Below are 109966 nucleotides of genomic sequence, written 5' to 3' on the forward strand. Positions count from 1 at the left end.
TGCCGAAACTGGCGCAATGCCCGGAAACTCCTGCATTTTTGGCAATTGATTGCGCCAATGCCGCCAGCCGCGCAAGCGCCGCGTCGAGACGAAAGCACAGGGCGGAATTTATCTCCGCACCAGGCGAGAAAATCCGATTTTCAGTTCCCCGGCGCGTGGCCGGAAACCTCGGCACCGGCGCCGGCCGGCAGCACCAGAAAACGCAACGCCGCCACCAGCCCGATGGCGCCGATCACGAAAAAGGCGATTCGAAAATCGACGAGGTCGAGCGCCGGCTGCGCCCTGACTATCTGCGACAGGTTGAGGATCGCCGCAGCCACGGCAACGCCGAACAGCATCGCCACCTGCTGCAGCATCGACGACAGCGTCGCCGCCGAACTGCGCTGCGCCGCATCGATATCGGCGAAGGCCAGCGTGTTGAGCGCCGTGAACTGCATCGAGCGCGACAGGCCGGCGATCAGCATCAGCGCCACCACCAGCGCCTGCGGCGTCTGCGGCGAGATTGCCCCGCAAGCCATGATCGAGGCCGAGGCGATGATGCCGTTGACGACCATCACCGAGCGGAAACCGAAACGCCGCAGCGTTGGCGTCGTCACCGTCTTCATGCCGAGATTGCCGAGGAAATAGGCCAGGATCATCAAGCCGGCATCGACGGGCGAGAGGCCGAAGCCAACCTGGAACAAAAGCGGCAGCAGGAACGGCGTGGCGTTGATCGCCACCCGGAAGATGGTGCCGGCGGCCAGCGTCGAGATGGCGAAGGTCAGCACCTTGAACGAGGCGAGGTCGAGCAGCGGATGCGGCGCGCGCCGGAGATGCCGCACCGCCAGCCAGCCGATGACGATGCCTGCCGCGATCAGCAGCACCGTCTGCAGCAAGCCATCCTCCGGGTGTGCGATGCGCTCGAGGCCGTAGAGCAGGCAAGCGAGCCCGAGTGAGGTCAGGAAAAATCCCGGCCAGTCCAACGGCTTGGGATCGGCCTCGCGGTCGCCGGGGATGAAGCGGGCGACCAGCGCCAGCCCGATCAGCCCAAGCGGGATGTTGATGAAGAAATTCCAGTGCCAGGACAGGTAGGTGGTGATGAAACCGCCGAGCACCGGCCCGACCACCGGCGCGAACAGCGCCGGCCAGGTGATCAGTGCGGTGGCGTTAAGCAGCTCGGATTTCGAGGCGTTGCGCAGGACGAGAATACGCCCGACCGGCGTCATCAGCGCGCTGCCCAGCCCCTGCACGGCGCGTGCGGCGACGAATTCAGTCAGGTTTTCAGAGAAACCGCAGGCGAGCGAGGCCAGCGTGAACAGCGCGATCGCCGCGAGAAAGATGTTGCGCGCGCCGAAGCGGTCGGCGAGCCAGCCCGACAGCGGCACGAACACCGCCATGGTCAGCATGTAGACGGTGATGCCGATGCTCATAGCCACCGCCGGCACGCCGAAGGACTGGCCCATCTGCGGCAGCGAGGTCGAGATGATCGTCGTATCCAGCAGCTGCATGAAGAAGGCGATGGCCACGATCAGCGCCACGCGCCGCGGATTGGTGGCCGTTTCGGGTAAGGCTTCGGTGTCGGGAATGGCAGTCATGTCGGTCCGGTTTGAACAGCATTTAGCCGGCAGCGTCCAGACACAGCGCAACAAACTTTCGTGTCGCGTCGTGGCCTGCTATGGGATGCACGGGGCGACCGAGGAAAGTACGCGCATAAAATGAAGCCCATTTATATCGACTATCTCAATGCCCTCGACATCGAAGCGCTAGATATGACCGATGGCGAAATCATCGCCGCCGTCGAGGCGGGCCTGGTCGCCCAGGGCAAGGGCCAGACGGTAATCGAGCCGCGCGTGCATCTCGAACCGGACCCATCCTTCCACGGCCATTTCAATGTTCTGCGCGGCTATGTGGCGCCGCTCGACACGGCGGGCGTGAAGATCGTCGGCGACTATGTCGACAATTATCTGCACGGCCTGCCCTCGGAATTCGGTATCCTCAATTTGTTCGATCCGCGCACCGGCACGCCGCGTGCCATCCTTGACGCCACCGTCATCACCGACATGCGCACCGGCGCCGTCACCGCCATAGGCGCCAAGCATCTGGCGCGCAAGAATTCGAAGGTGCTGGCCCATATCGGCGCGCGCGGCACTGCCTATTGGAACGTGCGGCTGCTCGACCATCTCTTCGATTTCGACGAGATCCGCGTCCATTCGCGCCGCCCGGAAAGCCGCGACGGCTTTGCCGCCAAACTCTCCACCGATCTTGGCAAGAAGGTTACGGCCGTGGTCGACTGGGAGAGCTGCGTCAAGGGCGCCGACATCGTCGTCGAGGCCTCGCGTCTGCCGGAGCCGCAGCCGCTGCTCAAGACCGAATGGGTCAAGCCCGGCGCGCTGGTCGTGCCCTATGGCACGATGAGCGCGGTGGAGTTGTCGCTGACCGACATCATGCAGAAGATGGTCGTTGACGACTGGGGCCAGTGCAAGGGCGGCAAGTTCGGCTCGCTGCGCGCCCATGTCGAGACCGGACGGCTGAGCGAGACGACGCTGCACGCCGAACTCGGCCAGATCGCCGCCGGCCTCAAATCCGGGCGTGAGAGCGACGACGAGACCATCCTGTTCTGGCATCGCGGCCTGTCGCTCTCCGATATTGCGCTGGGCAAGGCGATGCTGGCCAAGGCAGGGGAAAAAGGCATCGGCCAGAGGCTGCGTTTCGCATGAGCGCGCTCGTCCTCACCGGAGCCGGTGTCGGCACTGGCGATGTCGCCGCCGTCGCCCGCGAAACGCGCAGGGTGGAGATCGGACCCGAAATCATCGCCAGGCTGGAGAAGGCGCGAAAAGTGCTCGACCAAGCCGCTGCCTCCGGCCAGCAGATCTATGGCCTGAACACCGGGCTCGGCGCCAATCTTGGCACCTCCGTCGAAGGCGACGCCAGCGCCTTCCAGCGTCAGTTGCTGGAGGGCCGCAGCGGCGCGGTCGGCGAAACCCTGCCGGTCGAGACCGTGCGGGCCACCATGGTCGCCCGCGCCTCGATGCTGTCGGCCGGCGGCTCCGGCCTGTCGCCCGCCGTGTTCGTCGCGCTGGTCGATGCGCTCAATGCCGGCGTCCATCCGGTGATGCCGTCGCTCGGCTCGATTGGCGCCGGCGACCTCGTGCTGATGACCGCGCTTGCCCGGCTGCTGATTGGCGAAGGCGAAGCCGAGTACCAGGGCCGCCGCATGCCGGCGGCCAAGGCACTGATGATGGCCCGCCTCGCCCCGATCAGCCTGGCGCCGAAAGATGGACTGTCGCTGATCAACGCCTCGGCGGTCTCCGCCGGCAGCGGTGCCCTCGCGATAACGGATACGCTGTCGGCGCTGGCCCAGCAGCAGCAGGCCGGCGCGCTGACCATGGAAGGATTTGGCGCCAACCGCACCATCCTCGATCCGCGCCTGCAGATGGCGCGGCCGGCCGCCGGACAGCAGGAGGCGGCGAAAGCCCTACACGACCTTCTCGCCCGCGACGAGATGCCGGCGCCCACCACCTTGCAAGACCCGTTGTCGATCCGCTGCATGCCGTCGATCCATGGCGCGCTGATCGAGGCGATCGGCCAGGCAAAACGCGCCGTCGAGATCGAACTCAACGCCGCCGCCGACAACCCGCTGGTGCTGGGCGATGACGAACTGGTGATGTCGACCGGCAATTTCCATACGGCGTCGCTCTCGCTGGCTTTCGAAACACTCAGCCTGGCGATCGCGCAATGTGCCGCCGCGAGCGTCGCCCGCTTCATCCAGCTCACCGGTTCGGGCCGCAACGGCCTGACCAAATACCTGTCGCCCATCGGTGGCGCGTCGGCCGGTTTCGTGCCGCTGCAGAAGACGGCGACATCAATTCTGGCCGCCATCCGCCACAAGGCCAATCCGGTGATGCTCGACTTCCTGCCCGTTTCGGAAGGCGTCGAGGACCACGCGACCCAGTCGCTGCTCGCTGTTTCGAAATGCGCCGGGATGATCGCGCTGTGGCGACGGCTGATCGCCTTTGAATTGATGGCCGCCGCCCAGGCCGTCGACCTGCGTGAAGGGTTGACGCTCGCACCACGCACCGGCGCGATCTATGCGGCGGTGCGCGCGCATGTATCGATGCTGAAGGACGACCGGCCGCTGGGGGCCGACGCCGAGGTGCTCCACGCCATGCTTGCCAATGGAGCGTGGCGAGGCACTGCGACAGTCGGCAAAGAAGCCGAATAATCAGCTCTTTGCGTCTACCCTTTTCATGAACAGGCTGAGCTCGGCCGGATCCATGTGCACGATGTGCCTGTCCTCGGGATAGGCGCCGCTGTTGACGTCGGCGACATATTCCGAGAAGGCCGCCACCCGCTCCGCCTGCAGCCGGTCATACTCGGCGGCGAAATTGCGGTAGACCTTGAGTGGCGCGGCATGTGGCCCCGGTTCTGGCCAAGGATGTCGTCGGCGAACAGATATTGCGCGTCGCAGCCGGTGCCCGCCCCCATCGACAGCATGATCAGCGAGGTGCGTTCCGAGATCGCCTTGGCCACCTCGACCGGCACCACTTCGATCTCGGCGCCGATGGCGCCGGCGGCCTCCAGCTGCTTCACCGCCTCGAACACCTGGAGGGCTGTGTCGGCGGTCTTGCCGACCGCCTTGAAGCCGCCGGTCCAGGTGGCGCGGGACGGAATGAGGCCGACATGGCCGATGACGGGGATGGCGTCTTCGGCCATACGCTTGATCGTGGCATAGCCGGCGCTGCAATAGACCGCGTCGGCGCTCGCCTTGTAGAGCCGGAAGGCCCAGCGCACGAAATCATCCGCCGTGCCGATCTCGAAGAAGTTTTCGCCCGGCATTGTGAAAAGGCTGGGCGCCGCATCGCGGTACTGCGGGTTGAGCACAAGTTCGGGCGGCACTGAGACTATGTCGACCCCTGCCCGTTCGGCGGCCTCCGCCTCGTCCAGGTTGAGCACGCGCAGCATGGTCAGCTGGCGCTTGCCCTTCATCGCGCGCAGATCGGCGACGGTCGGTCTCTTTCGGCTCATCAAAACGTCCCCTCTGTGATGCTGGATCGAGTTCCACGCGTCAAATCTGGATCATCACCTTACCGGCCTCGATCTTCACCGGATAGGTCGCGAGATTGACGCAGACCGGCGCGCCCTTGGCTTGGCCAGTCTTGTAGTTGAAGCGGCCATTGTGTTTCGGACATTCGATGATGTCGTCCATCACCAGCCCGTCGGCCAGATGCGCCTTCTCGTGCGTGCAATAGCCGTCGGTGGCGAAGAACTCGTCATCCGGCGAGCGGTAGACCGCGAAGGTGCGGCCGCCATGATCGAAGCGGATGACGTCCTCTGCCTCGACGTCGTCCACCGTGCACGCTTCAACCCAATCGGCCATCCCGGTCTCCTCAGCTATTCAGCCGCCGCCGACATATCGACCTCGTGGAACTCGCCGCGATAGGGCCTGGCCGTCGGCGGCAGTTCGCGCTTGAGATAAAAATCCTCGTATTTCAGCTGCCGCAGCAGCACCGGCCAGACCTCGCGATAGGCATGCCACATTGACGGGTTCGGCTCGGGCAGATCGTGCTTGATCAGTTCATGCAGCCTGGGCAGTGCGTGATACGGCACCATCGGGAACATGTGATGCTCGACATGATAATTCATGTTCCAGTAGATGAACCGGCTGATCGGGTTCATGTAGACGGTGCGGGTGTTGAGCCGGTGGTCGACGACATTGTCGGCGAGCCCGATATGCTGCAGCAGGCCGGTCGTCACCATGTGCCAGGTGCCATAGAGGCGCGGCAGACCGATCAGCACCAGCGGCACCCATGATCGCAGCACGACCGCAAGCGCGATCGTGACGATATAGATGGCGACGTGCCAGCGGGCGGCGACCACCGCCTTGTGCTGTTCCATCTCGGGGATGTAGCTCTTCTCGTCGTCCGACAGCGTGCCAAAGGCCTGGCGCACCAGCGTCGGCAGCGAATAGCGGAAATCGAGAATGCCGGTGAAGGCCAGCGCCGCCTTCAACAGGTCGGGCGGACGCATGACGGCGATCTCGGCGTCGCGGCCGACGATGATGGTGTCGGTGTGGTGGCGGGCATGGCTCCAGCGCCATTGCACGGGATTGCGCATCAGCATGAAGGAGGCGATGTGGTAGACGACATCGTTCATCCAGCGCGTGCGGAACGCCGTGCCGTGGCCGCATTCATGCCAGCGCGAGTCACTCGACGAGCCGTAGAGCACGCCATAGACGAACAGAAACGGCACCATCCACCAAGAGCCCCAGAACCAGACGATGCCGGCGGCCGAACCCACGATGACAGCGAGCCAGATGATGGTGTCGCGGATCGCTGGACCGTCCGAGCGCTGCATAAGCTCCTTCATCGCCTTGCGCGGCACGTCGGTGTGATACCACTCGGCCGAGGCAAGTCCGGTCTCGATCGCGGCCCGCGTGCTTTCGCCGACCAGGCTGTAATCGCGCTTTTTTGCCATCGTCGTCACATCGACCTCCAATCGTCATGCACCGCTGGCAATCCGGTTCGCCGGCCGGAGGGCTTGCTTTGGATAAATGTGTCACTCATGCCCTGCCCGCCAGTCTTGGAAAGGTGCCGGAAGGCCTGGGATAGTCCTGCTCTGGCTGGCGGGCGATGGCCGCGATCCTGCCTTCGGCCGCGGCAATCTCACCAGCACCGTCGAGCACCCGGAACACCGCATCGTAGGCCCTGGCTTCGCCATGCTCCAGCCAGATCATCTCGCCGCGTTCGCGCGCGGCGAGATCGCCGAGCACATGATGCGTCGACGGCTCGATGCCCAGCGCATACTGGCCGGCCTGGAAATTCTGCCATTGATAGGCGCAAGGCAATTGATCCTTGCGCGTCACCACTTCGAAGCCAAGGCCGAGCCGGTCGTTGACCACCGCCACCGGCACTTGGCCCTTTGCGTCGGCGCCCATCTCATGCTGCCAGACCTGCTCGCTGAACCCCATTTGCGGTTCCGGCATGGTGCGGTAGCCGACCTTCTGCGCCTCGTAGCGCGCGCCGGCATGGCCGGCCCACACCACGTCGCGGATCGGCGCCAGATAGCGCGAGCCTTGGTCGAGCAAGGGATGGCTGACATTGACGTGATAGAAATACATATGCGGCGTGCGGTTGAAGCCGTGATTGACGACACGGTCGGACAGCCGGATCTCATTGCCGCCGACATCGGCCTCGATGCGGCGGATGAGATGCAGATCCTCTCCGAACACCGCCGACTGCTGGACGATGCCCTCGGCCCACAGCACGCAGCGGTCGCCATCCCAGCGCTCGCCATAGCCGGTCAGCCGCGCCGGGATCGTGCCGACGCGTCCGTGCAGCGCATGGGTGACGGTCTTCTTGCCTGGATAGTTGTAGTTTTCTGCCGGCACGTCTTCGCGGCCCAATATGTGATCCAGCCCACAGGTGACGAGAAGGCCGGAAAAGGAGCGTGCCCAGGCGAGACCGCTCTCCCCCTCATAATCGTGCAGGCCGGGATGGCGAAAGCCGCTCGGCGAATGCCAGCCGATCGCCTGGCCCTTGAAGTCACAGTCCGAGATATCGAGCGCCCGGTCGACCAGCGCTGTGAAGCGCAGGCCCGAGCCGGTGCGGAACTCCAGCATGCGGATGCCGCGCTCGATGCCGTCGCCAAGCGTCATCAGCCGCACGCCGGCGAATTGCGACAGCATGCCGGACCGCTCCGCCACTTGCCGTCGCGACAGCGTCTTGCCGTAAAGCTCTACCATGTCACGACTGCTTCATTCGCTGCACTGTCATCCTTCGACCGGCGGCGCGAACTGCCTTCACAGGCCGTTGGCACGGAACTTTCCGTCGAGGAATGTCTTGGCGCGCGGCACGTCGTCTTCGGACAGATGCTCGATGATGACCGGGATGTTCGGATGCTTCTCAGCCAGTCGCTTGAGATAGAGGTCGTAGTTCAGCGAGCCGAGGCCCGGCGCCGGCAGTTCGATCTCGCCGACACCGCGGAACGTGTGGCTTTCCATCGCATCGGCGTCGCCGATATCGGCGTGCTTCTCCGACTTGTCGTCGCCCGAACGCTTGACGTCCTTGGCGTGGGCGATCCTGATCTTGTCGGTCAGCGTGTCGAACACCTGGTTCAGGATCTGGTCCATCCTGTCGATGTTGTGCGTCTCGAAATAGTTGGTCGGGTCCATCAGCAGGCCAAGGCCGGGATGGTCGACCTGCGCGAACATCTTCACCGTCTCCTCGACCGAGCCGACGACGTTGTTGACGTAGGTTTCGAGCAGGAACACCGCGCCGTGGTCATAGGCTGTCTGGGCAAGGTCGGCGATCACCTTGCGGCATTCCTCGAAGCCCTCTTCGGTCTTGTTCTTGGGGTGATGCACCCAGTCGGATTCGGTGTTGTAGGTGCCGGTCTCCGAGATCACGTAAGGCGAGCCGAAATGGCGGGCGTTGCGGATGATCTCCTTGAGATAGCCGACGCGCTTGTCGCGCTCGGCCTTGTCGGGATGGATGATGTTGGTGTAGCCCGAGACGCAGCAGACCGGCAGATTGTGGTCGCGGAAGACGTCGCGCACCTTTTTTGCCTTGTCCTTGGTAATCTGCCCGGCCGACAGGTCGACATCCCTAAAATGCAGGTCGAGCTGCACCGTGTTGAAACCGAGCCCGCGGATCTTCTTCGCCGTCTCTTCGAGGCCGTACGGGAAATAGCCCGTGAAAATGCCTGCCTGCATCATGGTGTGAATTCCTCCCTGTAAGCGATTCAGTTGTCTGGTGTTTCGGTTGCGGTGATCAGATAGCGATTTCGGAAAGCTTGACCGTGCGGCCCGATGCCATCGAGCGATAGCCCGCCTCGACCAGCGCCATGGTCTTGACATTGTCGGCGACGGAGAGCGCCGGCGGCGTGCCGGTCTTCACCGCATGCTGCAGCTGCTCCATGACGCCGATGAAGGCATGCGGGAACCACATCGTCTCCCAGCTCGGGCTCACCCATTCGCCGCCGGTGGTCTCGGCCGAGGCATAGGTCAGCGTCGAGGCCGCACCCGTCGGCCAGCCGATCGTGCCCTTGGCGACGCCCTTGGTGCCGTCGACACGCCAGTTGATGTGCTGGTCGTCCTTGTATCCTTCCTGGCGCGGGCCGGACCAGACATCCTCCAGCGATACAGCAAGCATGCCGGACGGAAAGCGCAGGGTCGACACGGTGATGCCGTCCAGGTGGTCGAATTTGGTGCGCGGATCCTTGCGCGTCAGCGTCGTGATCTCGTCGGGGTCGCCGAACAGGAAGCGCAGCACATCGAGATGGTGCACGCTCATATTGGCGAGCGTCAGCCGGTCGTAATCCTCGAGGAACGTCTGCCAGTGCGGGATGGCATGCATGTCGATCTGCGCGAAGACAATGTCGCCCAGCGCGCCGCTGTCCATGATCTGCTTCAGCACACGCATCGACTGGTCGTAGCGCATGTTCTGGTTGACCGAGAGGATCTTGCCGGCCTTCGCCGCCTCGTCGCGCAGCTTGACGGCTTCCTCGACCGACAGCGCCAAAGGCTTCTGCGCCAGGATCGCCTTGATGTGCTTCTGCTTCAGCGCATGGCGGATCAGCGCTGGCTGCAGGTCGGGCGGAAAGGCCAGGTCGATGATCTCGACAGTCTCGTCCTCGATCAGCTGTTCCGGCGTATCGTGCACCGTCGGGATGCCCCAGCGCGTGGCGACCTTTTGCGCATTCGCCGGCGTGCGCGAGGCGATCGCCACGACGGGAAAGCCGGCCTCGTGATAGGCGGCGAGATGGCACTCGGCCATGATCATGCCGGCGCCGACGCAGCCGATCCTGTATTCTTTCGTGCGGACTTTAACGTCCGGCTCGAAGCCTTTGCCTGCCATGTCTTCCTCCCGAAATTCTGTCCTTGCGGCCGCGGTCATCGTGCCAGCGCTCCCCCACTCTGTCCGAAATAATGCACGCGGGCCGGCTCGCAGGATATCGCCACCATGGCGTCAGGCCTGATGTCAGGCTGGCCTCGCAACAGCGCCTTCAGCCGCGCCTGCCCGGCGGCGAGTGTCACCACGGTGTAGCCGCCGAGCGGCTCGACCTCGAACACCCGCGCCGGGCGGCCCTGGCCCCCATCCGCCCACGGCCTGACCTTGATATCCTCCGGCCTCAGCCCGATCTCGACGGCATCGGCGGGAGCCGCCTTGTCGGCAATGCGGATCGTGCCTTCGGCTGCCTCGACGCCGCCCTCGCCCCGGGCCGATTTCAGGATGTTCATGACAGGCGAGCCGAGCAGCCGCGCCACATAGGTGTTGGCCGGACGGTCATAGATCTCGGCCGGCGCGCCGATCTGCCTGATCCTGCCATTGTCCAGTATGGCAATGCGGTCGGCGATCGACATCGCCTCTTCCTGGTCGTGGGTGACGTAGATCAGCGTCTTGCCGAGCTCGCGCTGGATGCGCTTCAGCTCGACACGCGTCTCCTCGCGCAGCCGCGCATCGAGCGCCGAGATCGGATCATCCATCAGATAGGCGTTGGGGTCGCGCACCAGCGCACGCGCGATCGCCACGCGCTGCCGCTCACCGCCCGAAAGCTGTGCCGGCGGCTTGTGCAGGATGTGCCCGATATGCAGCTTGGCCGCGACATCGGCGACGCGCTTTTTGATCTGGAGCTCGGCAACGCCGCGTTCGACCAGCGGAAAGCGCACATTGTCGAGCGCACTCATATGCGGGAACAGCGCCAGGTTCTGGAACACCATCGCCACATTGCGCTCGGCCGGCGACACCGCGTTGACCGGTCTGCCGCCGATCAGGATCTCTCCGGCGTCCGGGCTCTCCAGCCCGAGCACCAGGCGCAGGATCGTCGACTTGCCCGACAGCGGCGGCCCGAAGAAGCAGAAGAACTCGTTGTCGTTGACCGTGAACGAGGCGTCGTCGACGGCGACTGTGTTGCCGTAGCGCTTGGTCACATTGCGAAAGACGATGTCAGCCATCTCAACCTGCCCTCATCGCAAGGCCACTGGCGGCGTCGAAAATGCGCACCGATGCAGCCGTGGGCACAACGGTCGCGGTTTGCCCGATCGACAACCCGACATCATTGTCGAAGACCGCTTTCACCGCGCCCTCGCCTTGGCCGAGATGGACGATGGTGCGCGCGCCGATGCGCTCGACGAAGGTGACAGGCATGGCAAGCCCGCGCCCATCCTGCGCCAGGGCCACCTGCTCCGGCCGAAAGCCGTAGAGCACATCGCCGCGTGCACCCCGCAAGGTCGCCGCCAGCTCATCCGGCAGCGGCGGCGTCGCACCCAGCGGGCCGAGATCGACGACCAGCCCACGATCGCTCTCCGCCGGCCTGCCCTTGAGCAGGTTCATGCCCGGCGCGCCGATGAAGCGGGCGACGAAGACATTGGTCGGATTGTTGTAGACTTCGAGCGGCGTGCCGACCTGCTGCAAAACGCCATGATCCATGACGGCGATGCGGTCGGCCATGGTCATGGCTTCGAGCTGGTCGTGGGTGACGTACACCATGGTCTGCTTGAACTGGCGCTGCAGTTGCTTGAGCTCGGTGCGCATCACCGCCCGGAAGGCCGCGTCGACATTGGAGAGCGGCTCGTCGAGCAGGAAGATCGCCGGCTCCATGATCGCCGAACGGCCGATCGCCACGCGCTGCAAGATGTTGACCGAAAGCCTATCCGCCTTGCGGTCGAGCAGCGGCGTCAGCTGCAGCAGCTCGGCGATGGCGCCGACGCGGCGGTCGATCTCGGCTTTGGCGGCGCCGCGCATCCTCGGGCCGTAGGCCAGATTCTGCCGGACCGTCATATGGGTGAAGATGGCGTAGTTCTGGAACACGAAGCCGACGCCGCGCCGGCCCATCGGCACGCCGGCCATGTCGCGCTCGCCAAACAGGATCCGGCCGCTGGTCGGCTCCTCCATGCCGGCGATCATGTTCATCGTCGTCGACTTGCCGCAGCCCGATGGCCCGAGCAGCGCCATGAACTCGCCATTCGCTATGTCGAGGTCCATGGTCTTCAGCGCGGTGAAGTCGCCGAACGTCTTGGTGAGGTTGCGCAGCTGGATCGTGCTCATGCCGCAACCTGCCTTGCCCGCGCCATGCGCTTCATGGCGAACACGGCGACGATGGAGAGCACGATCAGGATGGCGAGCGCGATCGCCGCCACATAGCCCCAGATCAGATCCTGCGTGGTGACCTTGTAGATATAGACGGAAATCGTTTCCGTGGCGACGCCGGGGCCGCCGCCGGTCATGATGTAGAGCGTGTCGAAGATCTTGAAGTTCTCGATCACCCGGATCGCCAGCGCGATGATGATGATGGTCTTCATCTTCGGCAGCACGATGGTGACGAAGCGCTGCCAGGGATTGGCGCCGAGCAAGGTCGCGGCCTTGATCTGGTCCTCCGGCACGCCCACCAGGCCGGCCAGCAGGATGAGGAACATCAGCGGCGTCCACTGCCAGATATCGGCGATCATCACCGCGATCAGCGCCAGCGTCGGATCCGACAGCCAGGCGATGGTGACTGGTGTGCCCGTGATGGCGGACAGAATGTCGTTCACCGGGCCGCCCGACTGGAACAGCATGAAGAACATGTAGCCGGCCACCGCCGGCACCACCATCATCGGCATCAGCAGGATTGAATAGAAGATGCGCTTGCCGGGAAAATCGTCGGCGAACAGCGTCGCCAGCGCCAAGCCGAGCAGGAACTCCGCCGGCACGCAGACGATCATGACGATCGCCGTGCGCTTCAGCGCGCTCCAGAAGCGGGCATCGGCGGCAAGATCGGTGTAGTTGGCGAAACTGTTCCACATCTCCCAGGCATTCCACCAGCCGAGGCCCGAGAGCGGCGACCAGTCGGTGACGCTGATGTAGAGCTGCATCAAGAGCGGAAAGACCGAGATGAACAGCACCAGGATCTGCGCCGGCAGCGTCAGCCGGAAGCCCAGCCGCGCGCCTTCGTCTCGCAGGGCCGGCTTCGCACGCGCAGCACCCATTTCGTCCTCCGAAACAGTCACCGCACTCATTGCTTGAGCGCCCCGAATGTCAGCCCGCGCACCAGATGGCGCTGGATGGCGATGCCCATGATGACGGGCGGCACGGCTGCAATGAGCCCAAGCGCCGCCTTGGCGCCATAGAGCTGGCCGGTCATCGAGGAGGACAGTGAGGCCATGTAGACCGGGATGGTCACCCATTCGCGCGTCGTTAGAAGCAGCGCGATCAGATAGTCCGACCAATTGAGGATGAAGACGAAGAGGGCCGCACTGGCGAGCGGCGCGCGCATCATCGGCAGCGTGATGCGGGTGAAGACGCGCAGCCGCGAACAGCCTTCGACCAAAGCGGCTTCCTCGATCTCGCGCGGCATGTCGTCGAAGAAGGTCTTCATCAGCCAGAAGGCGAAGGGCAGAGTGACGATGCCGTAGATCAGCGCCAATCCCCACCAGCTGTCAGTGAAGTTCAGGAAGGCCCACATGATCATCACCGGGATCATCACCGCCATCGGCGGAAACAACCTGAGCTGGATCAGCGCCAGCGGCAGGTTCTGTCCGGAGCCGAAGCGTGACAGCCCGTAGGCCGCCGCAGTGCCCGCCGACATGGCTATCGCGGTGCCGAACACCGCCGACAGCAGCGACGACAGTATCGGTTTCAGCGCGGTGCGGTCGAGCGCCACTATCAGGCTGTTGGTGGATTCGCCGAAAACGAAGCGGAAATTGCTGAGCGTCGGGTTCTTCGGCCACCATGTCAGGTCGGCGCCGGTCGCCGACCATTCGGCGATCGGCTTGAAGGCCATCGACACCATCCACAGGATCGGCACCAGCGTCACCGCCATCGCCGCGAGGATCGCGGCGTAGCGGAATATCTCGAAAGGAACGGAACGCTTCATCTGGCTGCTTTTGCTGGTGGCGTTGAGTGCGGAGGGGAAGAGCTTTCGCCCCTCCCCTCCGGCTCTGATCCAGGGAGACGGATCAGCTGATCGGATCGAGAACGGTCGGCCAGGCCTCCTTGTTGGTTCTGATGGCTTCGAGCAGTTTGTCCTCGCCAATGCGCCGGGCGATCTTCTTCCACTCGGTCTCGGTGTCGGCCATCGCCTGTTCAGCGGTCTTGGCCTTGGTCAGCGAGGCCATGAGGTTTTCGTCGAGCGCATTGTGGAAGGCGGTGGCGCCGGGATAGTTGATGGTCGGCACCGTGCGGGCGACCGTCTCGCGCACCACATCCATGTGATAGGCATGGTAGGTCTGGCGCACCAGCGGATCGGAGAAATCCGACAGCCGGAACGGATCGAGATAACCGCCGGGATTGGCGCTCATCCAGGCATAGATGCGGGCCGAGCCCAGCCATTGCAGCAGGAGATAGGCCACCTCCTGGTTTTTCGACTGCGACGAGACCATGCCGGTGAGCGAGAACCACAGCACCGAGCGGCTGATCAGCTTGCCGTCGATCTCGCGGCCGGGCGGCAGCATCGAGCCTATCTTGCCCGTGACGGCCGAATCCTTGTTGCCGGCATTGTCGAGGAATTTCGGCAGGTTGGAGAAGGCGCAGGTCATCGCCGCACCGCCCTTGGCGAAATTGCCGTACTGCTCCGGCCAGCCCCAGGAGATCGCATCCGGCGAATGGTGGACGAGCGAGCCGACATATTCATTGGTGGCGGCGATGCCGTGCTCGGAATTGATCAGCGGCTTGCCGTCGTCACCGAACAGAAACTGGTTGGGCGAGGCCATCGAGACATAGCGCTGGTACCAGTTGGTGTAGCCCCAGCCCTGGTTGCGCAAATCGGTCGAGCCGAACAGGCCCTTGTCCGGACGCTGGAAGAAGGCGGCGATGTCGCCATGCTGCTTCCAGGTCTTCGGCGGCGCCAGATCGTAGCCGTATTTGTCCTTGAAGGCTTTCTGCTCGGCGGCGTCGCCGAACAGGTCGGTGCGGTAGACCCAGGTCTGGAAGTCGCCGTCGAGCGACACGCCATAGTTCGAGCCACGATATTTGTTGAGCAGCGACACGCCCTTGGCGCCGTCGACATAGCCGGTCTTGGGATCGTCCCACTCCGGCTTGTACTGGGCGACGAAGTCGTCGAGCTTGGCAATGCCGCCGGTTTCGGCGAGATCGCCAAGGCGGTTCCACTCGGTCGAATAGATGTCATAGGCCCCACCCTTGGTGGAGATGTCCTGCATCGTCTTGGTGAATTCCTGGCCGTTCGGCAGGCCGACGATCTCGATCGGAATGCCGGTCTCTTTTTCCCACAGCTCCTTGATCGACGGCGCGCCGGCCGGGAAAGGCTGCGTCAGCTGGCCGATCGAGCCGTCCGACAGGCCGAGCACGATCTTGGCCGGCGCCTTGCCGGCGCCCTTCAGCGCCTTGGCCGCCTCGATGGCGCGGCCTTCCGGCGTATCCGCTCCATATTGATAACGCTCGGCGCCCTCGAAGCCGGTCGGGCCGCCGATCATGCCCGGCGCCAGCGCGTCGGCCGCAAAGGCGCGGCCGGGACGAATGAATTGCGGTGCGATACCCGTGGCGGCAATGAACACCGCCGCCTTTCCTCCGGACGCCAGCAACCGGCGTCGCGATATGCGGATCAGATCAGACATTGGAATTCCTCCCTCAGGGCTCAATGTTTCCTCCACGAGCCCATGAGGGATATTGACGGCAGTATCGGAAGGCTGTCAACATCATAAATAATCAAAATACCTCACAACATCGCAATGAGGCGAGGAAATGCGTCATACCGGGGTTCATATACCGCTCCAGATGCCTCGATTTGATGGGAAATGTGTCTTCCCGTCCCGGAATAGCCGTGCCGGGCAACCTGATTTAGCCCGACGGCTTGCACTTCGGCCAAGGCCGGATACATCATTTCCCATCAGAATCGCCGAGGACTGGCAGCCGTCGCCCTCAGGCCGGCAGCCGGCATTGCGTGATCCTGATGCGTTGAGGAGATGAAGACGGTGCGTTCCACCCTGACTGACATAGCCCGGGAAGCCGGCGTTTCCGCCGCCACCGTCGACCGCGTGCTCAACAACCGGCCCGGCGTGCGGGCGCGCACGCGCGAAATCGTGCTCGAAATGGCGCAGCGCCTCGGCTACATCGCCGAAGGCCCGAACGGCGCGCCGCCCAGGCCCTCGCCCGGCGAGGTCATCCGGCTCGACTTCGCGCTGCCGGCCGGTACCAATTCCTTCATCAAGATGCTGCACCGGCACATCGAGGCGCAGGCCCTGGCGCGCCCCGATCTCGACGTCCACATCGCCACCATAGAAGGCTTCAATCCCGACCGTCTCGCCCGCCTGCTGCAGGAATTGCGGGGACAGACGCAAGGCGTCGGCGTCATCGCGCTCGACCATCCGACGGTGCGCGAGGCGCTCCGCTCGCTGTCGGCCAACGACGTCAAGGTGGTGACCATAGCCTCCGACATTCTGCATGTGCCGAGGGTGGCCTATATCGGCATCGACAACCGTGCCGCCGGGCGGCTGGCCGGCTATCTGCTCAACCGCTTCATGGGGCCGGATCGCCCCGGCAAGGTGGCGCTGTTCGCCGGCTCGCTGTCCTATCGCGGCCATGAGGAACGCGAGATGGGATTCCGGCACATACTGACCGAGGAATCCCCCAATCTCGAGATCGTCGAGATGCGCGAAATGCTCGACGACCGCGAAAAAGCCTATTCGGAAGCATCAGCGCTTCTGGACCGGCACCCCGACCTTGCCGCGATCTACAATGTCGGCGCTGGCAATACCGGCATTGCGCGTGCGCTCAAGGAGCGCGGCCGGGCGCAATCCATGGTCTTCCTCGGCCATGAAGTGACGGACGGCACCAAGGATCTTCTGCTCGACGGTACGCTCGACGCGGTCATCGACCAGAACCCACGCGTCGAGGCGCGCGAGGCGCTCAACACGCTGACCCATGCGGTCCGGGGACTGCCCTATGAACTGCACCAGCCAAGGCTGCAGGTGATCTTCAAGGAAAACATCCCGGAGATCTGAGCGGCTAGCTTTCTGTTTTGGCCCTTATGATCGCCCGGCCATCCACGCCGGCGCGGATAGCTATCCTGTCGCCGGAAACAATCCCCGCAATCTCACACACTACCAGCGGCATGCTGATCCCATAGAGAAACTCGGCAACGATGGCGCCCACCGCCAGGATCGGATCCGGCCGCTCCAGAAGAATCCCGGCCGGCGCCGTGCCCCGGCGGATAGCCTCCGCCAGCACCGACGACGAGGACGACGACCCTCGCCCGCTCGGCATGGCGAGAATCTTCCCGGCGACATTCTGGCCCAATCCAGGATGCGAATGGTCCATGATGTCGCCAGTCTCGGCATCGATACCGCCCCAGAAGCTGAGCGGTCGTGAAAGAACCAGCGCCTGGCCCTCGGCCTCGCCGGCCAGCTGGAAAGTGCCGGATCGCTCTGCCGACTGGGTCACAATGCACCCCGCACAACATGCCCAACCGCGGCGGAGCGGATGCAATCCTTCATCTCGGCGAAGGCGACGGTCACGCCGATATTGCCCGGCGCATAATGCGCCCATTTGCCGGAGTTGGTCATGACAACCCCATCGAGCCGCTCGAGGATGGAAGTGACATAGGTGCAGGTGTCGGCAACCGGGATCAGGCCGAAAGCCTCCACGCCGGCAAGCGCGCCCTCCTCCTGCAGCCGCGTCAGCGTCGCGCGGCCGGTGTTGACGTAGATCGGGATGCCCTTGCCCGGTGCTGTCTCGCGCAGCATGGACAACAGGCGCGTCCACTCCTCATGCGAGAAATGCGGTGTGCCCAGCGACACGGCCGCCAGCGGCGTGCCGTCGGGCACCATCGACAGCCTGGCCAGCGCATGATCAATGTCAGCCCGCATGATGCGGATCGTCTCATCCGGCGCGTGGCCCTGGAACGCTTCGTCGAGCGTTCCGGCCTCCGGCGTGATGCCGACCGCATGGAACAGCGCCACGGCACCGGTTGTCGCAGCCGCCGCGCCCAGCGCCTTCAACTGGTCCTCGTCACGCGGCTGCGGCAGGCCTGCGATGACCGGAACGCGGTCGCCACTGGCTTGCCCGATGATCAGCCCGACGCCGACGAACAGGCTGTCGCTTGGTTCGGCCTCGGCGATGTCCAGTTCGAACAGGATGCGGCCACGCCGGTTCTCGCTGAGATGCAGACCCCAGGCCGGCGCGCGTCCGGTCATGGCGCAGCACAAATCGATGAAGTCGCCATAGCGGTTGGTGCGCGCGCCGATCACCGAATTGGCGAATACGATGGCATTGGATTCGCCCCAGGCGATCTGTTGCCCGAATTCAGGCCGAAACCGCGTCTGATACGGCGCGCAAGTGAAGGTCGCCTGGCAGCCAAGCTCCATATGCGCCTTCATCAGCCGCCGCGCCGGTACCTCTTCCGCCGCCGGCATCTTCACCATGCCGGGATGGATGAGGTCGAACGAGCCGACATTCAGCGTCGTCGGCACCTGCACGCGCCCGCCGCCCTCGACCAGCCGTTCGACGAAATCGAGCCCGGCCTTGCCGTGATAGAGGCAGCCATCGATATGAGCGCCCGTGATGTCGAGCAGGCCCTGTGCGGCGATCGCGTTGGAAAAGGCGACGAGGATTTTCATGGCGGCGGCGGCGGATGGGCCTTGCTCGCCGTCGAGCATGGATTGGTCCTGTGCGGTCAGCTCAAGCGTCATCGGTGTGTTCCAGGCCTTGCTCGACCTGATGGCGGGACAGCGCCCCAACTGTCAATGCCATCAATCAACCAGCCGCGATCAACACCGTACTTTCCGGCGACCAGCGCAGCACCACATCCTGCCCTTCGGCCAGCCTGTCGGCACCGGTGTTCTGCACGATGACCTTCAGCATCTGGCCGGCGCGCTCGACGAAATAGGTGCTGTTGTTGCCGGCGAAGATGCGTTTGGAAACCTGCCCCTTCAGCATGTTCGCATTGGTCGCGTCGGAGGCTCCGCCATCCGTGGCAATCCGAATGCGTTCCGGCCGCACGGCGCAACTGGCCTTGGCACCGGCGGCAAGCGTCGCGCCCGCGCCGGCAGCGATCGCGGTGCCATCGGGCAGCCTGATGCCATTACCCGTCGCGTCACCGCGAAAAATGTTGGCGTCGCCGAGGAAGGTGGCGGCGAATTCGCTTTTTGGCCGGTCGTAGATTTCCTCCGGCGGCCCTTCCTGCACCAGCCGTCCATCGCGCAGAATGCCGATGCGGTCGCTCATCGTCAGCGCTTCTTCCTGGTCGTGGGTGACGAAGATGGTGGTGATGCCGATCTCGCGCTGTATACGCTTGAGCTCGATCTGCATGTCGACTCGCAGCGCCTTGTCGAGCGCGCCGAGTGGTTCGTCGAGCAACAGCACGCGCGGCTTGGTGACGATGGCACGCGCCAGCGCTGACGCGCTGGCGCTGGCCGCCGGAGAGCTGATGCGGTCGGCGCCCGCCAAGCTTGCCCAATTGCACGAGGTCGAGCGCGCGCTGCACTTCAGTCGCGATCACCGCCTTGGCCTCGCCACGCACCGACAGACCGAAGGCGACGTTGTCGGCGACGCTCATATTGGGGAACAGTGCATAGTTCTGGAACACCATGCCGATGCGCCGCTTCTCGACCGGCACGCGTTCAACACTCTCGCCGCCGATGGAAATACGGCCGGAGTCGGGAAAATCGAAGCCGGCGATCTGGCGCAGCAGCGTGGTCTTGCCGCTGCCCGAAGGCCCGAGCAGTGCATAAAAGCCGCCATCGGCGAAATCGATGGAGACATCATCCAGCGCCTTGTGGGCGCCGAAGCTGCGGGAGACGTTCGATACCTGCACGCCGGCCATTATTTCTCTCCGCCGAATTTGAAGAAACGCGCCGTCAGCAGCATCAGCGCCATCGACACGACAATGATGATGGTCGAGACCGCATTGATCTCGGGCGTAAAACCCTTGCGGATCGCGGCGTAGATTTCGACCGGCAGCGTCGTCTGGCCGGGCGTCGACAGGAAGTAGGAGACGACGAACTGATCGAACGACACAGCGAAGGCAAACAGCCCGCCGGCAATCACGCCCGGCATGATCCAGGGCAGTGTGACGCGCATCGTGACCTGCCATTGGTTGGCACCGAGCGAGCGCGCCGCCTCTTCCAGCTCGGGCGCGAAGGTCTGCAGCCGGGCCGAGACGACGACGATGACATAGGGCAGCGCTAGCGCGACATGACCGAGCAGGATGGCAAACAGGCCACGGCCGATGCCGACGCCGAAGAAGAAGATCAGCATCGCCGTGCCGGTGATCAGCCACGGAATGGCGATCGGCGGGAAGAGCAACGCCTGCAGCACTTTCTTGCCTCGGAAGTCGTAGCGATAAAGCGCCAGCGATGCTGCCGAGCCGAGCACCACGCTGATGATGGTGGTGATGATTGCGATCTCGAGGCTGTTCCAGGTCGCTGATATCAACTGGTCGTTCTGCCACAGCGAGGCGTACCATTCCGTCGTCCACTCGAACGGCAGTTGGTAGAAGGGCGAGACGTTGAACGACATCAGCGCCATGATGATGATGGGCAGATAGAGGAAGGCGAGCAGCAAGCCGACGTAAAGCCGGCCGAGTCCTTCCAGGATGCGGGTCGTCATCATCACGCGGCCCTCCGCAACACCGGCGAGGCAATCGCCAGGATGACCAGCACCACGGCCAGCAGGATGAAGGAGAGTGCGGCGCCGAGCGGCCAGTTGAACACGGCGACAAACTGGTCCTCGATCACAGTGCCGTAGAAGGTGCCAGTACGCCCGCCCAGAATGCGTGGCTCCATGAAGGAGCCGACGACGGGTACGAAGATCAGCGCGGCGCCCGCCACGAGTCCCGGCATCGACAGCGGGATGATCACCCGCTTCAGCACCTGCAGCCGCGAGGCGCCGAGCGAGCGCCCGGCCTCGATCAGCGAGTCGTCGATCGCCTGCAAGGTCAGATAACAGGTCAGCACCATGTAGGGCACGTAGGAGTGCACCAGCCCGATGATGACGGCCGGGTAGGAATACATTAGATCGATGTTGATCTTGAATGGCAGCACCGCGTTGAGCGCCGTGTCGAGGATGCCGCCTTCGCGCAAAACCATCGCCCAAGAGAAGATGCGCACCAGCCCGTTCGACCAGAAGGGCAAGATGACGAGGAGAAAAATCGCCTCGCGGCTGCGCCCCTTCAGCACCTTGGCGAGCACATAGGCGGCAGGATAGCCGATGACGACGCACCACAGCGTCACTTCGAGGCCAAGCCGCAGCGAGGCCAGCAGCAGCGTCAGATAGAGGCTCTGCGAGAAGAAAGCGGCATAGTTGCCAAGCGTGAACGCCCACGGCTTTCCCGACAGCGGCAGGTCGGTCATGAAGGAGAAGAAGACCATGGCCGAGAGCGGCAGGAAGATCGCCACTGTCAGCCAGAGATAGGCCGGCGCCAGCAGCGGCAGCGCCGATCTCAACCCGCTGCGCGATGCGGTCGCGCCTTGTGCTGCCATGCCACCCTCCTCCCCAGGATTGAAGGACCAACCGGCGCGAACCGCCGGCTGGTCCGGAGACGCGAACTTATTTCACGTCGACCTTGAGCTGCTGCCACAGCGCCAGATAGGCTTCGCGCTGGGCATCGGTGATCGGCGCCTGGAACTGGATGCGCTTGGCAACCTCGGGATCGCCCATCACCTTGCGGTTGAAGGCATCCTCGGGCAACGCTTCCACCGCCTTGGTGTTGGCCGACACCGGCGCGCCGACCTTGGTGACCCATTCCACATAGAATTTCGGGTCGATCATCCAGTTGATGAAGGCCTGTGCGCCTTCGACATTCTTGGAGCCGACCGGAATGGAGAACGCGTCGAGCCAGGCGACGGCGCCTTCCCTTGGAATGACCAGCGAAACCGGCAGCTTGAAGTGCGTCTTGGCGCGGTCGGCCGAGCCGCTCCAATAGGTGCCGATGTCGATCTGGTTGGAGGCGACCATCTGGTTCCAGTCGTTCTCCGAGCTCCAGAAGGTCTTGATCTGCGGCATCAGCGAGGTGAGCTTCGTCTTGACCGCATCCATATCCTTGATGTCGTTGATGTTCTGGCCGGTGGCGATGGCGCCGAACTGCACCGCCTCGACGGCGTCGTCGCGGATGACGACACGGCCCTTATGCGCGGGATCCCACATTTCGGCGATCGACGTCGGCGGCTTGTCGAAGGATTTTTCGTTGATCGCCAGCGCCGTCAGCCCCCAAACCCACGGCACGCCGTAGACCTTGCCGTCATGGTCGAGCATTGGCGAGCCGGCCTTGTCCTTGCTGATGTCGGCATAGTTCGGCAGCTTGGAGACATCGATCGGCTGGATCAGTTTTTCTGCCATCGCCTGGTCGTTGAAGGCGGCGTTGATCATGACGACGTCGTAGAGGCCGGGATTGGTCCGGATCTTGGTCAGCATTTCCTGTTCGGAGTTGAAGAAGTCGTTGACGACCTTGTTGCCGGTCGCTTTCTCGAAGGCAGCGACCGCCCACGGTTCGTCGGCGCCGTAGCCTTTCCAGTTGAGCACATGCACTTCGGCGGCACTGGCGGCCAGCGTGAGTGCGGTGGTGAAGACGGCGGTCGCCGTCAAGAGAGCAGTCAGTCTTGGCATGCGCATGTTGGTTCCTCTCTTTGTTTGCCCGCTTCCCGGGCTTGTCAGGCTGTCTGATGGGCCTTCTTTGTCTGGCCGGGCGCGCCGGTCGCGGCGGCCTGGCTCAGGAATGTCTGGATTTCGGCACCGCTCGGCGCCGACGACCCGCCATGGCGGGTCACCGAAATGGCCGCCGCCGCATTGGCGTAGCGCGCCGCCTCGAAGGGAGGCACACCGCGCGCCAGCGCACTGACGAAAGCGCCGATATGGGTGTCGCCGGCGCCATTGGTATCGATGGCATCGACTTTGAACCCGGCGACGGTTTGCGCCGTACCGTCGGCCAGCCGGATATGGCAGCCCGTGGCGGCGGAGCGGATGACGACCCCGGCCGCTTGAGAACAATGGTCGACGAGCAGCCGCGCTGCGAGAGCCTCAACATCACCAGGGCCGGCAATCTCGGCGGCCTCCGTCGTGTTGCAGCTCAGCCATGTGGTGCGGGCAAGCACACGCGACAGGATGGCACGCGGAATGTCTGAGATGATCGGCGTCGGGTCGAAGACAAAGGGAATCTTTGCCGGCAGCGCCTCGATCCAGTCGGTCAGCGCATCGCGGCTGCCCGCATAGCTCAGCGTGTAGCCAGAGGTGAACACCCAGTCTCCCGACCCGACGGAGACGGGCGCCATCATGTCGAGGCTGAGCACGCTTTCAGCGCCCGGCCACGACACGAAAGTACGTTCGGCATCGCTCGAGATCATCGCGACGCAATTGCCGCTGTCCATATGAGGCGATGGTGGCGTCAGCGTTTCGATGCCCTCGGCGGCGAAAGCAGCGCGCAGGAAATCGCCATTCGGCCCGCTGCCGAGTTGGCCGCCGAACACCACTGTCATGCCGGTGCGGCTGGCCGCGACCATCATGTTGAAGCCGCCGCCGGCAAGCTGGGCAAAGCTCGACGCCGTCTTCTCGGTGCCCGGCGCCGGCAAGGCGTCAATGCGGTAGACATAGTCAACCACCGCGCTGCCGATATTGACGAGGCGCCCGCTCATGCCGCCGCGTCCTTGCCTGGGCCGGTGTCGTTCGAGCGGCCCTCGGACGTCCGCGCCGCCACTAGGTCGGTGGCCAGCGCGCGAACCTCCGTCATGTCTATACCTTTGAGACCAGCGACACGGTCCTGCGGTAACTGCGAAAAACCGGTACAGGCGCCGGCCATGCCGGCCGCGATGGCGCCGATCGTGTCGGTGTCGCCGCCGAGATTGGCGCTGATAACGGCCGCTTGCCAGAATCGCCGCTGGCGACTTCCAGCACCGCGAAGGCCGCCGGAACCGATTCCTGGCTGGCGACGCCGGTGCCGACCAGATCGGTGATCAGCCGGATTGCATCGCTCACTACCTTGCCGCGCACCAGATCCTGCGCCCAGACGATCCGCGCGGCGATGTCGCCGCCGGTCACCCAATGGCCAAGCGTCGCCCCTCGCCGCGCCGCCGCGACGGCGCTGCCGGAGGCGGCGCGCCAGTCACCGCCGGCAACGCCGCGGCTGACGGCGGCCGCAACCGCGGCGGCCGAGGCTATGGCGATCGAGGTGTTGTGCGTGGCGCGGCAGGTCTCGGCCACTTTGGCGACGAACCCATCGAGCGGCTCCAGCGGCATCATGATGCCGACCGGCGCGATGCGCATCGCCGCGCCATTGGTGTCGCCGCTGCGCCCCGCCTCCTCCGCCGGCACGCCATTGTTGATGGCGTCGATGGCACGCTTCGTCGAAGGACCCAGCAGATCGTAGCTGCCGCGCGCCTTGACCTCGCGCTCCCAGTCGAGCAGTGCGTTGACCCAGCGCGCATGGTCGAAGCGCTCGCCGGATTCGACGAGAATGCGGCCGAGCAGCAGCGCCTGTTCGGTATCGTCGGTGATGGTGCCGGCCGCGAGCCCCTTCGACACCGGATGATCGGCGAAGGGGGCGACGAAATCCTCGACATGGCCGTAGAGTTCGGCAATGCGGGCCGGCGACAGAAGCTGCGTCGGCATGCCGAGCGCATCTCCCAGCGCTCCGCCGACAAGCGCGCCCATGGCGCGATCAAGTGTGTCCGGCATCGTTCAGAACCTCATATGCAGCGCGAAATGCGCGGGATTGAGCAGGCTGGTGACATATTCGATTGGCCGGTCGTCGGCCGCACGCGTCAGCCGCCGACCGCGCAGAAAGGGCGTGCCTTGCGGGCAACCGAGGATGGCCGCATCCTCGGCGTTGAGCATCTCGATGCCGACCCATTCCTCGCCATGATCGGGGATGAGGCCGGCACCGCGCAGCGTCTGGTGCAGCGACCCTTCGCGCAGGCCACGCAGCGGCACATCCTCCAGCTCCGGCGACAGCGGCAGGCGGCTGCGCTCGATGGAGATCGCATGACCATCGCTGGCATTGGTGCGCACCCGGTCGACGGCGATGAAGAACGGACTTTCGATCTCCAGCAAGGCAGCGAGATCAGCGTCTTCGATGACCTCCAGCCGCAGCGTCCTTGTCTCGGCATTGGCGCCGGCATTGGCAAGCGCCCGTGACCAGCCGATCGAATCGTCGACCGGCTTGCCGTCGAAGGTGACGAAGGAGCCGATGCCGACCTTGGTGGTGATCAGCCCGCGGCTGGACAGTTCCTCGAGGCCCTTGCGGACCGTGTTGCGGCTGACGGAGAAGCGTTGGACGAGCTCGTTCTCGCTTTGCAGGCGGTCACCGAAGCCGAGCACGCCGGAGCGGATTTCATGCTCCAGAACGGTCGCGATCTGCTCGGGCTTGCCCGTGCCGGGAGACAGTTGAACCGCGCGTCGCTTCATATGCATACCTGTTCAGTGAACCTGTATAGTCCTGTTCAATATATGGCGACAAAGCCCATGTCAATGCGATACCAAGACAGGTCAAAAAGCCCGCAGTGGGTTCCTGACAGTGTGGTAGGTTCCGCGTTGAAGGAGCAACATGTCCCATTCAACAGAGCATAAGAATCCCAAGCTGATCGTGGTGGTCGCGTTCGATCGCGGCGAGGACGGTGAATTGTTTGCGGCCTTCGGCCCAGCCGACCAGCAGAGCGAGGACCGCGCCATACGCACCGCCAGGGCTCTGGCGGCAAAACATGTCGGCGTCATCGCCTGGAGCCGCGATGCCGACCCGACACTTGGCGACTACGGCCCGCCGACCACGCTGTTTGTCAGCGGCGACGTGCCGGATATGGAGTAGCCGGCCGCCTTGGCCGGATCGAGAAAATAAAAAAATTTTAATTTATGTTCACATAGAGGAACGGTTTGCTCTCGATGCCGTTTGTCTGCAGGTCGTTTATTCCAATGACCTCTACGAAAGGAATTCCCCGATGAACTTCAAGATGCTCACGATGGGCGCGATGGCGCTTGCAATGATGACCGGTTCGGCGCTGGCCGCTGCCAATGGCACCTCCGCGCTCGACAATCCGGAAAAGATGGCGCCTTTCTATACGGACTCCGGCATGAAGACGATGAAGTCCGAAAAGGAATTCAAGACCGCCTGGATGGCCATGAAGGAAGAAGACCGCGCAGGCATGACGAAGGAATGCGGCGACAAGGCCATCGCCAAGTCGCATGACGATTTCTGCAAGATGACCAAGCAGCTCGGCGGCGCGAACTGACGCACCGCGATTTGGGCGAAGGCCTGAATGGAACAGCTGGACGAAGGCGGGCCGAGTGCCCGCCTTTTCCGTGACAATACGGGACATCACGTCATCGTGGCCGGCGATTCACTTCGCGACAACGGCGCGGCAAAGGTGTAACATCAATACCCAGAGTGGCAGAACGCCGCTCGTCTGGCTTTTGCCCATGTTTCAACCCATCGCGAATATCGAGGATGCGCAGACGCTGGCGCAGGCGATCGTCAACACGATCACCGAGCCGTTCCTGGTCCTCGATGAGAAATTTCGCGTGCTGGCCGCCAGCCGCTCCTTCTACAAGACATTCGAAGTCGACCCCGCGCAAACCCAGGGCTCGCTGCTCTACGCGCTCGGCGACGGCCAGTGGGATATTCCGGCCCTTCGCCTGCTGCTGGAGACGATCATTCCCGAGAAGACCGCCATGGACGGCTTCGAGGTCGAGCATGATTTCCCGCGGATCGGCCGCCGCACCATGCTGCTCAATGCCCGCAAGGTGCTTTACGACCACAGTTCAGCGATCACCATCCTTCTCGCCTTCAACGATATCACCGCCCGTCGGGTGATCGAGAGAGAGAAAGAGGAGTTGCTCAAGCGCACCGAAGATCTGCTCAACCAGAAAGACGTGCTGTTGCGCGAAATGGAGCACCGGGTTGCCAACAGCCTGCAAATCATCGCCAGCATCCTGCTGCTGAAGGCGCGCTCGGTCACTTCGGAAGAGACGCGCCAGCATCTCAGGGACGCCCATCAACGCGTCCTGTCCGTGGCCGAAGTGCAGCGCCATCTCCACACCTCGGTCGGCATCGACGAGATCGATGTCGGCTCCTACCTTTCGAAACTGTGCGGCAGCCTCGCCACTTCGATGGTTGGCGAGGCCCAGCCGATCGAAGTCACCGTTACGACCGAAGGCGGCAGGATGGATTCGCAAAAGGCAGTCAGCCTCGGACTGATCGTCACCGAACTGGTGCTCAACGCCATCAAATATGCCTTCCCCAAGGAAAAGGACGGTGCTCGGATCCAGGTGAGCTACGAGACCGCGGGCAGCGACTGGAAACTGACGGTTTCGGATAATGGCGTCGGCAAGATCGCCAACGACGTGCCGGCCACCGGCCTTGGAACAGCCATCGTGGAGGCGCTGGTGAAACAGCTCGAAGCCAAGGTGGAAGTCATCAGCGACAACGACGGCACCAGCGTCTCGGTCACCCGGGCAACGTTCACCTCACGGGTGCCGCGCGCGGCGTAAGAACCGCTACCAGGAAGCCTGCCTTCCCGACAGCGCCTCGATCCTGATCTGATAGAAGAGATGTCGGCCCGAGTGCGTGAGGGCATCGCCAGGCTTCAGTGCTCCCGGCTCCCACCAATTCGCATGCGTGGCAAGAAGCGACCAGGCAAGCTTGCGGTCGCCATCGACTGGAACGGTCATCCTTTCGACGCTGGTCATGCCGGCATCCGGATCAGGCGCTTTGGGCAATTCCTCGAACAGGCCTTCCACCACGACGCTCCTCCAGCCATTGACACCGCCGACATCGTCGACCTGAAGGCAGACATGGGGGTTGGCCCGCATCCAGTCGACTTTCCTGCCGGGAAGCGAGAAACTGAAAATGGAATTCTCGCCGAAGGCGAAATGGACCGGCACCACATAGGGTTTATGGTCACGCACGCAGGCCAGGCGACCAAGGCGTTGCGTCTTCAAAAGGGCGACGCAGTCCTGCCGCGTCATCTCCTTGATGTTCATCCAATCCTACTTCCTGTTCATGTTCAGGCCGCGCGATCGATGCGGCGTATGACCTTGATAGCCTCTGCTTCCGCGATGCCGATCAAGGCGTCTATGCCCTGGATGGTCTCGATATGACCACGAGCCGCCACCATCCGCCGCAGGACATGAAGATCATCGCGAATTTCGCAGAGTGTCGTTCTGAGTGTTGCGGGCATTGGGTAGCCTTCCGCAAACTCAACTGTCTCGAAGCAAGCCGGTTCCCTTGGCTTCAACGCAAAAGCCCGCTCCGGTATACCGGGGCGGGCCTTGAGGAGGATGAAGGGGTGGGACCCTCTCCTCTTGTTTCCACGGGGGGTGTGGACCGAAATCAAACATACTCGAGTCCCGCGGAATGGCGGATCACAAGCCGGCTTGCTTTCATCACGATCCGGTGCGCTCCCTTTGTCTGGCAGTCACGAGATCGCGATTATCCGAAGCCTTGCGAGCTGCTAAATCCGCCCCAGCACGACAAGGACGATGAGGATCAGCAGCACAAGCCCGAGCCCACCGCCGCCATAGTAGCCCGTTCCATAGAAAGGTCCGCCGCCGAGCCCGCTGAAGCCGCCCAGCAGCGCAATGACAAGGATGATGATGAGTATGGTGCCTAAACTCATGGTTCCCGCTCCCGTTGGGCGCTGATGCGCCGGTTTGAGCACCGTCGCATGCGGTGTTTCGAAGACGAGAACGTTCGAGCGGCCTTACCGTTCCGCGTGACGGCGCGTGATCGCGAAGAAGATCCGCCGGCAAATTAAAAGGGCCCGCCACCTTACGGCAGCGGGCCCTGACATTTCCTGCTCTAGCGGCGCGAGATCAGCAGGCATAGCTGACGCAGATCGCGATCGTAGCTGCCCGAACTGGCCAGCACGTCGGCGCAGCGCTTCTTCATCCGCGCCACCTGGCTGTCGGACATGTCGGCGACGACGCCTGACAGGCTGGAATTTGACAGACTGCTGGGCGTTGCCCCACCAATGCCCGCGACGCCGGTGCCAACACCGACACCATTTTGACCGCCAACCGTGGCACCGAGCCCTGCTGTGCCGCCGCCGCTGCCGCCAATGCTTGCTCCGGCGCCCGCATTGGCACCAGTGCCGCCGCCGATCGATGCCCCGGCGCCGCCATTGACGCCATTGCCCCCGCCGACTGAAGCACCGGCGCCGGCATTGACACCGCCACTGCCGCCGACCGAAGCGCCGGCGCCAACGCCGATTCCGGCAGCGAGGGCCGGCATGCATAGAGCGGCCACGACTGCGCCGCCCGCGAGGATTGTGGAAAGTCTTTTCGTGATGCCAAACATGGCTGTCTCCTTGGGTTGTCTCGAACAACCGGACTTCAAAACCGGCTGTATCACCAACCCGAGCCTCTATCATTGGTTGCTAAAGTACGGTGAGCAACCAGCGGTATAGTTACCCGTGTACCGGCCAATTCAAGACAACTGGACAATTGGGGAGATGTTGATCGGAAATTGGCGCAGAGTTCTTCGCCTGGAAGCCTGAAAGCGGCCCCTGAGCGTCGACGTTACGAACGCGCTCCACAGCAGGAAGCCCGCCTGGGTGGCGGGCTTCCGACCGGCCGGAGGCCAGGAGAGTGCTATCAAAGCCTCACGGCTGGCTGTGCACTTCCACTCCTGGCGGTCTTGGCTTCAGCGGCGGGCGATCAGCAGGCAGAGCTGACGCAGGTCGCGATCATAGGTACCTTCGTTGCCGAGCACGTCGACGCAGCGCTTCTTCATGCGCGCCACCTGGCTGTTCGACATGTCGGCAACGATGCCCTGCAGCTTGGGATTGTTCGGATTGCTGGGGTTTGAGAGATTGCTCGGATTGCTACTCACGCCCACGCCGCTCGTGTCGCCAACATTGGCGTTGAGCCCGGCGGCGACGCCGGTCGAATCGCCGATATTGGCGCCCACCCCGGCATTGATGCCGTTGCTGTCGCCAACGGATGCACCGAGCCCGGCGGTAACGCCGCCCGTACCGCCGACATTGGCGCCGGCGCCGGCATTGATGCCGTTGCTGCCGCCGACGGAGGCGCCCAATCCGGCGCTGACGCCGCTCGAGCCGCCGATATTGGCCCCGGCTCCGGCATTGACGCCATTGCTGCCGCCGACATTGGCACCGGCTCCGGCATTGATGCCACCGCTGCCGCCGATGGAGGCACCGACGCCGGCATTGACGCCGCCGCTACCGCCAACCGAGGCACCGACACCGGCTGCGCTTGCCGGCATGGAAAGAACGAAGACTATTGCACTACCTGCCAACACACTGGCGACTGTTTTGATGGTAAAAGTCATAACACTCTCCTGTTGTCGTTGCGCTAAGGCAGCCGGCGCACAGCCGATTGCTGTCGCAACTACGCAACAGACGAGCTTCAGTTTCAAATCGACGGATGCCTGTGCAGTTAATGGTGAATATTTAAAAAATACAGAAACTATAAGAATAATAAAACTATACTACATATGTAGAAAATATTTTTCCTGCAACATATACATCACCGACATATTTGCAAATATATGAATAAAAACGATTTTTAAGGGCCGCCGACTCCCGGTTGCTGGCAGGCCTCTCTGCTTGGTGCATAGCGCGAAGATCGGACGTCAATCACCGATCAAAGGCATCGGATCCCAAAGGCCGTCAAACACTGATGGCCGTACCTGCCACCAACCTGGAGGGGTGACCAGCCCAGCAGCGACCTATGTCAAGGCAAACGATCCAGTTGGCGCTTTGGAAGCGCTGTTAGCCAATCCCAAGCCAGATGCCCTCAGAATATCCGGTAGAACAGCCTGTAGTGCACACGCTCCATGTAAGCGCGATACTCCGGCTCGGCGGCCAGCAGGGCCTCCTCGCGCAGGATACGATACAGCTGCAGATAGGTGATGACCGCATAGACCGCGAGGTTGTGGAAGGAAAAGGCCGAGAGCAGATAGAGCACATGGCCGGCAAGGTAGCCGGCATAGATCGGGTGCCGCACAATCCGGTAGGCGCCGCCCGTCATCACGCCGCGATTGCCGGGCAGGATGGCGAAGGAACGACCCAGCGATATCTTGCCCCAGATGACGAACAACAGCGCAACGACCTGCAGCGGCGCGGCGAAATAGACGGGAACAAGCGCAACGCCAGGCTGGAGGCTGATCAACGCAACCCCGAAACTGGCGGTCACGGAGACGATGACCGTAAGCGGATTCCAGTCACGCGTCACCGGGCGCCGCGACAGAAGCAGCCATGTGAAAGTGAGTATCTCGGAAATCGCCACCAACGCGGCGTTGAGCCGGGTCGGATCCTCTACGAGCTGATGTAGGCCGCGATAGACGAACAGCCCCGCACAGGCCAGCGCACAGACGCGAAAGAAGCCTTCGCGCAGGTCGACCAGCATGTCATGCCTTCGCGCGGCGGAGAAAAATCCACCCTCTTTGTTATGCGAAAACGCTTCACTTTTTGACGTGAGCAACGCGAGCACCCCGATGATCCCTCGAAGGGACCATTGCATGCAACCATTGCCGGGCGGTTAACCGGAGAGATCGCAATGGTATCAAACGGAGTGACGCCTCCGAAAGCATACGGGGGCAGGACGCCCCCGTACGCCAAGCCAACGGAGTAGGCCGGCCGCTACTGGTGATGCGTATCCAACCTCACCCCAAGTTCAGATTTGCGAAATACTTCGCGAAATCAGGGCGTTGCGCCAGAATCTTACCATCAGCATCGCGCAAGATGCCGGCGGTGAAGAGGTAGTCGCCGATCGCGTCCATCTTGGCCGGATCCATCGCGCCGATGGCGCCGTTCTCTGCGCGCAGATAGTGGCCGTCGATCAGCGCCTTCAGCGACGCCTCGATCAATGCCGGGTTGGTCAGGGCATCCTTGTTGGCGGCGATCAGCAGCGTGGCGGCTTCCCCGGGATGATCGACGGTGAACTGATAGCCGCGCCGCGTTGCCTGGATAAAAGCTGACGCCAGTGCCGGGTTTGCCTGGAGATACGCTTCGCTCGACGAGATCAGCGTCGTGTGTTCGTCGGGCACGCCGTAATCGGCATAGACGAAGCTGCGCTGCTTGATGCCTTTGAGTTCGGCCTCGACGCCCTCCCAGGTCGAGACCTCGAGCGTGAAGTCGACCGAACCGTTGGCCAGCGCTTCATAGGCGGATGTGCCGAGCGTCACCGTTTCGAAATTGCCCTTGCCGCCATCATGGCGGATGATGGTCGAGATCAGCGCGTTTTCCCAGGCGCTGCCGAAGCCGCCATAGGTCAGGCCGTCAAGATCTTTCGGGCTTTTGATCTGGCTGCGCGCCGCATTGAAGACCACGCGGCCGGTTTCCGACTGCACCACGGCATAGACGGCCTTCAGATCGGCACCGGCGGTCTTCTGGGTGAACAGGCTGATGGTGCCGTTGATGCCGAAATCGGCGACGCGGTTGGCGACCAGCGTGCCGGCGCCGGTATCGCTGTAGGGCAGAATGTCGACCTCCAAGCCGGCCTCGCGGTAAAACCCCTTGTCGCGTGCGACGAACAGCCCGATGTGGTTGGTGTTGACCGTCCAGTCCAGCGCGACGCTGACTTTTTGCGTGGCCGCGAAGGAGCGGTTCGATCCGGCGATCAGCGGAAATCCGCTGGCAAGGGTGAGCAGCAAGGCCTGCCGGCGCGTCAAGTCAGTCATGGTCATGTCCTTTGGATGGTTGCGGGTTGAGCAAAATGTCGAGAATCTCGGCCTCGAGTGCGCCGGCCTGCTGCGCGGCGGCGCCGGTTGGATCGCGGGGGCGCGGCAACGGCACTCCGATTTCACGCAGCACACGGGCCGGGCGCGCCGACAGCACATAGATGCGGTCGGACAGGAACACGGCCTCGCGCACATCATGGGTGATCAGCAGCGCGGTCCAGCGATGGTGCCGCCACATCTGCTCGAGCCAGCGCTGCATGGCCGCGCGGGTCAGCGCGTCGAGCGCGCCGAACGGCTCGTCGAGCAAAAGCATATCGCGCTCCTGCACCACCGTGCGCAGCAATGCCGCGCGCTGGCGCATGCCGCCCGAAAGCTGTGCCGGGAAATGCCGCTCGAAGCCGGCAAGCCCGAACTCGGCAAACAGCGGCGCGACACGCGCCCGCGCCGCTTTGCGTCTGACGCCTTGCACTTCGAGCCCGAGCGTCGCGTTGTCGAGGATGCGCCGCCACGGCATCAGCGCGTCGCGCTGCGGCATGAAGGCGAAATGCCTGCCATGGTCGTCGAGCGGCGCACCGTCGAACAACATCTCGCCCTCGCCATGCTCGGCACCCGTCAGGAGCTGGAACAGCGTCGACTTGCCGGCGCCCGACGGCCCAAGGATCGAGACGAATTCGCCGGCGCCGACGCTGAGCGAAATATCGGCGAGCACGTCGAGCCCGCCAAACGCTTTGTGCACATGCCGCAATTCGAGCCGGCTCATCCCTGCGCCCCCTTCCCTGCCGGCTGCCGGCCGGCCCGTTCCCAGGGCATGGCGAGGCGCTGCAAGAGCACCGTCAGCCCGAACAGGATCAGCGTGAGCGCGGCACTGACGCCGACAGCGGCCAGAACCAGATCGGGGCGGAAATTGTTCTTGGCGTTGAGCATGTAGATGCCCAGCCCCTTCGCCGCGCCGGCATATTCGGCGAAGATCGCGCCGACCACGGCATAGGTGATGGAGATCCTCAAGCCGGCGAAGAAGTAGGGCAGCGCCGAAGGCAGCCGCGCCAGCACGAAGACGCGCCAGCGCCCCGCCCCCATGGCGCGCAGCATCTGGCCGATCTCGACCTCGGTCGCCTCGTAGCCCTGTACCAGAGCCACCAGCATCGGGAAGAAGGTGACCAGCGCCACCAGCATGATCTTCGGCGCCAGCCCGAAGCCGAACCACAGCACCACCAGCGGCGCGATGGCCACCAGCGGCAAGGTCTGGCTGACGATGAAGACGGGAAACAGCGCGCGGCGCAGCGGCTGGAAGAAGTCGACCAACATCGACAGCGCGAAGGCGGCGCCGAGCGAGCAGGCAAAGCCGATCAGCGTGGCGCGGATGGTGGGAATGGCGTTGTCGATCAGCGCGTCGCGATTGAGCATCGCCTGTTCGAAGACGCGTGACGGCGCCGGCAGAATCGTCGGCTTGATGCCGGAATAGGTGGCGTAGATCTCCCACGTCACAAGGAGCAAGCCGACCGAGATGACGGCGGGTACGGCCTTGGCAAGGGAACCCACGAGCGGGCGTGACGCGACTGATGATGAGACCACGGGCATAACCTTTGACGGGGTCGCGCCGAAGCGCGGCCGGCTTAGACAGCCGACGGGCTGTTGGCCGAAACCGTGACGTCAAGGGTTACGTGGCCGGCGCCTGGCCCGAAGCGGCAGAAAGCCTCGTTCAGCGCCGAAAAGATCGCGCCCGTATCGCCGCGCAGCTTGGTGCAGAAATTCTTGGAGCGATCGTAGACGCCGGACTGTTTCAGGAAATCGATGCAGCCATAAATCTCGTCCATGTGGTCGCCGGCGCCCATCACATAGAGCGAGAATTGCGCCGCCGCCGGCTGGCCGGTGGCAGCAGCTTTGCGCACGGCGGTGATGGCGGCTTCCTTGCGTGGGCCGAGCGGCCCGACAGGTCCGCCAAACGCGTCGGAGCGGCAGATCGGATCGTCCGGCTCGCCCGGGCAGCCGCGCGAAATGGCCGCCGACAGCACGCAATGCTTGCCGCTCCGCGCCGCCGCCACGAACAGGTCGCGCAGCGCCGGGAACAACACTTCGGGCGGCCCGACCAGCAAGGTCGAGATGTCGTCGGTCTCGATCCTGAGCCTGTCCCGGTAGGGATCGAGCGCGCCGAGCGCGCCGAGGATGACGCCGACGAAATCGTCGGCCATGGGATATAGGGAAATCTGTGCGCCTGAAAACATAGCCCGCCTCGCTCCGCTGGTATTACCCAGATCAGCTTCTAGGGTCTGTGGGCTTTGCCGCCCCCGTCTCAGCCCCGACCGTACGGAGCACCCCTGTGGATGGGCGCGTTAAAGCACCATTCGAACCGAAGGGGAAGCCGTTTTTTCAGCGCACCGCGCCAAAAGCATTGCACCAGATCTGGGTAGCGGCGGTCGATCACTGGAGATCCGAGCAAGCCGGCTTCGCCCAACACCGTCGATCCGGCAGCAAGCACCACCTCCACCACACCGGGCGACATGAACTCCGATGCAAGCAAGTCATCGCCATAAACAAAGAAAGCCGCGGGGCATCCGCCCCGCGGCTTTCTTTGTTTCGACATCGCTTCCCAACGATGCGTTTCGCCAAACGTCAGGACGCGGCCTTCTCACGCACCGGCAGCTTCCAGCCCGGCCTGACGAAATGGCAGGTGTAGCCGTTAGGATATTTCTCCAGATAATCCTGATGCTCGGGCTCGGCTTCCCAGAAGGCACCGGCCGGCGCGACTTCGGTGACGACCTTGCCAGGCCACAGGCCGGAGGCATCGACATCGGCGATGGTGTCTTCGGCCACGTGCTTTTGCTCGTCGCTGGTATAGTAGATCGCCGAACGGTAGCTCATCCCGACATCGTTGCCCTGGCGGTTGCGCGTCGTCGGATCGTGGATCTGGAAAAAGCGCTCCAGCAGCGTGCGATAGCTGATCACGGCCGGATCGAAATTGATCTCGATGGCTTCGGCATGAGTGCCGTGATTGCGGTAGGTGGCGTTTGGCACATCGCCGCCGCTATAGCCGACACGGGTGGAGATGACGCCGGGATAGCGCCGTATCAGATCCTGCATGCCCCAGAAACAACCACCGGCAAGCACTGCGCGTTCGATCGAAGTCGCCATGTCACGTCTCCTCAAAAGGCAATTCCATTCGCGTAGCGGTTTCCCGTCCGGAATTGCGCAGACAAAATTGGATTTCCCAATAAATGGGCATTGTCGCCTGCTTCGTCCAGTCGCATGGAGACGAACGCAGCCATGCGCGAACGATATTACGACGCGGCTAAGGGATCGAACCGCTTCAATTACGCGGATGCCGGGTCCGGCTGTCGGCGTCAAGCGGCAGATACCGCGTGCCAGGCGGAATGGCGGCAAAGCTGATTGCCACAGGCGGCGCCGTGCGCGACCAGTTGAAAAGAACGGTCTTGACCGGCCGGTTGCCCAGCCATGTCCGCAACTGCGGCGGCACGCCATGCCCAGGCCAAACCATCAGCATGCCGTGGTCGCGCAAGCGCTGCCTGGTGATCCAGGGCGCGAACCGGGTATCGAGGTCGGTGAAGATCGACGGCTTGTCATAGGCATTGAGGCCCGCGAGCATGGCCAATTGGGTATCGCCGCCGACAATGTCGAGCCGGCCGGGCGCGGCCGCATGCCAAACCGCCTCGGCCTCGTCCGAGATCGGCTGCGCCGGCCAGCAGACGGCGTCGAGGCGCCCCCGCACATTGCAGCCCGTCCAGCGGAGGGTCGCATAGGCGCCCGACATGGTGACGATGCAGAGGAAGGCACAGATCGCCAGCCTTCGCATCTCGATGGCGCCGAGCCGGTGGCCGAGAAAGGCGAGCACCGTAACACCGACAAGATTGTACATCGGCGCCCCCCAGGACTCGCCGGTGCCGGTGAACAACGAGGCCACCATGATCAGGGTCGCCGGCCCAAGCCCCATCCACACGAGATAGACCAGAATGCCGCGTTCGACGGGAGCTTCGGGAGCGGGCGAGCGCCGCAGCAGCCCCGATATCGCCAGCACCAGGAGGAAGCCTGAGAGCCCGGCCAGTTGGACGCCGATATAGTAGAGGCGCGCGCGGTGTTCGGTTACCCACACGTCACGGTCGGCAAAATAGGTCAATGGCAAGAAGTCGATGCGGTAGAGCGCGATGGCCAGCGGCGCCGCAACGGCGAGAAAAACGGCAAGGCCGAGCCATGGCCAAGGCGTCGCCAGCCGGCTGCGCGCGCGCGCGTCGGACAGCAGCCATAGGGCGCCAAAGGCGAGCAGCAGGCCGGTGGAGAACTTGGCATAGAGCCCGACGCCCGACACCAGCCCAAGCGCCAGCCACCAGCCAGGCCCGCCACCACGGCCGGCGCGCCAAAGCAGCCAGCAGATGGCCGCCCAGAACGGCATCTGCGCATAGTCATGATTGAATTGCGGGGTCGGCCAGCCGAAGAAATAGACCGAGGGCATCAAAAGCACGGCAGCCAGCGCCCGGCGTTGCCCGAGTATGTCGCGGGCCAGCAGATAGACCAGGATGAAGGTCGACGAAATCGTCAGCTGGGCGAGCAGATATTGCGGCCAGTGGAACGATCCGGTCAGAAGATGGCTGGTTTCGAGAAGCCAGCCCGGAAGCTGCGGGTGCTTGTAGGTCAAAAGCACCCATTCGCGGCCCCACATGAAACCTTCCACGACATCGCCAGGCGGCGCGGGGTCGATCAGTGCCGGCACCACCGTCCAGCACAGGATCTGCACCAGGCACAGAAGCGCGAGCAAATACCAGGGATGGCGAAGCAGGCCGGGCCAGACCGATGACGAGTCGAGGCCGGTGGCAGTCAGCCCCGCCGGCGCCCAACCATCCATGGAGTCGTCTATTCCCACCATGCGGCGCTTAAACCACATCGTCCGGTTTGCCGAACAGCCCCAACCTCAAAGCTTACGAAAAAGTATACTTGCTGGCCATTGCAAGACCAAGATTGAGCGGGAGTTTCGGCGCTCCGTTGACTTCCCCCGGCAGAACAAGCCCGCCCATCTGATCCTGTCTGAACATCCCGGATATTCGATGCGTCACCAGCATGCCGTCATCCACCACCGCGCGCTCGACTTCTGGCTGGCGCGTGCGGCCGTCCTCGTCATCATCTGTCTGCAGCTCCTGGTGATCAACGATCTTTCGTTTGGCCCCCGCTGGCTGGCGCCGGCGCTCGAGGCCACCCTGCTCGTGCCTCTGTCCGTCGCCACCGCCTGGACACAGGTCGCCACCCTGAAAGCGATCGAGGAAGAGCACTGGTACCTGGTCGGCCGGTTTCGCGTCATGATCCGCAGGACGGCGCTGGTGATGACCGGCGTCGTCAGCGTCATGAATTGCGGTTCACTGGTGTTCCTGGTGCGCGCGCTGCTGGCAGGCCATGCCGGCTCCAGCGGCCAGACGCTGCTGATCGACGCGCTCAATATCTGGGTCACCAATGTCATCGTCTTTGCCCTGTGGTTCTGGAGCACCGACCGCGGCGGGCCGCCGACCTGCGGCCTCGTCAAACGCGCCCAATCCGATTTCCTGTTCCCGCAAATGACCTTGAACGACCGCGAGATCCGCGACTGGCTGCCTGGCTTCGTCGACTATTTCTTCCTCGCTTTCACCAATGCGACGGCGTTTTCGCCGACCGACACCTTGCCGCTCTCCCAGCGCGCCAAGCTTTTGATGATGGCCGAGGCGATGATCTCGCTGCTGACGATCGCACTGGTCGCGGCCCGTGCCGTCAACATCCTCGCCTAAGGTGCGTTGAGATTCAGGCATGAAAACAAAAACCTAAAGCGCGTCGCCCGAATCCGTTCAAAACGCGATGCGCGTTAGGCCCAGAAACGCAAAATAGCCCGCCCAACGAGCGGGCTATTGGATGGTCTGCGACGGTCTCGAAGCTGGAGCGGACGGACGATCCCCTCAATCCGCGCCGAGGTCGCGTTCGAACACCACCTGGTCGCGCAGCGGAATGCCATTCACAGCCGAGCCTTCGGGGTAACCGGTCGACGGCCCGAACGCATCCTGCACGATGCGAAACATCCGAAAGCCCTGTCTCTGGTAAAATCGCAGATTGCCGATATCGGCCGCCGCGGTCGAAACGATCAGGCGCCGGCCGTAGCGCTCTCGACAGCGGGTGATTGCCGCCGCGACGAGGGCACGCCCCAACCCCTCGCTCTGCCTTGCCGGACGGACCGCCAGGCTCTTGAGTTCGAAGACCCCGCCCTCGCCTGTCTCGATGAGCTGCACATGGCCGACGATCCTGTTTCCATCCCGCGCGACCAGCACCTCGCCCTTGTCGATATAGCCGGAAACCTGCGTGGGAGAATCGTCGGCAAGGGTAACCAGCGGCAGCAATATTTCGCGGTCCCCGTCATATCGTTCAATCTGCATCCGTAAGCCCAGGCTGGATTAATGCCGCCGCGAGTTCGGCAGCCTTGCTCCGGGATATAGCAGCGGCCGGTCAGGCGCCACAAACGCAAAAAGCCCGCCCCGGCGTGAGCCGAGGCGGGCTTTGGGTCGATCGAGCCGGCCGGTACGGATTTTCGACGCCGGGCAAGCCTGGAGCTATTCCTCGGAAGCTGCTCTGAACTTCCGCACGATCACTTCGAACAAAATATCCGAAATCCACATCGCAGACACGCCGATCAGGAAGGCGGCGGCAAGCGTCCGAAGGGCAATTGGTGGTGGCTTCACCTCGATCGAACGTCGGTTGCTCCTCGCCTGGATGCCTTCGCAGTCAGGACTGCATGTGAAGAATACTGGCCGTCGATCGCGCCCCGCCGCGTGCAATCTGTCATTCAAACCAGCCAAACGTAACGCTAACCACCAAGACCGCGATCAAGATTGAGAGCGGCACCGCCATGAACAGCCCAGCTTCTAAAAATCGGGTTTCCTTGTCACTGAACATTAGGCCTGCCTCATTAAGCTTCGCTCAGATAGAAGCTGCGAAGCCTGTTTCAGTTCCGAATGCCGGCGCCCTGCGATCCACGAGCGATCTGGCTAAACATGGTTGCCTGGAGAGCGAAATCAGTTCGGTTTCCCCAATGATGCCGGCCATCTATTTTGCAATGATACGGGAGGCCAGCGCATCATTCGATTGGTGCTCCATTCCGCCCTAACCAGGGCGCGGGGGGCTTCCGAAGCAAATTAGCGCGCCCAAATGCTGGTGTTCCCGGAGACGCGACAAGGCCCCAATACGAAAAGCCCGCCGGCCGGAGCCAGCGCGCCTTGCCCTTCCTTCGTTCGCATGTTTCGCTGATATGAGCAGGGGTGCATCATCTTCGCCAGTCGGCGCTGCCATCCTCAAGGCCCTGCCGGTCAGGCCCAGTGGCCTTCCGCTGCCAGTCCCCTCTAGCAACCAAGCCGCTGGGCCGCAGGTGACGTGATTTGCGCCTCATATGCGGCATGAAGGCGCCGAACAGAAGGTGTTGCTCGATGCTCCGGACTGACAATGGCGCGGCGCTCAGGCTTTCAGATTTTGCCGATCCTAACGACGCAGTGATTGCCGCAATCGAACTCTATGGGCCGGAAGCGCAGACCGCAGCGGCCTATTGTGCCATGGAAGCACACTTCGCCGGGCGACTGGCCGATTTCCGCCTCTGGTGCGAAGTCTTTCGCGTCTTCAAAACCAGATTCCATTGAGAGGCACATATATCTGGGCCTAAGGCCGCCCCGGCCATCAGCGCGTTCGCGCCGCGCAGCCTGCCGGGAAGATAACGAAGCAACCATCCGCGGCCTTTCAGTCCTCCGTCGCTGGCCTGAACTTCCGCACGATCACCTCGAACAGAATATCCGATATCCACATGGCGCAGACGCCGATGAGAAAAGCAGCCGCCAGCGTCGTGGTGTCGTCATTGGCCAGCGGCAGGCCCGTGGCGCGGGAATATTGGACCACGGGCAGCGTCAGATAGGCGGCGGCGAGTGCGCCGCAGATCGGCGACGCCACCATCTCTCGCAGCTTGTAGCGGTGGCGCGACAAAGCACGCAGGACACCGCCGGCCAGACCGGCGACGACGACCGGTCCCTTGATGCCGAGCAGGTCGAAGACATCGTGCATCATTTCATCGCCCTCGCGATGAGGAAGCCGAAGACCGATCCGGCGCCGAAAATGACCAGCCCGGCAAGCAGCATGGCCGAGTCCAGCGGAAGTGCGACAACGGTCATGGCTTCCACCCGCACAGTTTCTCGCCCTTGCGGTTGTGCGCCAGCAGCGTCTTGACCTCGGCGTCCGACAGCGCATCGACCGCGGCCGCCGACAGGCGCAGCGGGCTGGACACCGCGCAGAACCCGCCCTTGGCGGCCGTGCAGCCGACCATCGCGGCCAGGACGGACACAAGCATCAATCCCTTGCCCATGATTTGAGCTCCTTTCGCGCGGTGGCGGCCGGCAGCGCGCCGACATCGTTCTGGACCTGGTCGGCGATATCGTGCGCCGCGGCCTCGGCGGCGGCCTGCCGGGCACGTTCGCTGCGTTCGCCGGCAAGCCGCTGGCGAACACCCCAGCCGAGCGTCGCGAGGATGGCCGCACCGATGCCGAGAAGGGTCGGATTGCCAAGCAGGAAGGACAGCAGCGCGCTCATCGGTTTGGCTCATCCTTGACCAGATAGCCGATGGCGAAGACGGCGATCGGCAGAAGCGTCGCCCATGTCTCGGCGTCGTACCAGGAAGGCCAGATGTTGCGCACGAAGACGCCGGAGACCGACACGACCGCGGCGGCGATGGTCGCGGCCGTCAGCTTGTTGGTCGGGCGGATGGTCGGTTGGGTGATGGTGGCCATGGTCAGAAGATCCCTTGCAGGGCGACGGCAATGTGGTGCCAGGCGGCGTAGACGAGGAGCAGGCAGGCGGCGATGACACCCCCTGCCCCGGCGGCAACCGGAATTACCGAACCGCTCGGTGCCGGCGACGCCGGCTCGGCCGCCGGCGCGTTGCCGTCGGCCGTTTCAACCTCGGGCGGTTGCGGGACCGGTCGCGGAAGCGGCTCGGGCATCGCAGGCTTTACGGGCGCCGGCACTGTCGCCCGGTCCGACATCAGCAGGGCCTGAGCCCGCACCGACCTGACCCGATCCGACCAGCCGCGCCCGAACGTCGCCCATGTCGGCAATCGCTTGAGAAACGCCAGCCGCGCATCGCAAAGCTGGTCGATGACGACGCCAGCCGGCCTTGCCCTGGCCGCCGCGAGCGTCGCCGGGCCGATGCGCCCGTCCTGCGGGACGCCGACGCTTGCCTGCAGGTATTTGGCCGCCCTGCCCGGTCCGCTGTTCACCGCGAAGTCGAACACGGCATAGTCGACGCCATCCGGCAGTTCGGCGCCGAGCACGGCGTCCCAATAGAAGCGCCGGTAGACGGTCGCGACCTGGTCATCGCCGATCTTGCGCAGATCGGCCTTGCTGGCATCGGCCTTCACATAGCGGCGGAAGTTGGCCAGGGTGACACCCTTCATCGTGGCGCCGCCCGGATCGGCCGGATTGTCCGACCAGCCGCCCTCGGATTTCAGGACGAGCGCAAGCGCCCGCGCAAAGTTGCGGTCCATTAGATGCCTCTTTAGTTCTGGAGAAGAATTTGCGTTTTGCCGTTGGCGCGCCTAAAGCATCCAGGAAGCAACGGAGTGGTTCATGCTTAAGCAACTGGCCTTGTCGATACCGCCAATCCGTCGGCTATGGAACGATCGCTTGGCCCTCATCGAAGAGCGCGACAACCTTGCAAGGGAGCGCACTTGGTTGACGGCGCAGCGGAACCGGTTAATCGGCCAGGTTAGCGAACTGACGAAGCCCGCACCGAAAAACAAGCCCCCAGTGCCAGAGCCAAATGAAGATTCCCCCACCAAGACAATTACTTTAGGTGGCAAGGGGGTCGTTATCTGCGGCAGTCCCAAGGACGCCTATTTCAAACAGCTGAATGGCAAAGCCTTCGACGGCTCTTTTTTGGGGCGTGTCGTGCGAGAGAGACTTAGCACTGATGCCACCGTTTTCGATGTCGGAGCGAATATTGGTGTCACCACCGCCTTGTTTGCTCAACATGTCGGAAATGGACATGTCGTCAGCTTCGAACCGTCGCCGGTCGCCTTCAGCTACCTAGAAGCCACGATAGGCGCCAACCATTTTGTCAATGCCATGCCCGTGAACGTGGCTCTTGGCGCCTCGGCCGGCAAGCTGCCTTTTTCCGACGATCCTCAGTCGGCTACGGCGAGCCATTTGAACTTCGAAGGCTCGCTGGGTGAAGCATCGCATACCGTCCTGGTCGAGCGCCTCGATGCCATCGCTGCTCAGTACGCGCCCGATAGGCTCGATTTCATCAAGATCGACGTCGAAGGCTACGAAAAGGGTGTGATCGAAGGTGGGATGGCAACCATCAAAGCCAGACAGCCGCTGGTCCTACTCGAATTCAACACCTTCACGCTGCTGGCCTACGGCAACGAAAACCCAAGAGCCTTTCTCGAGTATCTGCAGGGCATTTTCACCGACATTCAATATCTGATCAACGGCGAGGTGAAGCACGCCAATACAAAGAACGAGACGCTTCATTTCATCCATGCAAATCTGATCAGCCATCACAGCGTATCCGATCTACTTTGCATCCCTTAGTGCGCCATTTTTTCTGGCGGCCGGCGCACCACGTGACACCTATCTGCGTCGCGTTCGTTTTGCCGGCCGGGCCAATGGTAGAACGTATTGGTTTCAGTAGAAGCGTGACCGCGGTTTGCGCTTTACGACATCAGACGCTTCAGTTTCGACGCAGAGGATCGCAATAGCTGCATTGCCGAAGACGGTCGCCGCCAATTGAGTGCTAGCGTCGTCGCCCCTGCCGCACCTATCCCCCACCGCTTTTCGTCGGCATACGCTTCCAACTCCCTGAAAAAGCTGGCGTCATAGAAGCGGAAACTCTCAGGTTTGCGAAACGCCTTAACACCGGCGTTAAGGCGCCATTCTACACCGTTTTGCTTGCTGACGGCCACATGGTGCTCGGTGTCAATGACATGATTTAGACGCTCTTCATCCGGCACCTCGCCTGGTGCAAAAAAGGGAATGGCCGAACGCAGGACACCGTGAGCGTCTGAGACAAAATCCTCGTACCTCACAAGAAGGCGCTCGGTCGGGAACTGTGCGTCCACCCACTTCGCCATGAACGCTGCCCAGCCCTCGGCTTTGTAACGAGCAAAGGCCCGGAAACTTTCGACGGTGTCCTCGCCGACATCGCCGTCGTCTCTCAGATAGAGCTCGAAGTCAGAGATTGTAGCGGGCGTAAGCGCGCGGTATTGACTAGATAAGGAACGCCCTCGACAATACGTCCAGACAGTTCGAAGTCGTGGTATTTTGTGAAATTGACACCAGGCTGAGTGCAAGGGAAAGTGTGGCAGCAGGCCGGGTCGTCCCGGTAGAAGAAGCAATACCTGAAGCTCTCGCCGAAATAATTTTGGACAAGCCGCTCCATAAGATGATGGCCGCTGCGTGGCCAGCTTACGCCAGCGACATACCTCTTTCCCACCATGAGCCCTCGAACAATCGCCTTATAAATTCGGTCTAACCTGCGAGGTGGCAGGTGTCTACCGGCTATCGGAAGTGGTCCAAGCCTTTATCTGAATTGCGGAGTGGTGGCAGCCGTGCTTAACGTGGGCCATGATCTACGCCGACATCAGCGAATTTGTTTCAAACCCTATTGGAACCGGCATCCAGCGCACTATTCGCGCAATTTTCCGTCATTGGTCAGACGGCTTAACGGCATGCTATTTCGACAAAGCGATGGACAGTTTGCGGGTCTTGGCGCCTGATGCGTTGGCGGCAGTCCTTGACAATTCAAGTGCGACCACTGCCGAAAAGGCTCAGCGGGCAGCACAGGCTATCGCTGCCAATCCTGGAGCACCAATCGGCGAAGAGGCCTATGTCCTGATTCCTGAACTGTTTTGGGACCATACGCGCTGCGCATTCTATAGGCAGCGCATTGCGCGCCATCCGTCGCGCTCGTTCGCTATCGTCTACGACCTTTTCCCATGGCTGCACCCCAAGGACTTCGGCATCGCTGACAAGACGCCATTCGAGCCGTATTTCAACCTGGTGTTTTCGATGGCCTACACCGCCCACATCAGCCAGGAGACTAAGCAAGGATACGAGATCGCCGGCCAGCTAAGGCGGCCCTGGCCGCTGCCGATCCTTCATCTTGGCGCCGATGGGCTTTCCGTTGAGAAACAAATTTTCCACCCGAGTCGAAAAACCTTCGTCTGCCTCGGATCGATCGAAGCGCGAAAGCGCCAAAGCGATGTCCTGATGGCCTTCGAAGATCTGTGGGACGAAGGCGTCGAAGTCGACTTAGTGTTTGTAGGCAAGTTGGTGGATCACGGTAACGCATCCCTCGGACCGACGATCGAGGCCGCCAAAGACAGGTATCCTCAGTTCTCACACTATCCGGCCGCCTCAGATGACCAGTTGGCACAGATCCTTTCCACCGCTCGCGCTACCATTTTAGCCAGCACCCTCGAAGGTTATGGCATCCCGCCAGTTGAAAGCCTTTACGCCGGCATCCCCGTGATCGTAAGCGACGTCATGCCAAGCACGAGACGACTGCAACCCTTGGGTCAAATTCGAGTCGAGCCCAAACGCCCCGATCAGATCGCGGCGGCGGCAAGAAAAATGCTGGACGATGATGAAGCCCGCAGACTTTGGGCTGAAGCGGCAAGCATCCCACTGCCAACATGGCGCGACACCGCCCGACAGGTACGGGAATGGGCCACACACATCGAGATAGTTCATTCTGCAATTGATCGCGACCTAGCCCGCCGCGATCCTATCCCCAAGTCAATGCCCCTAGCTGACATCAAGCCGATCGATCTCAACAATGACCCTAGCTTACAGGCCGAAAGCGCGCGTTGGCTCCGCGAGGTGGCAACGTAGCGACGCTAATGTACCATCTTTCTGGCGGTCAACGTGCCGGTATAGGTGATCGCGACCGCCTCGTTTGGTTCAAGTTGAATACAAAGCGGAACATTGGCGCCCAGCGCGGCCGGCAGTATCGACACGCCACCTTGCGTGGCCGCTGTGATTGATGTGGTCGCTGAAGTGTAAACTGTCTCCGGCGACGCGCCAGCCGTATAGGTATAGGGGGAAGCTCCTGGGGTGATGCCTGCCGCGCCAACCGGGTTGTAGCCCGCATTTCGTTCGATGCGCGTGCTGCCTAGCCAAGCTCCAGCTATCTTGTTCGTACAACTCACAAACGAGTTGTCGTAAATCATCGCGTCTGTCGGTGTGCCGTCCGAGAAAATGCCGTACAACAGACCACCAAGGCGGTTGCCTTGAAGGCGTGCGCGAACAACACCGAAATTCAATGAAAACCCGGCAGCGGTACCAGGACCGTTGATGGTGTTGTTGACGAAGTTACAATCAGCGATCACCGCACCAGTGAGTGTAACCCCGCTCGAAGCATTGTTAAGCATAAAGCAGTTTGCAAAATTGACATTTGTCACTGAGGCGCTTGCGCCAGGTGCCATCTGCACTCCGTGAGTTCCTGAAGTGCTGAACCAGCACTGTACGAAATCGCAGCCCGTGATCGTGCCCGTGCCCGTGGGGGTAATGGAAAGACCCGCGCCCAAAGAGGTATCGAACCAGCAATTGGTAAAGCGGCAATAGGCAACGGATTGGCCAGCAGCCGGTGCGATTTGCGCGCCATTGGTCCCAGCGAGAAACTGACAATTGGTGAAGCTATAGTCCCCTCCGTTGTCGATATAGAGACAGGCAAATGGATGGGCTGCACCGTTCCACACCACGATCATATTGGCTATCTCAACTGCAACACCGCCGTGGAGCCGGATACCAATGCTGGAGGCGCTAGCTGTGCTAATGTTGCCGTTGGCCACGAAGATTGTTGAAACAGCCGCCGAGAGAAAGATTCCTTGGAATGCTCCGGTCATGTTGAAGTTTGTAATCGAAACGACGTTGGCCGAAATATTGAAATAGCTGCCCGCCGTTCGGGTGATGTTGGTCCCGAAGGAAATCCGATCCAGAGTGAACGAGCCGTTCGAAACAGTCAGAAGATCGGCAGTCGCCGAGGTCGTGGTGAGCGTGACCTTGGCTTTGCTTTCTCCGAGCCAGCAAGCAAACGATGATGGTGTGATCGCGGCAGAGACCAGATAGTTGCCCTTTGGGAAATAGAGAGCTTTGCCCAAGGCTGCTGCAGCAGCGTCGGCCGCGACGATGCCCGCGCGGCTGTCTGAAACGCCCGTAGGATCGACGCCTGTGAAATCGAGAACAGATATCCTCTCCCGGGCGCGGTCCTGCATCGCACGCGCCAATGAGCCAGCCCCACCTTGGGTGTAAGACACGTCAGCACCATCGATTGCGGCTATGGGCACATAGGCCGTATTACCGGCATTCCGCTTAAGGAAGGTGTTGGCGACCGGTGCCGGAAGATTGATCGCAGCCGCCGACGCGGCCGCGGCCGAAGCCGAGCCGGCGGCGGCGGTCGCTGAATTCCCCGCATTGGTCGCGGATGTCGCCGCGCTCGATGCCGAGCCGGCCGCCGCCGTGACCGCATTGCCGGCGTTCGTCGCGCTGGTGGCGGCGGCGGATGCCGAGCCCGACGCGGCGGTGGCCGAGTTGCCGGCATTCGTTGCGGAGGTCGCGGCATTGGTCGCGCTCGTCGATGCGGCAGTGGCCGATCCGGCGGCGGCGGAAGCACTGCCGGCCGCGGCCGTCGCCGCCGCCTGCGCATCGCCCAACGCGTTGTCGGACAAATAGAGCGACAGCGTGATGTTGTCGGTGCCGATCACCGGCTCATCGGTCTGGAATGAAAAAACCTTGGCGGCATTGGTCGATCCGGCCTGGGTGTGGACCGTGGTGCCCTTCTGCATCGTGCGCGAGGTCCGCGCGTCGGCGGCCCGGAACCAAGCCCCTGTGCTTGCGGTGTAAATGCCGTTTTGGGTGGCGTTCGTCTGGTTCTTGACCAGCACGCGGTCACCGACTTCCGTCAGCACGCCGTCAATCGTCTGGAGGCCGGATAGAGTAATATTGATCGTGGTCGCCAGGCGCACGGGTTCGCGCTCACCGGTCAACAGGCGAACGGCGGCAGTTGCAGGTCGGGCCATAAGGCTTGCTCCATGAAAAAGCCCCGCTGAAGCGAGGCTTGAGGATTTCGGGTCGGATGGGTGGACGGGACGGGCGCGCCAACTAACTTGGCCAGCGGCTATCGTTTATTTCCGGTTTTCTCGTCCTGAAAGCGCTCGTGCCTCGACTGGCGTCTCGCCTGAGTCACCGGGTGATGCTTACGGTGACAGTGCACTATTCCCCCATATCTCCGCCCGGTGGTTCACTCCAGCGATATTGGGGACGATTGATTAAAATGGACTGGACTGCACCCCATGGGTGAGACACGGCAATTTCTGTGACAGGTTATCCTGGAGGATGACCCATGGCGTGCAGTCCAGCACTGTCACCGTAATTCACCGTCACCGTAATTCGTTGACGCCTCGCACCAAATCGGCCAGAAAAGAGCATTCAATTATCGAAATTTTCATCGACGAACATCTCGGAAAATTTCTGAGGCGAAAGCGTTACGTTGTTGTCCCGAGCGATTTCGAGGTTTCTTGCCCATAGCCCCCGGATTTCGGCCGGTATTTCCTCGGAAAAATGAACCGATGCGGCAATTGCACCTTGCCAGTGTCCATCGCCACCGTAGAGAGCGTGCAGTTTGGGAGCTATCGCCTTCAAGGATTTATCCACTTCTTCCGGCAACTCCCCAATTACCCATAGAACATAGAATTCCAAGAGTTTAAGCAACGGCTTTCCGTCATAGCGCGGATTATTTTCCATTCTATCTCCTATGCGTCATTGACGGCGTATTGGATAAGCCTTTGACAAACTGCCGATAGGCTAGGTTTTTCTTCTATCGAGGCAAGCCAACCCTCGATGACTTCTCTAGAGATATGTATCTCAAGAAAATATTCCAAACCCGCTTCGACGGCCTCCGGTGGCGATCTTCCCGTGTCTAGCCCGGTAGCAACCATCGCATCCGGATCCTCGGTCCAAGGCTCCGACGCATAAATCGTGTCGTACTCGTCAAACTCCGACAGCCTTTCGACTATCTCTATCAGCCTGCCTACTTTCCCCATCGAGAAAACCCTCCTTTGCCATTCGGATGCAGAACCTTCTGGAAGATGGTACCAGGATCATGCTGAGATCTAGGCACGAGTTGCATCACTCCGGACTCATCGGCGTGATGCCACGAGAAACCATCAGGCGCGTTTTGGGGAGCCAGCCCCCTCGGCGTTCTCCGAAGATTAATTCCATGATTCTGCATGGCTTGAGCGAAAGCCGCTTCTCCCTCCATCGCCTGCAACAGCGCCTCGTTTGCTTCTTGATAATGTAGATCGCGTGAGATACCCGGATATGACGTAGGGGCTAGTCTCATTTCAAACACTACACTATAAAATCGGCCGGTCGGTAGGTGAGTTGCTCTGGCATTCGCCTCTCCTGCGGCAAGTTCCGGCGCAGGCTTGGATAAATCGACGCCTTGATAGAGGTCTGCCCCCTCGGACGCGCCTTCCTCCAACGCCTTGATGCCCGCATCACTTCCCCTGCCCTCAGCGGCAGATGCCCCTGAATCGGCCTGGCGCCTGGTGAGCCTTCTCACCACCTGACCGCCAACCGCACTCAAACCCTCGGCAAGGGCATTGCCACCTGCACCCAACAGTGCTCCGGTGCTCATCTCCGTTACGATGTTCCGGCCGTTTAGAGCGGCATGGACACCGCCGAACACAGCGCCGTCTGCTGCCATGGTCGAGCTTCGTGCGAAAAGGCCGGGTATGCCCTTCAGACCTTCTGCCGCGAACTTTCCCGTGAAGGTGAGGCCCGCGCTCTGAATGCCGTGGCCGGTTGCGAAAGCGCCGAGCAATTTCGCGGCTATGCCGGCCGAGCCGGCACGATCTTCAGCATCCTCGCTTTCGGCTTGCTCGGCTGCCTGCAACTCGCTGTAGCTTTTGTCGGAGAAAAGCCATTTCATTCCCGCGGCGAACTTATCGGCCTGATCGAATGTCGCGCCGTTGGCCACGAGCCTGACGCTGTCGTTCACAGCCGCAATCGGCTTTTGCCACCATGAGCCGGCGTTGAACCGCACACGGGCGGGGTGCAGGGCCATCTCGATCAAACCGGCCTCGAGGGCCTTTCCCTGAGCTTCCAGCTCTGCCGGCGCGATCCTCGGATTGTTTGCCGCGTTTTGGCGCAGGCGAGCCAAGGCGGACTGGAAAACCTGCCCAGCGAATGTGAAGCGCGCCTCCGGATCGCGCACGGCCTTGAGAAACTCACTCAGTTCGATGATGCGCTGCCGCAATGGCGCGCTCTCATCGACGTATCTCGCGCCGAAGCTGTCCGAGAGCGCCTGCGGAACCGCCAAGACCTTGCCGAAGCCCATCTGCTGTTGAGCAGCCCAGGCCCACGTGATGGCGGCTTGAAAATCCTGGGGCGTTGAGACCTTGCTCCAGTCCGGAGCCTTGCCGGGGAATATCTGGCTGATGTAGGCGACAGGATCGGCGTCGCGGGCGCCCATGATCAATTGGGCGGCGCCGGCTCTTACCTCGTATCGCTCGCGCTCTTCCAGCGAGCCGTTGGGGCTTGGTTCGAAATCCCGAAGCTCGGCATGTATTGCCTGGTTCGGCGCCCGATACATGTCGAAGAAAGACTTGGCGACGCCGGCCGTTGTCCTGAACTGATCGAAATGCTGCGGGCCGTCCTCGGCTCCGTAGATGTTGACGAAATCCTGAGCGGTCGGCTCCTCCTCCGGATATTTGCCCGTGGCGGCGATGACGGCCGGTGCGTTCTGCTCCGCAAGCAGGACCCTTGCACGCGCACCGATCAGTTGGGCTGCGGTGGCGGTGTTGGCCTGGTCCTTCAACGCCGCAACGTCACCAGGCTTCAGGTAGGTGATGGCATCGAGGGGGATGGCTGTCTTGTCTTCCGGCGTCGTCGAACCACTTCCGCCGAACGCCTGCGCCACGGTTTCATCTGGCGTGCGCGTTCCAACGCGATCGCCTTTCGCGGCCGCCGCATTTGCACTGTCCGAGGCACTGGAGCCACCAACGACGGCATCGTCCTTCGTCCGGCCCTGCGCCGCGCCCAGCATCTCGGCAGCCCGCTTCGGGTCCTGGGCGATCATCGCCTGGACCAGCGCCTTGGCCGTGTTGGTGCGCCAGGCGGCTTCCGCCGCTTGCCGGGCAAGCGGGTTGCCGATCTTGGCGATCAGGTCGGACCCGCTCTGCCGGATCGCCTCGAAGTTCGCGGTGTCGTTCGGGTCGCTTTGGGCGATGGCGCTCGTCGACATGGTGTCGACCTTGGTCCACTTGGCCAACTCATAGTCGTCGCGCCGCTGAAGCTGCCGTGCCGCCATGCGCAGCGCGCCGGTTTGACGCAGCGGTTCCTTCTGCCCGGCGAAAGCGGCGCGCTGGCTCTCGGGCATACCCGGCAAGGCGGCGGCAAACAGCTTGTCGAACAGGCCTGTCTTGACCACCCGGCCACTGTACGGATCGACCTGGCCGTACATGACTTCATGCAGGCCGGCGCCGTCGGCCGGCGCATTTGCCGTCACCTCGTCTTCCGCTTGCGCGATCTGGCCGTTGAACCGGCGGCGGGCCAGTTCGGCATCGAACGCCTCCTGCTGGTCCTTCATCTGCTGATAGCGCTCGGCGACAGCGGAAAGGTGATCGCCAAAACCCTGCATGGCGCCACCGATCGGCGAGCCCTGGGGGTATTGCGGCGCGTTGCCGGTATCGAGCCGGCGCTGGGCGATGGAAAGGGGGATGACGTGGACCATTTCAGTAGAGTCCCGAATAGCCGCCGGCTATGGCGGCGCTTGCCCGGGGCGAAAATGCCGAACCGCCGAGGCTCACAGCCTTGGTCGGGTCGTAGATTTTGGAGAGGCCGCCAACGAGCGCGCTGCCGGCGTTGAAGATCGATGCCGTCACCGCCTGCTTGCCGGAGAAGCGCGAAATGGCGGCCTGACTGTTGAGGTTGTTCTGGCGCAGCTGCGAGCTGTACTGGATCGCGTCGAGGTCCATCTGACCTTGCCTGGCATTGGCGGCCAGCACCTCGGTCGGCGAGCCGGATATGCCGACGCCGGAGGCGCCGGCCTGGGCGCGCGCCTGGGCCTGCAGCAGATCCTGCTTGTGGCGCTCCTGGCTCTGTTCGAAGGCCGCGCTTTGTGCCTCGGCCTGCGCCTGCTGCTCATAGGCCTTGGTCTGATAGTCGGCCATCTGCTTCGACTGCTGGCCTTCGACCAGCGCGCCGCCAACCGACAGGGCCGTGCCCGCCAGTCCAAGAAGGGCAAGTGTGCACATGGTTCAGCCTCGTTCGCTCAGAGAGGGAGTTGCGGGAATGAATTTGCTTTTGACGCCGTCCACGGGCGCGCCGAGCGGCGGGCGCGGGTCGAGCGCACCGCCGGGGGTCAGGAAGGAGAGCAGCACCCTGTCCGCCTGCAGCGCCGGCCGGCTGAGCCGGGCGGGCGGGGTGGCCCGAGCGCCGGCCATGGCGGCGCGGCGTGTGGTGGTCAGGTTCACCTTCAGCTCGCCGACGCCGGCGGCGTCGAACAGGCCATTGGCGGTGGCGATGCGCGGGCGAGCGCATCGGCCTCGAACAGTTCCTGGCGCAGCTGCTCGACCAGACGATGAACGGCGCGCCACCGGTCGACAAGCAGGGCTGCCCTGGCCTTGATCTCCTCGCCGAGTGCGGCGATGTCGGCGCGGGCCTCGCCGCGCGCGGCTTCCGCGCGGCGCTTGCCGGCGGCGTCGATGGTTTTTTCCAGCAGCGCGATCCGGTCGTTGCAGTCGTCGAGCGCGGCACGCGCTGCAGCCAGGTCGCCATCGCCGAAGACCGCGCGGTCCTCGGCTTCAGCCAGTTCGCTCTTGCAGGCGAGCGCGTCGTTGAGGTCGGTGTCGAGCAGAGCGATGACGGCCGCGAATTCGGCAGCCGTCCGCGCCCTGCCGAGGGTTTCGGCATGGGGGGATGTCATTGGGTGGGTTCCTTGTGGGGAGTGTTATCTCCCCCTCGAGGGGGAGATGGCCGGCAGGCCAGAGGGGGTCGGTACGACCGGATGCGACCTTCTGCGGCGGATGAAGGTTGGCGCCTCGCGTGAGGCGCCGGCATCGTTTCAGGCTAGGAGGTCGCGTCCCGTCGTACCGACCCCCTCTGTCGCCTTCGGCGACATCTCCCCCGTCGATCCAGGGGAATCGCATATGGCGATTTTGGGCTTGAAGTTGGTTTGAGAAGGGATTCTTTGGGAAGGCAGTCCAGCGAGGAGTGACTGCCATTACCAGCCTTGAGAGCTATTTCGGTACGGTGCCTGATCCGCGCGCGGCCAACGCCACACATCGGCTTGGCGACCTGATCGTGATGATGATCGCTGCGAGCCTGTGTGGCGCGACCAGCGCAACGGAGTTTTCGTTGTTCGCGCAAGAGCGCAAACAGGCGCTGTCGCGCTTGATCGACTATGAGGAGGCGCCTAGCCACGACACCTTCTCGCGGCTGTTGCGCCTGCTCGATCCGGAGGCCTTCGGACGGGCGTTCGCCGCCTTTGCCGCAGGCTTTGCCCAGGCACGTCAGGGTGTGGTCGCACTTGATGGCAAGGCGCTGCGGCGGGCCTATGAGAAAGGCCTTGCGGCCAGCCCGCCCCTGACGGTGTCGGCCTTTGCCAGCCAGACGCGGCTGTGTTTGGCGGCGGTCTCGCCCGGCGACGAAGACAATGAGGTCGAGGCTGCCCTCAAGGTCGTCGAACTCATTGATCTTACTGGCCGATTGGTCACGGCCGATGCCCTCCACTGCCACACGCGCATGGCCAAGGCCATCATTCAGCGCGGCGGCGACTATCTGCTCGCACTCAAGGGAAACCGCCGGCATTGGTTGGCTCGGGCCAATCAACAACTGGCCCAGACCACTCCCGCCGTCACTGAGCGGACCGAGACCAGCCATGGCCGCAACGAATGGCGGCAGGCAGAGGTCGTGGTGGCGGCTGAACCAATGATGCCGGGGCACAAGGCCTTCATCCGCATCACCAGCCGGCGCGATCAGGCCGAGCCGCTGACGCGCCTGTTCATGGCCTCAACGCTGCTGTCGCCACAGCAGGCGATCGACCTCACCAGAGCCCATTGGCAGATCGAGAACGCACTGCACTGGATGCTCAACGTTCATCTGCACGAGGACCTCAGTCGTGCCCGCAAGGACAACGCTCCCGCCAACACCGCCCTCATCAACCGCATCGCCAGAAATATCCTTCAGGCCGCCGACATCGACAAAGTCCCCATTAGCCACCGCATCAAGAAATGCGCTTGGAATGACGACTATCTCATCCAGGCAATCGCTCATATGCGATAGCCCTGCCCTCGAGGGGGGAGATCAACTACGGCTCGGCGTCGAACACCGGCGTGAACGCGCGGATCGTGCAGGGCGTCGGATTGACGTGGCGGATGCGCACCCGGCCCTGCCCTTCCCAGCTGTCGTCGATCGGCACCTCGACATTGCCGGTGAACAGTGTCGCCCCGCCGTCGGGTGCGACGATCGAGGGCATGCGCACCGGCTCCCAGCGGCCGCGCATGAAGGACTGCACCTCGAGCCCCGTGGTGTCGGTCTCGAGCAGCGACAGGATCGCTTTCGCCACCTTCTTGCGGCGGCCGATGATGGAGCCGTCCTTGCCGCCGACATCGAGTTCCAGCGTGTCGGCCGCCGCCGCATAGGGCAGGCCAAGCTGCCATTTGGCGGCAGTCGAGCCGCCCGGCAGCGTCACCGTGCCACCGCCGCTCACGGTGAGGCCATGGTAGACCTTGCCGTCTGCCAGCACGTCGACGGACTGGCCGGCAAGGTGTGCCGCCCCGCCCACCGTGGCCACTGCGGCGCCCGTATAGGTCAGGCCGCAATCGACCTCGAAGGCATCGGCGACGGCACCATATTCGAACGGCGCGGTCTTGACCTCGATATAGCGCCTGGTCACGCCACCGATAGTGCGCTTGACGACCAGCCAGAGGTCGTCATTGCCGTCCTGACCGGGAGTCACAGCGGCACTTTCGACAATTGCCCAGTCTACCCCGGTGAAGCTGCCGCCCAGGCGATGCCGATGCATGCCTCTAACTTCCTGGGATGGCTGGTGGGTGTAACCGCCCAGTTCGCCATTATCGAGCGGGAACCACAGCAACGGGTCAGGGTCGGTCTGGAAGGCCAGCTCGACCACGCCTTGCTTGGGGATGTGCTCGGAAATCTGGCCGACATCGTCCGAGGTGAAACGGCTCTGCGCCGTCTGCGTCAGCTCGGCGATGGATTTGCGCGAGCGCGTGACATAGAGAAACGACTGGCCGGCATCGACCGGGCGGATGCGGGCACAGCCGAAGGTGCGCGAGCGCCGGTTCTTGAACGAAGACGGCGTCAGCGCCTCGTCGATGCCCGAGCCCGAAAGCGCGCGCACGCCGCCTGAGGTGCCGATCATCAAGGCGCCGTCCGATTCCGCGATCCACTGGATGTCGTTGGCCTGGCCGCCGCCGGCCTGGACGAACTCCAGCGCATCATCGTCCTTCTCGCCCAACGCGAAATTGTCGAAGTCGCCGGTTTTCGATGCGTAGACCGAGAACTTGCGGCTGAAGGCCAGGCGCTCTTCGTACAGCGATCCGCTTTCGACATACTTCCCAGGCACGAACGTACCCAGCCGCCAGCGTGTGATCGGAGAGAAGTCGGGCAAGGCGTGGCCATAGAGCCTGACCTTGACCACTGTCGTGCTGGTGCGACTTGTGATCTTGGCCCAGCGCCAAACATTGTCGGCGCCGAGCAGTCGGATTGATCGGCCGACATCGGTTGTCTGAAAGCCCGTACCGCCGTTGATGCCGGATATGCTGGACGCGGTAAGGTCGAACGGCGTCATCATGTCGCCGTTCTCGGCCAACGCAACCTCTGAGATCCCGGTGTTGTTGGCGTCGTCCCCGCCGCCACCGGAGAAGTCGAATTTGTAGTATTCATAGGTCGTCTGGTTCTGAAACTCGTAAAAGCGCACTTCCGAGCCGGACCAGCCCCGTTCCCCGCTCCGGCCATCCAGCGAGACGTAATTCACGCCATTGTTTGAACCTGACAGTTTCCATTGTGTCGGCGTGTCGCCCCATTTGGCGGCATCCTCCGATGCAGAGATCCAGTAGGCGTTCGCCGCCTTTCCCTGACCGGCGGGGAACTGGTACTGAAGAAACCCGCTGCTCCCCGTCGACACAGTGACGGAGCCGTTTATTGCCCGGTCAAAGGCCCTCCAACTGGTTGTGCCCGTGCCGTTGTCAGTAACGGTGCCGCTCGGTGTCGTGGCGGAGGTCATCTGCGGCGTGGCGTGGCCAGTATTCGCCGGGGTGAGCGTCGTCGGCGTGGTGTTGATTTCGTCATAGGGGCCATCGAGAAAGGTGAAGTCTGCCAGCGACCAGGTGGTGTGCGCGGTGCGCGTCAGCACCTTGGGCGGATAGTCCTTGTGGCTGATCCACATCTGGTCGGCCGACTGCACATAGGCGAGCTCGAACAGGTCCGCTTCCAGATAGGGCGAGGCGACCTCCACCGTGCCGACGCGCGCACCATAGGCGTAGACGCGGATATAGAGGTCGCCGAATTCGAGCGCGTAGGCCTGGTCGGCCGAGAAGATGAACGGGATCAGCCGCGTCTTCTTGGCCGATGTCTTGACCTCGCCGGCGAAATAGGTGCCGCCGCGCTTGCGGATGCCGCCATGCGGCAGCGTGAGGAAGTTCTCGCATCGGGCAAGCGCCGCCCGATAGAAATCGAGCGACGCGCGGGCATGCAAGCGCGGACTGATTTCACCACGCGTGAAAACATCCTGGACGGGATAAAGCGTCGTCATCAGCGCACCATCCTGCTGTCGCCGCGCTGGCTGGACCAGGAGGCGGTGTAGAACCGGCCACCGCGCTGGATGGCATTGGCGTTGAGTGCCGCATCCAGCGCCCGGTCATAGGCCGAACGGGCAATGTCGATCATGCCCGATTTGTGGGTCAGCGGATGCGCGACCTTGATGGCAAGCGCGGCTACCAGCACCTCGGTGAACAGCGCGTCCCAGTCGTTGGGATCGGTGAGGTTGGCGAGGTAGCGGATGGTCAATGGACCCGGCTGGTCCGAATAGATCAGACCCGCCTCCTGGCGCCACGAGATCGGCACGCCGTCCGGTTCGCCATTGTGGGTCAAGGGCAGCGGCCGCAGGCAGTCGGCCGGCAGTTCATAGGCGACGTTCAAGCCGCAATCATTGCCGCCGCTGTCCGACCCCACCACATTGGCGCGCAGGATCGCGAACACCCAGGCGTATTTGGTCAGTTCGGCTTCGCATGTCAGGTCGAAATGCAGGTTCAACAGGCGCGCCGCCTTGACGTCCTGATCGAGACTGTCGATCGGCGCCTCGTCGAGCACGGCCAGCGCCATATTGGCGATATCGAGCGGGGTGATGGCCATGGCTCAGCGCCTCGTCCATACGGGTCGAGCAAGGGTCATGATTGTCTCCAGGCATGAAAAAAGCCGCTTGGAAGCGGCTTGGGAAAATCGTGGTCGGTGGAGCACCGGCGCCGAAGCTGCCGGGATCCTCACTGCTTCGGAATGGTGATGTCCTTGACCAGCGCCAGCCAGGCCATCTCAGCGGTCTGGTATTTGTCTTCGCTACCGTAGCAGGTCAGCGTGACGGCGCCGAACCGCGCTTCCTGCGCGGCCGCCCAAGCCCGCGTCGGCGTGCCGGATTCGTCGTAGCGGATCGAGGATATCGAGACGATAACGCCGCCTTCCATGAAATTGGTCGGCGGATCGACCACGACGGGGTCGACGCCGAGCTTGTCGAACTCTTCCACCAGATTGTCGGTGAATTCCTTCTGATACGCGTCAAAGAACTGCCGCGACGTCAGCGCTGCGTTGTTCATGGTCAGCATCACCTCGCATTCGCCGCTCTCGCCGCCGCAGGCATCGGACTTGCATTTGAGATCGATGTCCTGATCCTCGATCGCCGCCGACCAGAGCGCATCCTGATAGGTCAGGGTCACACCATGTGTCGGCTCGCTGATCTCGGCGGCGGAAACCGGCACGACAGAAGCAACGACCAGCAACAACACCGTTGGAAGCCGAAGCAAGATCGAGGCCTCTGGTTTCATTCCTTGAGATCCGCTGATGCCGCTTCAGACAGCGTGCCTGACGGCGGACGCGTTTGCCAGCAGGTTGCCGACCGAGAACGGGGCACCCTGCCCCGCCCTCTCGCCTCGGCCCGGTCAGGCCTCCGTCGTCTTCAGCGCGATGAAGGTCATGTTCTTGACGCTCGACGCGGTGCGGTCCCAGTTCACAGCCAGCGCCAGCTCGGTATCGGTGGCGAATTCGCCGGCCGAAGAGGCGTCGAGGAAGCGGGTGCCGGGCACATGCGGCACGAAATGCCGGCGGCCGACCATTTCGGTGACGCCGCCGCCATGACCCTGGCGCGGCTTGCGGTCGAACTCCAGCGGGCCGCCCTCGGTGTTGACCGGCAGCTCGTTCCACAGGATCGCCTTGTCCTTGAACATGAAGGCGGTGTAGACGCCCGCCGTCACCGGAATGTCGTCGTCGACGACGGCGCGCAGCCCCATGTAGTAGGGGATCAGCGGCCCGCCCTGCTCGGACGACGGCACATAGTCGATGAGGTCGGCGAGCTTCAGCGCCTTCATCTGCTTGGAGTGCATCCAGATCGTCTTGAACTTGTCCGCGCGATCGCCCATCAGATAGGCCGCCTCGATGATGTCGGTGTCGACGATGGAGGCGCCGGTGGTGCGCACCAGGTCGCCACCATCATTGGCGATGTTGTCGGCGACGACCCCCTTCAGGATGCCGAGCAGGGTCAGCTTGTTGGCGCGCTGCCAGTACTCGGTCTGCCGCTTGACGATCAGCTTCTGCGGATCGTCGCCCGCCAGGATCGAGGTCAGGTCCGGAACGCCCCACGCCTGGGCGCGGACGTTGCGGGCGGCGACCTCGCGGCGCGAGCCGACCTTCTTCATCTCGATGGAATCGGCCGGATCGTCATTGACCGGCTCGGACGGATCGTTGCCGAGATCTTTCCAGCCGGGCATGTCGACGGAGCGGCCGCCCATCGACAATTTGGACGAGATGGCCGGGTCGGAAAACAGGATTCCGGCCTGGTAGATTTCGAGCGACTGCACATGTTCCTCGAAAGCATATTGCGCATAGACGGACGGAACGATCGCGTCCGCGATGCGGGTGTAGGCATCTGCCATTTTTCTCTTCCTTCAGTTTGGGTTGGTGGTGAAGGTGTGTTGAGATTCAGGTCAGGCCGAGCCGAAAATGATGGCTTTCGAGAACCGGAGCGGAGCGGACATTTGGGTCCGTGAGCACCGGAAGCGCAGAAAGCCATCGTTTGCAGGCCGGGATCACCTGAATATCGACACAGCTTAGAGGGGGTTGTTCGGCATCCAGCGGTCCGGATTCTCCCCGGCCTCGCGAGCCAACCGCCGGGCACGGGCGGGGTCGCTTTTGACGAGGGCTGAAATGGCGGTCAGGTTGCGTTCGCCGGCGGCGTTGCGCTTGAACGGATTGCCTCCGCTGCGCCCGGCGCCGCCGTCGATCGTGTCTTCCCTGAACATCGCCTCGCCAATGGCGTGGAAGGCCTTGGCGATCTGCGGATCGGTCAGCGCCCCGTCAGGCAGAAGGATGCCCTTCGCCTTGTAGGCGTGGACCAGGCCGAGCTTCTTCATCGCCCGGTTGGCGACCTCGAGCTTCTGGCGAAAGCCGTCGCTGTCGGTCGGTCCCCAGTCCCGGACAAGGTCGTCATGGGTGGCTTCCACCGAGCGGGCGAGCGCGATCTCTTGGCGCGCGGCCTGCTCGGCCATGTAGCCGACGAACTTGTCGTGGTAGGCCTGTGCGATCTTCGGGCTTGCACCCGCTTCGACCGCCCAGGCCTTGGACGCATTGGCGAGCTCGTCCGAATAGGCGAAGTTTTCCGGCAGGCCTTCCGGCCGGCGGTATTCGACCTTCTCGGACGAGGTGACCGGACGCATGGTCTCGGGCAGCCGGGCATGAAAACGCTCCCAGTCTTCCCGCGATGCGTCCGGGCCGGGCACGCGCAGGCTCTCACCCTGCTGCCGCTCCAGTTCCGCATAGGATGTGAAAACCCGATCGAGGCTTTCAGGCTTGGTCCAGCCCTTGGTTTCAGCGAGCTTGCGGTTGCCTTCGGAAAGACCGTCAAACCAACTTTTGCCGGCCGCCGGGGCGGACCCATTGTCCCCGTTGGCCGGTGGCCGTACTGGGTTGCCCGCCGGCAGCGCACGCGCCGCCACGGACCCGGCGTCTGCCAGATCTGTCATGTGATGTTCCTCAAAAAGGTTTCGGATAGAGGTGAAATGCCGGCGCGCGTCAGCGCCTGCCATGCAGATCGCTTCTCACCCCGCCAGAAAGGGGAATGCCCTCAAGCGCGGTCAACTCAACTGGGAAGCGAACGGTGTTACGGTTGCGACACCCGGCAGGTGGTTGGCCGGTCGGGATCCAGTATCTTTCGCAGTTCTTTGATTTTCCCGCACAAAGTGTCGGTGTAGTGCGTGAACAGGTCCTGCTGATCCTTGGTGAACCCTTGGGAGAATTCGGCGCGTTCCTTGTCGTCCAGCCGGGTATCAAGTTCCCCGACTATTCCAGCGATCTGATTTCGCTCGACGTCGCGGCCGGACGCCTGTTTGAGGTATTCCAGATAACCGGCACCGGCGAACGCCACAAGGCTGAAGGCCATGAACATCAAGATGAGATTACGGGCTTCCGGCCGCGGCACTGGTCTTTTGAGTTCGGTATTCAACATCGCGGCTGTATAGCCGAGAATCAGGACGCCAATGCTGAGGGCTCCAAATTTCAGAAAACCCATCGCCGTGTCCATGTCGCTCCCCCTTGGCGAACAGCTCAATTCTCCGCCTGAAAACTATAACAGATTTCTCGGCAACTGCCCACTGCATGAGATATTAAACTTTCATCGCGCGTTAATAGCAACAAGACGCAAAGATCGGCTTTCAATTTCATCAAATTGTCGAGAACATTGCTGCCTGACGCGCATCGCATATCTTGCTGGAAAGGAGTTTCAGCACATCACTGTTAGCGTAGCGATGCGCTGGCACTGTCTCTCGGCTCAACACGTTCAGACATTATCGCCCCAGTTCTCCCACAGCAGCGTCACCGTCCCGGTCACGGCAATCGTCCCGTCGGCATCGATATCCGTGCCGGTGGCAAACGCCAAGTTGAGATAGAGGTCGACAGGCGTCGTCGTCCCATCCAGTGTCGCGGCGGCAGCGATGTCGGCGGTCGAGGCCGTGGAGAGCGCGGCGCCGGCGCCATCCAGCGGGCGCGCCGTCGAGGCCAGCACGTTGACCATGGCCCCAGTGAGCGTCGCGCTCGACGCCGCCGCCGAGCCGAGCGACCAGGTCAGCGCCGCATTGTCGTTGATGGTCGAGGCGCGGGTGGTGAGCACCGCGAACTGCAACCGTGCCGTGCCGCCCTTGATGCGCACCTTGCCGTCGGTGAAATCGAAGAGCTTTTGGGCGGCATAGGCCTGCGCATCGGCAACCGGCACCGGCATGCCGGCGAAGCTGAAGACGGTGCGGAAAGCACCGCCCTGCCCCGTGGTCACGGCTTTCAGGCCGAGTTTTGGCGGGGCAAGGCCGGCCTCGCGGGCGGCGGCACGGACAAGCGTCCGGGGAAGACCTCGGGTCATGGCATTTCTCCATTTTTCGATGAGACGAGAAGGGGGTACGCGCAGCGCGCGGGACGGGGCCAGGCTCGGCTTCGGCCGAGCCGTCATAGGCTGAATCATTTTGACAAGGACGAGAGCTAGCGCCTTGTTCGAAAGAGGTGTTTTGGCCTCCCGATCCATCAACGCCCGAGAAACCATGTCTTATATCGTGAGCGTCCATGCCCCCGTTCCGCCGCAATGCGACCGCACGGGACGATCGATAGGGATTTCAGACCTTTAAGGGAGACCTCGCATGACCTTTCACAAAGCCATGGCCGCCGTGCTGATGACCGCCGCACTTGCCGGCTGCCAGTCGCAGACCGAAGGCCAGCAGCGCGCCACGACCGGCGCGCTCATCGGCGGCGCCGGCGGCGCTCTCGTCGGCCAGGCGATCGGCGGCAACACCAAGAGCACGGTCATCGGTGCGGCCAGCGGCGCGCTGCTTGGCGCCGTCGTCGGCTCGGCCACCACCCCGCAGCGCCGCGGCGACGAGATGTGCCGCTACCAGGACCGCTACGGCCGCATCTACACCGCGCCCTGCGACGACCGCTACTACAACGGCAATTATTGAGACCTCAGCTCCCTTCTCCCCGTTCCACGGGGAGAAGGTGCCCGAAGGGCGGATGAGGGGCAGCGCCGAGGCCTGAAAAGCTGGCACTGCCCTTACCCCCAAAGCATTTCGACGCTATCGTCTCTTCTCCAAAGGGGGTGACGATGCGACTTCTGATAGCCTCACTGCTGGTTGTCTGTTCGGTCTCCGCACAGGCCAAAGAAGCCATCAACATTGACCAGATCGGCGGTTGCCTGGTCTTGCCGGTTGCCGCCGTCGACAATCACATCAAAGCCATTTTCGAAGTGACCCTGGACAAGGCCGGCAAGGTCAAGTCGGTCACCGTCGTATCCTACGAGCCGCATTCCGAACCGGCGGCACAAGCGGCCCGGCAACTTTCGAGATCGGTCCAGCGATGCTGGCCGCCGGGCGTCAAAACCAGCCCGATGCGCATCACGGTGGATCTGAGCGAAGTCTAGGCGTCCAGGACATTCGCCGATGCCAACCTGTCATTTCTGACCGTCTCGCCAATGCCATGGAACATTGGAGGGTGTATTGGCCAGTTCCAGGGGTGGCTCCAGTTCGCCGTACTTCCCTTCGAAGCGTTCACGCCATTCCTGCTCGTCAAGCACGTTGGCGGAATTTCGGACATCCGCAGCACTAACCCGAATCCAAGGGGAGTTGGGCTTAAGCTTGGCATACGCGCCTCCCGCGCCAATAATCGCGGGGCGATGGTCCCAATCAACGAACCGTGGTGGTCTATTGTCTGGTAGTGGTGTCATGTTTGACTCCTTGAATCAATGTTCCCGCACTATAGCACTGACTTCCAGAATATTCATGCAGAAATGGAGGAACATTAGCGCAAGCCCGTTATTTCCAGGCCGCTCCGATTAGTTGCCAAAGGATATTGTCTGCGGCACTGGGTCGATAAATCGGTTTGACGAAGCTATTTCGACGTCGACGAACTTGATCCGCCCTTCAATCTGGCGAACACCTCCCTCCAGAGTGGATCAGTATCGCGACGAGCCGCAGCGTAAAGTGCAGCCTCCTGCCCCTCAAGATCAATCTGCTGAGGGCTACCTTCTTCTAAGCCCCTGCTACGCGTATAAAAATCCTGCCCCCCGAGTTCGTACTTAGCCTTGTAGATGTTCGGCTCCCACATTTGAACTTCGCCCAGCGTGCCGTCATCAAAGCGGACCATTACTTTTCGATCGAAGTAACCGTTGTCTTTTCCAGCCCACTTTTCATCCAGAATTTCGTACCGCTGAGCGAGCCGGGCGACGATCTCATCGGCTTGTGCGGGTGTCTTGACCACGAACCCGGCTCTGACCACGTCAGTCAGCCCCGACGCATCCTCGTATCCCTTGCGTCCAATCTTTTCGTCCGCTGTAGTCCTCTTCTTCATACCCTTGGTCACGAACTCTGCGCCGACTGAATCAGCAATTTCATGGCCGGTGCCCTCAAGATTTGCCTGCCATTTGGGCGCGACCGAGTACAGACCATCCAGCGACGTCGCGGGTTGCTTCGAGAAATCATCAGGCTGTGGCTTGGTCGGCGTGTTTGCCGCTGCGTTCTGTCCGGCGGCCGGTTCCTGAACCGGTCCGGTGGCATCTTCGGAAGTCCGAGCTTTAGCCACTGCCGAAACACCGGCAGATCGTTCTGCTTGCCCGGCCGCCCCGGAACCGGCCCATTCAGCCGCTCGCGCTATTCCTTTGGCAATACCTTCACCCAAGCCCCAGGTCGCCGCATCAGATCCCTGACGCATCATCAAATCTTCAACGTCGTTCGCCGGCTCGTAGTAATCGTCTTCCTTTTTCGGAGATTCGATGTTGGCTCCGCCCAGTGAAGCAAGGTTGTAGCCAATCTGGTCACTGACCCTGCCTAACGATATCCCCGCATTGGCAGCGAGTTTGCCAAGCGCTTTGGCCTCCGATGCAAATATTGAACTCGTGGATGGCGGTTGATAGCCAGCCTCGACCGGCATGATCCAACCCAGATCAGCGGCAGCCAGTTGCTTACCCACGGCTGCCCGGGCAACAGGGCCGGACGTTTTCGCAAGCAGCGCGCCTATTTTCGCGTTCTTTTCCTGCTGGTACGTACTAGGACTATTACGATTGTCCGAAAGCTCTTGAATGATGTGCTGCGGCACGAGCTGGGGATTCTCGATGCCCAGTCCTTCTTGCGCGGCAAGTGTTATGGCTATCGCCTTGTCGTAAGCTTCCTTGTTATACCCGTCGGGATCTTCGAGCCCGCCACCGATCACGGCTTTCCAGGCTGTGGCGATTGCCGGCACCGACTCCGCGACGGAGCCCCAGGCGTCGGTTCGTCTTCCGGTGAGAACCCGCATAGCGGCAACGGCGGTTGCCAGGCGATGCAGATTATCTTCCTGCGATCGGCCGGACTCCGAAGTGGCATCAAGAAGGGCGGCATTGACCGCCTTGTTCGTCATGGTCCGCATGTCGAAGACTTGCTTGTTGACGCCGACCTGCCACTCGAGACCCTTCCGGCGCCTGTCGCCCTCGTCGAGGCCATAGATGATCCTGTAAGCATCCTTGCCCGGCATCGTGCCGGAATAGGCGCCGGTGCGCGCAATCTCGTCCGGCGCTTCTGTCTCGGCCCGACCGATGGCAGCGCGGATCTCGATCTCCTGAGCGAGCTTGGCCGCTCTCGCCTTTCGAACCAGCGCTTCCTGTTGCGCCTGCGGAAGGTCGTCCCTGAACGCCTGTGCTATACGCTCATCCGGTGTCTGCGTGCCGACACGGTCGTCTTTCCCCGCAGCCATGTTTGGGCTGCTCGACAAGGAACTGTCGGCGGCTTGCGCGCTGTCGCCCGTAGCCCCGCTGCCGGAGGCCGGCGTCCCGACACCAAATATCTCCAGCGCGCGCTTCGGGTCCTTGGCGATCAGCGCCTCGAACCGCATCTTCGCGGCCGTGCCGAACCAGTCCCTCACCTTCTGCTGTCTGATCCCCGGGTCGAGACCCATCTTGTCGATCAGATCGAGCCCTTGCTGGCGGGCCGCTTCGAAGGTGGCGTGATCGTCGGGGTTGGCACTGCCGATGGCGATGGCGCTGGTCTTCAGCGCCGTATCGACCTCGGCCTGCTCATAATCCTTGCGCCGCTGAAGCTGCCGTGCCGCCATGCGCCGCGCGCCAACCGCTCGCATCGCCTCCTTCTGCCCGGCGAAAGCGGCGCGCTGGCTGTCGGGCATGCTAGGAAAGGCGGCGGCAAACAGCTTGTCGAACAGCCCGGTCTTCACCACCCGGCCGCTGTACGGATCGACTTGGCCATACATGGTGTCATGCAGGCCGGCCCCGTCGGCCGGCGCGTTCGCCGTCACCTCGTCTTCCGCCTGCGCGATCTGGCCGTTGAACCGGCGGCGTGCCAGCTCGGCGTCGAACGCCTCCTGCTGGTCCTTCATCTGCTGGTAGCGCTCGGCGGCAGCGGAAAGGTGCTCGCCCAGCCCCTGCATGGCGCCGCCGATCGGCGATCCCTGCGGATATTGCGGCGCGTTGCCGGTATCGAGCCGGCGCTGGGCGATGGAAAGCGGGATGACGTGGACCATTGGCTGTTTCCTGCTCGAATGGCTTTGAACAAAGGCGCGCCGGCGATCGTGGCACGGCCGGGACGCGCGCACGCTGGGGCTGACGCGGTCGCGGGTTTTGTCGGATCGATTCTTTGGAAGCCCCCAGGAGCCGCGGGCTGCCTGTGTGGGTCAATGAACGGCGTCGGCAGTGCTACCACGATGTGAAGCCGCGGCGACCGCGACTGGCTCCTTCTCACCGTGCACGGGGAGAGGGTCACGGAACGGTATGGGGGGCAGCGCTAAGTTCCGAAATGCTGGCGCCGCCCCTCACCTGCCTGCCGGCATCCCCTCCCCGTAGAGAGACGGGGAGAGGGGCGCAGCTTCGCGGACTCCGCCTACCCCTCCGCCCGCGCCGCCTTCTCCAGCGCCGCCAACTGCGTCTCGTCGAGCGTCAAAAACCCCATAATATGCTGCACCACCTCGGCGCGCGCATTGCTGAGCGCGCTGTGCAGCTCGAAGCCTTCGGGCGTCCGGGTCCGCGCCATCCATTCGCCATAGGACGGCCGCCTGTAATAGCCGACGGTCGCCGCGAGGTCGGCCAGCACCATCTCGCCGTCTTCGCCGGAAAAGACGCGCAGATATGCCTTGGTCAGCGCGTCCCGCGCCCTGGCCGGACCGCCGGCCTGGCCGGCGCGGGCGAAGCGTTTGCCGCTCATGCGCCGCCTCCCGTCGGCGCCTGGCCACCGGGCATGGCTTGCCCAGCCTGGCCACCGCCCTGCCCGCCCGCGCCCTGCAGCATGTTCTGCAGGCCGTCGAGCAGGCCGCTGTCGCGCGCTTGCACCGCCGCCGGCACCGCATCCTTGGCCGCCTTGCCCGCACTGGCGATCGCCGCCATGCCGGCCTGCGCCTGTTGGGCCTTGGCGCGGGCGTCGCGCATGCCGTCGACCTCCTCCTTGCGCCGGAAAATGCGCTGCGGGCTGCGGCCGGCGCTCTGCACGATCTTGATCGCCTCGTCGCTGTCGATATTGTCCATGACGCCCGGATCGAACTGCGCCATCTGCATGGCGGTCGTCACCACCTGGATGGTGTCGCGCGCCTCGGCCGAGCGCCTGAGCACGTCGAGCGGGCCGGTGAAGGTCGGCCGCACCGTCTTGCCGGCCAGGCTTTCCGGCGGCGCAAAGCGGCTGTCCTCCTCGTAGAGGCCCTTGTCCACGAGAATGCCGAGCTCGCGGTCGAGATTGGTGGCGAAGCCCGCCTGGATGATCGAGCCGGAAGGCCCGAGCAGCGCGCCCTTCTCTTCCTGGCGTATCAGCGCTTCGGTCGCCGTCATCTGCGGGTTCTGCACCAGCGTCTGGAACAAATTGACGAACATCATGTCGCGGATCTCGTCGGCTCGGCTCTGCGCGTAGTTGAAGGCATAGGTCGGGTTCTGCCCGGTGGTGATCGGCGCAATCAGCGGCCGGCCATTGTCGTCGATCAGGCCGGGATAATTCTCGCCGGGATTGAGCACCGGCACATAGTCGAGCCTCGCCTTCGAGGCGGTCGCCGGATCGGTGATCTGCTGCAACGCGCGGAGCCCAGAGCGGCGCACGGCGTTCTCCTCGCGCACCGTGGTCAGCGCCTCGATGGCCGGCGAGATGCCATAGGGGTCGCCCTCGTAGCGGCGCCAGTTGAAGGTCGACACCGGAAAGGTACGGAACCCGCTTTCCCTGGCGATTTCCTCCTCGTCCTCGACGACGTGGTAGGAGGCGAACGCCGTGTCGAGATACTGGTACTGGTCGCCCAGCCGATACATCTTGCGCTCGTCGCGCGGCTGGATGCATTGGACCAGCGAGATCTTGGTCTCGCATTTGACCGGATCGTCGACCAGCATTTTTATGCGCGAAGGCAGTTTTTCATAGCCGAGCAGCTGCGCCGCCTGCCGCGCCGTGCGCTCGTAGCGGCGATGGAAGATGTCGACCTGGCCCCAGCGGTTGCGCGACAGATACCCCTCGACCACGGGGATCGAGGCATAGTGGATCAGCGTGTTGCCGAACCCTTCCTCGGCATAGAGATAGGCCGGACCGTAGCGCACGACATTGCGCAGGCAGGCTTGCGTCGCGGGGACAAAGTTCGAATTGGCGGAATAGCGCAGCGAGAACAGGAAATCGCGCAAGCTTTCCGCCCATTCCTTCTCCTCGTCGGTCTCCTCGTCATTCATCGCCGCCGTCGACAGCCCATGCCATTTTTCCGACTGCGGGATGATCAGGCTTTCGAGCCCGGCGGCCAGCCGATTGGCGGCCGAGTTGATGGTGTTGGCGTAGACGCGTGAGCCGCGCCGCTCCTGCCGCTCGGCCTGCGAGTCCGGCCCGCCGCTTCGGCGCCCGCTCCAGACATCGGGCGCGTCGGGGTCGCAGAACTCCGCCACCTGCTCCCACACAGCCTCATACTGGCTGCGCTCGCTCTCGAGCTCGGACTGGCGGGACAGGATATCGCGGGCGCGGGAATCGGTCATGGGTGCCTCGCTGGGGATTGTGGAAAGGGGGTGACGTGGGAGAGCGTAATCTCCCCCCTCGAGGGGGAGATGGCCGGCAGGCCAGAGGGGGTCGGTTCGACTGGGCGCGGCCTCTTGCGGCAGATGAAGGTTGGCGCCCGGTCGTACCGACCCCCTCTGTCGCCTTTGGCGACATCTCCCCCTCAAGGGGGAGATCACCCGCCCCGCTTCTTCAGCAACCTTGCGTGCCGGCGCCAGTACCACCAGTCCAGCACGCGCCGGCGAAAGCTTCGCTTCATCGCGGTCATGGTCTAAAGCCCCAGGAGCACGCGGCGCTGGCCGGTGAGGCTCGACGGCGCGAGGTCGGTCTTGACGGTGCTCTGCGTGCCCTGGCGCTGTTCGAGATCAGCCCGCAATGCCGCCTCGCGAGCCTTGACATCTTCGTCCTTGATCGTCGGCGCCGGCGGCAGCGGCTTCAGTTCCGGTGGTTTTTGAAACAGACACATGGTTCCAGCCTTCTCTTGTCCAGTCGTAGAGGAAGAAATCTTCGCCGTTGCGGCCGTAGCCCGGCAGCAGGCAGCGTTGCGTGGCGCCCAGCCGGCCAAGCCAGCGCAACGCCAGATCATTGGCGGCCAGGGCGCGGGCCTCGACCCGCCAGGCGCCGCGAGCGGCAACCTGAGGCCCAAGCACGGTATGAAAGAACTCTGTAATCCTGGGCACGCAGCGCTTCATGCGGCGCGTGCCCCAGCTCCAAGCAATCCACAGACCGCCGCGCTGCTCGGCCGCGCCAAATCCGGCCTCCGGATTGCCGTCGAGCTCGGCGACATAGGCAAACCCCTGCAGCGCGGTGAGCGCCAGCAGCGCCGGCGACCAATGGTCGAGCTGGCAGTCGATCTCGGTACGGTCTTGCGGGCGCAGGTTCGCGGCGATGTAGGAGAGATCGCGCAGCGTGGCGGGAAGGATGCGGACGGGCATGGATGGACTTTCCTCCGCGGGAAGCGAAGTCATCGTCAAGCGAGCGAAAGCGATCCCAGCTTCGTCACTCCAGGGCGAAGCGACGCAGCGCAGACCCCTGGAGCTGCTCCGCAGCCCAAGGAATCCATTCGGTGACATCGAGGCGTCGCGACGATGCGGAGGCGCTGCGTTGCTTCGCAATCATTGCGGCATCCGCACCGACCATCGCGCAAAAACAAAACCCGCCTCAAGGGCGGGTCGTTGGCGCAAATCAGCACCATGGATAAGAATGTACCATTGCTGCCCTCACGCGGTCAATGGGCCGCAGGAAAGAATTCCTATTTGGTGCCATTCCGGGCCAAAATTACGATGACAGTGCACTGCTTCCGTTCGATCGTCCTGAAGCAATAGCGGACTTCGAGAAGCGGAGTCGCATCCGAGAATGAGTGCACTGTCACGGCAATTCCGTTCGTCGGCTGATGTCGCGGAATGGATCCCCGGGTCAAGGCGGTCAAGCCCGAGGATGACGAACCGGTAGGCGTCCCGCCCCTTGAAGGCGGTTCAGAGGCCGTGCCAGTCTAGGCTTTTGGCTTCGCCTTCCTGACTTCCTCAATGGCCATGTTTAACGCCGTTTCAAAGGCGTGCCTTAAGCCAGAGATCTTGTCTTTCCTCAGCGCAGCTGTTTGTTTTGAAATAGGTGCGAGTTCCCAAATGAGCGCGTTGCCTGCCTCCAGCAGGTGAGCCAGAGCTGCATCCGTTGCCTGGCTCGTTTCCAAAAGGTCGCGCGACTTCCCAATGTTCAGCTGCAAATGACGCGTGATCCCTTTCACGTTGCCTGCTTCCGCATGGATCGCCTCTCTGCGCAACTTATGCAGGTACTCCACCGCTGCTCCGATTGGCATTTGTTCCTCCCTTGCTGTCGAAACCTAACGGATCATCATACGCCTCATTCTGAAAGAGGCCGCGCGATATCGTGGGTTTGGCGACTCGGGCGAAACCAACCAGGTCCGGAACTCAAGAATGTTGGAAATTCACTGGTCGAGCTGGCAATCGATCTCGGCGCGGTTTTCGAATTACGGTGACAGTGCACTATTTCCCAGATCTCAGTCCGAACCTCACTCCAATCACATAGACACAGTCGTTAAAATGCACATCACCGCAATTGCCGCGCCCTAACGATCCGCCCGCGCCGCCTTCTCCAGCGCCGCCTTACGCTGAATTTCGATAGTTCGATTCCAGAAGCGCACCACTTCAAAATGCTCTTGTCTGGTCAACCAGATCTTGTTCTCCAAACTGACTGGATCGCCGCCAACCGCAATCGGTTTGACCTCGAACAGTTCCATACCCTTGGAGCGAGGAGCTGTATCTTGTACGCTCATTTCAAGTCCTCCAGCGTGGCAAATAGATCGGCGAGGTCTCGCGCTATCGTCTCGGCGGATTGCCGTTCCATAAATATAAACGGGATGCGCACGATTGGCATTTCCACATCGTGGGTGTCGAAGCCATAGGCTTCCCCTCCTCCGTTCGATGCGAACAAGAGGATGCCTGGCGCGTATTTTTCAACCTCGTATTCTCGATTGAAATCAGCCAACTCTTCGGCTTTAAAAAAAATAATATAGTTGTCGCCGATGAAACCTTCGCCGCCATTATGCTCTTTGAGGAAGTCGGCGTAATCCTTGGGCAGCACGACGCCCAAGCGCGCCGACAGGCCATCGACGACTGTGGATTCAGCCGGCGCGTCGAACTGGCCCTCAGTCAAACTATATCCCACTGATCTCCTCCTAGGTCCTTCAGCAACTCATTCCACCACGGCGTAGCCTGTTGTCTATGAACTTCGCGAGGCAGAACGATCTTTGTAGGAGGTGTCGATCGGACTACCGCCAAACTTCACTGGAGAGACCGGTCAGCGTTGCGTCGCCGCGACAACAAAGGCGCGATCCGGTTACAGCTCGTAAGGCTCGACCACAGCAAACGGAATGCCTAACGATTCCAACAAATCGAGAATGCGTTTCGAGATGACGAGACGGAAGGGTATCGCGATCCCGAAATCGTCGCGGCCAGCCTTCCCATTTACTTTCAGCCAGACGAAAGGTGGTAGCTGCAGCCCGGGTTGATCCTCTTGACACTCTTCCGAGGTAGTCACCTCGGCCTCGGCGAACGTGGCACCTGAAAAGCCCATCTTCTGCAGTGCGCGCTGGGTTTCCTGGGTGACGAGGAAACAGGGGAATGTCGCAACGATCACATCACCGAACCAGCCCTCTACCACATAGTGAAGCCTGCTTACGATTGGTGGGTGGACGCTCCGGTCAAGAACGGTGTTTTCGCCAATCCCACCAGCGACGTTTGGCCGTATTTTAAAGTATCGCATCACTCACCTATCAGGGGATTGAACAGATACCCATATTTCCTATTGATATAGGTCACGTATAATTACGGTGACAGTGCAATATTTCTGTTCGATCGACCTGACACAATAGCGGACTTCAAGAAGCGGAGTCGCATCACGGGATGAGTGCACTGTCACCGCAATTCCTACCGCCAAACTTCACTTGAGAGACCGGTCCGCGTTGCGTCGCCACGGCAACAAAGGCGCGATCCCGTTACCGTTCGTAGGGCTCGACCACTGCAAACGGTATTCCCAGTGATTCCAGCAAATCAAGAATACGTTTCGAGATAACGAGGAGATAGTTTGCTGCAATCCCGAAGTCGTCGCGGCCTGCCTTCCCATTCACTTTCAACCAAACGAAAGGTGGAAGTTCCTGCCCAGGTTGATCCTCATGAAACTCCTCGGATGTCGTCACTTCGACGTCGGCGAACGTCGCACCTGAAAAACCCATCTGTTGTAATGCACGCTGGGCTTCTTCGGTAACGAGGTAACACGGGAACGTCGTGACGAGCACATCACCAAACCAGCCCTCTACTTCATAGTGAAGCTTGGTCACAATCGGCGGATGGACGCTCGCGTCAAGAACGGTGTGGTTGCCAAGCCCACCAGCGACGTTCGGTTCTATGTAAAAATATTGCATCAATCACCTATTGGAGGATTGAACAGATGTCCGTATTTCTTGTCGATGTAAGTGACGTAGTCCAGCACTTGCTGGCGGGTTGGCTGGGGATGCGACCTGTAAAAATTATTCCATTCGTATCGGAAAACAGTCTTGTGCAAAAGATTATCAAGCCCTTTGGGAATTCCGCGAAGGTTCTGAAGCGAGTGCATTTCATCTTCGGCAACGAGGCCAATATATCTTGTCAATACCTGCCGCTCTGCCGCGTGATGGACCACTACTTGACCCTCCAAGCTCGGGTATGCATCGAGGAACGTTTTGCGATAATTTTTTGAAAGAGCCTTGCCAAACGATGCTCCCGGATACTTTACCTTGGAGGGGTCCCTTGCGATCGACTTTATTATCTCAAGAAGCTCGGCCTTGTCAGGCTTGGCGCCTGTGCTCAAGCGGTAGGCGGCCTCTTTTGCTGCATCTATTGCACGAGACTCCGCCTCGACAGCCTGGCGAGCCACCGACCTCTCGGCGGCGAGATCCGATGCTGCGCGTGAGCCGCTATCGGCAAATTCCTCTATCGGCCTAGCAAGCTTGCCAGTCCCGCCGCGGACTATGGCCAAGCCTTTTGCAACGGCTTCGCCGACTGCCTCTAACGCTAGGCGCCCGTCGGCAACCGCCCCCGAGCCGGGGGTAGCCGGCAGTTGTTCAAGGAAGCCCCAAGGGGAATCGCGCAGATCCTGGAGACCCAGTCCAATGTCGTGCGGGATGCGGCCTAGGGCCTCGAAACCCTCGCTCAGATAATTGCCGAAGTCGTCCGCGGCTTGTTGGAATGCCGACTGGGGTTCGCCAGGGCGTGCCGATAGAGGCCGCCCTTGCCCTATCGCAGAAGTGACGATCGGATCGACTAGAGCCGGCCAAGAAATGCCAACGCGATCCAACTGCTGAGACAGGGCATCGCGCGCCGTCGGATCGGGCGCCGCTGCCAGAAGATCACGCAGGATGTTGCCCTTCTCACCCTGCGGCACGTCTTTGTTGCCAAAGGTATCAGCTATGCTTTGGACAACAGCCTTCGGCAGGGGTTGAGGGGTCTCGACGCCCAGTTGCCTCTGGGCTGCAACCGAGACGGCGATAGCCCATTTGTATGCCGCCAGATCGCTGATCTCCGACTTGCTGCCTGGACCGGTTGCTGCCTTCCACGCAGCGTCCACATTGGGGAAGACTTCTCGAACATAGCCAGCAGGGTCCGCCCGCCTCATGCCTAGTGTCTTGAGAGCCGCCGCAGCGGTAACCCGATAGCGCGTCTGCTCCTCTTCGGAACTGCCAGGCCCAGGCTCCGCATCGCGCAGCGCTGCGTGGATAGCCTGGTTGGGCATGGTCCGCATGCCGAAGGCTTGACGGCCGACATCCATCTTCAAGCTGAAGTCGTGGTACTGCTTACCGCCCTCCTCAGCGCCATAAACGGCAGCGAAGTCCGCAGGGCTGGGCATGTTGCCGGCATAACTGCCGGTCTTGGCGATTGCGTCCGGGCCGTTCTGCGAAACGAGAGCGATGTTGGTGCGCGCCTCGATCAGATGCGCCGTGTTCGCGGCATGTGCCTGGTTGATCAGCCACTGAACGTCATCTCGAGATAAGTCAGCGAGATGGTGGGTTACCGGCTTGATCGCCATTGAATTGGGTGCCGAAGCACTGTCCCCGAACGCCTGTGCTATGCGCTCATCCGGTGTCGGCGTGCCGACACGGTCGTCTTTCCCCGCAGCCATCTTTGAGCCGCCTGACAAGGGGCTGCCCTCGGTCTGCGCACTGTCGCCCGTAGCCTCGCTGCCGGAGGCCGGCGCGCCCACACCAAACATCTCCAGCGCACGCTTGGGGTCTTTTGCGATCAGCGCCTCGAACCGCGCCTTGGCGGCGGTGCCGTACCAGTCCTTGACCATTTGCTGCCGGATGCCGGGATCGACCCCCATCTTGTCGATCAGGTCGAGACCCTGCTGGCGGGCCGCTTCGAAGGTGACGTGATCGTCGGGGTTGGCGTTACCGATGGCGATGGCGCTGGTCTTCAGCGCAGTGTCGACCTCGGCCTGCTCATAATCCTTGCGCCGCTGAAGCTGCCGTGCCGCCATGCGCAGCGCGCCGGTTAGACGCATCGCCTCCTTCTGGCTGGCGAAAGCGGCGCGCTGGCTTTCGGGCATGCTGGGCAAGGCAGCGGCAAAGAGCTTGTCGAACAGTCCGGTCTTGACCACCCGGCCGCTGTACGGGTCGACCTGGCCATACATGGCTTCATGCAGGCCGCTGCCGTCGGCCGGCGCGTTCGCGGCCACCTCGTCTTCCGCCTGCGCAATCTGGCCGTTGAACCGGCGGCGTGCGATCTCGGCGTCGAACGCTTCCTGCTGGTCCTTCATCTGCTGATAGCGCTCGGCGACAGCGGAAAGGTGATCGCCCAGCCCCTGCATGGCACCGCCGATCGGCGAACCCTGCGGATATTGCGGCGCATTGCCGGTATCGAGCCGGCGCTGGGCGATGGAGAGCGGGATGACGTGGACCATTGGCTGTTTCCTGCTCGAATGGCTTTGAACAAAGGGCGCGCGGCGCCGGCGAGCACGGCAGGGCCGGATCGCTCGCGCGCTGCGTTCGTGTGTTTTTCGGATCGACGTTTCTTGGAGGGATCGGCCGGTGTTGCGGATCACAGGCGCGGCAGGAGCCCCGTGTGTTCATCCCACGGGCGGAGCAAGGAGCGGAGCGACACTACGCAGATCCCTGGAACTGCTCCGCAGAGGAATCCATGCCGCGACACATAAGCGCCGCTGCGGTGTGGAATTCTGCTCCGCTGCACGCTTCGGCCGATGTCGCGGCATGGATTCTCGGGTCAAGCCCGAGAATGACGATGTGTGGAAGCTACCGAAACGCCCCCAGCGGATCGCTCTGCCCCGCCGGCCGTCGCGCCGCCTTGAACTCGGCGGGATCGACCACCGCCTCGCGCAGCATCATCACGCCATAGCGTGTCGCCGCCATCAGGTCGTCGCGCAGTTTTACAACCTGGCCGTCCTTGCGATGGTAGAGCCGAAACTCCTCGAACCAGTCGGTCAGCGTCGAAAACACCTTGAAGCGGCCGGATTGCATGCGGTCGAGCATTTCCATCAGCCCGGCCTCGACCGAGACGGAGCCGTCGGCGAACTGCGCATGGCGCGACAGCATGTTCAGCCCGTGCGCTGAATATTGTTTGGCCAGCGCCACGCCCGCCCCTTCCAGCGTCTCGCGGCGGCCGTCGCGTGGCCAGGCAAAGGGCAGCCATTCGCCCCAGGGTTTCAGGGTCAGCGTCTGCATGGCCGGCGTCTGCTGGGAGGCCCGCACTGCTTTTGTGACATAGACGACATCGGCCTCCGTATCCCAGGCGAGCTCGACGGCGGCGGAAGGATGGTCCCAGCCGAAATCGAGCGCGCCGATGCGCGGCCAGTAGCGTGGTAGCCGGAACGGCGCGCAGGCGATCAGCGCCTCGGCCACCGGAAAGATGCGGCCCGAGCCCAGCACCGGAATGCCGCGAGCGCGCGCCTCGCGCTCATGCGCGGGATAGGCGGCGACGATCGCCGCGCGCTCTTGCGCCGAATAGTGCGCGGCATCCTCGATGGTCATGAAGGTGACGTGACGGGACATATTAGCCTGTCCTAATTACCTGCCGTGACGAGCTATTGCCATTGATAATACTGTTCATCAATGCGAAGTAGCTGATGACTCGGGGGAGATACATGATCCGCATAGCAATCGTTGTGGCCATTGCAGCCAGTGCATCAGCATGCCAGTCGAACGTTCCATACGATACAAGTAAGCAGACCTGCAAGATGTACGATCTCCACGGGTACCAACACAAAGTTTGTGCCCCGGACACACCGAACAAAGTATGCAATGTCTGGTTCAATCCGATTTCGGGCGACGAAAGGATATGGTGCCAACCGCTCACCCGGAAAGCGACCGATCCCAAGGCCCGCGCCAGACAGCTTGCGGGCAGCCAATACCCCTGATTCGACTTCAATCAGCTTTTTTGACGCTCAGACCTGATCAGCCGATGCGAACGTCACGGTGGCAGCGCTGCTTGAGCAAGTCCTGGTGTGGCCCGCCGCGCGCGAGGCGCTGCATGAAGGCTCGGAACGGGCGCTGGCCGGTTTCAGCGAGGATGAAGTGGCGACGCTGCTGGGTTTGCTCAGGCGGCTGAACGAAAACCTCGATCGGATGGTGGCGCGGGAGACGGAGTGAACAAGGTCAGAACCCGAGTTACCAGACCCGCTTAGCTCTTATACCCCTCGTTCAGACAATCATTCTTCCAGGCCCAGTCGAAGTCGGCCCGAGACATGGACTGGCCCATGCCCGGCTCGACAAACGGACCGGCGGCGTTGTCGATATAGACGATGAAGCGCGCCTCCTTGGTGAAGGTGCCAACCTTGGCGGTGATGACGCCGCAGGTCTGGCCGGACGAACTGTCGCCGGTAAGCTGGACATGTGAGAATGTGGCGGAAGGATCGCTCACCAGACTGCGCATCTTGCCTTCAGCGGCGGTGATTGCATCGGCGCGCCAATCGCCGCTTCCGGTGCAGGCTGAAAGCAGGGCGGAGAGCAGGAGCAGTTTTGCGATTTGGCGCATGTCAAACCTCGAACGTCGCGCCGGACGCTACTCGACCACCGGTTGCTGCAAAAGCGGCATTGCAAATCATGGTTTCGCGGCGGTTCACCCCTTCGCCATCCTCTCCACCTCACCTGCCGACAAAAACAGCAGCACCACATCGCTCATGCCGAGCAGCGGCGTGAAGGTGACGATCGTAATCCCGCCGGTGGCGTTGGTGCGGGTCAGGCCTTCGGAATAGATGTCAAGCGGCGGTTCCTCGTCGAACCAGACGCCGTGCAGCGTCTCGCCCTGCCATTTCTCGCGGCCCTTCTCGAAACTCTTGAACGACAGCACGCTCTCTCCGGCCTGCACATCGCCGCCGCCGCCATGGCGCACCACGACGCTGTCGAGCGCGCCCGGCGCGCCGCGCCCATGATGGCGTGACGAATAGCATCGGCCGGGATCATGCCGGTGCCCCAGGCCGCCTGCTGCTGCGGCGGGCCGACGAGCACGCGCTGTGGGTTGTCGCGCGTGCCCTCGCCGGTCACGCCGGCGGCCCACAGCCGCACGGGCGTGTCGAAAACCTTGCCTTGCCACCACTGGGGATAACGGCCGGTCAGATGCATCGCCCATTCGGCGCCGCCGGCCCTGGTCTTGCCGAGCTGATTGCCGGCCATGAACAGCCTTTCGCGGTTGACCGACCCAGCTGCGTGAAATTCAGCCTGGCGCGGATACGGCTTGTAGGCCGCCAGCTGGTTTGTGCGTCTGCGGCGGTCAAGCTCCGCCAGCAGCGCCAGGTATTCCGTCTTCGCGGTGATCGGCGGGCTCTTCGAGGAACGGTTTGACGACGGCTTCGAGGCTGCGGATACGGCTGCGGATCTCTTCATCGCTCAGGGCATCCAGATGGTTGATGGCGACATCGAAATCTTTGGGCAGAACCGACAGCACGATCTTCAGATACTGGTCCGGCTTGTCGGCCCGCACCTCGGCGATGACGCCGGCGCCATACGCGCGGAAGTCCGCGCGCACGGCGGCCAAAAAATCATCGCCCAGCGTCTTCTTCGTCCGTTTCGGACGGGGCGCCTGCGCAGCAGCCTCACGAACGGGCTTGCGCCTCGTCGGCCTCGCCTTGCGGCGTACCGGCCCGGCGGCGGTGTCATCAGCCATCGACCTGGTCCATCACCGTAGCAGCGGCATCGCTTGCCGCCTTGCCCGCCTTCGGCGCCGATCCGGCCGGCTTCCTCGATCGGGTTTTTTTCTTCGCTCGCTTGGCGCGCCTCGGCTTTGCCAGCGCCGCAGGTTTTGCGGAACCAGCGCGTTTTGCCAGGCTAGCCTGCGCCTTGAGCCGCGCCAATACGAGACCGATGGCGTGGCCGCCGATGCCGGCTTGCGGAAAACCAAAGCCACCGGCCGCGTCCCGCACCATGCCGATCAGCACGCCGGGCGCGACCACCTCGACCCGGCCAAGACGCGGCTGGGGCGCGGCGCCCTCGAACGCGCCGATGGCGCTGACGACCTCACGGCCGTCATCGTCGGTGATGATCGTGGCGTAGCGTTGGGTCATTGGATTTCTCGCAAAGGTCGCGCTCTACGGGGCCCCCCTCTGTCCTGCCGGACATCTCCCCCACAGGTGGGGAGATCGGCTGTCATCCCGGCTTTCGCCAATCACAGACGTTGCAGGAAAGGCGCTGCGCCGAAGCTGCTGATCTCCCCCTCGTGGGGGAGATGTCCGGCAGGACAGAGGGGGGGCGCTGTCCCGCCAGCGTGCAAAATCGGCAGTCTCAGCGCCGTCACCAGACAAGGCGCCAGAAAAACAAAACCCGCCTCGGCGGCGGGTCGTTGGCGCAAATCAGCACCATGGACAAATATGTAGCATGGCTGCCCTCACCCGGTCAACGATTTTCTAAGAAAAAATTCCTATTCCATCTTTCGGCACCAATGCGGAGACGCAACCGGCATCGCTTGAGGGGAAGCTGAAAAAACAAAACCCGCCTCACGGCGGGTCATCGGCGCAAATCAGCACCATGGGCAAAATCATAGCACAACGGCCCTCACCCGACAATCGGACCGGCGACATCAGACCATCCGAAACCTGCATTGCCTAGCCGGCTTTTCATCGGCCGGCAGCTGTGGGATCATCAGCTGAAGCTCATGGAATGATTCGCGTCGCACGGCCTTTTAGGAGAGGACGATGGACAGACCAGCCATGGCATCCGTGTTCAGGATGCGGCATGCTCCAGCCTCGGTTTCCGGTGTGCGCAGCACCGGTCAGGGCCAGGCTGATCCGGTGATCCGCGTCAACTCGCTCGGCGACGCGATCCGCTTCGTCGCCAACGCCTACCCCAACTACGACATCAGCGGCGTGGCCATACATTGCGGCGATCCGTCCATCCCACGCCTCGGCAGCCTGGAGGTCAAGGCGGTGTGGCGCGAATATGGCGAGCGCCTGACGCAGGAATAGAGCACGGTCCCGAAAGGTGGAATCCGGCTTCATCCGCGCCATTACCCGATAGCGTCACGGAAAACGTCTTCGCGCTTTTGCCGTCGCGATGGTTTTGCCGCTGCCATCGAGCGCCTTCACCGATATCTCGTACATATGCGGCCTGGGCGGACAGGGTCCGCGATAGCTGAAGGCTCCATAGGGCAAGGTTTTCTGGCCGCCGAAGACCACGGTGCCACCGCCATGTTTGAAGTCGGGCGCGTCCGTATCGACCATCTTGAACGCCAGCGTCTTCGTCCCGGCGGGAACGCCGGAAAGCGTGATCGGCGGCGACTTCGGATCAAAACACTTGACCGTCGGGCCCCATTCGAAGTTCATCGCCATGTCGGCGGACGCGGCCGTCGTCATCGCCACGGCAAAACCAAAGGCTAGTACAAGACGCAAAACGACCTCCCTGCTTCGCACCCGGCCCTGGCGATCATAGTCTCTTTTCGCACGCAAGGCATCGCGGCGAGGCTCGCGACCGACGGGCAAGACGTCCGCGAGTTGGCCAAACGCCTGCCCTCGGATCGGAAACGCTGCTGGCGCGTTTCAGCTTTGGTCAATGGAGGGAGCAATCGCCATGAACGTCGCCAATCTGCAACTCGAAGGCCTGCTGATGGCCGTCGCATCGATCAACCACGTGCTGGTTCGCAAGGGGGTGCTGACATCGGAGGAGATCGACATTGCGCTGCGCAAGGCCGAGGCCAGCGAAACCGGTGAGGAGCGGTCCAACGGCATGTCGGCGTCGAGCCGTGACGCCGTCAATTTTCCGATCCGGCTGCTCGAACTCGCCAACCAGTGCCAGCCGGAGGCCGACATGCCGTCCTTCTCGAAACTGGCGCGCATGGTCGGCCAGATGAAGGAGCCCTACAACGACCAGCTGTGAGGCCAGCCTCACGCCCTGCCCGGCCAGCCAACGCTCAGCGCCAGCGTCCGTCCCGGTCCGTGGACGGCGGCGAAGAGCAGGCCGGCCAGGAACGAAAAATGGTCGACGAAGAAGCCGAACTCGGCCTGGTTACCGGCCCAGTGGCTGGGGCCGTGGAAGGCAAAGCCCAGGAACAGCACATAGGCCGCCGCGACAAGAGCCGCCTGGGTGAAGAAGGCGCCGCTCAGGAAACACAGCACCAGCGCCACCTCCAGGATCGCCGCGCACCAGGCAAGGAAGAGCGGGAAGGGAAAGCCGGCGGCGGCGATGAACCCCGCGGTGGCACCCATGCCCATGAATTTGAAGGTCACCGCCATCAGGAAGACGGCGGCGAAGATCAGGCGGGCGATGAGAAGGGCCGCGGTCTGCCACGGCGATTGAGTGATGTCCGGCATGCTGTCTCTCCAGGGTTTGCAATGGATGTCGACCCAAGGACGAGCGACCGTGCGCAGTTCCGACACCGGCTTGGAATTTTTTGCACGAAAGCGATGCCGCTCCGGATATCGGCACCGGTCTGGCGCGCACGGACAGGACGCCGTCGCCGGGCCTGAAACCTTGCCGCGACCTGCCCCGAAAGCTACCCTCACAAAGGGGCGCTTGATCAGTTTATGAGGAGAGCCAGCATATGGCGACGGTCCGGTATCTCGTCAGCGATGTCGAGTTGGCGATAGCATTTTACACGAAGCATCTGGGTTTCGTGCTGCAGCAGCAGTTCGGTCCGGCGATGGCCATCCTCAGGCGCGATGACCTGACGCTCTGGCTTGCCGGCCCGATGGCGTCGGCGGCGCGGCCGATGCCGGATGGCCGGACGCCGGAACCGGGCGGATGGAACCGCATCGTGCTGGAGGTGGAGGACCTGCCGGCGCTGGCCGCCCGGATGCGCGAGGCCGGCGTGCCGTTCCGCAACGAGATTGTCGACGGCCCCGGCGGCCGCCAGATCCTTTGCGAGGACCCGTCCGGCAACGTCGTCGAGCTTTTTGAACCAAGAGCATGACCCCTCCCCGAAATCCGTTCGCTTGCCTCGGCTTGCGCCTTGGCGCTGTCGGCGCGGCGCATCCGCGCCGGTGAAATCGGATTATTTCGGTTTGCCGGCTGATGGTATGATCGCTCTCGCCCACGGGGAGGGAATCAAACATGGCCAAGGCCTTGACCATCGGCGCGCCGCAGCATCCGGCGATGAGCGCCGCCTATGAACAGCACTGCCGGGAGATGCTCGTCCCCCATCTCGACGCGCTGCTCGACAAGGTCGAGGCCGCCGGCTGGGATCGCGGCCAGGCCGCGTCGGCGCTCATGTACCTCGCCGCCAGGCGGCTGACGCCAGCCTGAGGTCGGTGCCGGGCCTTGGGCCGAGGCGTTCACGAACAATTAATGATCCTGAAACTTGTCCGTAACCAGCAACGTGGTATCGTTAGCTGGGGCTAATGCACAGGTCCGTCCTGTGCAGCAATTTGGGTGGGTTGGGTTTTGGGCGCGAGCGTCAAGTTCGGGACGATGTCCTATATGGTCGGGTCTCCGGTCCTCGAGTGCAGCGGTTGCGGCGGCACCGGGCAGGTTTTCCAATGCCCGCGCTGGACACGCTCCAACGGCCTTTGCTGTCCTGCCGGCACCCACCAGCGCGGCTGTCCCGGCGCCAGCGCGCCTTGCGCCGATTGCGGCGAGACCGACCGGCACGGCGCCGGCCTGGCCCCTGCATCGGCCTGAAAGCCTGCAATCCGCGTCGGGCAGGCTTCTGTCCGCCACCTGCCATGGAACCAGTAGCGCCGATCGCTGTTATGTCTGATCGCGGCATCCTATATAGCGATGTCCGCACGACCGTGCGGCTCACAGAAAGCGAGGTCCGCCATGCCCGACGATAAATCCAAGATCAAGCAGGACCGCAAGCTGGTTTCGAGCGAGGAGACCTACGAGGTCGCCGCCTTCGCGCGCAAATACGGCATCCCGCAGAGCGAAGCCCAGACCATCATCAAGCGCTATGGCCCGTCGCGCAAGAAGCTCGACAACCACATGGCCGCGCGCGGATAGCAGCCGCGAGCCGCAACCATTTCGCCGTTATGGCGTTGAAGGATGCTGCGGGCCGCGTCGGCCCGGTTGGTGCTGCCAGCCGGGCTCGGCGGTACGATGGACAGGATGTCTTTTCCTGGTTTCTGGCCAACGAAATGGCAGATGAGCCTCTGTCCCGCCCGACCCGTAGCGTGCCAGACTGACGAGAGCCAGACCGAGGGAGGGCCGCGATCATGTCCGACACCACACGCAGGACCGGCAGTTGCCTGTGCGGCGGCGTGCAGTTCGTCGTCACCGGCCAGCCGATACGGGTCGGCCTCTGCCATTGCAAGGATTGCCGCAAGGCGGGCGGCTCGGTCTATTCGGCCTTCGCCATCTGGCCGCGCGATGCCTTCGAGACATCGGGCGAAGTCGCCAGCTACGGCACGCGCAGCTTCTGCCCGACCTGCGGCGGCCGCGTCACCTGGATCGGCGACGACGAGGTCGAGGTGATGCTTGGCAGCCTCGATGTCGCGCCGACCGACCTGGAGCCGCAATATGAATTGTGGACCGGCCGCCGCGAGACCTGGCTGCATGCCTTGCCCGGCACCGAACAGTTCGAACATGACCGGCCCCTTGACGGGCCAGCCTCGGAAGACGCCGTTCCGCCGCCGCCGCGATCTTTGTCGGATGCCGTCGCCCACGATTGAAAATTGATCTTTCGGGCCTGGAACCCTCCCCTGCCGGCGGCGTTATCCGGCGCCCCTTGTGAGTGCGTTGTTTCATAACCGCTGTTCACTGCCGGGGCGACGTGCCACGGAGACTTCAGTTGAACGACAAGATGTTCCCCCGACCGATCCGCCTGAAATTCGCCCCCGAGCGGGAGCGCGTTGTGCGCAGCGCCTGGGAGGGGCTGGAATGCCTCGGCGACTGGCCGGCCGGCCGGGGCCGGCGATACCGGGCAGCATTGCGCAGTTGCCGCGACGCGCTCGACGGCTGGACGCCACCGGAAAAGGCGATGCGGGCGATGATCGACGCCGCACGCGAAGCCCACATCCTCCAATAGCGGGAAATCCAATGGCCGATGTGATGCTGTCGACACCAATGCGGATCAAGCCGCATGGCTCGGACACGATCCGCGAGGTGACGACGCTTCAAGACGCCAGTGAAATCCTGATCGACTGGCCGCATGCCAGCCGCGACCCTTTCTACCAGGCGGCGCGCGAGAAGATCGAGGCGGCGCTGGAAAACAAGGACGGCACGGCTCAGGCACAGGAGGCCTTCACGGCGCTCTGCGATCACGCCGGCCTGCTGGTCCGCTGATCGTGACCGCCGGCCGGCGCCCCGGCCCCTCTATTGGCGACAAAAGGGTTGGCCCCTTGTCCCGGCGGCATGACGCCTCGGCCGCTATGCGTAGCGGAGGCGCCATGGAAACGGTCCTGACGGGCCGGCGCCCGGGTCAGCGGGATGTCCCCTCGCCCTTGTCGGTCGGAGGAACAGGCGGATCGGTCCTTTGCGGGCACGCCTCGTAGCGGTGGTCGCGGCCGCCGCAGAAAGAACAGCACATGGCCTCACGGTCTTCGTTACCGGGCCACCATTGCGGCGTTTCGTAAGGCTTCCTGCTGTCCATGACCAGCAATGCGCGACACGTGGTTTGGTTGCGTCTTGCCCTGCGCAACGCGCGGGCTGTCGCGGAACCGGCGGACAGATGGCGGGTTTTGTGGAACAATGAGGCTGCGTCAAAACCAAGAGAACCGTCATGTCCGCTCGCCTTCGAATCCTGTCGATGACCTTGGCCACCGTGCTTGCGGCGACCGGTCTGGCCGAGGCCCGGCCCGACAGCCGCAGCATCAGCTGCGCCGGGATCCAGGCCATGATCCAGAGCCATCGCGCCGTGGTGCTGACCACCGGCCCGAACACCTATGACCGCTATGTCAGGCAGTTCGGCAATGAATGCGACTGGCCGGAAGTGCCGATGTCGGCCTATATCCCGGCCCGCGACGGGCACTGCCCGGTTTACCGCTGCGAAGAGCCGGTCAACAACTTCCCGAATTGACGCCTAGCCGTACTGACGGCATAACCATCCGAGCTTCTCCCGCTTCGTCTAATGGTAGGACAGCGCCCTTTGAAGGCGTGAATCGTGGTTCGAGCCCATGAGCGGGAACCAACATTTTCAATCAGTTAGCTTATTTCGTTTCCGAATTGTCCAATTTCTGGCCAATACGCGACTGATGGCGTCCCTGGTCATCTTCCGAAAGAAGGTCCACTGGCCTAACATTAAGCGCTTGGGAAATCTGCCAGAGCGTGATCACCGTCGGGTTTCTCTTCCCCATTTCCAGCCCGCTGACATAGGCGCGGTCGACGCCCATCCGCTCCGCCACCTCGTGCTGAGTTAGACCCGCTGCCGTGCGGCAGCGCTTCACGTTCTTCGCAACGAGCTGACGCATGTCCATCAGGCATGCGTGGCGAATTGTGCACTTTAGTGCGACGCACTATAGTGCACGCGTCAACATCAAACGCAATTCAGGGGGGCCGGAATGTCCATTCTCGGTAAGTTAGTCTACGGGCTAGTGGGGCTAGCGCTCTTTGCTTCAACAGCGTTTTGCGCCGACGAGTTAGACGCAAGAAAACAGAATCTTGATCACGCTTTGAGCCTTTTTCAGGGGGCAACTATGTTGCAGCGCTGTCAATCATCAAGCCGATAGCCGAATCCGGCGATCCGAGGGCGCAAACTTACCTCGGCAAGATGCTTCTCGCGGGCCAAGGTGTTCCGAAAGATGTACCGGTGGCAATGGCGCTGTTGCACCGCGCAGCAGATCAGGATTACCGCGAAGCGCAATTCATGCTTGGGGTGGCCTATGCAGCTGGGGAGCCTGCCGTTCCTGTGGACAACATCGAGGCCGTGAAATGGCTGATCTTAGCAAAAGCCCAGGATGGCCTCGCTTATAGCATGCTGACGCATCAGATGAGCGCTGAGGCCGTAGCAACGGCCACTGCGAGAGCTGCACTTTGGCGAGAAGATGCCGACGGCAAAAAGGTGCAGGCGGCATTGGCCCTCGGAAACAGAAATGAAGTTTCTGATCTCACCCGCCTGGCCGATGAAGGCATTCCGCGTGCTCAATACGAGCTGGGCTGGTTATACACCGTCGGAGTGCCGGATGGCATTCCTTCCAAGATGGTCCCTGGGCTGACGGAATTTCAGCCGAACGATCGCAAGGCCGCTGAGCTATATCTTAGGGCGGCATTGCAGGGGTATCCACCTGCGCAATCGAGATTGGGTTCGATCCTGTACGAAGGAAAAGGATTGGCCGTTGACAAAGCTGAGGCTGCGAAATGGTTCGAGAAGGCAGCTGCACGCTCGGAACCTACCGCGATGATGGCGCTAGCGGATATGTTCGCAACAGGAGACGGTATCCCAGCGGATAAAAATCGCGCCATCACGTTGTATGGCCGCGCCGCAGCCAAAGGCAATGCGGGCGCCATGAAGGCGCTCGGGGAAAACTACGCGAATGGCCGGCTCACCGAGAGGGACAGCCAGCTGGCATATATGTGGCTTACTCTCGCCAGTCAGAAATACCGAAAAGAGCTTGTTGAGGTTTTTGCAAACGAGGCCGACGAGACCCGCCGTTCTTTGACTGAGCTGATGCCCCAATCCGAAGTAGAACTTGCCAAGCGTGCGGCAGACAGGTGTTTGAGGACAAACTATCAACAATGCGGGCGCTCGGGTTTCGTCGACTGGTTATGGGAGCTTCTATAGCCGTTGCGACATCAGCGCCGGACGTGACGGGCAAGGTCGGCTCCCGTCGCGCTTGGAGCTATGGCTGAAACTGGGTGATGACGGTTTGAGAAGGGCGGCGTATCGAGGCGGGTGATGAAGCCTGCCAGAACCTCTCAAGGAGAGCGATACGCCATGAACGAGACTATCAACATTGTTCGCCTTCGTCAGCCCGACGAAATCGATGATCCCCTGACGGATGTGCTTCGCACCGGCGCGCGCAAATTGCTGGCGCAGGCGATCGAGATGGAGGCCGAAGCGTTTCTTGCCGAGATGCGGGATCTCAAGCTTCCGGACGGACGTGACCGGCTGGTCCGGCACGGTCACGGGCCGGAGCGGAGCATCCAGACGGGGATCGGGGCGGTGCCCGTCAGCCGGGTGAAGGTCCGGGATCGCGGCGCGAACGGTGAAGCGGAGCGCATCCGTTTTTCCTCATCGATCCTGCCGAAATGGGCGCGTCGGACACGAAGTCTGGATGCGCTTCTTCCCGTTCTCTATCTGCGCGGCATTTCGACGGGCGACTTTCAGGAAGCTCTGGCAGCTCTGTTGGGCAAGGAGGCGCCGAACCTCTCACCCTCGGTGATCACGCGACTGACGGCGGAGTGGGGCATCGAATACGATCGTTGGCAAAAGCGCGATCTTTCGGCGCGCCGCTATGTGTATGTGTGGGCGGACGGGGTCTACCTGCAGGCCCGGATGGAAGATCATGCCGAATGCATGCTGGTCCTGATCGGCGCCACGCCCGAGGGCAAGAAAGAGCTGCTCGGCTTCCAGACCGGCATTCGTGAGAGCGCACAGAGCTGGCGCGAGCTGCTGGTCGACGTCAAGCGTCGTGGCCTGCAGATCGCGCCCGATCTTGCCGTCGGCGACGGCGCGCTTGGCTTCTGGAAAGCGCTCGATGAGCTCCTTCCCGGCACCAAGCACCAGCGATGCTGGGTGCACAAGACAGCCAACGTGCTCAACAAGGTGCCGAAATCGGTGCAGGCCGCCATGAAGACGGACTTGCGCGAAATCTTTTCCGCCCCGAACCGAGCCTCAGCCGAGACGGCGATTGCCGTCTTTGTCGAGAAATATGATGCGAAATACGGCAAGGCGGTCGACTGCCTGACCAAAGATCAGAATGCCTTGCTGGCGTTCTACGATTTCCCCGCCGAACATTGGGATCATCTGCGAACGTCCAATCCCATCGAGAGCGTCTTTGCGACCGTTCGCCATCGCACGGTGCGTACCAAGGGCTCACTCTCCTCGAAAACCGCCAGGCTGATGGTCTTCAAGCTGGTCATGGCCGCGGCCAGGACGTGGCGACGACTGAAAGGACAAAATCAGTTGCCTAAACTCATCGCAGGTGCAACGTTCCAGGATGGAATCGAGGTCATTGAACTGAAGCCGCAGAGCGCCGCTTGATCAGCCTCGTCACCCAAATTGCAGCATAGCTCTCGCGCTTGCGCGTCAGCGGTGTTGGCAATGCCGGCGAGCAGTCCGCGATCACGCCATAACGCCGTCCCGATAAATCGGCCACTGTGAGGCGCGGCGGACCTGTTTCCGCCTGGCCGGCGCCTTTTACCCCAACGCCCCCGCCCAACGAGGCGCCGGCCACCTTTCCAACATGCATCGGCCTAGGGCTAAAAGTCGAACAGGTCGTCCTTCACTTCGTCGAGCAAATCAGGAGTCTTGTTTCGCGGGTTGCTGCACGTCCTGTTGTCTTCATCACAATGAACGGCGACACGCGTGAGCCTCCGTGGGACACCTTCTCGCATGGAAAGATCAGTAGGCCTTTACCGATGCCCGGGAAGCCCGCCCTTTGCCTGCATCCTGGAGAGCGGCAAATGCAGCTATATCGGCCAGGACGCCTACCGTTCCGGCGGCCACAAACCCGACTTTGACGCATTGCCGTGGGAATCTGAATACAGGGCCACAAAGCAAAAAACCAAATAGGGAAACCCGCCGGGCGAAGACCCCAACCACCTCAAGCCCGGCGAGCCTACTACCTGATCAGGTACGCGATCAGGGCCGGATTTACCCGGTGAGGACTGCCCTGCAAGACGGAAGCCAATGACTCTTGTTCCAAATTGGGACGGGAGGAACCGATCCGTCGCCGGCTCTTTACCTTTATTCAATGCGCCTAATTTAGAGATTTAGTGCATGCGCTTTTCACTTCTGCTCTTAGGCTGGGTGGCGTTCTGCTGTTGGGACTTTGCCACTAACGATGGCCGTTTCATCACCGGCCTTGGCACGCAGGTTGCCAAGCTGATCAACTACTTCTAGCCCGTCTTATGCACGACGTTGCGTCTGAGAGGTTGGCGGATGTAGCCTAAGCGATTGATTTGGCGTAGGATTCGGTTGTCTAAGCCAACCCTGCCACCGCCTCTCGCGAGCCACACCCGCCATGACCGATGATACGTTGCTGCCGCTCTCATTTCCAGCCGTTGGACGCAAGAAGATCACAGCTGCGTTTGACGGCGGACGCATCACCTCGGATGGTGGCGTCATGCTTTTGGCAGCGGCCGAGCGACGCCTGCAACTGGCCGACAGGCTGGCCGCCGCGATCCACGATCCGCGCGATCCAGCGCGGGTGACGCACGCCATGGCCGACATTGTGCGCGCCCGCATCTTTGCGATCGCATGCGGCTACGAGGATGCCAACGATCTCGACCGGCTGCGCACCGACCCGGCCTTCAAGCTCGCCTGCGGGCGGCTGCCCGACAGCGGGATTGATCTGTGCTCGCAGCCGACATGCTCGCGCCTCGAGAACCTGCCCGACCTGCGCACCGTCATCCGGCTCGGCTGGGTGCTGGTCGATCTGTGGCTGTCGAGCTATGCCGCGCCGCCCAAAAGCGTCACGCTCGACATCGACGACACGGTGGATGTCGTTCACGGCCATCAGCAGCTCTCGCTGTTCAACGCCCATTACGACGAGCGTTGCTTCCTGCCGATCCACATCTACGACGCCGCGACAGGACGCCCGGTCGCCATGATCCTGCGTCCTGGCAGGACCCCGGCGGGCAAGGAGATCCGCGGCCATCTGCGCCGGCTTGTCCGGCGCATCCGCGCCCGCTGGCCGACCACCCGCATTCTGATCCGCGGCGATGGCCACTATGGCCGGGCGCAAGTCATGGCATGGTGCGAGGACAATGCGGTCGACTACCTCTTCGGATTGCCCGGCAACAAGGTTCTCCAGCGTCTCGTTGATGAAGCCGCCGACGATATCCGCACCCGCCGCGCGCTCGAGCAGAAGCCGGTGCTGCGCGGCTATGCCGAGACCCGATACAAGGCGAAATCCTGGAAGACGGAACGCCGCGCCTGCGCCCGCATCGAGGCAACCACCCTCGGCCTCGACATCCGCTTCGTCGTCACCAATCTCGACAAAGGCTCCGCCGAGCATGTCTACGATGTGATCTACTGCGCCCGCGGCCAGGCCGAAAACCTGATCAAGATGCACAAGAGCCAGCTCGCCTCCGACCGCACCAGCTGCCGCTCACCGATTGCCAACCAGGTCCGTCTCGTCCTGCACACCGCCGCATACTGGTTGATGCTCACCCTGCGCGAGGCGGTGCCCACGACCCATCATCTGTGCAACGCCGAGTTCGCTACACTGCGGCTCAGGCTTCTCAAGCTCGGCGCCCGCGTCACCGAAACCGTCTCGCGCATCCGTCTGGCCTTCGCCGCCGCCTGTCCCGAAGCAAGTCTGTTCCGAACGATCGCCATCACGCTGCAGCCCGCAGGGCCATGAGCGCCGGGGCATCAAAGCCCCGCCGAACCCGATACCTTGACCCTCCAGCGCGTTCCAAAGTCCAGTCTCAGCTGCGGTGAAAAAGACGCCTCACACCTTCATGACCGAACGCTAAGCGGCAAGGAACCAGGCCGCTCGTGAATAGGACGGGCTAGCAGCGCTCAGCGTCTTCGGCGCACACGGCGGCCCACACTGAGGAAGCTTTGATCGTCGACACCTCAATCCTCCTTGGTACGAGTCGTACAGTCGAATCTTATTGAACCCTTAAACGAAGCGAATATGAGTCATTATCGTCGCTGGCTGGCAATTGTGGGTGCTGGCGCTTGGAGAGTTCGCAAAGCTCCCGCCCTTTGTTGGGAGCTACGTCATGGATTCACATCGGTAGACCTTCTCTGCAGTAAAGCGCATGATGCCGCATGAGGCGACCGATACCCCTACCGGAAAACGACAACGGCAAGCCCGAAGATCACCTCGCAGCCGTGACCACCGCCCTTCACAAGGTCGTTGAGGGGCTGGATGCACAGGCAGCGCTCATAGCCGATGCTATAGCCACTGTGCCACCTATAGGCGCGACCCAGCCGTAGCGGATCATTGGAGGCGTATAGCCAAATGTGCTATGATTCGCGTCATGGGGAAGAAGGCGAAGCAGAGCCGCGAAGAGCCGATCGACCGCGAAAGAGTGGCCGAGGCCGACTTCTATGCCCGCAGATGCGGTCTTACCCGAGAGGAGGCTCTGAAGTTTCTCAAAGAGGCCAGCCCGTCAAAACCGGTGATCCATCTGGTCGGCAAGGGTAAGGGCCGCTAGGCAGCTACCCAGCCGCAGGGGTTGCACCGGTCCTGTTGTGTTGCATTGGATGAAACCTGACTTCCTTCCCGGGCTGAACCCTTCACTCATCCTTCCAGATCACGCGCTTTTCCCATCGGATCTCAACCAGGCGCCGGAACCGGATCGTTTCAAGCTCTTGGCCGACCGGATGAAATAACTCAGCGCTCACCGATTCCTTGCGCTTGCATTTTTCGCAGCGGACCTTTGTCCTTAGCTGATCGGCGGTGACGTTGCCGATCACTTCCCGCAATTCCAGTGGCTTGTAGAACCGCTTGATGTTGCAATAGCCGCACCGGATACGCGCCACCTGCCCTGCATTGTGGGCATGCATTAGCGTCCACGGGGCGCCTCTCGGCCACTTTTCTGGTTGCTCCGGCATTCCCTGAAATGAGGAACATATTCCTGCCGGTCAAGAGGCTCTTGACTCCGATGTTCTTATTTTGTTCACTGGGCACAAATTGGAGACACAACCATGAAACCGATCATCGCCACCGAATCCGAACAGCCCGAGCTTTACGCCCTGGTAAAGCGTGAGCGTCCAGCGATTAACAGGGCGGTCAACAAGATGGCCAAGCAGATGCGTGGCCTGTCCGATGTTAGTCAGAAAGTGGCCATTGCCCAGCTTACCGCAACCTGGGCCTTGGCGAACTATCCCGAAGACGTCGATCTTGCGTTATCTCTTTCCGAAGCAATCCGCCATCAGACCGACATCTATCTCCGGGAAATCACGAAGGTCGGCGTTCGCCACTGATCGAGATTTCAGCCGGCAACTAGGGGTAAGACATGTGCGGTCGCTACACCCGATATCTGTCTTGGTCGGAGATCCACCGGCTCTATCGGCTGACAGCGCCGGCAGAGACCGGCCGCAATGACGCGCCGCGCTACAACATCGCGCCGACTGACGAAGTCCCGTTCATCACGGCAGGCGAAGATGGCAACCACAAGCTCCGCACCGGCCGCTGGTGGCTGGTGCCCTTTGGGCAAAAGACATGCCAAAGGGAGCCATGTTCAACGCCCGGATAGAGGGCGTCGAAACGACACCTGCATTCCGTGACGCCTTTAAATCGAAACGCTGCCTCATCCCTGCAGATGGCTACTACGAGTGGACGATATCACCGGCTGACGGCAAGAAAGACCCCTGGCACATTTTCCAGCCTGAGCACGCGCCGTTCTCATTCGCCGGCCTGTGGGCATACAACTCGAACCTTGACATCACCAGTTGCACGATGATCACCGAACCGTCGGCCGCGCCGGTAAATCAGATCCACGATCGCCAGCCGCTCATTCTCGATCCGGCTTACTATGACGCTTGGCTCGATCCGAACACCCCTGCTGGCGACCTGAAGGACATCCTCAGCCACGACATCGACGAGCAGTTGCAGTTCTACCGGGTTGGCCGCGACGTCAACGCCGCCGCCATCAACAAGCAGCCCAACGATCATGCCGGGCTGATTGAGCCGATAAAGCTGCTATGAGCGACGAACCGATTAAGCTTGCCGAAGGCATGACGGGGACGCCGCGCGATCGCGCAAAGGTGCTTGGCCATACACCTAGCCAAACAGCGATTTAGATATCATTCCAATGTAAACGCCGAAAAATGTCTCGACGCCACCGAGTGCGATTTTCAACTGATCCGGGCCGAAGTGATCGAGCTGCTGGTAGAACAACCAGAACAGGACTAGTACCAAACTGATAAGGATGACGGGAAAAGCTACGCAAAGAAGTGCGAAAGTGCCGGACACCTTCTCTGGCGCAGGCTGTCCAGTTCTGTTCGCAATCACATTGCTGAATGCACCGAATGCGATGACCGCCAGTACGGGGCTTGCCATTAACAGCGTCTGCATCGCATCGACTCCAGACAGAAGGGAGAATACTCCAAGTGCGATGCCGACAAGAAAAACAAAAAGGTGACCGAAGATTGCTACAACCGATACGACCGTCCTCAGGGTGCCGAGGGTCATGAGCGCTCCTATCGAAACTCACTAGTCATCGTGCAAACAAATGGCTTTGTATCTTCCAATCCTTCGGCCTCAACTTTGCATCGGCCCGAGCTGCCGCCCAGAAATAAACCAAAACTTGCGGCCGCAATATATTCTGCTTCATAAGCGCCTTGTGAGTCGTCGGCGAGGCGTCTGAAATGCTCAACGGTCGGGGGGGTATCACGCCCATTTACTTTTGGCGCCACGCGAAGGTTTTCGGTGTGAACCACTACCAAATAGTTTGAGCCTCGGGACGTTAGAAACGTCGCTAGCCCGTCTTATGCACGACGTTGCGTCTGAGAGGTTGGCGGATGTAGCCTAAGCGATTGATTTGGCGTAGGATTCGGTTGTCTAAGCCAACCCTGCCACCGCCTCTCGCGAGCCACACCCGCCATGACCGATGATACGTTGCTGCCGCTCTCATTTCCAGCCGTTGGACGCAAGAAGATCACAGCTGCGTTTGACGGCGGACGCATCACCTCGGATGGTGGCGTCATGCTTTTGGCAGCGGCCGAGCGACGCCTGCAACTGGCCGACAGGCTGGCCGCCGCGATCCACGATCCGCGCGATCCAGCGCGGGTGACGCACGCCATGGCCGACATTGTGCGCGCCCGCATCTTTGCGATCGCATGCGGCTACGAGGATGCCAACGATCTCGACCGGCTGCGCACCGACCCGGCCTTCAAGCTCGCCTGCGGGCGGCTGCCCGACAGCGGGATTGATCTGTGCTCGCAGCCGACATGCTCGCGCCTCGAGAACCTGCCCGACCTGCGCACCGTCATCCGGCTCGGCTGGGTGCTGGTCGATCTGTGGCTGTCGAGCTATGCCGCGCCGCCCAAAAGCGTCACGCTCGACATCGACGACACGGTGGATGTCGTTCACGGCCATCAGCAGCTCTCGCTGTTCAACGCCCATTACGACGAGCGTTGCTTCCTGCCGATCCACATCTACGACGCCGCGACAGGACGCCCGGTCGCCATGATCCTGCGTCCTGGCAGGACCCCGGCGGGCAAGGAGATCCGCGGCCATCTGCGCCGGCTTGTCCGGCGCATCCGCGCCCGCTGGCCGACCACCCGCATTCTGATCCGCGGCGATGGCCACTATGGCCGGGCGCAAGTCATGGCATGGTGCGAGGACAATGCGGTCGACTACCTCTTCGGATTGCCCGGCAACAAGGTTCTCCAGCGTCTCGTTGATGAAGCCGCCGACGATATCCGCACCCGCCGCGCGCTCGAGCAGAAGCCGGTGCTGCGCGGCTATGCCGAGACCCGATACAAGGCGAAATCCTGGAAGACGGAACGCCGCGCCTGCGCCCGCATCGAGGCAACCACCCTCGGCCTCGACATCCGCTTCGTCGTCACCAATCTCGACAAAGGCTCCGCCGAGCATGTCTACGATGTGATCTACTGCGCCCGCGCCAGGCCGAAAACCTGATCAAGATGCACAAGAGCCAGCTCGCCTCCGACCGCACCAGCTGCCGCTCACCGATTGCCAACCAGGTCCGTCTCGTCCTGCACACCGCCGCATACTGGTTGATGCTCACCCTGCGCGAGGCGGTGCCCACGACCCATCATCTGTGCAACGCCGAGTTCGCTACACTGCGGCTCAGGCTTCTCAAGCTCGGCGCCCGCGTCACCGAAACCGTCTCGCGCATCCGTCTGGCCTTCGCCGCCGCCTGTCCCGAAGCAAGTCTGTTCCGAACGATCGCCATCACGCTGCAGCCCGCAGGGCCATGAGCGCCGGGGCATCAAAGCCCCGCCGAACCCGATACCTTGACCCTCCAGCGCGTTCCAAAGTCCAGTCTCAGCTGCGGTGAAAAAGACGCCTCACACCTTCATGACCGAACGCTAAGCGGCAAGGAACCAGGCCGCTCGTGAATAGGACGGGCTAGCAAGTCATATCTGTCCCAAGTACCCTTCTCCTGCGGGCCGCGTGAAATCTCCGATGGAACTATAACTGTCATTCGTTTCGTAGGGACAGATGGGGTTACGGGACTGACGGAAAGCGGGCCTTCAATTATCGTTTCGCTCTTTCCAGCCGGAGCCACATATCGCTTTAAGGCAGCCCGGAGAAAAGCTTCAAACTTTGGACCCTTCGAGATATCCCCCACGGCCGCTTTCTTGACTAATGCATAGCTTATCTCAGCCCCTCCGCAAACGCCGATTGCATGCGTAACCTGGCTTGCGAGCCCTGCATCAATCAGCGCGTTTCCAATAAATTTCTCTGATCCGGTCGGAACAATGAAATCAGATGTTTCTGAATATAACTCATAATGTTTCCCACGTTTCCATCGATCGTGAAGCTCTTTCTTTAAGGTTGTTTTATAGCTGCTATCCGCAAAGCTAACAAATGATTTTGAATACCACGGAAATTTGGATAGTATATCGTCAATGTCCTTGACGCTTTTGATTTTTCTAGTGAAGGCTACCGATAGAGCGCCATACTCTCCACCGCATTGCGTCGGGCCAAGATCTAGAGCGAGGGCAGTGACATTCCCCATGAGGAGAAACGACGCGACAAGCATGGCGAATATTGGCGCAAAATGCCTTGGAAGGGAAATCTTATGAATTCGCATTTTCCAAATCCAACACCATTCCGGATTATTTACCGCAAAGTCGAAAATATCAAGCCTTCCATCGATATCAGCAACGGCGTCGACCTTCAGAGCGTAGGGTTTTCGTCCTACTGGGTGTTGACGAGGAAAGGGCGCGACCGTTGATCGGCTATCTCGGCTACAACGGTCTTCTCTGGTGAGCGAAGCGCGACTGATGGCCCCTTGGGAGATGCACGGCCGGCCAAGCAGCGGTCGGTTATTTGGTGGTCTGCGGCTTTGCCGAGAAAGGCCGCCGCTTCCGCAATTTATCCCATGGCGTCCGGTCCCTCCAGAAACAAAAAAGCCCGCCGGCCGGAGCCAGCGGGCGCGTCTGATAGTCCGACAGATTGTCGTCAGGCGGCAGGTCTCGATGTCACTACCTGCGCAGTGACCTCGGAAAGGCGCTCATGCTTGATGAGTGTCGGCTTCTCGTACTTCTTCATGGTTGTCCCCCTGGTTCTCCCTCTGCGCCAAGGTGCCTTCGGGCGATGACGGTTGTCAAGCTAACGCTAAAATTGCCGCCATCTTTCGGCAGCGGGCCAGGGTCTGGGTGCTAGGATCAGCCAGCATAGGTAAACGAGGGCTGGAGGGGTGGTTTCGAGCCTGACAAAGCGAACGGTGATGAATCGCGAAATCAGCCCTCCCCCATAGAGCGACTGCTAGCGAACAACAGTCCTCAGGTCGCCTCCAGGGCTTTTGGGAACGCTGGCGTCTCTTTGTTGGCCTTGCGATAAAATAATCACGGAATCGCGCATTATCGTCACGAGGGAGCCGAGATCACCTGTATTGTCCATCCGGGTGGTAGAGACTGCCGACGTTTCACGATATGACAGAGTTGCGTCGGTGCCTACGCCGAGAATTCTCATATCGCTTTCCATCCTTCAAAATCCCGCTGATCGGTTATTTGTTCCATCACGAGATGTGGCGCCGCCGGATTCGGCATTTGAGACTTTGTCAGAGTTCCCTCCGACAGGAACCCGTGGCAACCGCCGCTAGTGCTTTCTACCAAGCCTCGAACCAATCGATACTGCGTTACGGCATTGCCTGCAAGTTCTACGGACGGGTTGAAAGGCTCCGAAAGTTTCAATTCTAAGGCGAAGTCTTTGTGTATCTTCTTTAATATCGCGTAAAAGTCGTCGCTTGGTTTTTCGATCGGGAGACCAAGGGCGGCAGCCTCACGTCGATTGATCGTATAATCATGGCTGCCAGAATCGGCACACAGGAAATCTATTATCGCTTGGACCTTATCCGAATCTTGCACATTCTCGTTGAGGAGCTTTGACGCCAAAAAGCGGATTTGAGCGCGGGAGCGAAAAATCTCACCCAGGACCAGGGGATGCACCTTGTTTGAAAGGTCCATGAGTATGTTGCCGAGCGTCTCATCGCTCTTGATCGCGAGATCCTCGGTTGCTGCGTCTAGATAACCGCGAACCGCTTCGACGCTAACCGGGATGCGAGCCAGTTGATTTCCCATAGGAATCTGCGGGCCAAGCGCATGCGTCAAACTGGGGTCAATCGGTCCAAGAGCAGCTTGCTTCGTCATAACGATTTTGCTGGCGCCGAGCGATATCAGCGTCCCGGCGCTCATAGCCTTCAGCGGGATCAGCACTTCCAACTCGTCGCAAAACGATTGAATGAGATTTACAAGCCGCCAAGCTGCAGAGGTGCTCCCGCCGTTCGTATGGAGTAGCAGAGATATCCTCGGCGTTGGGCCGATCCTATCTAAGACATCGACAAATAGGTCCACGCAGTCGGCGCCGATCTGAGTCTCCGCACCTTGACGGTCGCTAGTTATATAGGCAATGACTTTTGTGTTCCGCTCCGCCTCGATCTTTTTGTAGATCGCTCGCCTAGCTGAAAATGCCATAGAATCCCCCCAGATCGGAGGAATACAATCTACATTCCCCGTTTTGTCAAACGGACGGCGCGTGTTGTGGCGCCCGGTTTGTTGTCACTCTTCTTCCACCGGCTTGAACTTACGCACGATCATGTCGAACAGGATATCCGAGATCCACATTGCCGAAACGCCAATCAGGAAAGCGGCGGCCAATGTCGTCGCGGCGATCGACGGCCGGCGCGCCTGGTTATGGTTGCACCAAACTTTGCGCGGGTTGTTGACCAGGGCGGTCGTGAACGCACGCCGCGAGAAGAAGCAGCGACGGGAAGATTTGGACTTTGCCGAAAATGGTCATGACGACCTTGCCGAGGAGCAGGGCTTGCCTCTCCGCCCTTCATTGCATCCCTTGAACCCAGCGGCCGGGTTAGTCGCTCCGGCGGCCGTAGCGCCGCGTGACGTCGGCGTCGCCGGGCATCGGACGGAGTTCCCGTACTTCCGCGTGTTGGCGATGAAGCGCGATCTTTTCGAGACCGAGAGCATGCCGCTTGATGACGGCAAGGGCTTTTTCGCCGACCGCCCGGAGCGGATTCGATTGCTCGCGCGCCGTCACAAGTGCGCTATGTGCGTTTGCAAGCCGCAGCTGGTAGGCCTCGTCGCTCTCACCTTTGCGATGGACGTTCAGCCGCCTTGCCAGCGCGTAGCGCAACCGTTCGCGGTGGTCGGCCTCGGTTTCGCAGTTGGCACGCTGCAAACGCAAGGCGCTGGCCACCGCGGCCCACCGGCGAGCGCTGTAGCCATCGTCACCCTCGTTCGCGCGCCGTTCGACGTGGATGGCGCGGCACTCGGCAACTACAGCCGGGCTCACGGTCGTGCCACGCTCTTTTTGCCGTTCGGTGCGACCCCTGAATTTGAGGCAACCACGGACCATAGCCTGGCTTCGAACGCCTCGTCGGTCTCGCCTGTGCGGACAACAGGAACCACGACGCCGACATGCTGGGTGCCGATTGTGTCGAGTACGGCGCGGCGCAGGATGTCCATGTCGATGACCAGGTCGCGGCGGTCGTTTCCAAGCGCCTGCTGGTTCATCCCCTCGATGGCAAGCGTGTGCTCGTCGAGCACCATTGCGCTGTGGCAGACGCCGGCCAGCAGCTTGTACATGGTCTGCAAAGCCTCCGCCGCTGGGCCGTAGTGCTCATCCCTGGCCGCCGCAGCTTGCCTCTCCAACGCCGCCTTGCCGGCGGCGGCCTGGGCTTTCGCAAGCATGGCCCGCGCGGGCGCAAGCCCCGCTTCGAGGGTCTTGATCATCTGCTCAGCGTCTCGCAGCCCGCTGTGCAGCGCGTCGAGATCGCCGCCGTTCAGAATGACATCTGCCCGGCTGCCGTCCAGATCCGAAAGGCGCTGTCTTGTTTTCGCGACGTCTGTTTCGAGCCGGTCGACCACGGCCTGCCGCCGCGCCACCTCATCAGCCAACGCTGCGGCGTCTACGGCCGGCGTGGTCTCGGCCGGCCGCAGCAGCTCGTCCAGCGGGGTCACCTCGCCCGGGCCATAGGTCTTGAATTCGGTCGAGGGCTGTTCGGTAAGCGCCGCTATGCCGCGCTCATCGCCATCGGCCGGCTGCACCGGCGCTGCCGCGCCCACGGCTGCCGAATTCTCGGGAAGGCGCCCGCTTTTACTTTCGTATAAGCCGGCGAAAGCGGCTTGCTCGTCGGCGTCGGCCTGGGCTTCGGTGGTCCGGGTTTTCATGGTCTCACCCTTCGTCTGGTTGCGAGGAAAGCGGAAATGCGGGCAAGGTCCTGGGTAAACCACCGCGCGGCATGTTCGGCCAAGGCATCGGCGGGGTCGCCGCCGGGGGAACGTGCGTCGTCGAGCGCCCTGTCAGCAACGCCCGGCTGCGGGGCGACCTGTGTCAAGCTTTTTACGATGACAGCCATTCAGGTTCTGCCGTGGTCGTTTTGTGGGGCTGCCAGGGCGCTGGTTGCGGGCACGGTGGACCTTCGAATGGTACAGTTGTTGGACAGAATACCACGCGCCCATCACTACGGCACTGTTTTTGTTAGTTTTTCTATGCCCAGCAAAGTCCAATTTTGCGCCTTACCAAGGCGTAGCACTGGGTTTGGACAAAAAAGTCACCAATCACCAAGCGGCACGGGGGTCGTCAAGCTCAACGGGCTCGCCGTCCTGCCACGCCTCTCCTTGCCACTCTTGCGGCTCTTGCGGCTCCTCGTGCCCCGCAGTCGCCTGCCTGGCGGCGCGGCGCTCTGAGAGGCGTCTGAGGTGCTCGTCAGCGTCGGCGGGCACCTCGGGCGGCTTGGCGGAGGCAAGCCGGTGCGCTTCTTCAACTAATTCTCTCAACGCCAGAGCGGCCTCGTGTGCCGGTCTACCGGCTTCGGCAGCTTGCCGCTGGGCTTCGGCAGCTTGGGAGGCTGCACGCGCCTGGAGGCCCCGCACGAGCGCTGCACGAAACTCCGGGTATTTGGCGCGCCATCGCTCAACGGTTCGCGCGTCGCAGCCTACCTCGGCCGCTATCGCTGCCTGCGTGATGCCGGCCTCGGCAAGCGGTACGGCGATTTCAGATCGGTAACCGGTAGTTTTACCGGGGTTACCAGCCGTGAAGTACCCCTTCCCGGTCCTGTTTCCGGGCCTCGAAGTCTCGCGCGCGGGGGTGTGCGCGAGCGTCACGCGTTTAGGGTGTGCCAGAGCCGTTCCGGCATTACGGTTTGCTTGCCGTGCTCGCGGTGACGTTGGCGGTGACGGCGGTTCGGCTCCAGGCGTTGCGTCCGTGGGTCTTCTCTCACTCATCTTCGCGGGCTCGCGGCGGTTTAACGACTGCCGGCCCAAGCCGCTTTTCGACCTCATCCAGTAGTCGCCTCAGCTCGGCATCCGGCGCGGCGGCAGGTTTGGCCGCCGCCGCCGCCGGTGCGAGAAACAGATCCGCGACGATGTCGCTAAGAAGCTCGTCCAGCGTCCCGGTTTTCATCTTACACCTTTGGCCTACCTAGCGAAGGGGACCGGATAAGAGCTATGGCGATTTCGCGATCCTGCTCGGCTGTAAGTTCGGAGAGCGTTTGCGGTGGCGGCGGCTCGGTACCCGGCCATGGTGGCGGCACGGCATAGCATCGCCGTAGCCTCTGGGTCATTTTGACGAGCTTGGCAGCGTCGCGCGCATTCACGCCGCGAGAGCGGCGCAAGGCAACTACGATACGGCTCTCGACGTGGGTCAGCATCACCCAACGCTCGGGGTGAGTAAGCCAGGCCAGAAGCAACGCGCACTCGGCTGCGTTAGGAGCCTCTGCAGCCGCTTCGGCACCTTTGGCGCCGGCTTTGGCTTGCTAACCTTCGGCTCCGGCCGGAGGCGGGCGCGGGCGGCTTTGAGGTCGATTACATCACTCACTGTCTTGGTCCTTTTCGAGCTGTCTGCGGCCGCTCGATCTCGCCGGTTATTCGAGGCACCGAGGGCAACGGCGGGTAGTGAAGGTAGTGAAAGTAGTGAAAGTAGTGAAAGTAGTGATCGCGCATTGCGGGGGGTAGATACATATTTCTTTTCCTTTTTCTATCTCTTCTGCCAGATGTTTTTTAGGCTGGCAGAAGAGGAGAATATAGTTGGAGGGGGTGCAATACGAGATCACTACTTTCACTACCTTCACTACCTGACTGCTGCTGCTGATGCATCGCTAAGCCCCAGTATTTGCTAAGTTTTCGGCCGCCTTCTGCCGCTGCTGCGGCGTCAGCTCGCTGCGCGTGTATATCACCTGCTTTTTGCCGTTCACCGTCCACAAGCCGTTTGTAGCGCCGTGGTTGCGCGTCGCGGTGTATCCGCAACTTTCCAATCGGTGCGGCACTCTTCGCGAATTGCCGCGGTCCTGCAGCCATCTCCCGAATTCGTAGTTGCGGGCATCGTGTGCGGCTTTCGACAGCATGGACAGGGTGACCGCTGCGGGGTTCTCGACCGCCGTCAGCGCATCGGCCATCTCAGCGTCTTCGGGCACCGCCGAGGCGCCTACGATAGCCCAGAAAGCTTCCGTTTTCACTGGTGCCGCCTTCGGATCAAAGCCCATGGCGTCAAGGTCCAGGTTGGCGAGATAGTCGGCAACGATTGCGTCACCACCGTTTTCGTACCAGCTGTAGAGCCGCTTGAAGTAGCCGGCAGGGATATCGACCGTCTTCAGCTTCGACCAAGCCACGTAGTGCCGCCGGTCGTTCGCCGGCAGGTACATGCCATCTGTCATGTGGTTGGTCGTCATGATCGGGAAGCACACGTTCTGCACGTAGTACTGCCGCAAGTGCTTCTCGTTGACCTTCAGCGTGCTAGGCGGTGCAACGCAGTAGCGCTTGGACCGGTCATAAAAGGTGAACCGGTTGGTTTCGCCCAGGTCGTGCACCTCATTGATCCGCAAGATGACGCTGCGCGCAAAATGGGTCCACGGGCTCATGAGTTCGTCGGGTGCGATCTCCGCGAAGTTGCCGACCCCGATTGCCGACACAACAGGTTCGAGGATCGTGTCCTTACCGATGCCTTGTTCGCCACCCAGCACCAGCGCGTGGTTGATCTTGTCGCCAGGACGCTGCACGCGGTGCGCCAGGCAGGCCAGTATGTGGTTCGCGTCGTCGGGATATGCCCTGTCAAGGAGGTCCAGCCATGGCGTTACGTCGCCTTGTTCGTACGCGATCGTCGGAGCCCGGTATCTGTTCAGCGTCATGCTGCCCTTCTTGCGGATGGGGCCGTCGGCGGTGATCATGACATCTTTGATGAGCTCCGGCTCGCCCGGCATCCACGTGATGGATTGAACGCCCCGGTGGCGCTCCATCCATTTGCTTGCCGACTGGTTCTGCGTACCGCCTTCGCCGTCGTCGACCGCTATAGGCGGAACCTGCGCGTCGATACGGGCTGCGACGATCCACGGTTCCATGGTCGGCAGATGGATGAACGCTTGCGTCGGCAGGTAGGCGACGAACTCGTCGACCGTCATGGACTGGCCGCCGGCCGCGCCGCGGCGCGTTCCTTCTCGGCACGGCGGGCGTTGCGCAGTCTATTGACCGCCGCCTTGATCGTGCTGGCGTGCACCTTGTATGTGTCGCGGACCGTGTTGCGAACGAGATCGAACTCGGCGCCAGTCAGCCATGACAGCTCTTCGATTGCCTTCTCGTATGCCGCCTTGAATTCTTTCTTCAGCTCGGCCGTGGGGGTGTGCGTCACTATCTTATTTCCTTCATGATTTCGCTCAGGCGCTGCTGTAGGGCGGCCCCGATAAATGTGTCTGGTTTAGCTGCCCTGAGCGTGTCGAACATGGCCGAGACGTCGGGCTGCTTGCGCCAGCTCGGACTGGACTTGTCCGCCCAGAAGAACACGGTTCCCGCGCCCGACCGGGCTTCGCCCGCGAACGTCTCCCACTTGCTGTGGCAGGCGCCGTCGTATGTGTCGGATTTCGTCGACCAGGCGTCCCAGAGCTCGAGCCCTTCTGCGCTGCCGTCGGTGGCGTGGTAGAGCGCCGCACCTATGGCGATCCAGCGATCGTAGGTCTCGGGATAGATGGACATGACCGACATGGCGGCGGCTAGCAGAGGCAAGGGCGCGTGCGGATCGGCCGCCGTCCTGCGAGCCGTCGAGCGCTGCTCGCGGGCCTTCCTTGTCCAGCCAGCGGCCGCGCATGTGGCGTTGAAATAGTCGACCAGCGCGAAAGCATGCTTCTGCGTCATGACCGACAGCGCCGACCTTGGCGTGTCGATCAGCCCCTGATCCGGCCAGTAGTACGGCTGGCCGGTGCCGGGATGGATCGCATAGGCGACGAACTGCTGACCGTCGGCGAGTACCTCTAGTTTGTGCTCGTTGCCGTCCGGCGAGACGAACGTGTCGGATTTCACCTTGCGGAACGGCTCATCGGTTCTGTACGGGAACAGCTCGCGCGGCGGCTGTCCTATGCGCGCGATCGTCGGCCCGATGTTGGCCGCGCACCAGTCGGCGACCTGATCTACCAGCCGCGGCGACGGCGTGTCGGCGTCGACGGCCGACGAGCGTTTGGTTTTCACGCCAACGCCGTAGTAGGCTTCACGAGGCATTTTAAGGGCGCGGGGGTGTCGCGGCGCGGCGAGAATAGCGGCGGGAAGAGCGTTGAAGTCGTACTTCTGCCAGCCGAACCGGTTCGGACGTTTCGTGCCCGGCTTTATCGGGACGATGTCGAAACCCAGCTCGACGAGGCGCGACCCGTGCGTAAGGAAGAACCCGCTCATGACACACTCCCGAGCTGGTCGTACGCCGGGTCAGGCAGGCCCGTAGATTTGCCTTCGCGGCGACCGCGGGCGGCCTCACGTAGCGCGGACAGGCTGTCCTGCAAGGTTGGAGCCTTCGGAGGCTCTGGCGCTGGCTCGCCTGCCTTGGCGGCTCGCCGTACAAGCGCCTTTGCGGCGTGCGCGGCCTGGGCTGCGGTGACGGTGCCCGCCGGTTGGCCGGCGAGATCGACGCGAACCGCCCCCTCTATCTGCCGCTTCCCGTAGTTTTGGCGGCGCGTGTACCAGCCCAAGCCGACGCTTACCTCGACAGCGCCGTGGCCCGCGGCGAGCATGTCCTCGCGGATCCCGATCTTGAGGGGGCGTGCGTTCTTTCGATCGAACGCGAGCGGGTATGCCTTTTTTCCCAGGCTCTGACGATGGCGCGTCCGGCGGTCATTGCAGCACCGCCTTGAGGGCGGCAAGCAGGGATTGCACGGCGCAAACGGCGAACCAGCCGGCTATAGCGCCGATCACGGCGCGCGATACTGCGTCCTGACTTATTTTGGGTAATTGCATGGCGATCGGTCCTTGAAGGGCCGTCGCGAGGTTGACCGGGCTGGGGCTTAGGGTTATATTCCTAGCGCTGATACTGCTAAGCCTACAAAACGAAGCCCCGCCGTTTGCACCCTCGCAAGCGGCGGTTTTTCGTTAGGCGGCACGGTCATTGCGCGCTGCTTCGCGCTCGCGCACCCATTCTGCTTCAGCCTCGGCGCTAATACGCACCAATTTGCCAACTTTGAACTCGCGCGGGCCAAAACCGGAGGCCCTGAGATTGTAGTAACTCGAACGGGAAAGGTGCATGCGACGGCAAAAGCCGTCAATTGACGGATCCCTGGCAACTACTTCGGTATCCATTTTGGTTTGTCCTCTGTTTTCGGCTTGAATGCCTCCTATGATGCGGCGCGGGCTCCGCGCCTCTGTGTGTATTTGTGCACTACGATAACCATGATTATAGCCAGTCCGTCAAGTCTTCACGGGGTCAGGTACTACATTTACTTTCGTGGTGCTTGACAGGCACCATAAAATTACTTGCCAGGCACACGGAAACGCCCGCGGCAGTTAAAGCCGCGGGCGTCAGGAATTCGCAGGTAGATCGTAGGTGGTTCGCTTACTGGTCAGCTCGGCGCTTCACTTCACGGGCTATGCCTTCTGCCCTCGCTGCGAGGCCCCGCGAAGCTCGCAGACCCCAGCGCGGCCAGGTTCAACGCACCCTCGCGTGTGGCACGGAGCAGCGACCGAACCAGACGCGCGTAAAGAACGAGCGCGATGATTGCCACCGCTGCCGCCCCGACGGCGATCAGCACGTCTTGATTTTCCCGTTGTTTTCCCCGTTTGCAGGTAGGGGTCGTAAGCTGCGTACTCGCTCAGCGAAGTATTGCCGACGGGCAGGTCCGTGTAGATGGTCATGGTCTTATCCCTTCCTGAGCGGCACGACATTGTCGCCCGCCTGCGGCGGCGGCGCCAGCGGGACGATCTTCCTCCGCGCCAGATCTTCGAGGCCGCTCGTTATATGCTTGGAATAGTGCCTCTCGATCATGACGACGCTCGTATCGTGCAGCGCCGCAACCAGCCGGATCGGCAGATCGGCTTCGATACCGCGCACGATCGAACTGTGACGCAGAGCGTAGGCGATTACGTCCGGCATACCTGCCCGCTCGCGGATTGCCTTCCAAGCCTTAGCTATGTCGCTGGAGGTCTGCCACGGCCCGCGCCCGTTCCGCTCCCATTTGATGCCGCCGGAAGGCTGCCGATACTGCCAGCGCTCCAGCAGCAGTGCGTCACCGGCGCGGCCTGTCACGACCGGCCGCAGGGCGTCGATAACCGCCGGCTCAACCGGGATCGTGATCGCGCCGGACTTGCCTTTGCCTTTGCGGCTGCTGGGCACCAAGAGCCGCGCCTCGGTCAGCTGGCAATCTCTGACGCGCATGCGAACGATCTGGCTGAAACGCGCGCCCGTGGCGTTCAGCACGAGCACAAGCCGGTATAGGTCGCCATCCCAGCCTAGCTCGGCGTCGACCTGCCGCGCCGCCACGAGCAGGCGCACGACATCCGCGTCGCTCAGGATCTGATTGTCTCTTGCGACATCGGCGCTGTCGTCACTGTCAACGTCGGACTTCAGCCCGGAACCGACGAGCAACGTCGCCGGCATATGTTTCCGCTCCAAATGCAGTGCCGCCTTAAGGTCGTTCGAAAGGCGGCGCTTGGTGGTCTCGGCCAGCGACGCCGGCAAGCCAGCGCGCCATGCCTTGAGGTCATCTTCGGTCAGCGATGCCATGGCTATGGCCGCCAGCGGCGCGGCCGGGACGGCTTCAGAGAGACCCCGCTTGCCCTGCCCCAGGACGTACCGCGACAGACGGCGGCTTGCGTCAGAGCGAATGGCGCGCGCCCTACGGCGGGTGTCGCGGGCGTCGCGGGTTGCAACGTAGGCGGTGACGACGTCGGCGACGGTGAGCGGCGCCGCGTCGGCTGTCGACGGCGTCTCAACAGCAGTAGCGAACGCCCGAGCCGCAGCCTGCGCTTGCCAGAAGTCCAGAACGGCCGTGCCGTCCGCGTCGCGGGCGTCGTCGGCGACGCCGATTTTCTGAACTTGGTAGTCCTGGTCTCCGATGTACACCCGCGCGACCCAAACGCCGCCGGTCTTGCCCTTGCGGTAGCCGACGTGCAGGCCGGCGCCGATCGCCTTGTAATAAGGCTTGCCCCGCTGAGCGAGCTTAGCTCGTGCCGTCCTGCTTTCGAGCTGCGCGTCTCTTACCCGCTTGGCCACTGCTTTGCTCCCTTGTCCAACAATTTGTCCAATATACGCACTTGGACAGGGATACACAAGCACGAGCGCACCTGCATAGAAGCCAAGGATTTCCGGGCTTTCGTTGAATAGGGCTGGACGTAGCTGGATTGGTTCTAAGCCCTTTGAAGGCGTGAATCGTGGTTCGAGCCCATGAGCGGGAACCAGAAAAACCAGATCGCTGGATTCCAAATCTGCCTTTCTGCCGAATACCCACTGAACAAACGTCTGCGAATTGCCTGAACGGATTCGCGGATAGCCGCCTCGCAAGCGCCCCCACCGTATTTGTAATCCGGGTCCTGGGGCCTGGCTTCCGCGATCACACCATAGGCCAACGCGGTCACTTAGTTCACAGTACCACTACAAGCGGTCGATTCCTTTGGGATGTAGCCACTTGAAAAGCCCGCCGCAGGTCGCTCCTATGGCGGGCTTTTCCTATTGGGACCAAGGTCTTAGGCGCTCCACGCAAAGGTCTGACGTAACCGCTTTGGTTCCGGTATCGTCCATTGGACGTTCCGTTACTTTAGCCAATCGCAATATATGGATGAATCAGGCTTGGCGCTCGGGTAGAGCCGCCCCATTCACGGCAGCGGCAGGCGCGCCCCTAGGGATCGCGGGACTTGCCGGGCCGTTGGAACCCCTGCCGCAAAAGCAACTGTCGGCGCCGGCTCATGTTCCGAGGCCGGTCCCTGGCGGGCGCCTCAGCGCTCCTTTGGTTTCGGCGTGATCTCCTCGACCCGCACCTTGTCGCCAATCTCTTTCGCGAGGGCGAAAGCCTTGGTTTTGTCCTTCGTGGTCAAGACCGTACGCCACATCGGCTTTTCAAAGACGCTCACAACATAGGTTGTGGCCGGCTTTTCAGACATCGATGGCTCTCACCTCCTTCATTTGAATGCTTCAGCTATATTAGCAATACCGCATATAACAATCAGCCGGCAGCCGCCCCACGCCGTAGGCCCGGCGCACTGCTTTCCCAACGAAGTGTGCGCCGGGCCGCCCCCAAGTCGGGCCGAAAAACTCGCGCTCTCGGCCAGAGGTGCGCGGGCCGATCGGAGACCCGATCTTCAGCAGGGGATGCCCCTGCCCTGCTGACAAACATAACTATTAGAGATGACTAATGTTCCATCAAGCCGGCTCCGATCGAACGGACCGGCGCCCGCGGCCTGCGGCACATCGGATGCCTTCGCCGCCGACAAGCTCCCTCAGCCTCGCGCGACAGTGACGGCGGAGATGGAACCGTGCGCTGACGCGGGCGTTATTGTCCTCACGCTGCCGAGGTTCCAATGCAAACAGCTTGGTTTTCCAAACCCGTGGTGGTTTCGGTCGGTGTGGCCGGTGCCACCCGCAATCTGTCCAACACACAGCAGGCCATCGAATTGCTGACGACACACTGGCGCGACGCCGGCAGCCTGAAACATCAATCCGCGTTGCGCGCCTGCCGCCGCGCGACAAGCGGCGACGTGTCTCCCGATATCGCCAGGGAGGCTTTCATCGAGGCCGCGCGCGAGGCACACATACTGGTCGAGTAGGCCGAGCCGTATTCACGCACCGCAACCGCTGTTCACAATTTCGTGATCAACGGAACCGTCTGAAACGGCAAGCGTTTTTTTGCAGACGTCTTTTTGTCAGGCAACATCAGGAGGCGTTTATGCGCATCATGAACCTCGTCACGCTCGCCCTCATCATCCTTGGCGGTCTCAACTTTCTGTCAATGGGTGTGACCGGCTATGACGTAATCGGCACAGCCTTTGGGGGCGCCATGCTGGCCCGCCTGGCCTATGTGATCATAGGCCTTGCAGCCATATGGCAGCTCATGCCGGGCTTCCAGAGCTTCACCCTTGGAGAAGTCGATGCCGAAAGGCATCTCCCACATCATCGGTGACTGGTAAGCCGGGGGCGGCGGAAAAACCCGCCGCCCACGCGGCATTCAGATGCCGAAGCCCAGCGCGGCGTCGCCATCGGCATCGACGCCGGCTTGCGGCACGATGATCGATGCCAGCGGCGCGTTGAGGCGCCAGTTGAGACGGCCGGGCGAGCGCTCCAGCTCGGCAGAGCCACCCAGCGACTGCGGCGCCACACGCTTCAGGACGACGGTACCGAACCCCTGGCGCGTGGTCTCGTCGCGCTGCTCGGCGGGATGAGGCGTGGATGTCTCGTTCCAGAGCAGCTGGAACTCGCGCCCACCCGAAACGCCAGAACCCTGTGCACCGGCAGTCTTGACGCCGGCACCCTGGGCGCCGGAGTTGATTGTCCAGGTGATCTCGACCCGGCCGTCTTCGCTGCCCAGCGCGCCATATTTGGACGAATTCGTGCCGAGCTCGTGGAAAGCCATGCCGAGATTCTGCACCGCATTCGACTGCAGCGTCAGCACCGGGCCGGAAAGCAGGATCTGCTCCTCGCGGCCGAACGGCTTCAAATGCTCCTGGATCAGGTCGAACAGACTGGCGCCGGCCCACTCCGAGGTGACGAGCAGATCGTGCGAGCGCGACAGCGCCATGATGCGGGCACGGATCAGTTCCTCGAACTCACGCGGGTCGCTCGAGCGCTTGCTTGTTTCCCTGACCATCGACAGGATGACCGCGAACTGGTTCTTGACGCGATGGTTGACCTCTCGCATCAAGAGCCTGATGCGGCGCTCGCTCTCCTTGGCGGCGGAAATGTCGCGGGCGATCTTCGAGGCGCCGACGATCTTGCCATCGGCGTTCTTGATCGGCGAAACCGTCAGCGAGACGGCGATAAGCGCTCCATCCTTGCGCCTTCGCGTCGTCTCATAGCTCGCCACCCGCTCGCCGGCGCGTACCCTGCCGATGATTTCGGTCTCCTCACTTTTGAGGTGGTCGGGGATGAGCATGAGGATGGACTGGCCCACCGCCTCCTCGGCGCTGTAGCCGAACATGCGTTCGGCCGCCATGTTCCAGCTGGTGATAATGCTGTTCAAATCCTTGCTGATGATCGCATCGAAGGAGGAATCGACAATCGCGGCGAGCCGCCCGTCGGCGAGCGTGTCCAGTCTGTCACTGCCCTTGGTATCCGTCATCACCGCCCGGAATTCCGCCATCACCACTAGCTAGCGCGCTGGCGGATGAAGGCAATCGCCGGCAAAAGAATTGCTGCGGGCGATGCGCCACGAGGCAGCGCATCATGCCGCGAGCCCTCATCGGCTGGCCGGCTTCGCACCTTCATCGTCAGGCAGCACGCCGAACTCCTGCGATTTGACGCCTTGCTCGGCCGTCAGGAATCCGTCCGAGGAAAGACCGCGCCGCAACAGCTCCCTGACCGCGGCCGAGCGGCTTGGCATGCGCTTTTCGAAGCGCCAGTTTTCCAGCGCCGCCAATTCGTCGGTGGTGAGCATGATCTGCAGTCGTTCGGGGCGTTCGAGTTCAGCCATGTGCGCGCTCCTCGCTCAGGACTAAAAATACAGTGAGTTAGTATCTAACTCATTTACCTTATAATTAGGATAGCGCTCATTACGCGTCAAGACCTGCCAGTGAGCGCTCCACGCATCAAACTCAGGATGCGTATCGAATGCTTGATGCACATTCCTGTAACTATCCTAACTAACTGATTTTATTTGGGTATTATGAAATTTTCACTTGCCAGGCCGGCGCGCCGGGCGCATGCTCCAACCTGAACAGAAAACCGTTCCCTTCGGGAGGTTTCGATGCGGTACGATTACTCCAAGCGCCTGCGCGATGACGTCAATTCAGCGGTCCAGAGGGCATTCAAGACGGCAGGCATCGTCAACATCACGGTGACCGCCGAACAGGTCAGGGTCCAAAATCTGGCCGAAAATGTCGCCCTCGAGGACATAGAGTATCTGGTTCTCCAGGCTGCCCAGCTGCTTGGCGCGGCAATCGAATTCGACGCCTTGAGCAATGGGTTGGCGCTGCCGGGAAATGGCATTGATGCTGAGGAACCTGCAATCAGCGCGCCCGCCTTCTCACAGCCGGTCTCGATCCAGTAGTGCCGCTCTGACCCGGCTCCTAACCGCTGCGCCGCTTCCAACACGCGAATAAACGCCGGACCGCTTTCCGGCCGGGGACCGACCCGGTGGCTCGCGCCTCGATCACATTGCCCGATCACAGTCGCCCGATCACAGTCGCCCGATCACAGTCGCCCGATCACAGTCGATTGAGACAGCTCCGAACACCTTTGGGAATCGGGCGCGCGCTCTATATGGTGCGGCAAAACCCCAACCGGAGCCTCCACCATGACCCTCGCCACACGAAAACTCGGCAGCCAGGGGCTGCACGTTTCGGCCATTGGCCTCGGCTGCATGGGCATGAGCCAGTCCTACGGTCCGGCCGACGAGGCTGAATCCATCGCCACGCTGCACCGCGCCATCGAACTTGGCTGCACCTTCCTCGATACCGCCGAGGTCTATGGCCCGCACACCAACGAGGCACTGCTCGGCCGGGCGCTGAAAGGCAGGCGCGACCAGGTGACGATCGCCACCAAATTCGGATT

119 protein-coding genes, 1 tRNA gene, 6 pseudogenes and 1 riboswitch (1 of these 127 running past the window's edge) are annotated in these 109966 nt (G+C 62.2%); of the genes and pseudogenes, 36 read left to right on the top strand and 90 right to left on the bottom strand.

Annotation, left to right across the window (positions count from 1 at the left end; translation table 11 throughout):
* Nucleotides 1-140: 140 nt before the first annotated feature.
* Nucleotides 141-1574 (bottom strand): DHA2 family efflux MFS transporter permease subunit, encoded by a 1434-nt coding sequence (locus HB778_RS01910; protein ID WP_183461030.1) that lies wholly within the window; start codon nucleotides 1572-1574, stop codon nucleotides 141-143.
* Nucleotides 1575-1694: 120 nt separating this feature from the next.
* Here HB778_RS01910 and HB778_RS01915 point away from each other — a divergent pair, with 120 nt between their 5' ends.
* Nucleotides 1695-2696: an ornithine cyclodeaminase family protein gene (locus HB778_RS01915; RefSeq protein WP_183461032.1), complete on the top strand. Its 1002-nt coding sequence runs from the start codon at nucleotides 1695-1697 to the stop codon at nucleotides 2694-2696.
* Entirely contained in the window at nucleotides 2693-4201 is a 1509-nt protein-coding gene (locus HB778_RS01920; protein ID WP_183461034.1) for an HAL/PAL/TAL family ammonia-lyase, read from the top strand. The genes HB778_RS01915 and HB778_RS01920 overlap by 4 nt, the downstream gene beginning before the upstream one ends.
* On the opposite strand, the pseudogene HB778_RS01925 reads toward HB778_RS01920, so the two are convergent.
* The 11 genes and pseudogenes from HB778_RS01925 to HB778_RS01975 all read right to left on the bottom strand — a co-directional run bounded on the left by HB778_RS01925 (nucleotide 4202) and on the right by HB778_RS01975 (nucleotide 15526).
* A pseudogene (locus tag HB778_RS01925) lies at nucleotides 4202-5004 on the bottom strand (3-methyl-2-oxobutanoate hydroxymethyltransferase). It lies immediately after the preceding gene.
* Between the two features lie 40 nt (nucleotides 5005-5044).
* Nucleotides 5045-5356 (bottom strand): MocE family 2Fe-2S type ferredoxin, encoded by a 312-nt coding sequence (locus tag HB778_RS01930; RefSeq protein WP_183461036.1) that lies wholly within the window; start codon nucleotides 5354-5356, stop codon nucleotides 5045-5047.
* Nucleotides 5357-5370: 14 nt separating this feature from the next.
* A complete protein-coding gene (locus tag HB778_RS01935) occupies nucleotides 5371-6453 on the bottom strand; it encodes a fatty acid desaturase family protein (protein ID WP_183464959.1) in 1083 nt (360 codons plus the stop codon).
* An 85-nt stretch (nucleotides 6454-6538) separates the two neighbouring features.
* Nucleotides 6539-7720, bottom strand: a complete 1182-nt coding sequence (locus HB778_RS01940) for an aldose 1-epimerase family protein (protein WP_183461038.1) — start codon at nucleotides 7718-7720, stop codon at nucleotides 6539-6541.
* A gap of 57 nt (nucleotides 7721-7777) precedes the next feature.
* Nucleotides 7778-8692, bottom strand: coding sequence for a sugar phosphate isomerase/epimerase family protein (locus HB778_RS01945; protein ID WP_115144194.1), 915 nt, complete (start codon nucleotides 8690-8692; stop codon nucleotides 7778-7780).
* 55 nt (nucleotides 8693-8747) lie between these two features.
* Complete coding sequence (locus HB778_RS01950; RefSeq protein ID WP_183461040.1) at nucleotides 8748-9833, bottom strand: Gfo/Idh/MocA family protein; 1086 nt, start codon at nucleotides 9831-9833, stop codon at nucleotides 8748-8750.
* A gap of 35 nt (nucleotides 9834-9868) precedes the next feature.
* On the bottom strand, nucleotides 9869-10930 hold the full coding sequence (locus HB778_RS01955) for an ABC transporter ATP-binding protein (protein ID WP_183461042.1): 1062 nt from the start codon (nucleotides 10928-10930) through the stop codon (nucleotides 9869-9871).
* Nucleotide 10931: 1 nt separating this feature from the next.
* Complete coding sequence (locus HB778_RS01960; protein WP_183461044.1) at nucleotides 10932-12023, bottom strand: ABC transporter ATP-binding protein; 1092 nt, start codon at nucleotides 12021-12023, stop codon at nucleotides 10932-10934.
* Nucleotides 12020-12973 (bottom strand): carbohydrate ABC transporter permease, encoded by a 954-nt coding sequence (locus HB778_RS01965; protein WP_183461046.1) that lies wholly within the window; start codon nucleotides 12971-12973, stop codon nucleotides 12020-12022. The genes HB778_RS01960 and HB778_RS01965 overlap by 4 nt, the downstream gene beginning before the upstream one ends.
* Nucleotides 12970-13830, bottom strand: a complete 861-nt coding sequence (locus HB778_RS01970) for a carbohydrate ABC transporter permease (protein ID WP_023769530.1) — start codon at nucleotides 13828-13830, stop codon at nucleotides 12970-12972. Before HB778_RS01970 ends, HB778_RS01965 begins: the two co-directional genes overlap by 4 nt.
* Nucleotides 13831-13912: 82 nt before the next feature.
* Entirely contained in the window at nucleotides 13913-15526 is a 1614-nt protein-coding gene (locus HB778_RS01975) for an extracellular solute-binding protein (protein ID WP_183461048.1), read from the bottom strand.
* A gap of 357 nt (nucleotides 15527-15883) precedes the next feature.
* On the opposite strand from HB778_RS01975, the gene HB778_RS01980 reads away from it, so the two are divergent.
* Entirely contained in the window at nucleotides 15884-16912 is a 1029-nt protein-coding gene (locus HB778_RS01980; protein WP_183461050.1) for a LacI family DNA-binding transcriptional regulator, read from the top strand.
* Nucleotides 16913-16916: 4 nt separating this feature from the next.
* On the opposite strand, the gene HB778_RS01985 is transcribed toward HB778_RS01980, so the two are convergent.
* From HB778_RS01985 to HB778_RS02025, 9 genes and pseudogenes are all read right to left on the bottom strand, one after another.
* A complete protein-coding gene (locus tag HB778_RS01985; protein WP_244661762.1) occupies nucleotides 16917-17351 on the bottom strand; it encodes an aconitase X swivel domain-containing protein in 435 nt (144 codons plus the stop codon).
* The gene (locus tag HB778_RS01990; protein ID WP_183461054.1) at nucleotides 17348-18598 is read right to left on the bottom strand and encodes an aconitase X; all 1251 of its coding nucleotides are present in this window, start codon (nucleotides 18596-18598) and stop codon (nucleotides 17348-17350) included. Before HB778_RS01990 ends, HB778_RS01985 begins: the two co-directional genes overlap by 4 nt.
* A gap of 64 nt (nucleotides 18599-18662) precedes the next feature.
* Nucleotides 18663-19731 (bottom strand): annotated as a pseudogene (locus HB778_RS01995) (ABC transporter ATP-binding protein).
* The gene (locus HB778_RS02000; protein WP_183464960.1) at nucleotides 19731-20519 is read right to left on the bottom strand and encodes an ABC transporter permease; all 789 of its coding nucleotides are present in this window, start codon (nucleotides 20517-20519) and stop codon (nucleotides 19731-19733) included. The pseudogene HB778_RS01995 and the gene HB778_RS02000 overlap by 1 nt, the downstream one beginning before the upstream one ends.
* Nucleotides 20519-21388 carry an ABC transporter permease gene (locus tag HB778_RS02005; protein WP_183461056.1) on the bottom strand — a complete coding sequence of 290 codons (870 nt, stop codon included), beginning with the start codon at nucleotides 21386-21388 and terminating at the stop codon, nucleotides 20519-20521. The genes HB778_RS02000 and HB778_RS02005 overlap by 1 nt, the downstream gene beginning before the upstream one ends.
* A 67-nt stretch (nucleotides 21389-21455) precedes the next feature.
* Complete coding sequence (locus HB778_RS02010; RefSeq protein ID WP_183461058.1) at nucleotides 21456-22517, bottom strand: ABC transporter substrate-binding protein; 1062 nt, start codon at nucleotides 22515-22517, stop codon at nucleotides 21456-21458.
* A gap of 38 nt (nucleotides 22518-22555) precedes the next feature.
* Nucleotides 22556-23533, bottom strand: coding sequence for a PfkB family carbohydrate kinase (locus HB778_RS02015; RefSeq protein WP_183461060.1), 978 nt, complete (start codon nucleotides 23531-23533; stop codon nucleotides 22556-22558).
* A pseudogene (locus tag HB778_RS02020) lies at nucleotides 23530-24572 on the bottom strand (ADP-ribosylglycohydrolase family protein). Before HB778_RS02020 ends, HB778_RS02015 begins: the two are co-directional and overlap by 4 nt.
* 3 nt (nucleotides 24573-24575) lie before the next feature.
* On the bottom strand, nucleotides 24576-25301 hold the full coding sequence (locus tag HB778_RS02025) for a GntR family transcriptional regulator (protein WP_095203906.1): 726 nt from the start codon (nucleotides 25299-25301) through the stop codon (nucleotides 24576-24578).
* Nucleotides 25302-25440: 139 nt separating this feature from the next.
* Between HB778_RS02025 and HB778_RS02030 the strand changes: the two genes are divergently transcribed.
* From HB778_RS02030 to HB778_RS02040, 3 genes are all read left to right on the top strand, one after another.
* Nucleotides 25441-25698, top strand: coding sequence for a hypothetical protein (locus HB778_RS02030; protein WP_095203875.1), 258 nt, complete (start codon nucleotides 25441-25443; stop codon nucleotides 25696-25698).
* Between the two features lie 130 nt (nucleotides 25699-25828).
* Nucleotides 25829-26119, top strand: a complete 291-nt coding sequence (locus HB778_RS02035; RefSeq protein WP_183461062.1) for a hypothetical protein — start codon at nucleotides 25829-25831, stop codon at nucleotides 26117-26119.
* Nucleotides 26120-26306: 187 nt separating this feature from the next.
* Entirely contained in the window at nucleotides 26307-27377 is a 1071-nt protein-coding gene (locus HB778_RS02040; protein ID WP_183461064.1) for a sensor histidine kinase, read from the top strand.
* A 6-nt stretch (nucleotides 27378-27383) separates the two neighbouring features.
* Here the strand turns inward: HB778_RS02040 and HB778_RS02045 are convergent, their stop codons facing one another.
* The 12 genes from HB778_RS02045 to HB778_RS02105 all read right to left on the bottom strand — a co-directional run bounded on the left by HB778_RS02045 (nucleotide 27384) and on the right by HB778_RS02105 (nucleotide 37381).
* Nucleotides 27384-27869: a pyridoxamine 5'-phosphate oxidase family protein gene (locus tag HB778_RS02045; protein WP_183461066.1), complete on the bottom strand. Its 486-nt coding sequence runs from the start codon at nucleotides 27867-27869 to the stop codon at nucleotides 27384-27386.
* A 23-nt stretch (nucleotides 27870-27892) separates the two neighbouring features.
* Nucleotides 27893-28066 carry a hypothetical protein gene (locus HB778_RS02050; protein ID WP_183461068.1) on the bottom strand — a complete coding sequence of 58 codons (174 nt, stop codon included), beginning with the start codon at nucleotides 28064-28066 and terminating at the stop codon, nucleotides 27893-27895.
* Between the two features lie 273 nt (nucleotides 28067-28339).
* Nucleotides 28340-28504 carry a DUF3309 family protein gene (locus HB778_RS02055; protein WP_095203871.1) on the bottom strand — a complete coding sequence of 55 codons (165 nt, stop codon included), beginning with the start codon at nucleotides 28502-28504 and terminating at the stop codon, nucleotides 28340-28342.
* 182 nt (nucleotides 28505-28686) lie between these two features.
* Entirely contained in the window at nucleotides 28687-29184 is a 498-nt protein-coding gene (locus HB778_RS02060) for a hypothetical protein (protein ID WP_183461070.1), read from the bottom strand.
* A gap of 345 nt (nucleotides 29185-29529) precedes the next feature.
* Nucleotides 29530-30177 (bottom strand): hypothetical protein, encoded by a 648-nt coding sequence (locus HB778_RS02065; RefSeq protein WP_183461072.1) that lies wholly within the window; start codon nucleotides 30175-30177, stop codon nucleotides 29530-29532.
* A 467-nt stretch (nucleotides 30178-30644) separates the two neighbouring features.
* Nucleotides 30645-31256: a methyltransferase family protein gene (locus HB778_RS02070; protein WP_244661764.1), complete on the bottom strand. Its 612-nt coding sequence runs from the start codon at nucleotides 31254-31256 to the stop codon at nucleotides 30645-30647.
* A gap of 256 nt (nucleotides 31257-31512) precedes the next feature.
* Nucleotides 31513-32529 (bottom strand): ABC transporter substrate-binding protein, encoded by a 1017-nt coding sequence (locus tag HB778_RS02075; protein WP_183461075.1) that lies wholly within the window; start codon nucleotides 32527-32529, stop codon nucleotides 31513-31515.
* Nucleotides 32522-33289, bottom strand: a complete 768-nt coding sequence (locus HB778_RS02080) for an ABC transporter ATP-binding protein (RefSeq protein ID WP_183461077.1) — start codon at nucleotides 33287-33289, stop codon at nucleotides 32522-32524. The genes HB778_RS02075 and HB778_RS02080 overlap by 8 nt, the downstream gene beginning before the upstream one ends.
* A complete protein-coding gene (locus tag HB778_RS02085) occupies nucleotides 33286-34107 on the bottom strand; it encodes an ABC transporter permease (protein ID WP_183461079.1) in 822 nt (273 codons plus the stop codon). The genes HB778_RS02080 and HB778_RS02085 overlap by 4 nt, the downstream gene beginning before the upstream one ends.
* A gap of 35 nt (nucleotides 34108-34142) precedes the next feature.
* The gene (locus HB778_RS02090; RefSeq protein ID WP_183461081.1) at nucleotides 34143-34751 is read right to left on the bottom strand and encodes a Ykof family thiamine-binding protein; all 609 of its coding nucleotides are present in this window, start codon (nucleotides 34749-34751) and stop codon (nucleotides 34143-34145) included.
* A riboswitch (TPP riboswitch) is annotated at nucleotides 34742-34856 on the bottom strand. Its footprint overlaps the gene before it by 10 nt.
* A gap of 283 nt (nucleotides 34857-35139) precedes the next feature.
* Nucleotides 35140-35658: a peptide-methionine (S)-S-oxide reductase MsrA gene (msrA, locus tag HB778_RS02100; RefSeq protein ID WP_183461084.1), complete on the bottom strand. Its 519-nt coding sequence runs from the start codon at nucleotides 35656-35658 to the stop codon at nucleotides 35140-35142.
* Between the two features lie 175 nt (nucleotides 35659-35833).
* The gene (locus tag HB778_RS02105) at nucleotides 35834-37381 is read right to left on the bottom strand and encodes a glycosyltransferase family 39 protein (protein WP_244661765.1); all 1548 of its coding nucleotides are present in this window, start codon (nucleotides 37379-37381) and stop codon (nucleotides 35834-35836) included.
* A gap of 199 nt (nucleotides 37382-37580) precedes the next feature.
* Here HB778_RS02105 and HB778_RS02110 point away from each other — a divergent pair, with 199 nt between their 5' ends.
* Entirely contained in the window at nucleotides 37581-38288 is a 708-nt protein-coding gene (locus tag HB778_RS02110) for a hypothetical protein (RefSeq protein ID WP_183461087.1), read from the top strand.
* A 165-nt stretch (nucleotides 38289-38453) separates the two neighbouring features.
* Here HB778_RS02110 and HB778_RS02115 read toward each other — a convergent pair whose 3' ends face one another.
* A complete protein-coding gene (locus tag HB778_RS02115; protein WP_183461089.1) occupies nucleotides 38454-38924 on the bottom strand; it encodes a GNAT family N-acetyltransferase in 471 nt (156 codons plus the stop codon).
* 1014 nt (nucleotides 38925-39938) lie between these two features.
* Between HB778_RS02115 and HB778_RS02120 the strand changes: the two genes are divergently transcribed.
* A complete protein-coding gene (locus HB778_RS02120; protein ID WP_244661766.1) occupies nucleotides 39939-40175 on the top strand; it encodes a hypothetical protein in 237 nt (78 codons plus the stop codon).
* Between the two features lie 97 nt (nucleotides 40176-40272).
* On the opposite strand, the gene HB778_RS02125 is transcribed toward HB778_RS02120, so the two are convergent.
* The 5 genes from HB778_RS02125 to HB778_RS02145 form a co-directional block, all read right to left on the bottom strand.
* On the bottom strand, nucleotides 40273-40590 hold the full coding sequence (locus tag HB778_RS02125) for a hypothetical protein (RefSeq protein ID WP_095203902.1): 318 nt from the start codon (nucleotides 40588-40590) through the stop codon (nucleotides 40273-40275).
* Between the two features lie 103 nt (nucleotides 40591-40693).
* Nucleotides 40694-40888, bottom strand: coding sequence for a hypothetical protein (locus HB778_RS02130; RefSeq protein ID WP_183461091.1), 195 nt, complete (start codon nucleotides 40886-40888; stop codon nucleotides 40694-40696).
* The gene (locus tag HB778_RS02135) at nucleotides 40873-41112 is read right to left on the bottom strand and encodes an ABC transporter permease (RefSeq protein ID WP_183461093.1); all 240 of its coding nucleotides are present in this window, start codon (nucleotides 41110-41112) and stop codon (nucleotides 40873-40875) included. The genes HB778_RS02130 and HB778_RS02135 overlap by 16 nt, the downstream gene beginning before the upstream one ends.
* A complete protein-coding gene (locus HB778_RS02140; protein ID WP_095203858.1) occupies nucleotides 41109-41309 on the bottom strand; it encodes a hypothetical protein in 201 nt (66 codons plus the stop codon). Before HB778_RS02140 ends, HB778_RS02135 begins: the two co-directional genes overlap by 4 nt.
* A 2-nt stretch (nucleotides 41310-41311) precedes the next feature.
* Complete coding sequence (locus HB778_RS02145) at nucleotides 41312-42064, bottom strand: glycoside hydrolase family 108 protein (RefSeq protein WP_244661767.1); 753 nt, start codon at nucleotides 42062-42064, stop codon at nucleotides 41312-41314.
* An 82-nt stretch (nucleotides 42065-42146) separates the two neighbouring features.
* Here HB778_RS02145 and HB778_RS02150 point away from each other — a divergent pair, with 82 nt between their 5' ends.
* Nucleotides 42147-43115 (top strand): FkbM family methyltransferase, encoded by a 969-nt coding sequence (locus HB778_RS02150; RefSeq protein ID WP_183461095.1) that lies wholly within the window; start codon nucleotides 42147-42149, stop codon nucleotides 43113-43115.
* Between the two features lie 122 nt (nucleotides 43116-43237).
* On the opposite strand, the gene HB778_RS02155 is transcribed toward HB778_RS02150, so the two are convergent.
* Entirely contained in the window at nucleotides 43238-43654 is a 417-nt protein-coding gene (locus HB778_RS02155; protein ID WP_183461097.1) for a hypothetical protein, read from the bottom strand.
* 493 nt (nucleotides 43655-44147) lie between these two features.
* On the opposite strand from HB778_RS02155, the gene HB778_RS02160 reads away from it, so the two are divergent.
* Nucleotides 44148-45416 (top strand): glycosyltransferase, encoded by a 1269-nt coding sequence (locus tag HB778_RS02160; protein WP_183461099.1) that lies wholly within the window; start codon nucleotides 44148-44150, stop codon nucleotides 45414-45416.
* Nucleotides 45417-45421: 5 nt separating this feature from the next.
* On the opposite strand, the gene HB778_RS02165 is transcribed toward HB778_RS02160, so the two are convergent.
* The 7 genes from HB778_RS02165 to HB778_RS02190 all read right to left on the bottom strand — a co-directional run bounded on the left by HB778_RS02165 (nucleotide 45422) and on the right by HB778_RS02190 (nucleotide 52512).
* On the bottom strand, nucleotides 45422-47602 hold the full coding sequence (locus tag HB778_RS02165; RefSeq protein ID WP_183461101.1) for a glycosyl hydrolase family 28-related protein: 2181 nt from the start codon (nucleotides 47600-47602) through the stop codon (nucleotides 45422-45424).
* A 409-nt stretch (nucleotides 47603-48011) separates the two neighbouring features.
* The gene (locus tag HB778_RS02170) at nucleotides 48012-48326 is read right to left on the bottom strand and encodes a hypothetical protein (protein WP_183461103.1); all 315 of its coding nucleotides are present in this window, start codon (nucleotides 48324-48326) and stop codon (nucleotides 48012-48014) included.
* Between the two features lie 8 nt (nucleotides 48327-48334).
* Complete coding sequence (locus HB778_RS02175; protein ID WP_183461105.1) at nucleotides 48335-48625, bottom strand: hypothetical protein; 291 nt, start codon at nucleotides 48623-48625, stop codon at nucleotides 48335-48337.
* Nucleotides 48613-51318 (bottom strand): HNH endonuclease, encoded by a 2706-nt coding sequence (locus HB778_RS02180; protein ID WP_183461107.1) that lies wholly within the window; start codon nucleotides 51316-51318, stop codon nucleotides 48613-48615. The genes HB778_RS02175 and HB778_RS02180 overlap by 13 nt, the downstream gene beginning before the upstream one ends.
* Before the next feature lies 1 nt (nucleotide 51319).
* Nucleotides 51320-51841 carry a hypothetical protein gene (locus tag HB778_RS02185; protein WP_183461109.1) on the bottom strand — a complete coding sequence of 174 codons (522 nt, stop codon included), beginning with the start codon at nucleotides 51839-51841 and terminating at the stop codon, nucleotides 51320-51322.
* A gap of 3 nt (nucleotides 51842-51844) precedes the next feature.
* Nucleotides 51845-52060 carry a hypothetical protein gene (locus HB778_RS41145; protein WP_244661768.1) on the bottom strand — a complete coding sequence of 72 codons (216 nt, stop codon included), beginning with the start codon at nucleotides 52058-52060 and terminating at the stop codon, nucleotides 51845-51847.
* Nucleotides 52061-52062: 2 nt separating this feature from the next.
* Entirely contained in the window at nucleotides 52063-52512 is a 450-nt protein-coding gene (locus HB778_RS02190) for a hypothetical protein (protein WP_244661769.1), read from the bottom strand.
* Nucleotides 52513-52799: 287 nt separating this feature from the next.
* On the opposite strand from HB778_RS02190, the gene HB778_RS02195 reads away from it, so the two are divergent.
* Entirely contained in the window at nucleotides 52800-53870 is a 1071-nt protein-coding gene (locus HB778_RS02195; protein WP_244661770.1) for an ISAs1 family transposase, read from the top strand.
* Nucleotides 53871-53895: 25 nt separating this feature from the next.
* Here HB778_RS02195 and HB778_RS02200 read toward each other — a convergent pair whose 3' ends face one another.
* From HB778_RS02200 to HB778_RS02230, 7 genes are all read right to left on the bottom strand, one after another.
* Nucleotides 53896-56364 (bottom strand): hypothetical protein, encoded by a 2469-nt coding sequence (locus tag HB778_RS02200; protein ID WP_183461110.1) that lies wholly within the window; start codon nucleotides 56362-56364, stop codon nucleotides 53896-53898.
* The gene (locus HB778_RS02205; protein WP_183461112.1) at nucleotides 56364-56963 is read right to left on the bottom strand and encodes a hypothetical protein; all 600 of its coding nucleotides are present in this window, start codon (nucleotides 56961-56963) and stop codon (nucleotides 56364-56366) included. Before HB778_RS02205 ends, HB778_RS02200 begins: the two co-directional genes overlap by 1 nt.
* A 128-nt stretch (nucleotides 56964-57091) precedes the next feature.
* Nucleotides 57092-57625 carry a hypothetical protein gene (locus HB778_RS02210; RefSeq protein WP_183461114.1) on the bottom strand — a complete coding sequence of 178 codons (534 nt, stop codon included), beginning with the start codon at nucleotides 57623-57625 and terminating at the stop codon, nucleotides 57092-57094.
* Between the two features lie 135 nt (nucleotides 57626-57760).
* The gene (locus HB778_RS02215; RefSeq protein WP_183461117.1) at nucleotides 57761-58750 is read right to left on the bottom strand and encodes a Coat protein; all 990 of its coding nucleotides are present in this window, start codon (nucleotides 58748-58750) and stop codon (nucleotides 57761-57763) included.
* Nucleotides 58751-58924: 174 nt separating this feature from the next.
* Nucleotides 58925-59836: a hypothetical protein gene (locus tag HB778_RS02220; protein WP_183461119.1), complete on the bottom strand. Its 912-nt coding sequence runs from the start codon at nucleotides 59834-59836 to the stop codon at nucleotides 58925-58927.
* A gap of 137 nt (nucleotides 59837-59973) precedes the next feature.
* The gene (locus HB778_RS02225; protein ID WP_183461121.1) at nucleotides 59974-60393 is read right to left on the bottom strand and encodes a hypothetical protein; all 420 of its coding nucleotides are present in this window, start codon (nucleotides 60391-60393) and stop codon (nucleotides 59974-59976) included.
* A gap of 255 nt (nucleotides 60394-60648) precedes the next feature.
* Nucleotides 60649-61221 (bottom strand): hypothetical protein, encoded by a 573-nt coding sequence (locus HB778_RS02230; protein ID WP_183461123.1) that lies wholly within the window; start codon nucleotides 61219-61221, stop codon nucleotides 60649-60651.
* Between the two features lie 271 nt (nucleotides 61222-61492).
* Between HB778_RS02230 and HB778_RS02235 the strand changes: the two genes are divergently transcribed.
* Both HB778_RS02235 and HB778_RS02240 read left to right on the top strand, forming a co-directional pair.
* The gene (locus HB778_RS02235) at nucleotides 61493-61810 is read left to right on the top strand and encodes a YMGG-like glycine zipper-containing protein (protein WP_096447789.1); all 318 of its coding nucleotides are present in this window, start codon (nucleotides 61493-61495) and stop codon (nucleotides 61808-61810) included.
* Between the two features lie 143 nt (nucleotides 61811-61953).
* Nucleotides 61954-62268: a hypothetical protein gene (locus tag HB778_RS02240; RefSeq protein WP_183461125.1), complete on the top strand. Its 315-nt coding sequence runs from the start codon at nucleotides 61954-61956 to the stop codon at nucleotides 62266-62268.
* A gap of 467 nt (nucleotides 62269-62735) precedes the next feature.
* Here the strand turns inward: HB778_RS02240 and HB778_RS02245 are convergent, their stop codons facing one another.
* The 11 genes from HB778_RS02245 to HB778_RS02295 all read right to left on the bottom strand — a co-directional run bounded on the left by HB778_RS02245 (nucleotide 62736) and on the right by HB778_RS02295 (nucleotide 75383).
* The gene (locus HB778_RS02245) at nucleotides 62736-65351 is read right to left on the bottom strand and encodes a hypothetical protein (protein WP_183461127.1); all 2616 of its coding nucleotides are present in this window, start codon (nucleotides 65349-65351) and stop codon (nucleotides 62736-62738) included.
* A 356-nt stretch (nucleotides 65352-65707) separates the two neighbouring features.
* Nucleotides 65708-66028, bottom strand: coding sequence for a hypothetical protein (locus HB778_RS02250; RefSeq protein ID WP_183461130.1), 321 nt, complete (start codon nucleotides 66026-66028; stop codon nucleotides 65708-65710).
* Nucleotides 66025-67806, bottom strand: coding sequence for a portal protein (locus HB778_RS02255; protein ID WP_183461132.1), 1782 nt, complete (start codon nucleotides 67804-67806; stop codon nucleotides 66025-66027). The genes HB778_RS02250 and HB778_RS02255 overlap by 4 nt, the downstream gene beginning before the upstream one ends.
* Nucleotides 67807-68190: 384 nt before the next feature.
* The gene (locus HB778_RS02260) at nucleotides 68191-68760 is read right to left on the bottom strand and encodes a hypothetical protein (protein WP_183461134.1); all 570 of its coding nucleotides are present in this window, start codon (nucleotides 68758-68760) and stop codon (nucleotides 68191-68193) included.
* Between the two features lie 557 nt (nucleotides 68761-69317).
* The gene (locus tag HB778_RS02265) at nucleotides 69318-69641 is read right to left on the bottom strand and encodes a hypothetical protein (protein WP_095203833.1); all 324 of its coding nucleotides are present in this window, start codon (nucleotides 69639-69641) and stop codon (nucleotides 69318-69320) included.
* Between the two features lie 270 nt (nucleotides 69642-69911).
* Nucleotides 69912-70118: a hypothetical protein gene (locus HB778_RS02270; RefSeq protein ID WP_095203832.1), complete on the bottom strand. Its 207-nt coding sequence runs from the start codon at nucleotides 70116-70118 to the stop codon at nucleotides 69912-69914.
* Nucleotides 70115-70498, bottom strand: a complete 384-nt coding sequence (locus HB778_RS02275) for an SMI1/KNR4 family protein (protein WP_244661771.1) — start codon at nucleotides 70496-70498, stop codon at nucleotides 70115-70117. Before HB778_RS02275 ends, HB778_RS02270 begins: the two co-directional genes overlap by 4 nt.
* Before the next feature lie 183 nt (nucleotides 70499-70681).
* Nucleotides 70682-71107 (bottom strand): hypothetical protein, encoded by a 426-nt coding sequence (locus HB778_RS02280; protein ID WP_183464962.1) that lies wholly within the window; start codon nucleotides 71105-71107, stop codon nucleotides 70682-70684.
* A gap of 232 nt (nucleotides 71108-71339) precedes the next feature.
* Nucleotides 71340-71765 carry a hypothetical protein gene (locus HB778_RS02285; protein ID WP_095203829.1) on the bottom strand — a complete coding sequence of 142 codons (426 nt, stop codon included), beginning with the start codon at nucleotides 71763-71765 and terminating at the stop codon, nucleotides 71340-71342.
* Nucleotides 71765-74278 carry a hypothetical protein gene (locus HB778_RS02290; protein WP_183461136.1) on the bottom strand — a complete coding sequence of 838 codons (2514 nt, stop codon included), beginning with the start codon at nucleotides 74276-74278 and terminating at the stop codon, nucleotides 71765-71767. The genes HB778_RS02285 and HB778_RS02290 overlap by 1 nt, the downstream gene beginning before the upstream one ends.
* A 349-nt stretch (nucleotides 74279-74627) precedes the next feature.
* Nucleotides 74628-75383 carry a terminase large subunit domain-containing protein gene (locus HB778_RS02295; protein ID WP_183461138.1) on the bottom strand — a complete coding sequence of 252 codons (756 nt, stop codon included), beginning with the start codon at nucleotides 75381-75383 and terminating at the stop codon, nucleotides 74628-74630.
* A 423-nt stretch (nucleotides 75384-75806) separates the two neighbouring features.
* Between HB778_RS02295 and HB778_RS02300 the strand changes: the two genes are divergently transcribed.
* A complete protein-coding gene (locus HB778_RS02300; protein WP_183461140.1) occupies nucleotides 75807-75980 on the top strand; it encodes a hypothetical protein in 174 nt (57 codons plus the stop codon).
* Between the two features lie 31 nt (nucleotides 75981-76011).
* Here the strand turns inward: HB778_RS02300 and HB778_RS02305 are convergent, their stop codons facing one another.
* The 5 genes and pseudogenes from HB778_RS02305 to HB778_RS02320 form a co-directional block, all read right to left on the bottom strand.
* Nucleotides 76012-76365, bottom strand: a complete 354-nt coding sequence (locus HB778_RS02305; RefSeq protein ID WP_183461142.1) for a hypothetical protein — start codon at nucleotides 76363-76365, stop codon at nucleotides 76012-76014.
* A gap of 84 nt (nucleotides 76366-76449) precedes the next feature.
* Nucleotides 76450-76959: a terminase large subunit domain-containing protein gene (locus tag HB778_RS41155; protein WP_432421228.1), complete on the bottom strand. Its 510-nt coding sequence runs from the start codon at nucleotides 76957-76959 to the stop codon at nucleotides 76450-76452.
* 5 nt (nucleotides 76960-76964) lie between these two features.
* A pseudogene (locus HB778_RS43385) lies at nucleotides 76965-77213 on the bottom strand (terminase large subunit domain-containing protein); the annotation flags it as partial.
* On the bottom strand, nucleotides 77101-77493 hold the full coding sequence (locus HB778_RS02315; protein WP_183461144.1) for a hypothetical protein: 393 nt from the start codon (nucleotides 77491-77493) through the stop codon (nucleotides 77101-77103). The gene HB778_RS02315 and the pseudogene HB778_RS43385, both read right to left, overlap by 113 nt.
* Nucleotides 77486-77890, bottom strand: coding sequence for a hypothetical protein (locus HB778_RS02320; RefSeq protein ID WP_183461146.1), 405 nt, complete (start codon nucleotides 77888-77890; stop codon nucleotides 77486-77488). The genes HB778_RS02315 and HB778_RS02320 overlap by 8 nt, the downstream gene beginning before the upstream one ends.
* A 627-nt stretch (nucleotides 77891-78517) precedes the next feature.
* Between HB778_RS02320 and HB778_RS02325 the strand changes: the two genes are divergently transcribed.
* Nucleotides 78518-78787 carry a hypothetical protein gene (locus tag HB778_RS02325; protein ID WP_183461147.1) on the top strand — a complete coding sequence of 90 codons (270 nt, stop codon included), beginning with the start codon at nucleotides 78518-78520 and terminating at the stop codon, nucleotides 78785-78787.
* 54 nt (nucleotides 78788-78841) lie between these two features.
* Here the strand turns inward: HB778_RS02325 and HB778_RS02330 are convergent, their stop codons facing one another.
* Nucleotides 78842-79210: a phospholipid-binding protein gene (locus HB778_RS02330; RefSeq protein WP_244661773.1), complete on the bottom strand. Its 369-nt coding sequence runs from the start codon at nucleotides 79208-79210 to the stop codon at nucleotides 78842-78844.
* A 178-nt stretch (nucleotides 79211-79388) separates the two neighbouring features.
* On the opposite strand from HB778_RS02330, the gene HB778_RS02335 reads away from it, so the two are divergent.
* Complete coding sequence (locus HB778_RS02335; protein ID WP_010910423.1) at nucleotides 79389-79694, top strand: hypothetical protein; 306 nt, start codon at nucleotides 79389-79391, stop codon at nucleotides 79692-79694.
* A gap of 8 nt (nucleotides 79695-79702) precedes the next feature.
* Here HB778_RS02335 and HB778_RS02340 read toward each other — a convergent pair whose 3' ends face one another.
* Entirely contained in the window at nucleotides 79703-80128 is a 426-nt protein-coding gene (locus tag HB778_RS02340) for a DoxX family protein (protein ID WP_183461149.1), read from the bottom strand.
* Nucleotides 80129-80358: 230 nt separating this feature from the next.
* Here HB778_RS02340 and HB778_RS02345 point away from each other — a divergent pair, with 230 nt between their 5' ends.
* From HB778_RS02345 to HB778_RS02380, 8 genes are all read left to right on the top strand, one after another.
* Entirely contained in the window at nucleotides 80359-80727 is a 369-nt protein-coding gene (locus HB778_RS02345) for a VOC family protein (protein WP_183461151.1), read from the top strand.
* A gap of 140 nt (nucleotides 80728-80867) precedes the next feature.
* Nucleotides 80868-81059 carry a hypothetical protein gene (locus HB778_RS02350; RefSeq protein ID WP_183461153.1) on the top strand — a complete coding sequence of 64 codons (192 nt, stop codon included), beginning with the start codon at nucleotides 80868-80870 and terminating at the stop codon, nucleotides 81057-81059.
* 516 nt (nucleotides 81060-81575) lie between these two features.
* A complete protein-coding gene (locus HB778_RS02355; RefSeq protein ID WP_027052489.1) occupies nucleotides 81576-81755 on the top strand; it encodes a DUF3606 domain-containing protein in 180 nt (59 codons plus the stop codon).
* Nucleotides 81756-81967: 212 nt separating this feature from the next.
* Nucleotides 81968-82423 carry a GFA family protein gene (locus HB778_RS02360; protein ID WP_183461155.1) on the top strand — a complete coding sequence of 152 codons (456 nt, stop codon included), beginning with the start codon at nucleotides 81968-81970 and terminating at the stop codon, nucleotides 82421-82423.
* 119 nt (nucleotides 82424-82542) lie between these two features.
* Nucleotides 82543-82779, top strand: a complete 237-nt coding sequence (locus tag HB778_RS02365) for a DUF982 domain-containing protein (protein WP_183461157.1) — start codon at nucleotides 82543-82545, stop codon at nucleotides 82777-82779.
* Between the two features lie 11 nt (nucleotides 82780-82790).
* Nucleotides 82791-83036, top strand: coding sequence for a DUF982 domain-containing protein (locus tag HB778_RS02370; protein ID WP_183461159.1), 246 nt, complete (start codon nucleotides 82791-82793; stop codon nucleotides 83034-83036).
* Nucleotides 83037-83472: 436 nt separating this feature from the next.
* Nucleotides 83473-83769 (top strand): hypothetical protein, encoded by a 297-nt coding sequence (locus HB778_RS02375; protein WP_183461161.1) that lies wholly within the window; start codon nucleotides 83473-83475, stop codon nucleotides 83767-83769.
* 37 nt (nucleotides 83770-83806) lie between these two features.
* Nucleotides 83807-83880: transfer RNA gene (locus HB778_RS02380), tRNA-Gln, on the top strand.
* Between the two features lie 19 nt (nucleotides 83881-83899).
* On the opposite strand, the gene HB778_RS02385 is transcribed toward HB778_RS02380, so the two are convergent.
* A complete protein-coding gene (locus HB778_RS02385; RefSeq protein WP_183461163.1) occupies nucleotides 83900-84166 on the bottom strand; it encodes a helix-turn-helix domain-containing protein in 267 nt (88 codons plus the stop codon).
* Nucleotides 84167-84504: 338 nt separating this feature from the next.
* Between HB778_RS02385 and HB778_RS02390 the strand changes: the two genes are divergently transcribed.
* From HB778_RS02390 to HB778_RS02405, 5 genes are all read left to right on the top strand, one after another.
* Nucleotides 84505-85470 (top strand): tetratricopeptide repeat protein, encoded by a 966-nt coding sequence (locus tag HB778_RS02390; protein WP_244661952.1) that lies wholly within the window; start codon nucleotides 84505-84507, stop codon nucleotides 85468-85470.
* Nucleotides 85471-85623: 153 nt separating this feature from the next.
* Nucleotides 85624-86892, top strand: a complete 1269-nt coding sequence (locus HB778_RS02395) for an IS256 family transposase (protein WP_183457400.1) — start codon at nucleotides 85624-85626, stop codon at nucleotides 86890-86892.
* Nucleotides 86893-87630: 738 nt separating this feature from the next.
* The gene (locus HB778_RS42730) at nucleotides 87631-87753 is read left to right on the top strand and encodes a hypothetical protein (RefSeq protein WP_280515948.1); all 123 of its coding nucleotides are present in this window, start codon (nucleotides 87631-87633) and stop codon (nucleotides 87751-87753) included.
* A 121-nt stretch (nucleotides 87754-87874) separates the two neighbouring features.
* Nucleotides 87875-89218, top strand: coding sequence for an IS1380 family transposase (locus tag HB778_RS02400; protein WP_183461167.1), 1344 nt, complete (start codon nucleotides 87875-87877; stop codon nucleotides 89216-89218).
* A gap of 628 nt (nucleotides 89219-89846) precedes the next feature.
* Nucleotides 89847-90023, top strand: coding sequence for a hypothetical protein (locus HB778_RS02405; RefSeq protein WP_183461169.1), 177 nt, complete (start codon nucleotides 89847-89849; stop codon nucleotides 90021-90023).
* Between the two features lie 82 nt (nucleotides 90024-90105).
* Here HB778_RS02405 and HB778_RS02410 read toward each other — a convergent pair whose 3' ends face one another.
* Nucleotides 90106-90375 carry a hypothetical protein gene (locus tag HB778_RS02410; protein WP_183461171.1) on the bottom strand — a complete coding sequence of 90 codons (270 nt, stop codon included), beginning with the start codon at nucleotides 90373-90375 and terminating at the stop codon, nucleotides 90106-90108.
* 141 nt (nucleotides 90376-90516) lie between these two features.
* On the opposite strand from HB778_RS02410, the gene HB778_RS02415 reads away from it, so the two are divergent.
* Together HB778_RS02415 and HB778_RS02420 are read left to right on the top strand one after the other, a co-directional pair.
* Nucleotides 90517-90795, top strand: a complete 279-nt coding sequence (locus tag HB778_RS02415) for a hypothetical protein (RefSeq protein ID WP_183461173.1) — start codon at nucleotides 90517-90519, stop codon at nucleotides 90793-90795.
* 32 nt (nucleotides 90796-90827) lie between these two features.
* Nucleotides 90828-91519 (top strand): annotated as a pseudogene (locus HB778_RS02420) (SOS response-associated peptidase).
* Nucleotides 91520-91594: 75 nt separating this feature from the next.
* Here the strand turns inward: HB778_RS02420 and HB778_RS02425 are convergent.
* Nucleotides 91595-92005 carry a hypothetical protein gene (locus tag HB778_RS02425; protein WP_183461175.1) on the bottom strand — a complete coding sequence of 137 codons (411 nt, stop codon included), beginning with the start codon at nucleotides 92003-92005 and terminating at the stop codon, nucleotides 91595-91597.
* Between the two features lie 411 nt (nucleotides 92006-92416).
* Between HB778_RS02425 and HB778_RS02430 the strand changes: the two are divergent.
* Nucleotides 92417-93759, top strand: a pseudogene (locus tag HB778_RS02430) (IS1380 family transposase).
* A 98-nt stretch (nucleotides 93760-93857) separates the two neighbouring features.
* Here the strand turns inward: HB778_RS02430 and HB778_RS02435 are convergent.
* The 13 genes from HB778_RS02435 to HB778_RS02495 all read right to left on the bottom strand — a co-directional run bounded on the left by HB778_RS02435 (nucleotide 93858) and on the right by HB778_RS02495 (nucleotide 106365).
* Nucleotides 93858-94598, bottom strand: coding sequence for a hypothetical protein (locus HB778_RS02435; protein ID WP_183461176.1), 741 nt, complete (start codon nucleotides 94596-94598; stop codon nucleotides 93858-93860).
* Nucleotides 94599-95478: 880 nt separating this feature from the next.
* Complete coding sequence (locus tag HB778_RS02440; protein WP_183461178.1) at nucleotides 95479-96483, bottom strand: SDH family Clp fold serine proteinase; 1005 nt, start codon at nucleotides 96481-96483, stop codon at nucleotides 95479-95481.
* A 394-nt stretch (nucleotides 96484-96877) separates the two neighbouring features.
* The gene (locus tag HB778_RS02445; RefSeq protein WP_183461180.1) at nucleotides 96878-97222 is read right to left on the bottom strand and encodes a hypothetical protein; all 345 of its coding nucleotides are present in this window, start codon (nucleotides 97220-97222) and stop codon (nucleotides 96878-96880) included.
* 92 nt (nucleotides 97223-97314) lie between these two features.
* Complete coding sequence (locus HB778_RS02450) at nucleotides 97315-98196, bottom strand: hypothetical protein (RefSeq protein ID WP_183461182.1); 882 nt, start codon at nucleotides 98194-98196, stop codon at nucleotides 97315-97317.
* Between the two features lie 390 nt (nucleotides 98197-98586).
* A complete protein-coding gene (locus HB778_RS43390; RefSeq protein WP_432421229.1) occupies nucleotides 98587-99309 on the bottom strand; it encodes a helix-turn-helix domain-containing protein in 723 nt (240 codons plus the stop codon).
* A complete protein-coding gene (locus tag HB778_RS02460; RefSeq protein WP_183461187.1) occupies nucleotides 99245-99430 on the bottom strand; it encodes a hypothetical protein in 186 nt (61 codons plus the stop codon). Before HB778_RS02460 ends, HB778_RS43390 begins: the two co-directional genes overlap by 65 nt.
* A gap of 694 nt (nucleotides 99431-100124) precedes the next feature.
* Nucleotides 100125-101420 carry a primase-helicase family protein gene (locus tag HB778_RS02465; RefSeq protein WP_183461189.1) on the bottom strand — a complete coding sequence of 432 codons (1296 nt, stop codon included), beginning with the start codon at nucleotides 101418-101420 and terminating at the stop codon, nucleotides 100125-100127.
* The gene (locus tag HB778_RS02470; protein WP_183461191.1) at nucleotides 101417-101647 is read right to left on the bottom strand and encodes a hypothetical protein; all 231 of its coding nucleotides are present in this window, start codon (nucleotides 101645-101647) and stop codon (nucleotides 101417-101419) included. The genes HB778_RS02465 and HB778_RS02470 overlap by 4 nt, the downstream gene beginning before the upstream one ends.
* A complete protein-coding gene (locus HB778_RS02475) occupies nucleotides 101647-102678 on the bottom strand; it encodes a PriCT-2 domain-containing protein (protein ID WP_183461193.1) in 1032 nt (343 codons plus the stop codon). The genes HB778_RS02470 and HB778_RS02475 overlap by 1 nt, the downstream gene beginning before the upstream one ends.
* On the bottom strand, nucleotides 102675-103139 hold the full coding sequence (locus tag HB778_RS43395) for a ProQ/FINO family protein (RefSeq protein ID WP_183461195.1): 465 nt from the start codon (nucleotides 103137-103139) through the stop codon (nucleotides 102675-102677). Before HB778_RS43395 ends, HB778_RS02475 begins: the two co-directional genes overlap by 4 nt.
* Before the next feature lie 226 nt (nucleotides 103140-103365).
* Nucleotides 103366-103572, bottom strand: a complete 207-nt coding sequence (locus HB778_RS02485) for a hypothetical protein (RefSeq protein ID WP_183461196.1) — start codon at nucleotides 103570-103572, stop codon at nucleotides 103366-103368.
* A gap of 556 nt (nucleotides 103573-104128) precedes the next feature.
* Nucleotides 104129-105481 carry a tyrosine-type recombinase/integrase gene (locus tag HB778_RS02490; RefSeq protein ID WP_183461198.1) on the bottom strand — a complete coding sequence of 451 codons (1353 nt, stop codon included), beginning with the start codon at nucleotides 105479-105481 and terminating at the stop codon, nucleotides 104129-104131.
* A gap of 719 nt (nucleotides 105482-106200) precedes the next feature.
* Entirely contained in the window at nucleotides 106201-106365 is a 165-nt protein-coding gene (locus tag HB778_RS02495; RefSeq protein WP_183461200.1) for a hypothetical protein, read from the bottom strand.
* A 417-nt stretch (nucleotides 106366-106782) separates the two neighbouring features.
* Between HB778_RS02495 and HB778_RS02500 the strand changes: the two genes are divergently transcribed.
* Together HB778_RS02500 and HB778_RS02505 are read left to right on the top strand one after the other, a co-directional pair.
* Nucleotides 106783-107028: a DUF982 domain-containing protein gene (locus HB778_RS02500; protein WP_183461201.1), complete on the top strand. Its 246-nt coding sequence runs from the start codon at nucleotides 106783-106785 to the stop codon at nucleotides 107026-107028.
* Between the two features lie 119 nt (nucleotides 107029-107147).
* Entirely contained in the window at nucleotides 107148-107381 is a 234-nt protein-coding gene (locus HB778_RS02505) for a DUF378 domain-containing protein (RefSeq protein ID WP_183461203.1), read from the top strand.
* 45 nt (nucleotides 107382-107426) lie between these two features.
* On the opposite strand, the gene HB778_RS02510 is transcribed toward HB778_RS02505, so the two are convergent.
* Both HB778_RS02510 and HB778_RS02515 read right to left on the bottom strand, forming a co-directional pair.
* Entirely contained in the window at nucleotides 107427-108536 is a 1110-nt protein-coding gene (locus HB778_RS02510; RefSeq protein ID WP_183461211.1) for a PAS domain S-box protein, read from the bottom strand.
* A 117-nt stretch (nucleotides 108537-108653) separates the two neighbouring features.
* A complete protein-coding gene (locus HB778_RS02515; RefSeq protein WP_183461214.1) occupies nucleotides 108654-108887 on the bottom strand; it encodes a hypothetical protein in 234 nt (77 codons plus the stop codon).
* 273 nt (nucleotides 108888-109160) lie between these two features.
* Between HB778_RS02515 and HB778_RS02520 the strand changes: the two genes are divergently transcribed.
* Entirely contained in the window at nucleotides 109161-109463 is a 303-nt protein-coding gene (locus HB778_RS02520) for a hypothetical protein (protein WP_183461217.1), read from the top strand.
* 246 nt (nucleotides 109464-109709) lie between these two features.
* Nucleotides 109710-109966 carry the beginning of an aldo/keto reductase gene (locus HB778_RS02525; protein WP_183461219.1) on the top strand. 748 nt of this gene lie beyond the right edge of the window, so only the first 257 of its 1005 coding nucleotides appear in the window; it begins with the start codon at nucleotides 109710-109712; the stop codon falls past the right edge of the window.

It is taken from the genome of Mesorhizobium huakuii (genome assembly GCF_014189455.1).
In the GTDB taxonomy this organism is placed as follows: domain Bacteria; phylum Pseudomonadota; class Alphaproteobacteria; order Rhizobiales; family Rhizobiaceae; genus Mesorhizobium; species Mesorhizobium huakuii_A.

Coding starts and splice junctions, on each gene's coding strand:
- HB778_RS02320 (WP_183461146.1), bottom strand. CDS start 77,890: ATGACCCAACGCTACGCCACGATCATCACCGACGATGACGGCCGTGAG.
- HB778_RS02185 (WP_183461109.1), bottom strand. CDS start 51,841: ATGTGCACACTTGCCCTTCTTGGACTGGCGGGCACGGCCCTGTCGGTT.
- HB778_RS02060 (WP_183461070.1), bottom strand. CDS start 29,184: ATGTTTGGCATCACGAAAAGACTTTCCACAATCCTCGCGGGCGGCGCA.
- HB778_RS02325 (WP_183461147.1), top strand. CDS start 78,518: ATGGACAGACCAGCCATGGCATCCGTGTTCAGGATGCGGCATGCTCCA.
- HB778_RS02305 (WP_183461142.1), bottom strand. CDS start 76,365: ATGCGCCAAATCGCAAAACTGCTCCTGCTCTCCGCCCTGCTTTCAGCC.
- HB778_RS02165 (WP_183461101.1), bottom strand. CDS start 47,602: ATGGCCCGACCTGCAACTGCCGCCGTTCGCCTGTTGACCGGTGAGCGC.
- HB778_RS02400 (WP_183461167.1), top strand. CDS start 87,875: ATGACCGATGATACGTTGCTGCCGCTCTCATTTCCAGCCGTTGGACGC.
- HB778_RS02315 (WP_183461144.1), bottom strand. CDS start 77,493: ATGGCTGATGACACCGCCGCCGGGCCGGTACGCCGCAAGGCGAGGCCG.
- HB778_RS02175 (WP_183461105.1), bottom strand. CDS start 48,625: ATGGGGAAAGTAGGCAGGCTGATAGAGATAGTCGAAAGGCTGTCGGAG.
- HB778_RS02230 (WP_183461123.1), bottom strand. CDS start 61,221: ATGACCCGAGGTCTTCCCCGGACGCTTGTCCGTGCCGCCGCCCGCGAG.
- HB778_RS02260 (WP_183461134.1), bottom strand. CDS start 68,760: ATGCCCGTCCGCATCCTTCCCGCCACGCTGCGCGATCTCTCCTACATC.
- HB778_RS41155 (WP_432421228.1), bottom strand. CDS start 76,959: ATGGGCGATGCATCTGACCGGCCGTTATCCCCAGTGGTGGCAAGGCAA.
- HB778_RS02340 (WP_183461149.1), bottom strand. CDS start 80,128: ATGCCGGACATCACTCAATCGCCGTGGCAGACCGCGGCCCTTCTCATC.
- HB778_RS02475 (WP_183461193.1), bottom strand. CDS start 102,678: ATGAGCGGGTTCTTCCTTACGCACGGGTCGCGCCTCGTCGAGCTGGGT.
- HB778_RS02360 (WP_183461155.1), top strand. CDS start 81,968: ATGTCCGACACCACACGCAGGACCGGCAGTTGCCTGTGCGGCGGCGTG.
- HB778_RS02285 (WP_095203829.1), bottom strand. CDS start 71,765: ATGCAATATTTTTACATAGAACCGAACGTCGCTGGTGGGCTTGGCAAC.
- HB778_RS01955 (WP_183461042.1), bottom strand. CDS start 10,930: ATGGCTGACATCGTCTTTCGCAATGTGACCAAGCGCTACGGCAACACA.
- HB778_RS02225 (WP_183461121.1), bottom strand. CDS start 60,393: ATGGACACGGCGATGGGTTTTCTGAAATTTGGAGCCCTCAGCATTGGC.
- HB778_RS02505 (WP_183461203.1), top strand. CDS start 107,148: ATGCGCATCATGAACCTCGTCACGCTCGCCCTCATCATCCTTGGCGGT.
- HB778_RS02005 (WP_183461056.1), bottom strand. CDS start 21,388: ATGGCAGCACAAGGCGCGACCGCATCGCGCAGCGGGTTGAGATCGGCG.
- HB778_RS02040 (WP_183461064.1), top strand. CDS start 26,307: ATGTTTCAACCCATCGCGAATATCGAGGATGCGCAGACGCTGGCGCAG.
- HB778_RS02415 (WP_183461173.1), top strand. CDS start 90,517: ATGAAACCGATCATCGCCACCGAATCCGAACAGCCCGAGCTTTACGCC.
- HB778_RS02465 (WP_183461189.1), bottom strand. CDS start 101,420: ATGACGGTCGACGAGTTCGTCGCCTACCTGCCGACGCAAGCGTTCATC.
- HB778_RS02205 (WP_183461112.1), bottom strand. CDS start 56,963: ATGGCCATCACCCCGCTCGATATCGCCAATATGGCGCTGGCCGTGCTC.
- HB778_RS43390 (WP_432421229.1), bottom strand. CDS start 99,309: ATGAGGTCGAAAAGCGGCTTGGGCCGGCAGTCGTTAAACCGCCGCGAG.
- HB778_RS02010 (WP_183461058.1), bottom strand. CDS start 22,517: ATGCGCATGCCAAGACTGACTGCTCTCTTGACGGCGACCGCCGTCTTC.
- HB778_RS02065 (WP_183461072.1), bottom strand. CDS start 30,177: ATGACTTTTACCATCAAAACAGTCGCCAGTGTGTTGGCAGGTAGTGCA.
- HB778_RS02290 (WP_183461136.1), bottom strand. CDS start 74,278: ATGGTCCACGTCATCCCGCTCTCCATCGCCCAGCGCCGGCTCGATACC.
- HB778_RS02105 (WP_244661765.1), bottom strand. CDS start 37,381: ATGGATGGTTGGGCGCCGGCGGGGCTGACTGCCACCGGCCTCGACTCG.
- HB778_RS02050 (WP_183461068.1), bottom strand. CDS start 28,066: ATGCCCGCAACACTCAGAACGACACTCTGCGAAATTCGCGATGATCTT.
- HB778_RS02370 (WP_183461159.1), top strand. CDS start 82,791: ATGGCCGATGTGATGCTGTCGACACCAATGCGGATCAAGCCGCATGGC.
- HB778_RS02180 (WP_183461107.1), bottom strand. CDS start 51,318: ATGGTCCACGTCATCCCCCTTTCCATCGCCCAGCGCCGGCTCGATACC.
- HB778_RS02115 (WP_183461089.1), bottom strand. CDS start 38,924: ATGCAGATTGAACGATATGACGGGGACCGCGAAATATTGCTGCCGCTG.
- HB778_RS02350 (WP_183461153.1), top strand. CDS start 80,868: ATGGCCAAGGCCTTGACCATCGGCGCGCCGCAGCATCCGGCGATGAGC.
- HB778_RS02015 (WP_183461060.1), bottom strand. CDS start 23,533: ATGAGCGGGCGCCTCGTCAATATCGGCAGCGCGGTGGTTGACTATGTC.
- HB778_RS01920 (WP_183461034.1), top strand. CDS start 2,693: ATGAGCGCGCTCGTCCTCACCGGAGCCGGTGTCGGCACTGGCGATGTC.
- HB778_RS02080 (WP_183461077.1), bottom strand. CDS start 33,289: ATGAGCCGGCTCGAATTGCGGCATGTGCACAAAGCGTTTGGCGGGCTC.
- HB778_RS02085 (WP_183461079.1), bottom strand. CDS start 34,107: ATGCCCGTGGTCTCATCATCAGTCGCGTCACGCCCGCTCGTGGGTTCC.
- HB778_RS02270 (WP_095203832.1), bottom strand. CDS start 70,118: ATGAGCGTACAAGATACAGCTCCTCGCTCCAAGGGTATGGAACTGTTC.
- HB778_RS02500 (WP_183461201.1), top strand. CDS start 106,783: ATGCAAACAGCTTGGTTTTCCAAACCCGTGGTGGTTTCGGTCGGTGTG.
- HB778_RS02045 (WP_183461066.1), bottom strand. CDS start 27,869: ATGAACATCAAGGAGATGACGCGGCAGGACTGCGTCGCCCTTTTGAAG.
- HB778_RS02025 (WP_095203906.1), bottom strand. CDS start 25,301: ATGAAGCGACGCGCGGTTCAACTGTCTCCCGGCACGGGCAAGCCCGAG.
- HB778_RS02215 (WP_183461117.1), bottom strand. CDS start 58,750: ATGGCAGATGCCTACACCCGCATCGCGGACGCGATCGTTCCGTCCGTC.
- HB778_RS01945 (WP_115144194.1), bottom strand. CDS start 8,692: ATGATGCAGGCAGGCATTTTCACGGGCTATTTCCCGTACGGCCTCGAA.
- HB778_RS02485 (WP_183461196.1), bottom strand. CDS start 103,572: ATGGATACCGAAGTAGTTGCCAGGGATCCGTCAATTGACGGCTTTTGC.
- HB778_RS02440 (WP_183461178.1), bottom strand. CDS start 96,483: ATGGCATTTTCAGCTAGGCGAGCGATCTACAAAAAGATCGAGGCGGAG.
- HB778_RS02130 (WP_183461091.1), bottom strand. CDS start 40,888: ATGGGCAAGGGATTGATGCTTGTGTCCGTCCTGGCCGCGATGGTCGGC.
- HB778_RS02170 (WP_183461103.1), bottom strand. CDS start 48,326: ATGGAAAATAATCCGCGCTATGACGGAAAGCCGTTGCTTAAACTCTTG.
- HB778_RS02405 (WP_183461169.1), top strand. CDS start 89,847: ATGGGGAAGAAGGCGAAGCAGAGCCGCGAAGAGCCGATCGACCGCGAA.
- HB778_RS01970 (WP_023769530.1), bottom strand. CDS start 13,830: ATGAAGCGTTCCGTTCCTTTCGAGATATTCCGCTACGCCGCGATCCTC.
- HB778_RS02335 (WP_010910423.1), top strand. CDS start 79,389: ATGAACGTCGCCAATCTGCAACTCGAAGGCCTGCTGATGGCCGTCGCA.
- HB778_RS01960 (WP_183461044.1), bottom strand. CDS start 12,023: ATGAGCACGATCCAGCTGCGCAACCTCACCAAGACGTTCGGCGACTTC.
- msrA (WP_183461084.1), bottom strand. CDS start 35,658: ATGGCGACTTCGATCGAACGCGCAGTGCTTGCCGGTGGTTGTTTCTGG.
- HB778_RS02145 (WP_244661767.1), bottom strand. CDS start 42,064: ATGGACCGCAACTTTGCGCGGGCGCTTGCGCTCGTCCTGAAATCCGAG.
- HB778_RS02355 (WP_027052489.1), top strand. CDS start 81,576: ATGCCCGACGATAAATCCAAGATCAAGCAGGACCGCAAGCTGGTTTCG.
- HB778_RS01935 (WP_183464959.1), bottom strand. CDS start 6,453: ATGGCAAAAAAGCGCGATTACAGCCTGGTCGGCGAAAGCACGCGGGCC.
- HB778_RS02510 (WP_183461211.1), bottom strand. CDS start 108,536: ATGACGGATACCAAGGGCAGTGACAGACTGGACACGCTCGCCGACGGG.
- HB778_RS02120 (WP_244661766.1), top strand. CDS start 39,939: ATGAAGGCGCCGAACAGAAGGTGTTGCTCGATGCTCCGGACTGACAAT.
- HB778_RS02035 (WP_183461062.1), top strand. CDS start 25,829: ATGAACTTCAAGATGCTCACGATGGGCGCGATGGCGCTTGCAATGATG.
- HB778_RS02135 (WP_183461093.1), bottom strand. CDS start 41,112: ATGAGCGCGCTGCTGTCCTTCCTGCTTGGCAATCCGACCCTTCTCGGC.
- HB778_RS02140 (WP_095203858.1), bottom strand. CDS start 41,309: ATGGCCACCATCACCCAACCGACCATCCGCCCGACCAACAAGCTGACG.
- HB778_RS02520 (WP_183461217.1), top strand. CDS start 109,161: ATGCGGTACGATTACTCCAAGCGCCTGCGCGATGACGTCAATTCAGCG.
- HB778_RS01915 (WP_183461032.1), top strand. CDS start 1,695: ATGAAGCCCATTTATATCGACTATCTCAATGCCCTCGACATCGAAGCG.
- HB778_RS02200 (WP_183461110.1), bottom strand. CDS start 56,364: ATGACGACGCTTTATCCCGTCCAGGATGTTTTCACGCGTGGTGAAATC.
- HB778_RS02240 (WP_183461125.1), top strand. CDS start 61,954: ATGCGACTTCTGATAGCCTCACTGCTGGTTGTCTGTTCGGTCTCCGCA.
- HB778_RS02395 (WP_183457400.1), top strand. CDS start 85,624: ATGAACGAGACTATCAACATTGTTCGCCTTCGTCAGCCCGACGAAATC.
- HB778_RS01975 (WP_183461048.1), bottom strand. CDS start 15,526: ATGTCTGATCTGATCCGCATATCGCGACGCCGGTTGCTGGCGTCCGGA.
- HB778_RS02055 (WP_095203871.1), bottom strand. CDS start 28,504: ATGAGTTTAGGCACCATACTCATCATCATCCTTGTCATTGCGCTGCTG.
- HB778_RS01950 (WP_183461040.1), bottom strand. CDS start 9,833: ATGGCAGGCAAAGGCTTCGAGCCGGACGTTAAAGTCCGCACGAAAGAA.
- HB778_RS02000 (WP_183464960.1), bottom strand. CDS start 20,519: ATGATGACGACCCGCATCCTGGAAGGACTCGGCCGGCTTTACGTCGGC.
- HB778_RS02375 (WP_183461161.1), top strand. CDS start 83,473: ATGTCCGCTCGCCTTCGAATCCTGTCGATGACCTTGGCCACCGTGCTT.
- HB778_RS02460 (WP_183461187.1), bottom strand. CDS start 99,430: ATGAAAACCGGGACGCTGGACGAGCTTCTTAGCGACATCGTCGCGGAT.
- HB778_RS02235 (WP_096447789.1), top strand. CDS start 61,493: ATGACCTTTCACAAAGCCATGGCCGCCGTGCTGATGACCGCCGCACTT.
- HB778_RS02450 (WP_183461182.1), bottom strand. CDS start 98,196: ATGAAAACCCGGACCACCGAAGCCCAGGCCGACGCCGACGAGCAAGCC.
- HB778_RS02495 (WP_183461200.1), bottom strand. CDS start 106,365: ATGTCTGAAAAGCCGGCCACAACCTATGTTGTGAGCGTCTTTGAAAAG.
- HB778_RS02250 (WP_183461130.1), bottom strand. CDS start 66,028: ATGAGCGGCAAACGCTTCGCCCGCGCCGGCCAGGCCGGCGGTCCGGCC.
- HB778_RS02265 (WP_095203833.1), bottom strand. CDS start 69,641: ATGCCAATCGGAGCAGCGGTGGAGTACCTGCATAAGTTGCGCAGAGAG.
- HB778_RS02245 (WP_183461127.1), bottom strand. CDS start 65,351: ATGGTCCACGTCATCCCGCTTTCCATCGCCCAGCGCCGGCTCGATACC.
- HB778_RS02160 (WP_183461099.1), top strand. CDS start 44,148: ATGATCTACGCCGACATCAGCGAATTTGTTTCAAACCCTATTGGAACC.
- HB778_RS02345 (WP_183461151.1), top strand. CDS start 80,359: ATGGCGACGGTCCGGTATCTCGTCAGCGATGTCGAGTTGGCGATAGCA.
- HB778_RS01940 (WP_183461038.1), bottom strand. CDS start 7,720: ATGGTAGAGCTTTACGGCAAGACGCTGTCGCGACGGCAAGTGGCGGAG.
- HB778_RS02090 (WP_183461081.1), bottom strand. CDS start 34,751: ATGTTTTCAGGCGCACAGATTTCCCTATATCCCATGGCCGACGATTTC.
- HB778_RS02435 (WP_183461176.1), bottom strand. CDS start 94,598: ATGCGAATTCATAAGATTTCCCTTCCAAGGCATTTTGCGCCAATATTC.
- HB778_RS02385 (WP_183461163.1), bottom strand. CDS start 84,166: ATGGACATGCGTCAGCTCGTTGCGAAGAACGTGAAGCGCTGCCGCACG.
- HB778_RS02425 (WP_183461175.1), bottom strand. CDS start 92,005: ATGACCCTCGGCACCCTGAGGACGGTCGTATCGGTTGTAGCAATCTTC.
- HB778_RS02030 (WP_095203875.1), top strand. CDS start 25,441: ATGTCCCATTCAACAGAGCATAAGAATCCCAAGCTGATCGTGGTGGTC.
- HB778_RS02515 (WP_183461214.1), bottom strand. CDS start 108,887: ATGGCTGAACTCGAACGCCCCGAACGACTGCAGATCATGCTCACCACC.
- HB778_RS02280 (WP_183464962.1), bottom strand. CDS start 71,107: ATGCGATACTTTAAAATACGGCCAAACGTCGCTGGTGGGATTGGCGAA.
- HB778_RS02390 (WP_244661952.1), top strand. CDS start 84,505: ATGGCGCTGTTGCACCGCGCAGCAGATCAGGATTACCGCGAAGCGCAA.
- HB778_RS01965 (WP_183461046.1), bottom strand. CDS start 12,973: ATGAGTGCGGTGACTGTTTCGGAGGACGAAATGGGTGCTGCGCGTGCG.
- HB778_RS02075 (WP_183461075.1), bottom strand. CDS start 32,529: ATGACTGACTTGACGCGCCGGCAGGCCTTGCTGCTCACCCTTGCCAGC.
- HB778_RS02190 (WP_244661769.1), bottom strand. CDS start 52,512: ATGACATCCCCCCATGCCGAAACCCTCGGCAGGGCGCGGACGGCTGCC.
- HB778_RS02220 (WP_183461119.1), bottom strand. CDS start 59,836: ATGACAGATCTGGCAGACGCCGGGTCCGTGGCGGCGCGTGCGCTGCCG.
- HB778_RS02125 (WP_095203902.1), bottom strand. CDS start 40,590: ATGCACGATGTCTTCGACCTGCTCGGCATCAAGGGACCGGTCGTCGTC.
- HB778_RS02155 (WP_183461097.1), bottom strand. CDS start 43,654: ATGGCGAAGTGGGTGGACGCACAGTTCCCGACCGAGCGCCTTCTTGTG.
- HB778_RS02070 (WP_244661764.1), bottom strand. CDS start 31,256: ATGCTGGTCGACCTGCGCGAAGGCTTCTTTCGCGTCTGTGCGCTGGCC.
- HB778_RS02255 (WP_183461132.1), bottom strand. CDS start 67,806: ATGACCGATTCCCGCGCCCGCGATATCCTGTCCCGCCAGTCCGAGCTC.
- HB778_RS02410 (WP_183461171.1), bottom strand. CDS start 90,375: ATGCATGCCCACAATGCAGGGCAGGTGGCGCGTATCCGGTGCGGCTAT.
- HB778_RS02295 (WP_183461138.1), bottom strand. CDS start 75,383: ATGTCCCGTCACGTCACCTTCATGACCATCGAGGATGCCGCGCACTAT.
- HB778_RS02150 (WP_183461095.1), top strand. CDS start 42,147: ATGCTTAAGCAACTGGCCTTGTCGATACCGCCAATCCGTCGGCTATGG.
- HB778_RS01990 (WP_183461054.1), bottom strand. CDS start 18,598: ATGACGCTTGAGCTGACCGCACAGGACCAATCCATGCTCGACGGCGAG.
- HB778_RS42730 (WP_280515948.1), top strand. CDS start 87,631: ATGCGCTTTTCACTTCTGCTCTTAGGCTGGGTGGCGTTCTGCTGTTGG.
- HB778_RS02110 (WP_183461087.1), top strand. CDS start 37,581: ATGCGTCACCAGCATGCCGTCATCCACCACCGCGCGCTCGACTTCTGG.
- HB778_RS01930 (WP_183461036.1), bottom strand. CDS start 5,356: ATGGCCGATTGGGTTGAAGCGTGCACGGTGGACGACGTCGAGGCAGAG.
- HB778_RS01910 (WP_183461030.1), bottom strand. CDS start 1,574: ATGACTGCCATTCCCGACACCGAAGCCTTACCCGAAACGGCCACCAAT.